Source organism: Wolbachia endosymbiont (group B) of Dolichovespula media (assembly GCF_947179505.1).
In the GTDB taxonomy this organism is placed as follows: Bacteria; Pseudomonadota; Alphaproteobacteria; order Rickettsiales; family Anaplasmataceae; genus Wolbachia.
The window spans coordinates 115,343-230,685 of sequence record NZ_CAMXBR010000003.1; the positions used below are offsets into that span (position 1 = coordinate 115,343).

Sequence of the window (115,343 nt, forward strand, 5' to 3'; positions counted from 1 at the left end):
TAGAAAAACTATCTTGTTGATAAAACTCAAACTAATTGATAAATTCTTAACACAATTATTCTCAAAACGAATGTTTTTATTAAAGCCTACAAATTTCACTTCTTTTACTAAAAAAGCTCTACCTTGGCTTGGGGTTATTTGTTTCGCATGTTTTTTAATTGGAATGTTCTTGGCATTATTCTTCTCCCCAGGAGATTATAAACAAGGAGAAATCGTACGAATTATGTATCTTCATGTGCCTTCTGCATGGCTTGCTCTTGGAATATACGGACTCATTGCATCACTCAGTTTCATTTCATTGGTGTGGAACAATAGCGTTGCTAGTGTTTTGGCACATGCTGCTGCTCCTGCAGGGACAGTCTTTTCGGCAATATGTTTAATCACAGGTAGCATCTGGGGAAAAGGAACATGGGGTACTTGGTGGGTATGGGATGCAAGGCTTACTTCAATGCTGATTTTGTTTTTTCTGTATGTTGGTTATCTTTCATTGTGGAGCGCTTTTGATAATCAAGCAAGAGCAGAGAAATCATCAGCAGTATTTGCCATTTTTAGTGCTATAAATATTCCCATAGTAAAATTTTCTGTGAATTTATGGTCTACTCTTCATCAGCCAGCAAGTATTTTTAGAAAAGGTGGAGTAGCAATAGAAGGTTCTTTACTGCTGCCACTCATTGCAATGTTTATATTTTGTGCAACATTCTTTTTAGTAGTGTGGATACTTAATGCCCTTCATTTAATTAATTTGCAGAAGATAAAGAGAGAAATCAGTATGCGATATTAGGTATGCAGTTCCAGAGTGTAATGTTGTGAACAGCGACAGAGATTAAAATGTAGAGCAATCATCCATTAGCAAGTTCCAGAACTAATTACGTACAAACCACACTTCAAGATTATAGTGATTAATCACATGAAAGTAGAAGAATCATGACTCTCTAAGGTGAACTGTATGCAAAATTAGCAAAGATACGTTAGAAATTGAAAGAAAATTTTTATTGATAGATATGCTATATTTATAATGCAAGTTATTAAATTTTTAATTACTTTAGCTTATAATAGCTCCTAAGTTACCATGAAGTTTCTTGAAATGTGGTTTCTTTTACTCACATTAAATTTGTAGTTTTTTTATTTTAATACAATTTCAATTTTGACTGTAGAGGAGGTGCCGATGTCAAAAAACACCTATAGTAACCAAATTAATAATAGTTATTTATATAACAACAAACTTTTTTATGGTGAAGAGGATATAGATGAGATCACTGAGGGTGAAACTACGACTGAGAAGGAATTTACAAATAGTTCCGTAGTAAAAGAGGATTTTGAACTAGTAGAAAAGAAGCTTACGAAATGTGAAGAGGAGGTTAAGCGAGCAAAAGCAGAGACTGAGTGGTATAAAAAAATAGCTGAAGAATGTAAAAAAGGAAGTGGTACGGGCGAACCTGTTAACGATGAAGGAGAAAATGAAAATGGAGAAATTACATCTCGAAAAGTAACCTCAGATTGTTCCAAGTATGAAAATTGTGGGCCGTATTCTCATTTTTATAAAGTTGATAATAAGATAGGTTGTCAAGGTTTTAGTGCATCTGATTTACTAAAGGAATTATATCCTGAGATGTACAGTAATCCTAAGATTGCAAAATATATAGAAGAGGGAGCAAATGGTAATTATGGTGCAGTAAATTTTAAATTTGCCTTTACAGAGGATCTTAATTCAATATCCTGGCTTGGTAATATAGAATGTGAAAAATGTGTGGATGATCAAATAGAGTTAGCGTGTCGAGAAGAAGAGATTAAGAGTTTCTGTTACCCGAACGTTTACCGTAGTAATCCAGAATTCAACAAGAGCTTTTTTTCTAGAGGATCATGCCCTAATCTCTTTAGAGAGTCCAGTGAAACAAGTGTTGTAAAAGCAAAACAAGTTGCACCATTGATACTTGTTAATACCTTAGGACAAATGGTAGATAAAGAGGGTAATAACACTAAAGTATACTATGATGCATTGAAGCGTTATCTAAATGATGATGGTAAAATCAAGGATTGTGGAGATAATCAAAAGTGTAAGGATTATATTCCAATTATGGAGAAAGTTGCATGGAATAGTGATAAGGAAGTACTATTAAAAACTGCTGTTAATAATACGCAAGAGGCAAATCCTTACTATTATGGAAATGAGGATAATTCTACTTCCGTTGAATTTGGTTCTATATAACGCTGAATTTGTCTAATTTTTTCTACACTAGACACAATTTAGTCGTATCTGAACAAATACATAATCTATATAAAGAGGACGTAGGTACCATCTGTCCTTTTAAGGCATTTATGTCAATGATATGCGTAATCCATGATTTTAAACATGATGACCCTCCTAAGTAATACAAAAAAACTCAGAAAAATGTATATAGCTATGATAGAAGTTATCTATACATAAGTACAATATACTTTAACTAGAGATTATAAATTAATGAAGTTGAAAAGTCTGCAGACGAAGATAGATTTCGAGCTCTAGAATATCTTCACTATCAAAATAACAAAGCTGTCAAAATTTGTCAAGTAATTTTTATCGCAACTGTACAAACATTGCACAGGACAAATTTAAAATGCTGTAAAATGGTGTCTGTTCAGACGCATGTGAAACCAGTGCTTCTTTTCATCCCACTTCCATGCGGCTAAACCCTTTTCATAATCTCCTATCTATCATTTCTTAAACCACTCCCCTGAACGGATACAATTAAATACATTTTTAACATTTTTATAGAAAACTATTAGTATAGATTTGTATGCTGCCCTCATGGCTATTTTAAAATGTTTAATACTCCTTTTCATTATTTCTTGTACACATCTACCTAATAAGCAACATTCTGTTAATATAGACAATTATAAGCACGATTATTCGTTGCAACAATATAATACTCCTTTGAAGAATAACGAACCAGCAATACCAGAAATGATACCTTTAACGGTAGAGTTTCCCGATCTTACAACCAGTAATCAGTTTCTTTCGATTAATGTTGATGAAAAAGTACCAGTAAAGGATTTACCGATTGAGATAGGAAAACTTTCTGACATTAACTTAGACATAGACCCCAAAATATCAGGTAATATTACTTTAAAACTAAAAGATAAGAACGTAAACGAAGTAATTCAGAATATAGCCAACAGCGCCAAATTGCGTTACTCAATGAATAATGGTGTAATTAGAATTGAACAAGATTTGCCATATGCACAAAATTATTACGTAGACTTCATCAATATTCAACACTCTGCGCAAAGGAGTTTTATCATTGGTAACAATATTACCGACAGTGATGGTGATAGAAACTATATGAAATCTCAATATAGTAGTGATTTATGGAATTCATTAGAAAAAGGCTTAAATGCAATAATGGATGTTAACGGAGTAGATGATGGTGAGTTTCTTTCATCCAACAGAGAAGCTGGTGTCATTATTCTAAATGCTAGAAAAGATATTCACAAAGCTGTTGAAGAATATATTAATAAAGTTAAGAAATTGGCGTCTTCTCAAGTAATGATCGAGGCCAAAATAGTTGAAGTTTTATTAGACGATAAATACCTTTCTGGTATCAACTTAAATGATTTGCATAATGAAACCAAATCTATAACAAATCAAGGTAACTCTATTATTGACCTAGCAATTAACTCTAGTGTTAGTGATTTAGGAGATTTAGTAAAAAATTTAGGCAAATTTGGCACTTCAACCGTAATTTCAAGCCCTAGAGTACATGCTATAAATAATCAGCAAGCAATGATTTCATTTACTAAAAACCATATCTATTTTACTTCCGATATACAGAAAAATACCAAAAATTCTAATCATGCATTAATTACCAAGATGAATAGCACTCCAATAGGTGTGGTGTTAATAATCCACCCAAGCATTAACATTGATACTAATGAAATATTCATGGATATACACCCAACCTTATCAAGAATTAACGATTACACTAAAGACCCAAATATAGAATATGTCGCACAACAGAATAAAATGAAGTTAAATAGTGACATTCCAATTATTGAAACCAGAGAAATGCACTCTACGTTAAAAATTAAGAGCGGCGAAGTTATGGTAATTGGTGGGCTTATAGAGCATAGAAAAGATAACCAAAACTTATTGCATCAAAAGTCAAAAAAACTGGCTAAGACAGTAGAAACCGTCATCTTCCTGAAAGCAACAATCGTACCAACACTTGGTTTATTAGATACAAAAGATAGGAATTTATATATATATTAAACGTATCCGTTCAGGCAATGGCATCAACTTAAGGAAAGATGTTGGGGTTGCTATTATGATAAGAAGAGAGTATCGGAATGATAATTAAGACAGCTTAATCATAAAGCTTTTGCAGTAAATTTAAGTTACTTTAGTCATTTATTAAAGTTTTTAAACAGGTCTTAGTTTACTTACTTTATTGTTTTCTTTATTATCAAATATTGCTTTAAATAATATGGAGGAGCACATTGTCAGCAATTGCCGTTATTGATTTTGGTTCACAGTTTACACAGCTTATTGCAAGACAAATCAGGGAAATGGGCGTTTACTGTGAAATATTTCCAAGCAATATCGATTTCAAAACAGTATCAAAATTCAATGGATTTATTTTTTCTGGAGGACCGCAATCTGTAAATGACAATTGCTCTGAAGTAAGTGAAGTAGCACATAAAATTATAAAACTTAACGAAACAATAAACACTCCTATACTTGGAATATGTTATGGACAGCAACTCATTTGTCATTATTTCGGGGCAAAGGTAAGAAAAGAATTCAATCAGGAATTTGGCAAAACTAAAATCAAGATACTAAAAGAATCCCCAATTATAAAGGATACTTGGGACGTTAATTCCGAAATCGATGTGCTAATGAACCATGCAGACAGTGTCGAAACTATACCGCAAGGATTTACTGCTATTGCCTCAGGTATAATAAATCAAACAATCGCAATAATTGCCAACGAACAGCGGAAGATTTACTGTACTCAGTTCCATCCTGAAGTTAAGCCTACGACAAATGGTAGTAAACTTCTCTCTAATTTCTTAGATATTGCAAATTGTGAGAGAGATTGGACAATGAAGTCATTCATTGAAAAACAGAAGGAAAAAATTCAAAACTTAGTAGGGGAGAAAAAAGTAATTGCTGCAGTAAGTGGGGGAGTTGATTCAAGTGTTGCAGCAGTTCTTACACACAAAGCTATAGGAAAACAATTAAACTGTATTTTTATCGATACTGGGTTATTGCGTAAGAGCCAGACCACTGCTATGTTAAAAGAAATTCCAATAAATTACGTTGATAAATCAAACTTGTTTTTAAGTAGGTTAAGGGGAATAACTGATCCGGAAGAAAAGCGAAAAATTATCGGCAATACTTTTATCGAAGTATTTGAAGAAGAGGCAAAAAAAATAGGTGATGTGGATTTTTTAATGCAAGGCACCATTTACTCTGATGTAGTTGAATCAGGGCACGCTTCAGGAAACACTAGTACAATTAAATCTCATCACAATGTTGGTGGGTTGCCAGAAAAAATGAATCTGAAACTAGTAGAACCTTTACGCTATCTCTTTAAAGATGAAGTAAGGCTGCTTGGCAAAGAAATTGGGCTTTCAGATGAGATAATATTGCAACATCCATTTCCTGGACCTGGACTTGCAGTGAGGATCATAGGTGAGGTTGATGAAGAAAAGGTACGAATATTGCAAGAAGTAGATGAAATATATATCAACACAATGAAAAATTATGATCTGTATGATAAAATATGGCAGGCTTTTGCTGTACTGTTACCAGTAAAAACTGTGGGAGTTATGGGAGATAATCGTACATACGGATATGTTTGCGCTTTAAGGGCTGTGACTTCATCTGATGGCATGACAGCTGATGCATTTCCATTTGAAAATAAAGATCAACATTCGTTAGTATTTTGGAGGTTTTTGCAAGACATCAGTAGTATAATTGTTAACAAAGTTTCTGGAGTAAATCGAGTTGTGTATGATTTAACTTCCAAGCCACCAGCAACTATTGAGTGGGAGTAGCAATAATTTCATTCCAGTTTCAGCTACTCGAATCACACCAAAGAGGCTGCTTGCATAGCTCAAATTTTAAGGAAAACTATTTAATGTCATTCCAGCGCGTGACGCTGGAATCCAGAAAAAAAGAATAATGGATCCCAGTGTCAGCTACTCGGATGACATCGAAATGTTCGTACAGATATTCGTCACACACCGGAATAAAAATTAGACTTTTGCTTTGTGCAAAATAATTTCAAGGCCGCATTTTCTTTATTTTGCTTATAGCTTCCACAAGCATTGCAAACATAAATGAAGAATACAAATATGCTTTTGGTAGCTCTATGTGAAGTCCTTCAAGTATTAAATATATACCGATGAGTAACATAAATAGAATGGCAATTACTTTTAAGCTTGGGCTGGATTTTATTAACTTAGCGGTATAACTTGATGAAAATAGCATTGCTAATATGGAAAATGTAAATGCTATAGCAATGATTATCATATTATGAGTTAATGCTATAGCAGTTAATATTGAATCAACAGAAAAAACTAAATCTATTAATATAATTTGTAGCACAACTAAAAAAAATTGTGATTTAACGTTTGCCTTTGTTTTGTTCTCCTTATGTACAAAAATTTCGCTCCATAACTCCATAGAACTTTTAACAATAAGAAATAACCCTCCTGCAATCATAAGCAAATCTTTTACTGAAATATCTAGTGATACAGAGTAAAATATAGGCTTTTCCATTGATAATATATGTGATATAAAAAATAATATTACAAAACGCATCAATAGCGCCAAGCCAAAACCTATCAGGCGGGCTCTTTCTCTCAGCAGATTTGGCACCTTATCTATTGCTAGAGAAATAAAGATTAAATTGTCTATACCAAGTATAGTTTCAAGTAGCGTAAGTATCAATAAAGTCCAAGCATCAGCTAGCATTTTCATTCCAAAGTCAGCCTTTGTACTTTACAATAGATGTGTAAAAATTAAGTAACTTCGACTAGGTAATTAAAAAATCAGCCTTACCCGGAAAAGGGGGAGAGAAAAAAGAGCATTTTTATAATAAAAGTACTTTTGTAAGAGAAATAATGAAATTAAAAATCTAACTCTCTTTACGAAAATTTTAAATAGATTGTAAAATAGTTGTACCATGAAAATATATGCCTTCTTTGTAGACTAAGATTTTTCTTTAAATTAAGATAGATACACGATAAAAGGAAATATGATAAAAGAGTCATTAGCAAAAACTGATATAGTAAAAGTTGAAGATAAGAAAGCACCAAAGGGCTTTTTTAAAATATTAGGTGAAGTAGCAGATGCTGTAAGGTCATGGGTTGGCAATATTAGCCCTGATTTAAGTAGTAGTCGCGATGTCGATAGTTTAGTCTTGAAGATGAACGAATGCTTAAACCCAAAGGGGGGTGAAGTCTCAGCACGTAAGAACACCGTATCTCTTGGTAATTTGTACTTGAGTTTATCAGAGGCAGGTCAAATAAAATTTTTACAAACCCTGGCAGAAAAGTTCAATCCGGATAAAACGAAAATAGATGAAGAAATAAAAGTATATAAGAAAAATCAAGATTCTGAGTCGAGCTATAAGTTTGAACAAGACTTAATAAAAGTCCTTGAATCACCACGCTCTAAAATATTGAAGCAGTTTATCTCCTTACCGGAGGGCCTTAAGTTTATTGTTGATATGCGTTCTGATGTACTCAAGCTGAAGAATCAATATAAAAGTCTAAGTCCACTAGAAAACGAATTAAAAAGTATACTTTGTACTTTGGTTGATGTTGATCTACTTGATCTTCATCAAATCACTTGGGATTCACCTGCATCATTGTTGGAAAAACTTATAAAATATGAAGCTGTACATAAAATTTCCTCTTGGGATGACTTAAAAAACAGACTAGATTCTGATCGTCTCTGTTTTGCTTTCTTTCATTACAAAATACCAAATGAACCTTTAATTTTTGTAGAGGTTGCACTGATGAATGAGATTGCAGATAGTATTCAACACGTTTTGGACGAGTCAGTTCCTTCAAGTGACCCAAGCAGTGCAAGTACTGCTATATTCTATTCAATATCAAACACTCAAACTGGTTTATCTGGAATTAGCCTCGGTAACTTTTTAATAAAGAGAGTCGTAGAAAAACTATCGCAAGAATTTAAAAGCGTAAAAGTGTATGCAACTCTTTCTCCAGTTCCTGGATTTACAAAATGGCTAAAAAATCAAGACGTAGCTTTATTAGGTAAGCTTAATATAAAACAATCAGGTACAGAAATTTTAGAAAGCATAAAAACTAACATTGAATGCGAAAAACAGTCCCTACTGAAACTTTGTGCACATTATTTGCTAAAGGTTAAAAGCAGTGGTGGGGGTGCTTATGATCCAGTAGCACACTTTCATTTAAGCAATGGTGCATCAATAAAACAAATCAACTGGATGGCTGATACTTCTGAAAAAGGCATTAGTCAGTCAGCCGGAATAATGGTGAATTATCTGTATGAGCTGCCTAAAATAGATAACAATCATGAGAATTATATGATTAATAAAGCGACTTCTCATTCAAAAAAAGTATCGTCTATGTTAAAAGAATAATAGGAAGTATGCAAGAATGTAGAAAGTTTTAACATTTCCTAATCTTTATGTATATAATATTGAATAGCTTTATGAGGTAAAATATATGAATAGTAAGATATTAAAAGCAATAAAACAAAAAATACAAGATAGAGTAGAGCGTAAGGAACTGCACAGTCTCTTTATAGATCCTGAAGAAATAAAGTCATTCAATGATTGTGTTAGTAGTATTAAATGTGATGGAATAAGCCTAGAGGAATCAAGTGAATTGGGAACAATTTACAAAGGGCTTGATTCAATGTTTTCTCACATCAGTGATGACTGGGATAAAAATAAGGGTAGCCTAAATAGTAAAAAAATTGATGTATATTATCAAAACTTAGAGTCTATCTTAAAGATAGTAAACATAATTAAAGGATTGAAGACAGGAGTGGGCCAAGAATCAGCGATCCCCAACATTGATGAATCTGTGTTAATTTGTGATATCGAATCACTTAAGAAAAAAATGGAAGAAGCGCTAGAAAAAACGCAACAACAACAAAGTGCAGCAAGGCAAAAAGAGTTAGAAGAGAAAGCTAAAGAGGAGTTTGGCAAGTACATAAAATAATGGCACCATTGATGCGGTGTCAATTGAAAAGCGTAAGGATCAAAATTCTCTTTATGCAACAATCAAGCTAAAAGACGACAATAAAAACACAGATATTAGGGTAAGCGAATTTTTAAATAGTGAATTTTGTAAAGAAAACAATATTGCCGGTTTTCTTCTTTCAAGTGGAGATCAAAAAGAACCTATCAGTGGCTACATACATGAGGGGGTTAGATACTATAATTTAGGTACTGCAGCTCAATATGGAATAAAGTTTAACTGGTATGTAGGTGAAAGGGAATGTAGCATCACATTAAGTGCTAGCGATGGCAGTATTAAAATAGTAAGTAATAAACCAGATGATAAAGATTTAGAAAAAAATAAAGATGTAAAAATTAAAGTTCCTGTCCTTGGTTACCTAAGCCTTGCTGATGCAGTAAAAACGTGTAGACAGCAAGAAGATCCAAGTAGCACAGTGAAGCAAGCATCAGCTAATGAGCATTGCCGGCCATTGGCAAGGACTTCAGCTTAATGTTTTTAGCAAAAAGAGATATAAATAATTGCTCTTGTAATACTTAAAATGTAAAATAGATCTACTTAAATAAGTAGATCTATGAACAATATAAGAAATTTTGCAATAATAGCACATATAGATCATGGGAAGTCAACTCTTGCTGATCGTTTGATAGAAGAATGTAACGGTCTTGAGACAAGGGAAATGACCAATCAGGTACTTGACTCAATGGATATAGAGCGTGAACGCGGAATCACAATCAAAGCACAAACGGTAAGACTCAATTACACTGCAAATAATGGTAATAAATATTGCCTCAACCTCATGGACACACCAGGTCATGTTGACTTTTCATATGAAGTCAGCCGAAGCTTAGCTGCATGTGAAGGCTCACTTTTGGTGGTGGACAGCAGCCAAGGAGTTGAAGCTCAGACTCTGGCAAATGTGTACAAGGCAATTGACAATAATCATGAGATAATAGTTGTGCTCAATAAAGTTGACCTTCCTGCTGCAGATCCAGAAAAGGTAAAGCTTCAGATTGAAGAAGTAATTGGTATTGATGCAAGTGAGTCAATTTTGATATCGGCAAAAACTGGTCTTGGGATAAAGGATGTACTTGAAGCTATAGTGACAAAACTTCCCGCTCCTCAAGGTGATACAAATGCTCCACTGCAAGCAATTTTAGTTGATAGTTGGTATGATCCTTACCTAGGAGTAGTAATTTTAGTGCGAGTTAAAAATGGAGTACTAAAAAAAGGCATGAGAATCGTTATGATGTCTAATAATGCTACATATCAGGTCGATAATATCGGTATTTTCACTCCTAAAAAAGTTATGACTGGTGAACTTTCAGCAGGTGAAGTTGGTTTTATAACTGCTTCAATGAAAGAAGTAGCAGACTGCAAAGTAGGAGACACTATTACTGAAGAGAAAAGGCCGTGCAGCAAGGCATTACCTGGCTTTAAAGAAGTACATCCTGTAGTATTTTGCAGTATTTTTCCCAATAACACAGATGATTTTAAATATTTAAGGGAAGCACTAGAAAAATTACATTTAAATGATGCTAGTTTTACATTTGATGCTGAAACGTCAAATGCCCTAGGTTATGGATTTCGTTGCGGTTTCTTAGGAATGCTACATCTTGAAGTCATTCAAGAAAGACTCGAAAGAGAATTTGATTTAGATCTAACAGCAACTGCACCGAGTGTTATATATAAAGTTGCAATACAAAATGGTAAAGTTTTAAATATCCATAACCCAAGCGATATGCCAGACCCTACAAAAATTGAAATAGTGGAAGAACCGTGGATCACTGCAACTATAATGGTACCTGATCAATATTTAGGAGAGATTCTATCTCTGTGTGAAGAGAGGAGAGGAGAACAGCAGGATTTATCTTATGTTGGTAATACGACAACAGCACTACTGAAGTATAAATTACCGCTGTCTGAGGTTGTTTTTGATTTTTACGATAGACTAAAATCAATTTCCAAGGGATATGCAAGTTTAGATTGGGAAATATCCGATTATCAGGAAAGTCAGATAGATAAATTAAGTTTTTTAGTTAATGGAGAACCTGTGGATGCGTTAGCCTGCATTGTTCATAAAAGCAGGGCAGAAAAAAGAGGCCGCGAAATATGTGCACGTTTGAAAGACTTGATACCACGCCAGCAATATAAAATCGCGATTCAAGCGGCAGTAGGCGGAAAAATTATTGCTAGAGAAACGATTAACCCGTATAGAAAAGATGTAACAGCCAAGCTCTATGGTGGAGACGTCACACGAAGGATGAAGCTGCTTGAAAAGCAGAAGAAAGGTAAGAAAAGATTGCATTCTGTGGGAAACATAAACATCCCACAAAATGCTTTTATTGAGGCTTTGAAAATAAATGATTAATATATATCCAAAAACATAAATTTAAAGAACTAAGTGATATTTTCTCAATAAATTTACTGACATTGATATAGGTAAATTTGAAATAGCTATGTGAATTTGTAAAACACTATACAAGATACCATACAACGAAATCATCCCAGTGTTAAACGCTGGGATGACAGAGAGCAGCTCAATTGCTCCACTCAATCAGTAAAAATCAGATATATGTAGACATTGGCTAAAACCATTCCAACAACATTTTAGTGAAACTTAACAAGCTTATCTATAGTTTTAGTGATGATTCTTGGAGTATTTGGAGAGACTTCTGAGCCCAGTCTATTTAACCGCTCTATAGCAAACCCGCTGTTCTCATTTATTATGAAATCACATAAAATATTTTCTATATCTTTAATAACACTTTCATGCTTTCTCAGAGGATGGTTATTCGGATATCTATGAATGGTTTTGATGCTAGAATACTCAACGAAAGCTTGATCTTTAAAAGCAAGTTGTCTCAATTTCTCTTTGAATTTTTCTTCTTCATCTCTTGCTAAAAGGCAAGACTTTATCAGTGATTTTATAATCGAGTTTATAGCCTGATGTATTTCAGAATGCACTATAACTTTGATGATATTTTCTTCCACTATGCAATCATAAGTGCTTTTTTCGCTCTTTAATGACTCTATAAGCATTTTGCTATTTTGCGAATTCAATTCCAGATTCTCTTCACTTATAGGAGTCATTATAAAGGTATTCTTATTTACCCTGATGTAAAATTGTGGCAACCCTTTAGAACAGGCAAATGCTACATCCTTAGACTCAAGTGCGTGATTGTATGAAGAAGAAAGGGTGCTTGCTATAACGCTACTTGGTACTTTCATTCCATGATTACTTAGGTGATTTAACACATTCTCAACATCATGATATGTAAAACCTGTATCTTTTATCAATTCAACAACTTCTATGCAATTGTGTTGTTTATACTCTATTGTCACTTCTTCTGTAAAAAGAGTTTTAGCTGCTATATGCTTATCAAGCACTGTGAAAATCTTGATGAAACTCTCTAAATCTTGTTTGTTAATTAATTCAATACTAATTAAGTTTTTGCTAACAATTATAATATTTTTTATCATTTTTTCCCACTAAAAAAACTCACTAGATGAATTGTATTTTTAATTCATTAAAAATTGTTTAAAGTGGGTATGCCAGCAACAGTAAGACAAAAAAATCACATAAAATCTTCATTATGTATTATATTACATCCCTCGTGTTCATCACTGCCGCTTGTGTAAGCTGTTGCATTAATGCTATCTTCATTGTTATTTAACATATTATCCAACTTTCCTTCTTTTTCAAGATCCATCAATTTGTCACATCCAGCAATATGATGTACATAATCACCATTTTCATCAGTAATAAAAATTTGTGGAACTGTCCTGACGTTATATTTTGATTTTATACCGTCAAACAAATCCGAGTTTCTAAGTACATCAATTTCTTCGTATTTCACACCTTTTTCATCCAATAACTCTTTTGCTTTCTTGCAGAATGGGCAGTACTTCTTCACATATATTACAACTTTTCCTTTAGTGTTTTTCATGATTTATCTCCATAGTTTATAAAATACAACTATTATATATAAAAAATATATATAAAATATCAAATTGTATGAAAATTATTTACAACTGTGAGCAAGGGATAAAAGATAATGTGGCACTAACTTTCGGAAATTTCGATGGCGTTCATTTAGGACATAAGTTTGCAATTTCCAATCTAAAGAAGGTAGCACAAGAAAGAGGATTACCCTCTGCAGTTTTAACTTTTGAGCCTCACCCATCAACTGTTTTATTTAGTAGGAACAATTTTAGGTTGATAGACCAAGAACAAAAAAAGGAACTAATCAGCAGCTATGGTATAGATTACTTGTATATTATTAATTTTAGTAGAGGTTTTTCTGAGGTTAGCTGCGATGACTTTATTGGTAAGATTTTGGTAAAGAAGTATGGTGCTAAACATATAACTGTTGGAGAAAGTTGTACTTTTGGTCACAAACGATTGGGTAACATATTAACTCTAGAAAAATATTCTCAGATGTATGAATATTCTTTAACTAAATTAGAGCCATTGATAATCGATAGAAAAATTTGCTCTTCTTCCTCAATCAGGGAGTGTTTACAAAAAGGCGAAATAGAAATTGCTAATAAATTACTTGGTAGGTCTTATCAAGTTTCTGGTATTGTAACAAAAGGTGCATGTAGAGGTAGAGAAATAGGGTTTCCAACCATAAACATTCCGATAGAAGATTACATGATAAAACCTAAGCTTGGTACATATTACGCCAAAGTTGCATTTTCTGAAAATAGTTCAAGTTGGCTATATGGAGTAGTCAACATTGGTATGAGACCTACATTTAAGGACTTAAAAAAACCTATAGTAGAAATGCATATATTTGACTTCAACGAAAATGTATACAATTTTAAGGTTGACATACAACTTTTAAAATTTATTAGGGCAGAAAAAAAATTCCATAGTATTAACGAGTTAACAAAACAGATAGATCGTGATATAATGAAGGCTTACCAGTTAAAGATAAATTTATGAAAAGGATATGTTTAGTTATTATATTGATTATAGCATCATTCGATCAAACAAGTAAATTGTATATAAACTCTTTGATTGATGAGGGGGAGTCAATCGAGATTACTAGTTTTATGAAATTAGTTGAAGTTTGGAATTCAGGAATTAGCTTTGGAATGTGTAGTACTCTGCCGCATGGCAGCTTCTTTTTTTCAGCATGTTCAATATTAATAATTGGTATACTTGCATACTTGATATATAAATCTAATGATAAGTCAATTTACCTTAGTTTTTCTCTGATGATTGGTGGAGCGATCGGAAATGTAATTGATAGAATCTATTGGGGAGCTGTATATGACTTCATATATTTTCATATCAATGATTGGTATTGGCCAGCCTTTAATTTAGCAGATCTATCTATAGTTTGTGGAATGTGTACATTGTTATATAAGTGGTATATATATGATAGGTCTATCTCTAAGCAAAATGAGGAATGAAATAATGCTTCGCAAATTCTTTAGTTTTTTTATACTATCTGTGTTTTTTTTCATTTGTCCGATTTCTTTGGAAGCTGAAATCATAAAGCATGCTAAGCTCAGTAACGGATTGGATGTTTATGTAGTACCTAATCACCGAATTCCAGCTGTTTTTCATGCAATAATATATAAAGTTGGGGGAATGGATGACCCAATTGGCAAAACAGGCTTGGCTCACTACTTTGAACACTTAATGTTTGAAACTACAGGAAAATTTAAAGACATAGAATCCACTTTGGGCAGCATTGGGGCCCAATTTAATGCTTTTACCACTAAAGAATACACCTGCTACTACGAATTAGTTCTCAAAAAAGATTTACCACTAGCAATGGAAATTGAAGCAGATAGAATGGGCAATTTTGATGTTACTCAAGACAAAATAGATAGAGAAAAAAATATCGTATTAGAAGAAAGAAAGATGAGATTTGATAATAATCCTGAAGCTTTACTATGGGAGGAAATGAACAGTGCATTTTATCGTAATGGCTATGGTAGGTCTGTTATTGGTTGGGAGAGCGATATTAAAACTTACAATCAAGATGACATAACAAGGTTTCATGATAACTATTATCATCCAGGTAATGCTATACTGCTCGTTGTTGGTGATGTAGAATTTGAAGAAGTAGCAGGATTAGCAAAGGAAAAATATGGTGCAATTAAAGCTGAGCCTTTAGTTAAGCATTATCCGAACCAAGATTCAATACATAATGCAGATATATCGGTAATTTTAGAAAGCACTGAAGTAAAAGAGCCAGTTTTATACTTTCGCTATAGTGTTCCTTTATTTGAGCAAATAAGTGAAACTTTTCCTGTTGATTTGGCAGTTGATGTTTTGGGGCATGGCAAGTCTAGTAAGCTATATAAAGATTTAGTTCTAGATAAGAATGTAGCAGTAGAAGTGTTTGCTTATTATAATAGCTTAGCTTTTAGTAATGGTTACATTGAGATTCGGGTAACTCCAAAAAGCGGGGTGAATTTGGATGCTGTTGCAAGAGAGTTAGAAAATTCTATTAATCACTTTACCTCTGAAGAAATAACAAGTGAAGAGTTGCAAAGCACAAAGTCTAAATACAAAGCAGCACAGTTTGATAATCTATCTGATTTAACTAGTGTAGCAATGTTTTATATACCACGTCTAGCACTAGGTATCCCACTTGATGAAATAGACATTTCACATAGCAAAATTAATGATGTCAATCTGAAAGATGTAAATCACAAAATTCGTACTATTTTTTCTACTAATAAATTAGTCGGCCGTTTGTTACCAAAAGGAGGTAATGATGATGAGAATAAGTAAGCTTGTATTTCTACTTTTTTTCTGTCTGGTCTTTAATTTGCAGGCGAGCAGCTACCTAAATATAGAGGAGGTTACTACTAATAAAGGGCTTAAGTTTTTGTTTATTGAAAACCGTGATCTACCAAAAGTTTCACTCAATATATCATTCAAAGATGCAGGTTACGTGTATGAAAGTGCAGAAAAGCAGGGGCTTGCTTGGTTTACTTCTCTTGTAATTCAAGAAGGAGCAGGAAAAAATGATGCCAAAGATTTTGTAAAAAAGCTTGAGGATAAAGGAATTAGTTTAAATTTTACTGCTGGTTTAGAAGCATTTAGGGTTTCATTAAACACTTTATCTGAGAATCTAGAGGATGCAATTTCACTACTAAGTGATGCTATAATGCGTCCTAAAGTTGATCCTGAAGGATTGAATAGAGTTTTTGAAAAAGCCAAAGTAAACTTTAATAATTTTGAAAAAGATCCTTATTTTATTGCTGCAAAAGAGTTGGATACGTTGTTGTTCAAAAAACATCCTTACTCAAGAGATCCATATGGAACTCTAGACACTATAATGAGCATTACTAGAGACGATGTTTTAACATACATAAAGCGTAGTTTTACTAAGGATAATATCGTTATTAGTATTGTTGGTTGTGCAACAAAAGAAGAAGTTAGTACGCTGCTCGATAAATATTTATCTAAGTTACCATCAAAAAGATCGAAAGTTAGGAAGGTATCTGTAAAAAATGAATTTGGGCCTGCAGAAAGTAAGAGCGTTTTTATGGATATACCACAGAGTGTAATACTTTTTGCTCAAAAAGGCATAGCATATGAAGACCCTAATTACTATAATGCTAGTGTTTTGATTAATGCGCTTGGTAGTATGAGTCTAAACTCAATACTGATGAAAGAGTTGAGACAAAATCTAGGTATTACTTATGGTGTTAGTGCACGTAATGTTCCTAATAAGCATGGAAATATTATATCTGGATTTATGAGTACTGATAGTTCCACTGCTAGCAAAGCTATATCAGCAGTAAAAGATACATTTAGCAGAATAAAAGAGGAAGGAATTGACGAACAATTATTCAAGGATGCAAAAACCAGTTTAGTAAATAACCTTATCTTCTCTTTTCTATCCAATAATGCGAATATAGCAACGTTACTGGATAGTATGCAGATAGATGATCGTGATATTAACCATATAAATAATTATGCAAATATCATTAATGATGTTCAATTGGAAAAAGTAAACAAGCTGGCAAGTTCTTTACTGAATCCTGAAAATTTATTTTTTGTTGAAGTTGGAAGAAACGCTCAAGGTCAATAGTTAATACCTTCTGCTATTGATCTTACTGCTTTTACATAACACTTATGCTCTTCAGCTAGAATGCGCTCTGAGAGACTGTGAACATCATCATTTGGTAACACTGGAACAGTAGCTTGAGCGATTATGGCTCCAGCATCAATTTCAGGAGTAACATAATGCACAGTACATCCTGTAATTTTTACACCCGCTTTCAGAGCTTGCTCCTGAGCATTTAGGCCCTTAAATGACGGAAGTAAAGAGGGATGAATATTTATAACTTTGTTATGCCATTTATTCAGGAAATTGGCCTTTATAATTCTCATAAACCCTGCAAGGCAAATTAAATCAACCTTATGTTGAACAAGTATTTCATGAATTTTATCAGTATCAAGTGGCTTATCTTCAACAACAAACGCTGAAACTCCTGCTTGCTTTGCTATTTTAAGGCCTCCAGCTTCACTATTATTTGTGATAACACACACAGTTTCAGCAGGGAAATTCTGATCTTGACATGCTTCTATTAAAGCCTGCATGTTTGATCCTCTACCTGAAATTAGTATTCCGAGTTTTATCTTTTTCATTTTAGTGCAGACGTAAGAATGGATATTAATAAAATAGCTCAAAAGGAAAGTTTATTTTAGAATAAATACTATTGTGTAGCAATATTTTACACTGCTGGATAATATGGAATTAAAGAAATCATTCAGTTTGAAGTAACTTTAACATTTAATTTTAGGAATATTATACAATTTATGGTAAATAAATGCATATTTTTATGGCTGCGTTATTATTTATTTAACAAAGTATTAGTATAATTTACTACACTGAATTAAATGGAGAAAATTCAATGAATAAATTACCAAGCAATGCAAAAACAAGCAAGTCTCAGGTTACTCAGTGGGAGGTAATAAAAAATTGTGAATATTCTGATAATTGTTTATCAAAAGTAGTAACTTTATACGTCATTAAAATGGCAGAATTATCAGATATTTATACGAGTAATGAACCTGAAATTAATACTATACTTACAAGAATAAGCATAACAAGTGAAAATGCATTTTTAAATAAGGTTGTTGATATTGAAATTATGGAGGGCATTTTTCCGTACAAATTCAACAGCAAGAAGAAAAATAACATATCAAGGCTAGAAGATTTGTACAATTATTTATGTTCTACTGTTATTGATAGCCTTCCAAAAGAAATGCTTGAGAGCTTAAGAAGAGAATACAGAGACGCTGTTAACTTATTTAAAGCAATTACTTAACTAGGTGTAGCATTTTTAAGACTTTACCTTCTATTTCAGAAATGCCACTTTCAAGATCTTTATCTATCAAACATATGGTAGATAAATATGTTTTCTGCTTCTTTTCAACATTGATAGTTAAAGTTCCAGGAGTAATCGTAACCGAGTTAGCAAATAATGCAATGGTCTTATCATTATGTCCTATGCATTCTCTTACAATAACAATTGGCTCAACTGTAGATTTGAATCGTAGCACCTTTTTTGTTACATAAATACTTGAAAAAATAATTTGGTAAATTAGCCAAGGTATATAACTTATAAGCTGATAAAGTGACAGCCTACCACTATCATTTAGAATTTGACTAAGGGCACTTTCAGCATCAATTAACCTTTTAAAGATAATCAATGTGAACACAGAAGAAAATACTCCACAGAGAATAAAAAAAGGCTCAAAATAACCAGACAATGTAATCCATAGAGAAGACAAAATCACAAATGATAGAGAAAAAAACTTAATATTTTGCCTGACTTTCATGATTTGGAGTATAACTTAAATGATTTTTTAGGAAAATAAAAAGTTCTTGATTTTTGTGTCAAAGAACATAATAACCAAGTTATTTTAATAAGTAGTGGAGATTATGACGCTTGATGATTTTCTAAAAATGCTTGAAGAAATAAATGATACTTCAGGTTTAAGCAAGAACAACATAGTTGAACGAATAAAAATAAAATTAGAAAGAATTGATTTACGGAGGTGGAAAGATAGTGGATTTAATATCAATCATATATTCACTACACATAGTGATCTAGATCCTGTAGAAACTACATTGTTGCATTTTGCTGCTAAGAGTGGCTATGAGAACATAGTAATAGCTCTAATTGAATATGGAGCATATGTTGATGCATGGGACAGCGATGGATGCACTCCTTTACATTTTGCTGCTGAATGGAACCACAAAGGCATATTAGATATTTTAATTGAAAGTGGAGCAAATGTTAATGCGTGGGACAATGATGTATGTACACCTTTACATCTTGCTACCGAAGGTGGGAATGAAAGTGTAGTAAGAGCTCTAATTGCATGTGGAGCAGATGTTAACGCGCAGAACAATGATGGACACACTCCTCTACATTTTGCTACTAAGAGTGGCTATGAGAACATAGTAATAGCTCTAATTGAACACGGAGCATATGTCGATGCGTGGGATAATTATAGAAGCACTCCCTTGCATTTTGCTGCTGAAAGTGATAATGAAAACATAGTAAGAACTCTGATTGAACATGGAGCATGTGTTAATGTGTGGGATAGTTGTGGACGCACTCCTTTGCATTTTGCTAGCGATCATGAAAGTATAAGAGATATTTTAATTGAAAGTGGGGCATATGTTAGTAAACAGAACAATAATAGATATGCTCCTTTACACTTTGCTATTGAATGGGGCTGCAAAGATGTGATAAGTTCTTTGTCAGGTAATGCTAGTCCTAGGGCTGAAATGGCAGTAGGAAGAGTGGAACAAATTACACTTGCAGGAAGATTGGAGCTTTTTTAACCAAACTTGCATTTACTGAGATAATTGTTTTGTTATGAATTAAACCAAAAGTTCTGTAATATATTGAAGCTTAAAGATATCTTTAGATATGGAAGTTATTGCAGAAAATAGAAAAGCAAGGTTTGAATACTTTATCTTAGAAGAATTTGAAGCAGGTATGATCCTCTTAAGTAGTGAAGTGAAATCACTAAGGGAAAGAAAAGCAAACATTTCTGATGCTTACGTTACTGAAAAAAAAGGTGAAATATGGCTAAACAATATGCATATCGCAGAGTATAAAGCTGCAAACCAAAAGAATCACAAGCCAAAAAGAGAACGAAAATTGCTTTTGCATAAAAAAGAGATAAATAAGCTAATTGGTCAAATTAAAACCTCTGGAATAACTGTTGTGCCACTTTCTATCTATTTTAATGATAAAGGGTTGGCAAAAACTAAAATTGCCATTGTGAAAGGAAAAAAACTCTATGATAAGAGAGCAACCATAAAGCAGAGAGAGTGGGAACGTGAGAAAAGTAGATTGTCTAAGAATAATTTGTAGTAAAATATGTCTTTAAGTCCAGTTATTTTTAGCATCGGTCCTGTTTCTATATATTGGTACTCTTTAGCATATGTTTTGGGTATAGTTTTTGCATATTGGTATTTACATAAGCTAGACAATCAAAAAATATTTACTAAGAATTTTTACGATTCGTTATTAACAGCCGTTATTATAGGCATTATCCTTGGAGGTAGGCTTGGGTACGTATTGATATATGATCCAGTTCTCTATATAAGCAATCCTATCGAAATACTAAAGACCTGGGAAGGAGGTATGTCATTTCATGGCGGTGCTATAGGAGTTTTGCTTGCAGTAATAATCTCCTGTAGAAGACATAACATTCCTATATTTTACACACTGGATCTAATTTCTTGTGGAGTTCCGATAGGTTTACTTCTAGGCCGCATAGGTAATTTTATAAATGGAGAGTTATTTGGCAGGGTTACAAATATGCCGTGGGGTATGGTATTTCCAGAAAATGGTGATAATTTATTGCGCCATCCAAGCCAACTTTATGAGGCATTTTTTGAAGGAGCGCTACTTTTTGTAGTTGCAAATTCACTGTTTTTCTTGACTAGAGTGAAACTGTATTACGGTGCAACAACTGGTATTGCAGTTATGTGGTATGGAATAGCACGTTTTGTGGTTGAATTTTTCCGCGAGCCAGACTATCAAATTGGCTATTTATGGTTCAATTTAACTATGGGACAATTTCTTTCTATACCTATGATTTTGCTGGGAATGCTTATATATTTAGGTGCGTTGAACTTAAGATTTAATACGAAATCTGTTCAATAGAGAAAAGGTGAGTTTAATCGAAAAATATAGTGGAAGTTTATTTATTCCATACTATGTACAATTATGTGAATTTTTTGTCTTGCAGAGAATAAATGTAAGACCAGCAAACCTTCGTTGTATAGCTATAAGAAAAACTTAGTAGCTACTGACCAAATTCATTACTAAGTAGATATTCATTTTCCACCAGAATATTCCTGATTGAGAAGCTACTTTATTAAAACATATTTTTAAATTTTTGCCAAAACCCTGGTTGATTATCATTAACCTTTGTGAAGGCTATGTTTAAACTGTATCTCGAATCATTTGGCATGTCATATCTAATATTCAGTATTGAAAATTTGTTTTTATTATGAACAGAAACATCGTCATATGATAACTTTGTCGTGTAGCACTTTATATGTTTTTGCTTATCATATACTATATCACCTGATTCCCCTTCTAGTTCTACAAATTTAGTTTTTTTCTGACATTCTTTTATTTTTATTAGATCCTCGTTTAGTGATATTGAAACCGGTAGTGTATTCCCAGCATACTCTTTAGCTAAAAGCTCACTTTGAGGATACATTTTTATTTCCTTTCCAAAATGTGAGTCTATAAAATTATTGCTCCAAAATTTGTCTCCAGAATGTACATATTCGTCAGTAGCATACGGTACACCACCATAATTGCATTGAACTTTGTAATCTCCAACACCATTATTTTGAAAAAAATCATGAATGGCAGCGTAACTATCAGCAGCATCATTTATGTAATCCATTACCTACCCCTTAAAACCTTTTAATTTATTATATCACAAGAAATTACATCTATCAATAAAAAGACTTTTTTTGATATCAAGTATCTAGGGAGCATATTGATAGGATTGTGACATTCGTATTTCCCAGTTCTTCACATACTGCTGGACTAATTCAGGATAATTTTCAATAATTAATAAATTTTCAGCGTTTCCCTTTTCAGCTGTCTTACTGAGGTTAAACGATCCTGTGATGACTTTTTGATTATCAACAATTATTACCTTATTATGAGCAATTTTTGGCTTATTATCGATCCAAATCGGTATTCCATTTGAAAACAATTCGCTTATGACACTATATTTTGAATGGAGTTGTGATTTATCTAAGACGACTTTAACATCAACACCACGCTCTTTGGCGTTAATCAAAGATTTTGCAACTGTTCCAAGAGTAAATGTATATTCTTGAACTAAGATAGATTCTTTAGATTGGTCTATCTCGCTGATTATCGGTACAGCACAGTCTTGTTCAGGTGAGAAGCAAACTGTTGCTTTTGGGCAAGGCGAGAATGTAGGACCCACATAGTAATACAGAGAAAAACATGCCGACAAAAATAAAAGATATAAAAGCCTCACAAACCACACCTAAATACACGGCGGTAGTCTACATCATAGTTTAATCATCTGTCAACCCATATTCCTTCCACTTCTCTGTAACTTTCTTTATTATTTCCTCGCTCATTTCAATTTTTCTTCCCCATTCTCGTTTGGTTTCAGGTGGAAGTTTGTTTGTTGCATCAAACCCTATTTTACCTCCGAGACCACTTTCAGGAGAAGCGAAGTCTAAATAATCAATTGGAGCATTCTCTATCATGATTGTATCACGTACAGGGTCCATTCTTGTTGAAACTGCCCACATTACTTCCTTCCAATCACGTATATTTATATCATAATCAACAACTATAATAAATTTCGTGTATAAGAACTGTTTGAGAAAAGATAGTGTGCCCATAACAATTCTTTTTGCATGCCCTGGATAAGCCTTTTTTATCGACACTACCGCTATTCTATATGAACAACCTTCTGGGGGCAGATAAAAATCTACTATTTCCGGAAACTGATTGATGAGAATCGGCACAAAGATTTCGTTGAGTGCTTCACCAAGAATTGATGGTTCATCAGGTGGTTTGCCAGTAAAAGTGCTGAGATAAATTGGATCTTTGCGCATTGTAATTGCAGTGATGTTAAACTCAGGAAACTGTTCAACAGCATTATAGTAACCGGTATGGTCTCCATATGGCCCTTCATCTTGGTAATTATCCAAACTTACATATCCTTCCAAAACAATTTCTGCATGAGCTGGAACCTGAAGAGGAATAGTTTTACAATTTACAAGCTCAAGTGTTTTTTTTCGCAGCAGCCCGGCAAATTGGTATTCTGATAAAGTCTCCGGCACCGGAGTTACCGCAGCAATAATCGTTGCAGGATCGCTACCAATCACAGCAGCCGCAGGAAACTTCATATTTTGTCCCCTCTCCTTCCACCGTTTATGGTGACCTGCACCACCACGATGTGCAAGCCAGCGCATGAGAGTCGTTTTTTTATTCACAACCTGCATACGATATATTCCAAGATTGAAATTATCTTGCTTGTCTGCTGTTGGTCCTTTTGTTACCACAAGTGGCCAAGTGATAAGCGGTGCAGGCTCGTTTGGCCAGCATGTCTGAATAGGTAGCAAACTAAGATCCACCTTATCCCCAGTTAGCACCACCTCTTGACATGGGGCTTTGCTCACAACTTTGCTCCGCATCGACAATACAACTTTTAGTAGAGGAAACATTTTCACAGCATCTTTGAAGGTTTTTGGCGGCTCAGGTGATCGCAAAAATGCTAGAAGTTTACCCAGATCCCTTAATTCATCAGAATTTATACCAAGTCCGAATGCAATTCTCTCAATAGTACCAAATAAATTCACTAAAACGGGAATTGAATTTTTGCCATTTTCTGTGACAACATTTTCAAAGATGATAGCTGGTCCCTTGTTTGACAAAACCCTACGATGAATTTCTGTCATTTCAAGAATAGTTGAAACTTCTTTTTTAATTCTAATTAGATCTTTTTTTTCTTCTAATGCTCTGATGAAGTCGCGTAAGTTATTGTACATATTTTAAAAATTTTAAGCCTTTTAAGAAGTGCTTTTCCCAGCACAACTCATTCACTTATTATTATAGAGGCTCTAGAAAAATTATTCTCCAATTCGCTTTTTAAGTTTTTATATTCAGCAGTCTTTAATTCTTCATTGGTAATAAAGCTTTTCTTTATGGTTATTAAATTGCTAAATTCGGTTCCATCATTTTTATATTTACAGAACCTATTTACATATAACCAAGGAGAATCTATTTCAAAATTCAAATTTTCACAGTTTTTAATTTTGATATCTTTTATTATCATATGGCTTTCCTTAGTTTTAGGAACACCAATAAAAAGGTCTGACACTTGGTCAGAAGCTGTATTGACAACATCATTAAGCCAATTATCTCCTAAATTCAAAGCCGGCCCTAGATTTGTCTTGAAAATCTTATTTTTTTGCTGGAACTCATATTTTATTGTAAGATCCTCTACATTACGCAAGGTAAGGTCAGGCAATTCTAAGAACTTCTTTTCTTCTTCATCAAGATATACTCCACTAATCATACGAAAAACAGAATCTCTTAATTGCTCATCTGAATAATATAATCCAACACCTGTTAAGCCTAAGGCTGCTTCCCCTTGCACGGTAAGCTGGCCATATTCATTTACAACGTTATCTTCTATAGTTAATTCACTATGGGATATCACTTTTGAATTTTCACCTTGTACAGCAGGAATTTTTATGTAACTAGCTTCCTCAGAATCCAGTACTAGAGCGTTCCTATCAGCAATGTCTGGAAAAATACCCTGCGCCATACTGATGGTATTAGTTGGATCAATCCAGTATATTTTTCCATCTTCATTCATTACTCTAAGCATCACATGATTAAAATTACCCATATTGGGTAACGCTTCAGGATTAGAAGTATTAGTAGTTCCTCTCATAACTAAAATAGGTTGAACTTTGTAACCAAGTTCTTGTAAAATAGCAGCCGTGCTAGCAGAAAAGTCTTTGCAATCCCCAATTTGAGAATCAGCAATTTTCTCTAAATCTCTCGGGAAATATTTTCCTGATACTGTACTCCAGTCTCCCATGTACTGAACTTTTTCATTCAATAAAGAAGTAACAGCATTGATCTTATCTTCATCAGTACTCTCACTGGTAGCAGATTCTGCTATAGCTTTAAAAGTTGCAGGAAGTGGCTGGTTAATGATGCTATGATATCCAGGGGCTAATTTTTTAGCCAAATCCTCCCATTTAGATAGGCTCGACAGTGATACCCAAGTGTTATGTTTAATATTCAATATTCCATTATGTGGTTCATTTATTGTGTTTTCATAAATTGCTTTCTTTAAGGTAATGTTTATATAATGTACACTATCCTTTTTTTCCTCAGCAATCTCTAATACTTTTCTTGGATCATTCACTTTAATCTCTAGAGGCAATTCAGAGTTGATTTTAGTATTTTCTGCTTGTAAATAATCTCCATAATAAGAGAAGCTCAAGCCATAAAAATTATCAACAGGAACCTTTTTGTTAACTTTTTTATATCTTAAATATACTTCTGTGCCAATTTCTATTTTGGGAAATGGTATGGTTACTTGCCTTAGCTGATCAAAGCCTTTGCCAGGACTAGCCAGTGGCTTATCCTCCATCATATCTTCAGTAACTATATATTCCTCTCCATTATAAGCTGCTTTAGCCTCTAAAACAGTAAAATCTGCACCATCATCATTGTAAACAAGACTGTATAGAGAGAATCTATCACGTCCAGATTCTTTGAGTATTTTTGCTTGAAGTTCTACTTCCGTTTCGTAGGTACCATCTCTATTAACATTAATGTTAACATTAGAAAACTTAACCTCAACAGAAGCATCTTCGTACTTGCTCCACCTTGCTTCAGCTATAGTAGACATGAAAAATACTAGTAATGCTAAGTTAAAGAGAGTTTTTAAAAATTTCATTATGTCCCTACACTTATTGAACCATTAAATCCATGCAATTTTGTTCACAGTGTAAACAGGAATAAACTCAGCAGATTGGGAAAGAAGCTTATTTTCTAGAATGGCTATTTCTTTCTCTCTACCAATTATTGGTTCCGTATAATTTACCGCCGTGTTTGTCATCATTATATGCGGCGGTTATAAAATAATCAACTTTTTTACCGCCGCGGTTACAATTGTTATACGCAGCGGTAAGGAATATCTAAAATCTCTTAAATGCTCAATTTTGCACATCGCCAAGTTTTCTACTGTGTAAAGTTTGCGCTTCTTAATGTAAATGTTTTAACATTGAACATTTTTTTACTATAATATGTCTTATTATTTCCCTTAGGTAAGTATATGTCTAAGATACCACTTTTATTGATTTTTATATTTGCAGTAGCAAGTTTACCAGTAATAAACAATTGGCTTTCACATCGCAGTCAAGTCTTAAACGATGATCATATAAGTGAGAGATTAGATGACTACATAAGTAAAAATTTTGATAAGATCATAAAAACTCTCCAGGAAGAGTCAGCTAAAAATAGTTATGCTAATGCAACCAAAAATAAAATTTCTCAGCATAAAAATGAAATATTCGACTCCACTTATCCTTACTCAGGAAATGAAAATAGCAATGTCATAGCTGTAGGTTTTTTTGACTATTCTTGTGGATATTGCAAAGCTATAAAGAACGATGTAAAACAATTGATCAATGATGGCAAAATTAAGTATATCTTTAGAGATGCTCCAATACTTGGTAACAATTCTTTAAAGGCAGCAAAAGGTGCTTTAGCAACTTATTTTATCGATAAAGAAAAGTACTTAGATTTTCACTATGCTGCACTAGATCACAGAGGAGAATTTTCAGATAAAACTATATTAGGTATAGTGAAAAATATAGGGGTTAACGAGAACGACTTTAATAATTCTATGAAAAATAATGCAGACAAAATTGAGCAAATGATAAACAACAGCAAACTTTTAGTAAGGAATTTAGGAGTAGGCGGTACACCTTTTTTGATAATTGGAGATAGTCTTTTTGTAGGAGCAACTGATTTAAATGTGCTACGCAAAAAAGTGGATGAGTTAAAAGATTAATAAATTCCCTGCTTGACAGCACAAGAGAGTTTAAGTATAGTTAAAATATACTAAGTAACAATATGTATATGCTACATATTAGTTCAAGAAGAATAGTTGATGTCTGCTTGCAACATAGCATGACCTTAAGTAATTAGCCTTCCTAGGCTGATTAATCTATTAAAATACAATCATTATTTTGGAGTTATAACATGAGAGATTCTAACTATGTAAGAGAGCCAATTGCTCTTTTTCAACAAATCAAAGAAAATAAAAAATCAAGTGATTTATTGCATAATCTAAAGAGCGCTCATCCTGAAAAGCTAAAAATAGGAGCTGCTATAAAGACAGGAGATTGCTTTTTTGACTCTGTGGCTCAAGGATTGAACTAGTTAAGACTCGGTCATCATTTTACCGCAAAATCATTAAGAAAAGATTGTGCAGATTATGCTAAGCAACATGGTGAACAAGATAGTTGGACCTATAAAGCAATAATAAAAGACGCTGCTATTGGTGACTACTTTGTTGCACTAGAAGGTCCGTATGGTCCTATACAAAACCCAAAAACTAAAATAAATATGATAGATGAAGAGAAGACTTTTCGTAAATACTTAAAAGACATTGAAAATACGGTTACAGAAACTGATTCTTCACCTATATGGGGTCATTCAAACATTGAAGGCAGAATGATATGCGACAAGTACAAAGTGGAGCTCCGTGTTTATTCAATAGAGGAAGATAGTCAAAAAATTACAGTAACTAAAATTACAGCACATGATGATGATCCAGAAGTTTTTATACAAGATATAAATCTCAATCAACTAGAGATAGATAGTAGCAAAAAAACTGTAGGAGTAGTGAATTACATGAGGCATTTTGTGCCACTCCTAAGTGAAATTTCTGAAGATATAACAGAAAGTCAACCAGTTTCTAATGAAGAAATCTTTGGTGAAGTGACAGAAGTTCCTGCTTCTGATCAATCAGAGCAAGAAGAACAATATAATATCAGAACTAGCAAAGCAGCAATTGCGCAAGATCATAAAGAACAAAAAACACAAAAAGAGAGAATTGATACCAGCGCTAGTGAGCCAATTCATACAGATACAGTAATTACTATTTCTCATCAACAAGGGCAAGAAACACAACAAGAGGCAATAGAAAAGAAATTAATCAATAGTTACAGAAGAGAAGCTATTTATAGCATAGCTGCTGTAATAACAGCTATAGCATTCACAGCATTTGCTACAGTTGCTATTTTTACCCAACCAATTCCTTTAGCATGTCTTGCTGGAGTTGCTTTAGCCATTGCATGTGTTTGTGTATATCAGTTAACGCAGAGTCATCAAGACATTAACGAACTGAAAGGTAAGGTAGGAGAAAACAACACCTTTACTTTTTTAGAAGAAACGGGATTTAAAATTTATAGCCTGATTGATAAAGCAGCTTCAAAAATTTAAGATCTTTCCTACTTCATCTATATCAACTCAATTTTATTTTTACAGGAGGGCATATGTCATTTACAGAAATTAGATTTCCAGAAAATATATCTTATGGTTCCACTGGAGGACCTGAATTTTCCACTGACGTTGTAACAACTCATAATGGTTGTGAGCAGCGCAATATTAATTGGTCTCGTGCACGTGCCAGGTATAACATAGCTTATGGAGTCAGGTCAAACGAGCAGCTAACAGAACTCATAACATTTTTTCAGGCACGAAAAGGTAAAGCAATAGGGTTTCGTTTTAAGGATTGGTCAGACTTTACAGTTATCAATCAAGAAATTGGCATAGGAGACGATAAAAAAACGATCTTTCAACTGATGAAAACTTACATAAGTGGAAAAGACAAGCATACACGAACTATTAAAAAGCCAGTGCATGATACAATAAAAATTTACCTAGATGGTGAAAAGACAGAAAAATATTCAGTGAATTATTCAACTGGAGAAATAGCATTTATGAAACCACCAGCAAAAGGCACAATAATCACCGCAAGCTTCGAATTTGATGTGCCAGTACGATTTGATACAGATTACCTAAACGCTTCTATTGATAACTATGGCAGCAATAGCTGGAACAATATTCCCTTGGTGGAAGTGAAATAAAGTTAAAGTATGCTCCATAAAAGTTAAGCGATACTGAGGCTCATATTTAAATGAGCCTTGCACATTTTAAAGTCTATCGCCCATTACAATGTTCCACACTCGAAATTTGAGGAAATTCTAATGTAGTGTTTTCTCTTTCTTGTAAAATAGAAAGTTTTAATAATTCTTTTAGAACTAACTTTACAAGTGTTGTACCATTTTCCTTAAAGAGGTAGTCCATCCTATTGGTTTTCTGTATGTGATTGACAAAATTTCTAGCTTCCTCATTAAAAGCCTCGATTGTGTTGATACAAGATAATACTAAATCCGAGCTACTTATTGCTAAAATTCCATTTACGAAAATATCTAATTTTGTTTTATCTTCAGCTAACCTATTTCTAATATCATCATTCTCAAACAAAATGTACTCTAGGTACGAAGCAGACTCAATAAGTATAAAGTCTTCTAAAGGTACTGATTCTAAACATTCGTTAACATCAGTAAGTATTCCAAACTCAGTAATACACCCTTCTTTTCTCACAACATAGCAATCGGGAAGATTACGATACATTGATAGCAAAGAAAAAAGACGTATTATACTTGTACCTCTATCTTTCATTTCCTCTAGAAGCTTTTTATCATTTATTAGTTTGTGCAAAATGTAATCTGTAGCAGAACCTGGTTTGCGAAAACGAAACATATTATTTTCTGCAAAAATAGCCTTAGCCAATTCGATAGACTTTTTATCCTCATCTATAAAAGCCTTCTCGCTTCTATTTAATTGTATGATTTCAGCCTTACTATTGCTGCGTAGCCTAGTTTGCCCTATTAACCTCTCAAATACTTCTGTATTCATATATATCTTAATATAGTTAATATTAATATTAACTATATTAAGAAAAATAAATGAAAATGTTAATAAATATTAAGCTTTTATTAAAAAAGTAAAGTCTTTTTATATTTGTATGAGTATACAAGCAGTTTGATTGTTGTGATATATTTTCTATCGCACCCGGCTGCAGTGCCAAATATTAAGAACAATGTTCGCTTGCTAGCTTTCGCTTCAATATCTGCAAGATTGTGCTAGATACCCTGCACAACTTGCTTCAAAATTTCTGCTTGTTGTTGAGCATGGACATTAGCATAACCGCATGCAGGAGATGCAGCAGCGGGTCTTGCAACACACTTAGGCCTTTTTGCTTGAGTGTCTAGATTAGATAGAACCTCTTCTATTAACGGATTAACAAAAAACCATCCTCCCATATTTTTTGGTTCCTCTTGACACCATATAATTTCAGCGTTCTTATATTTTTCGAGTTCATTGTTTAGTTTATCAGCCGGGAATGGATAAAATTGTTCTAAACGCACTACTGCTATATCGTTTATTTTTTGTGCTTCAAGCATTTCAATTATGTCGTAATAAACTTTACCACTACATATTACAACTTTACGTATTTTATCACTTGCAACTAAACCTGTTCTACACTCTCGAATTACCGTAAGAAATTTTCCTTCAAAGTCAGAAAGGTTAGAAACTGCGCTTTTATGACGCAATAGTGATTTAGGTGTAAACACCACTAAAGGCTTACGAAAATCTCGATTAATTTGTCGGCGTAAAACATGAAAATAATTCGCAGGAGTAGAGCAATTAACCACCTGCATATTATCCTCTGCACAGAGTTGCAAAAACCTCTCTATACGAGCAGAACTATGCTCAGGCCCCTGCCCTTCATAACCATGAGGCAAAAGTAAAACTAGACCACTTGATCGCAACCACTTTGTTTCTGCTGATGCAATAAACTGGTCGATCATGATTTGCGCACCATTTGCAAAATCACCAAATTGCCCTTCCCAGAGCACCAGTGAATATGGAGAGTCAAGGCTATATCCATATTCAAAACCCATCACAGCATACTCAGATAGTGCGCTATCTATAACTTCAAAGCGAGCTTGCTTCTCACTTATGTTGTTTAGTGGAATAAAATCTTCTTCCGTTACTTGATCAACAAGCCTTGAATGACGGTGCGAGAAGGTACCACGACCAGAATCTTGTCCTGACAAGCGCACTCCTATTTCTTCTTTAAGCAATGACGCAAATGCAAGACTTTCACCAGTGGCCCAGTCTATATTGCTACCGGAATTTATACTTTCTATTCTGCCATCAAGTATTTTCCTCACTTTATTATTGAGATTAAAACTACTTGGAATATTGCTATTTATATGTACACCTAATTTTTTTAGCTCATCTGGTGAAACACCAGATTCCGTATAATATTCACTCAAATCGTTCAACTTTGCTCTTCTCAATTTCGACCACACTCCATCAAACCAATCAGCTTTTTTTGGAGTGTAAGTCACTGACTCAGCAAGACTTTTATCCAACCTTACCCTAAATTCGCTGCGCAATTTACTTACTTCATCACTAATTAGGACTTTCTCTGCAGCCAGCTTCTCTTCGTAAATTGTTCCCGGAGTTTTATGCCTTGACATTGCTTTATACATAAGTGGCTGAGTAAAATTTGGTTCATCACCTTCATTATGGCCATATTTGCGGTAGCATATTATGTCAATCACCACATCCTTTTTAAATTTCTGCACATACTCCATTGCCAAACTCGCGGCAAAACTCACGGCTTCTGGATTATCTCCATTAACATGAAATATTGGAGCTTCTATTGATTTTGCTACATCAGTACAATAAAAAGAAGAGCGTGCACAACGAGGATTCGCAGTAAAACCAACTTGGTTATTGATGACAATATGCACGATACCACCAACTTTATAACCTTCAATGTTGCTCAAAGTCAGGGTTTCAGCAACCACTCCCTGCCCGATAAAAGCTGCATCACCATGAATTGATATTCCAAGCACAGATCTCGTATTTTGTTTTGCCCTTACTCTTCCAGCTAGAACCGGATTTACCGCCTCAAGGTGAGATGGGTTAGGACATAAACTTAAGTGTATTTTTTTACCACCAGCAAGTGCTCGATCAGAAGAGTAACCAAGGTGATATTTGACATCACCAGACACCTCAAGACCACTTGGATATGCAAGGTTGCCTTGAAATTCAGACAGCATTGCCGCATAATCTTTTCCCATCACTTTGGTTAGAACATTGAGCCGTCCTCGGTGGGCCATACCAAGAACTATTTCTTCAATACCAAAAGCTGCAGAATCACTAATAACTCTTTCAATTGCAACAATGGCTGACTCCCCACCTTCGATAGAAAAACGCTTATATCCAGGAAATTTCATATGGAGAAATTGCTCGAACATCTCAGATTCAATCAAGTGCCTTAGTATTTCTTTTTTATCCTGAGGGCTTAGCGTATAGACCTGATTTTCAATTTTCTCCTGCAGCCAAACTCTTTCCTCATAAGAGGAAATATGCATAAATTCAAAACCGATATTCTTGCAGTAAATATCTCTGTAGATTCTAGTGTCACTTGTAGGAGAAAGATTCAAGTATTTTTGATAATCTATTTCCTTATTTACATTCGGTGATAATGGATTTAAGTCTGCAAAAAAGTGACCATAAAATCTGAAAAAATTTGCTAAATCATCAGCATCTACCTTAGCTTCATTCTGTGCTCTGCAGGGTTCTGCTTTATTAACTTCTAAATTGCTCGAAAAAATTCTGTACCAATCTTCTCCAATTGATTTATCGCCTTGCAAGTAACGGCTATAAATTTCTTCCACAAATTCGACATTATCGCCATAAAAACAGGAGTTATTTTTAAAACTGGACATAATCACTACAAAAGTATCAAATACTTATGAGTATAACTTAAGTTTTTTAAAAAAGAACTCCTTTAGTTTCTAATTATTAAGTTATACAAACACTGTAATCCGGGTTTTCCAGAAAGGGTGTCATTCTAGACTGACATCTAATCTTTCCATAAATGCTGTATTTCAACATAAAACAACTATACTCATCAACTTGTGCCAAATCATAATTCCTAGGTTCCAGTGTTAGCTACTTGTTTTTTGGATTTCTATACTATTGCTGATTGAAGATTATTGAAATTTTTTTGCACATTAAGGAACGCAAGCGTTTATGAGTCAGAGGATAAGTCATATAACATTTACTCGATCTTAAGACTTTGAATTTATATTTAAGTAAACGATAAACAGTAATTGGTATGAGTGATCTATTTAAAAGTGACAGTTATGATAAAAATCTCAATTCTTTGATAAGAGTCATAAAGCTGAAGGATACAAAAAAAATTAATGAACAATATGATGAAACACTGAAAGATTTATCTCAAGCTCTGAAGAATTTTACAAACAACGCAAAAGATGTAGCCAAATTTGTTATATATAGCGACTTGAATAATTATGTAGAACCTTTGATCACAAAGCCACTCGGTTTTATTGGAACATTAAAAGGGATATTAGATAGAGTCTTGGGAAAAGATATTCCAACTAATGATAATGACATAAAAAATTTTGTTGGTGATGAATTATCAGGTTTCACTATAGAAAAAGCAGCCGAATACACAAATATTTTAAGTACAATTAATCTATTCAAGAAAGGACTTAAAGAAATTTTAGATTCGAAACAGAGTGGAAAAGGCAATAAAGAACATAAATCATACGAAGTAAGCACGGAAAATAAAACGACATCAAAGCAGAAGGAAGATACTCCTAAGCTGCAAGAAGGAAAACAGCCGGTAGGAAAATTAGTTATGAAGAGAATAAAACGGCCAACAACAGCACCTCCGCCACCTCCTACTGCCTCAAAAAAGGTACACTTTAAACCAGAAATAGAGAACGTATCTCCTGAAGATTCAGGCTATGAAAGTTCATTAAGTGAAGAGTCTGGACATGAGGAAATATCAAATTATCAAGAGAAAAGTAGTAAATCTTCAACAAAAGATTCGGAAGACTCAAAGTTAGCTAAAAAGGAGCCAACTCACAAAACGAAACCTAAGAAAAATGTAGGAACAAGAAGAGGATATAAAAAGAGACAGGCTCCAGAGCCACTAGCGCTAAACGCTACCAATCAAGAAATTAGGCAAGAAACTAAAGAAGATAAATCTGAAATACTGTCAAATCCTAAAAGGCTAGATATTGTTGATCAACAAGTGAGCACGAAACCAATAATAGTAGAAGTGACTTCGCAAAAATCAGCTGAAAGTAAACCAATCCTCAAAAAATCTGCTGATAAAGCAGCATCAGAAGTAAAAGCAGTTATTATAAAAGAAAAAGTAAATAGCAAGAAGGACGGTAGAGTAAAGTCAATAGTAGGAAAATTTGAGCAAAACCAAGTTGCTAAGAGCAAAGCCACCCCTGCAACACAAGCAGATATCGGTATGAAGAAAGATCCTGCACCATCGCAAAAAACTGCCTCCCAATCTCACTCATTTCCGGTAGGAAATAAAAGATCTAAAATGAACCCCATAACAGCAAAGTCCGATTCTAAACTTCCGGTTAGTAAAAAACCTCTTCTCACTCATGTTAGTGTAAAGAAAATAGCTGCACGATTTGAAAGCCATGGGAAGAAATAGTTGTAACCTATTGAACAAACCCTATAATATCCTTGATCTTTTTTATATTGTTATTTGCAATCTCTGCTGCTTTTTCTGTACCTTCTTTTAATATTTTATGTAAATGGAGCTGATCCTTCAAAAGACCGTTCAACTTCTCACGTATGGGTGATATAACACTGATGATTAAGCCAGCTAACTCTTTTTTAAAGTGTTTCATATCATGTTTATTCACTTCTTCACACACTTTTTCCACATTTAAATCACTAAGCACTGAATAAATGTTTACCAAATTGTTTACTTCTGGACGGCACTTTAAAGTAGCAAAATCAAAGCCTGGAATTGAATCTGTTTTTGCTTTTTCTATTTTCTTGACAATCAAGTCATTTGTATCGTCAAGGTTAATGCATGAGTATTCTGAAGAATCAGATTTGCTCATCTTGCTTGCTCCATCTCTTAAGCTCATTATCCTTGATGTACAATCCAAAGTTAAGATTTCAGGTATGATGAAATGACTACATTTATAATGATTGTTAAAAGCTGATGCAATATCACGTGCAAGTTCTAAATGCTGTTTTTGATCATCGCCAACAGGAACATATTTAGTTTGATACAGCAATATATCCGCAGCCATAAGTACTGGGTAGCTATATAACCCAAGAGAAGCTTTTTGTCTATCGCTTCCAGCCTTATCTTTAAATTGAGTCATACGATTAAGCCAACCAATTGGTGTATAGCACCCTAGCAGCCAGCCCAATTCTGCATGACCACTAACTGCGGATTGATTGAAAATAATCGACTTTTCCGGATCTATTCCACATGCAATATAAGTTGCTGCTGCTTTAAAAATATTATTTTTTAATTCATTTGCGGGAAGCTTATTTGCTGTGATTGCATGCAGATCAACAACACAAAAAAGAGATTTATATTTATCCTGCAACCCTATCCACTGCTTAATTGCACCAAGATAATTGCCCAAATGTAATACTCCACTTGGCTGAATACCTGAGAAGATAACTTCTTCCATACCTTGAGTGTTTTATTAGTTACTTTCGCAATCAGCAGATTTTTTAGAAAGAATAACCATTGCAGGACGAAGCAACCTATTTTTAATTGTATAACCAGTTTGTAGTACTTCTACAATAGTGCCAGGCTCTTTTTCATTATCTTCTCTTTCCACAACAGCTTGATGTAAATTGCTGTCAAAAGAGTTACCTATTGGATCTATTTCTTCTATTCCATGTTTTTTTAGATCACTCACAATCTTTTGGTGCGCCACTTTTATTCCTTCATGAATAGGATCATCATCTTTCAAGTTTTCCATTGCTTTTTTTAAATTGTCACAAGAGTCGATCATATCACGTGCAAATTTTGTGACTGCATAATCACTTGCATCGCTAATTTGCTTTTGCATTATACGTTTAACGTTTTCATTATCCGCAACAGCGCGACGTAAATGATCTTCAAGCTGAACTGCACGTTCTTTTAATATATTAAGCTCTTCACTTAAATCACCTGTTTGCTGATCTTCTTGATCATCCCCTTTTCGTTTACTGACCATATCTGCAAATTTCTTTTTTTTCTCTTTATTACTATCTGACATATCATTCACCCTTACAAACTTAATAAATATATAACAATCAATCTAAAAATATCAAGCGTTAGCTATCCTTGTCTTTCTATGCTTGCATTTAAAAAGTCAATCAAAGCAGTTTTATAAAGAGAATCAGAAAAAGTATCAATATTACTTTGCGCCATATTAATATAGTGTTTAGCTTCTTCTATAGAAACATGAATGGCATTATGATGATTAATATATTGTAATGCTTGGTCAAAATTGTGTCTAGCTGAAGAAAAAGATTTCTCCCAGAATTTTTGTTCTGATGGGCTGCCTTTTTCATATGCTATAATAGAAGGTAAAGTAACTTTACCTTCAAAGAAATCTTTTCCAAGTTGCTTTCCTAAAGTGCCTTGATTAGCAGTATAATCTAGCACGTCATCAATTATTTGGAATGCCATACCAAAATTAAACCCGAAATTCCTTAGCCTCTCTGTTTCGTCACTTGTGGCTCCAGATACTACTGATGCAGCCTCGCAGCATGCAGAAAATAAAGATGCTGTCTTTTCTCCAATGATATTAAAATAATTTTTCCTAATTGTGTTAGGGTCAAAACGCGTTGTCATCTGCTTTATCTCACCCTTGACAAGCAAATTAGATGCCTTAGATAAAATAGAGAGAACACTTAAATTCCCACATTCTATAAGCCATCTAAATGCTAAGGTCAATAATAGATCACCAACTAAAATGCTTGATTTATTTCCCCAAATTTTATTTGCTGTTGCAACTCCATGGCGTGCCTTACTTTCATCAAGCACATCATCATGAAGTAAAGTAGCGTTGTGTATAAATTCTACCGATGCAGCAATGTTGACCCTACTCTCTCCAGAGTAATTCAGCATTTTACACATAATAAAAATGAGCTTAGGCCTTATCTTTTTTCCTCCTGAATTAATAAGATGAGATGTAATATCGGTAGCAAGCTTAGTACCTTCATCATTGACATTTTTGAAGATAAAGTCATTCATAGCCAATAAATCAGAAGATAAAATATCATCTAATTTACTACTTTTTGTTAAATCAGTGTTTAGCATTTAAGAGGACTTATGCTTCTTGCCCTTGTACTTTCTCAACTTTTTTCTTTTCTATTTTTTTCGATTCTGTTTCTAAATCTACTATGCCTTTTTTAATGAACCACATTACCCTTTCAGTTGCTTGCGCTCCTACACTTAGCCAATGTTTTAATCTATCAGCTTTTACCACAACACGATTTTTATTGTCTTTTGGCAACATTGGATCATATTGTCCTATTCTCTCAATAAAGCGCCCATCTCTTGGTGCTCGTGAGTCGGCTACAACTATCCTATAAAAAGGACGTTTCTTTGCCCCAAACCTTGCTAACCTTATTTTAACTGCCATGTCAACCTTTATTCATATATTAATTACAATTTAAATACAATAAACAGCTCAAGTCAAACTAATTGTACCTCTTTTACCTAAAAATACAATATAGCCCCCTCCAATCACTCATAAAAGGAAGATAATAAACTTTTTTATATATCATCAATCATAGCATGATTAACTTCTACTCTATACTTTGATTTTAGATAGCTAATTAACTGTTCCTTTAGCGATATCATCACACGTTTTCCGGTGTCAAGCATGTTTAATTTACCATTTGATGAATGCATTTGTTTTAGAACGCCTATTATAATTTCATTATTGTATTGAATAGGATCTGTTACCGAATTAGTTGTTTTCATATTGAAAATCTCTTCTATGAAAGAAAAAGGGTAGTTTTGTTCATTGCGTTGTATTTGCTGGCCTTTAACCAATTTTATACCTTGCATTTCTTCCAAATCTGTCTTTTCTCTTAGTTGAACTGCTACTTCTTGTCCCATTTTAAACATTCTTTCTTTTATAAATTCACTACGCCAAAGCTTTATGGCTGATTCCCTACTTTCTTCAAAATTTTGTAATTTAGGAGGAACGATATCACTGATTTTTACACTAACAACAGTATCTCCAACACCCTTAAAATAATTCTTCTGATCTTTCTCGCGTGAAAAAATGAAAGAAATGAAATCACTGGAATTTCCTACTTCATTACCACTTTGGTCTTTTCCACTAGCATCTACTGGACCAATGGTTTGTATAGGTAAATTGTAATTATTGGAGATTTCTTCAATCGTTGCACCATTGTATATCTTATAATTCACTTGATTTATGAAATCATTGACTTTTTCAAAAGACTTTTGATTGGTTAAAACTGACCTTATGTCTTTTTTTAAATCAACCAAGTCTTCATCAGAGATTTGATGTATGCTTTCTACCTTTATTACGTGCCATCCAAAATTGCTTGTTAAAACTTCACTTACTTCACCTGTTTTGAGAGCAAATACCTTTTCTCTCATATTTTCAGGTAAGAAATCCTTAGTTATATTATTTACTCTGGTTTCATCGAGTTTCACTTTATTAAACTCTTCTATTATTTGTTCAAAGCTTGCTTTACTTTCTTCAAGTGCTCTTCTTGCTATTTCAGCTTTTTCTTTGGTAGGAAATATCACATTGAATATGTCTCTTTGATTTTTAAGTTCCTGATGTTCTATTATACTATCAACCTCTTCATCTGAAATTCTGATTTGATCTTCAAAATATTTTTGATCCAGAGAAATGTATTGCGCAGTTCGATACTCAGGGTAATAAAAATTGGACTTATTTCTTTCATACAAATCAAGTAAGGCTTGATCATCTGGTTCAGGAACGTCTGTAATTGCATCCTCAGTTATTTTAACAATATCAACTACTCTAGTTTGGTAGCGATTTTTGTATATCTGCTCATCAACACCCTCACCAAAAGTTACCGGATAATTATCTTTAAATAACGAAGTCATGAACATCATTGCAGGCAGGATTTTCTCTAGTTTTTCTATATATTCCTTTTCTGTTATATGCAGGCTATTTAGAGTTTGATGGAATTTATTATGGTCAAATTCTCCTTTATCGTCCTGAAAGTACTTGGTATTTTTTATATGGCTTTTGATAGATTCTTCTCCAACTTTTAATCCAAGTTCGCTAATTAGGTTAAACAATAGTTTTTGCTCTATAAGTGCGTTAAGTAAATCATATTTCAGCTTTTTTACTTGTTCTTTACTTACATCAGATCCAGAAATTTGCTTTTCATAATTTTGATATAGTAATTTATATTCATCTGATGTTATAACTTCCTTTCCTACTTTAGCTAATTCTTTCCTTTCATCATCATTTGATAAAAAATTGCCAATCCCCATAAAGATTAATAAGCAAACTAAAAGGAGAACGATTGCCTTGGTAAAAAAATTTCTAATACTCATTGTAAACTCAGTTAACTAACACTTAAATTTAGAATAGCAATAATTTAATCTTTGTAAATCTATTAACAAATTAGCTAATATATGTAATATTGTAGTGTATTAAATTGAATGGAAGCTTATATTAACCTAAGAGCCTGTAAGTGATCTCTGAATATGGTAAGATGAGGTATAGTTGACATGAGGTAAAGTATGAGGAATACATATCCAAGTGACATAAGTTGTGAAAAATTCGAAAAGATTAGACTAATTTTAGAAAGTGTGCGAAAGAAAACAAAGCCAAGAAGATTAGGTTTATATGAGTTATTTTGTGGTGTGCTTTATGTACTAAAAAGTGGCTGTCAATGGCGAATGCTTCCAAAAGAGTTTCCAAGATGGCGAAATTGTTACGATTACTTTAAGAAATGGAGTAAAAAAACGAATGAAGATAGAGAAAGTGTTCTAGAAATTGTCTTAAAAAAATTGGTTGGAGAGAACAGTGGTCGGAATACCAAAACAAGCTTCTGCATCATTGATGCCCAAAGTGTAAAAAATACCGATACTGCTGAAGAAAAAGGTTATGATGCTGGCAAGAAAATTTCAGTAATAAAGCGTCATATCGCAGTTGATACACAAGGTTTGACACACGCAATTCATATAACAACGGCAGAAATAACTGATCGTAGCAGTGCTTTGACAATGGTTAAAAATGCTAAAGAAAGTCTCTCTGAAGTTAAAAACATACTGGTTGATGCAGGCTACACTGGAGAAAATTTTGCAACACAGATAAAAGTAACTATTGGTGCAACTGTTGAGGTGAAGCGAATTACACACCTTTGCTGTATTGCCAAAAAGATGGGTTGTTGAGAGATCTTCTTTTGCCTGGTTGGAAAAATGTAGGCGACTTTGGAAAAATTGCGAGCGTAAACTTAATACTAGCCTACAAATTTGCTTTTACTTCTTTCCTCCTCAAAAGATTATGAACAGGTTCTTTGATGATAAAGGGTTTATTTCTAATAGTCTTTATGTTGATGTGACAATATTTGGTACTTTGTCATTGTTAGCACTGCTAGCTACTGAGATATTTAGTCCTACATTTTCAAAAGGTTGTGAAATATACACTGAAAAACACATGAAAGATTTACTTGAGGAAGATCCAAGAGATAGAGTACAAAAGGAAACTAATCTGTTAGGACGGTATGATCCACGAAGGCTATTAATGCCGATAATTATGCCTCTTGTTAGAAAGTGTTTTGCAGAAGTGGCAAGCGAATTTGCTGAAAGGAATTTTGATGAGGTAAAAACTGATATGTCTGATGTTAATACTGAAGGACTATCTAATCCTCAAGCAATTGAATTTGCACAGCAAACAGTATAGTATAAGCTTTTAGCTCTATGCATGGACTCAAAAAAAGTAGAATTAATATTTGAAAAATTTCAACAGTCAAATCCTGCGCCAAAAATAGAGCTAAATTATACCAATCATTTTACGTTATTAGTTGCAATAGTTCTGTCAGCGCGGACGACCGATATAAGTGTTAATAAAATTACAAAGGAGCTATTTAGTATCGCTGATACGCCAGAAAAAATGTTGAATCTTGGGCAAAGTGAGCTGAGAAAATGCATAAGCAGTATTGGTTTATATAATTCCAAAGCAAAAAATATAATCGGGCTCAGCAAAATATTGATTGAGAGGTACAATAGCAAAGTGCCTACTAATTTCGATGATTTGGTATCTTTACCAGGGGTTGGGAGAAAGAGCGCTAATGTGTTCTTAAATTCAGGGCTTGGTATTCCAACATTGGCAATTGATACTCATGTTTTTAGAGTAAGCAATAGAGTTGGGCTTGTGAAAGAAAAAGATATATTTAAAACAGAGCAATCTCTTTTGAATGTGGTTCCAAAAAAATACCTGCTTTATGCTCATCATTGGCTAGTTTTACACGGTAGATACATTTGCAAGGCACAAAAACCTTTGTGTGAAACATGCATAATTCATGATTTATGTGAGTTTGAATGCAAGAGGTATAAAGTCTAGCACAACACTTCGATATTTCTTACTTTTATTATCCAAGTAGCTGATCTCTATGATGGTGTCAACCGAGTAGCTGACACTGGGATAGCTTTGTTGCATCGCTTATCGGATAGTGGGTAAAGCATAAAAAATTCATGAAACTACCTCAAATTTAGCCATGCCAATATCAGTAAATTTATTGAGTAAGTAACATTTTATTAGCAACTCTTTTTCTCGATTTACTTCAGATCTATTTCTAAAACTAAACCCAAATATTTGCTTTAATCTTGAAAAAAATCCTTCAATATATGACCTTTTTCCATAAACCGCTTCCTCCTTCCACTCTTTCACACCGTCTTTACCACATAATCTAATGGCAACATTCCTTTCAGCCATATAATCCAATTTTGTATGCTCCGCTGCACGATTTTTCGGTAAAATTTTTGTCTTTATATCATATTTTTTGCACAATTTATAAAGCTTGATAGGCTCTGTCTGCATATAATGCTTTTATAGCATGCTGAAAGCTGAGCAAGTCACAAGCACTATAATGGTCGGAGTAGGCACCATTGCTATATTGTGCAGCTATAGCTTTTTTACTATTTATACTCAATATTACGTGTAGCTTTCTTACCTGTTTATAACTGCGATACTTCGCTATTTTCCTTACTGTGACCAGGGGTATTATCTGATACTTGTACTGTCTATGGCAATTTCAATATCTTCCATATTGTTTTTATCAACTCTGCAATCATTGATCTTAATATTGAAACCTTCTTGAAGCCTGCGAATAGCTAATGACTGCTAACTACTTGCTGCAAATATCCTTTTATAAACCCTACCGTTTGTCTTAAGCCAATTCTAAAGAGACTAGCGACATATGCACTAAAATCACAACTTTATTACTATAAATATAATTTCCACCTCGCATTTTGGGGCTATTTTCGTACCAACTTTCTATTGCCTCATTAATAAAATGAAAAATATTTCCTCTTTCTTGTAGAAATCTGTTATATCCATGGCAGTTACTGACCTTCATTTTAGTTGGCATATTTTTCTTTCGTAGGTTAAATGCCTGTTTTATAGTGAATTTCGTCAGTAACTTCCAGTTCTTTTTATCTGAGCTATGCAACAAAGCCCACTGGAATCCAGTCTTTCTTACCAACAAAAACTTAGAATAACTTTTGTTCTTAAAAAATTTCTAGATTCCAGACTCATGTTTCAATGTTAAACAAGGTACAATAGAATTGAGTAGGGTAATTTCTAGGGAATTATTATATTCTAGAAAAAGTAAAATATCATCCAGATAGACTAATATACAAGGTAAGCTGAATGTCTATAAGGAAAAACAGCAAGGCATTTTAGGATTTGCTATAATCGCATCAGGAGCTCAAGAGTACAGCTTACAATTACAGATAGGTATAGTTGAGTTTAAAGTAACTACATCAATTTACTACAATTTTCAAACCTATAAGCTGCTATGCAACAAAGCCCTGTGTGGGTATAATTTTGACAGGATACAAAGCTTAATGGAGAAAGTTACGAACATCAGTGAAAAACATGGCAATTTTATTCTCATTTGCAGCTGCTATCACGTCTTGATCTTTCAATGAGCCACCTGGCTGAATTATAGCTGTAATTCCATGCTTTGCACTCTCTACTATACTATCTGGAAATGGAAAAAATGCATCTGAAGCAAGCGCTGCGCCTTTACATTTTTCACCTGCTTTTTTTACTGCAATATTCACACTATCTATTCTGCTTGTTTGTCCTGCACCGATGCCAATAGCACAACCGTCTTTTGCTATCACTATTGCATTGGATTTTACATGTTTACATATTTTCCAAGCAAAAATAAGATCTTCCTTCTCTTTTTTTGTTGTAGTGCATTCTGTCACTCGGTTTATTTCTTCTACTTTTACTGTATGGTTATTATTTTCTTGCACTAAGAACCCGCCAACAACATTTTTGATTTGATATTTTGCATTTTGCTGAAGAGATTGATGAATAATCACTCTTAAATTTTTCTTTTTTTGTAAAATTTTTAGTGCCTCATTGTTTACCGATGGTGCTATCACCACTTCCAAAAATATCTCGTTTAATTTCTCTGCTAGCTTTAAATCTATCTCCCGATTGAAAGCAACTATTCCACCAAAACTGCTTATTTCATCACATGATAGAGCTTTTTCATATGCTTTTAAAGCACTATCACTAACAGCAGCGCCACATGGATTATTGTGCTTTATTATCACTGCTGCAGGTTCTTGAAACTCAGAAATTATGTTAAGTGAAGACTCTATGTCGACTATATTATTATAGCTCAACTCTTTTCCATGTATTTTCTCCAGTGGATACTTGCTAAATTGATTGCTATAAAATGCAGCTTTTTGATGAGGATTTTCACCATACCTGAGTCCTTGTGCTTTACATCCATATAAAGTAAAAAACTCTGGTAACTCATTGCTTTTACCCTGTGATAAAAACCAATTGTAAATATTAGAATCATACTGTGCAGTCAGAGCAAATGCTTTAGTTGCTAGATGTTTTCTATATTCTAATGTTGTCTGATTGTTATTTTTGATCATCTCAGCTTTCAGTGTTTCGTAATCTTGAATGCTAGAAATCACTGAAGTGAAATGAAAGTTTTTTGCTGTAGCTCTAATTAATGCTACTCCACCTATATCTATTTGTTCTATGATTTGCTTCTCACTTGAGTTGCTATTAACCGTTTTCCAAAATGGATATAAGTTAGTTATAAGCAGATCTATCGGCTTAATTTCTAGATTCTGCATTTCCTTTTCGTGCCTTTTTCGATCACAGAGTATTCCTCCATGAATTTTAGGATGTAAAGTTTTCACTCTGCCATCTAGTATTTCTGGAAATTGTGTGTAATCTGAAACTTCTTGCGTTTTTATTCCCGCATCTGATAGCACTTTATAAGTATTCCCTGTTGAGAGAATTTCTATTTGTTGCTGCATCAAAAACGATGCAAGTTCAATTATATTTGTCTTATCGTATACTGATATTAAAGCTCTTTTAATTTTCATATGGAAGGTTTCTTAAGATTATATCTAAGAAAAGAAAATTTGTCTATATATAGCTACTACGTCATACCGCCACGTTATCCACAACTGTACGAACATTGTGATACAAGAGACCAAAAAAGATGTCATCCCAGTGCCCAGACACTGGGATCCAGAAAACTTCACTTTAAATGAACGCACCAGGTGGCTGTACAATAGAAACTGGATTCCATTGTCAAGCACTGGAATGACACCATCTACTACTCAAATTACCTGCAAATTGCAATGTTCGTACACCAAAACGCGGTATCTTGTTGTAGATTCCGCTAACAAGCAGCGGAATACCAAATTGTAGAAGTTGCTTTAGCTCTTCTCACCCTCCCTTCAAAGTAGTCTATTCTATAAATTTTTTTGTTAAACTTGATTTTAAGCCACGAACAAAATCTTTAATATCGCAAGGATTTCTTCCTTCCATTTGTACAACTTTAGGAATTAAAGTACCACCTTTTAAACTTATATGCATATTATCATTAATGATCTCACCTTGTCCTGAAGTGAAGGCTTCAAATTCAGCATCAAGTATCTTGATACGTTTATTCTCTACCTTAATGAATGCTTTTGGATAAAATGCTTTAACCTTTCTATAAGCAATTTCACAGGCGTCACTTGCGTAAATTTTATAGTCTTTTACTTTGTCAGCATAGCACGCATCGTTATCGCTCTGTTTTAAGGGAACTTGCTTTTCAATTTCGTTTAGTACTTTCAGCAGTAAATCACTACCTAATTCAGACAATTTATCATACAACGTCTTATAATTATCGCTTTTTTCAATAAGAAATTTTTTCTGTTTTAAAATAGGGCCAGAATCTAATCCTTCATCTAGCTGCATAATGCTAACTCCGGTTTCTTGATCTCCGGCTAAAATTGTGTGCTGTATCGGAGCTGCACCGCGCCACCTAGGCAGCAATGATGGATGAATATTAATACAACCATATTTGGGAATATTTAAAATTTCTTTTGGAAGTATCAATCCATACGCAGCAACAACTGCAACGTCTGGCTTAAAATTTCCAAACTTTTCTTGCTCTATCGAAGATTTTAAAGAGGTAGGAGTACATACCTCTATGTCACTTTTTTCAGCAACGATGTGTACTGGCGATTTTGTTAACCTCTGCCCACGTCCAGAAGGCTTTGGAGCTTTAGTATATACTGCTACTATTTCACTCTGTAATTTCAATAGTAAGTTTAACGCACCAACAGCAAACCCCGGTGACCCCATGAAAATAATTCTCATGTTTTCAGGTGTGTTTGCTTTAGGAATTTTCTGCTAACTTAATATTTACAGTTTCTATTAATTTAGCAAAATCATCCTTATGATTAACAGCCATCTCAGCAAGAATTTTTCTATTCAAATCAACTCCAACAAGTTTAAGACCATACATAAACCTACCATAAGTAAGTCCATGTTCTCTTGCCGCTGCATTAATACGTATTATCCACAAACCACGAAAATCACGCTTGCGATTTCTTCTGTCTCTATAAGCATACTGTAGTGCTTTTTCAACCCTTTGTAATGCAATTCTATAACAATTCTTTGCCCGTCCTCTATAACCCTTTGCTAATTTTAATACCTTTTTATGACGAGCATGAGTAGCGACTCCACGCTTTATCCGAGCCATTTTTATCTTACCTCCATTTTATTAAATACCATAAGGCATATAAAGTTTAACTATACGCGAGTCAGATTTATTGAGAATCGTTGTACCGCGTTGATTACGAATATTAGATTTACTTCTCTTTACCATGCCATGTCTCTTACCTGACTGAGTAGAGATGACTTTACCCTTAGCTGTAAGGTGAAAGCGCTTTTTGACAGAAGATTTGGTTTTTAATTTTATTTTCGTCATATTCTAAACAAATTTACAAACACCACTATTTAGTTCTTTATTAGTAATTAAGTATGAGTATAGATAATTTTATTAAAGAATCAAATTAAAATTGTATTTTAAAGCAGCTTGAATGTAATCACACCCAGTATATGTGTTATACCTTCTTCATTCCCAATTGGTAGCAATACTTGCCTTATTTTAACACTTTCACTTTCTTCCTCTTCGTTAATTGAGCATTTACTCTCTATTACAGTCTCAAGTTTATCAATAACTGCATCTATTTTATATAACCGCAAAAATGGTGCATCAATTGCATACTTATCATCGATGTACATCTTTTTTTCAAAACCATAGAATTCAATAGCTTTTTCTCCTGCATTTTCACAAATATAACCTCGATCTTTAACTTCAATGATAAAACAATGCTGCCATGACTCCATGATTTCTGCAGTGTCTATTTCATGTCTTTCTGGCCATTCTCTATCTGATCCTTTTATATCACTCCAATGTTGAGTAACTATATTCACTATTCTTCTTTCTTTGCCTGCATAATTTTCCATTCGAAATTCCACATATAAAACACAGATATGAGGTAAATTTATCGTGAATGTATTGATTTTTTCTTACTAAAGGATGTAGATTATTGAAAATTCTCATCCTGTTTACACAACAGGTAATGATAAATTAAGTATAATAATTAGAGCATAAAAATTATTAAATGAGGAAACTGTAAAAAAATAATAAAAAAATTCTATTTTTGCAATATTGTGACTAAATAATACTATTACCTCTACTTTCTAAGGTTATTGCACTTAATAAATTACTAGATGAAGTTTCTTCCTTAGAACTACTATGGCTTTTATTTTTTCTATTATAAAACCAACATTTAAATGGTACAGCTGCTGCGATAGCTGCTAACAAGACTACTTCCATTGCTAACATATCTACTGTTAACACTCCCATATTTTCCTTATTTGATCGAGATGTTTCCAATAATTTAAATCTTCTCAAGTTCCTATCATGAATCATAGGATTACCCAAAATATTTGTCGTATTTTTAACATTTCCTATATTTTGAATTGTAATTCCATTACTAGCGTTTGATTTTTTCATTTCTTCCATTACTTGTTTTAAGTTTGGTAGTTCTGTTGTTGTACTTTCAATATCAACAGCTTCCAGCTTTTGCAAATTCTCATTACTCAAAAACTCTTTGAGATACTTTTCATAAAACTCTTTGGCATTATATCTTTTATAACTTCGTATTTTTCCACTCTTGAGATCAGAAACAATATCATCAATCATCACTTTTGGATTTTCTGCATGCACTATTTCTCCTTCAGCAACAAGAATACGATAAGATGTATCGTCAAGCATACATACATACTTAAGTTTTAAATCACCTCCTCCCAATAGAAAATATATTGTTCTGTTTTGTTCTACATCTCGCAATTCTGATTCAATACTAATCCATCTATTTCTTTTTTCCTTATTGATTGATCTTTTTTTTCCTACAGTATTTTTAAATCTTCTTGACATATATGACCCCCAAGCTGACCAATATTTCCTTATGTATAAAAGATAAATTATTTAAGTCCACATCTTTTCACTAAGATTTTTATATTTTTATTATACTAAATAATACATATATTAATATCTGAATTTCTCATTGCAATTTATTATACCTTAGTAAAAATGATATAAAATTAGAGAAAGAATTATAAATTTTGTGTAAGACAGGAAAATTTCTTCTCCTTTGGTTCCAGAGCATATAAGTGCTGTAAGCGCTAAGTTGATGGCACTGTTGTGCCATCAAACTCTGGAATTTTACTCAACACTAATCTGAGAAGATAGATGTGCTACCGATGTAGCATTGCTGAGCAAAGATTCTATTTCTGATGTAGATCCGGAATGCTCAAGTTGAGTTTGTTCAGGAAGGTTTTTCATAGCTTTTTCAACATCGTAGCTACCTTCCCTATTTTTTCTATGCCATACAAAGTATCCTAATCCTGCAAAAGCTACTGCTAGCACTCCACCCAATATACCACCAGCAATCCCTGCTATTCCTATATACTGTCCTCCATTTATTTCGGGTAATTTAGGCCCTTCCACATCTGTGCTATTAAATATAGAATGATCTAATACTTCTTGTGAATTACTATCAAAACGGGAAACACTACTTATACCTTCAGGTGTCATTCCATAACTAGCGTTTGATTCTTCTATTTCATTTATTACGTCATTAATCTCTTTAGTAGTTACTTTGCTTGATGCAAAATCGAATTCTTGTTTTGTTAAAGAAGCTGATTCGATAGTTACACCTTCCTTCATCTGATAATCAATTTCTTCAGTAGTAGATCCTCTCAATTGGCTATTTTCATCAGTTCTTTCTTTTAGCTTTTTTGAACTATCCTTACCCAATTCATCTACAAGGTTTTGTAGATATATTTTCTTAAATTCTCTATAATTATATTCTTTACCTTTTTCTATTTCTCCACTCTTAAGACCTAAAATAATTCTATCTATTGTCGATTCACGAATTGCTTGAGGAATGTCTATTGAATTTACTATTCCTGTAACCAAGCCTATCTCAGCTGCTCTAGAAGATATAGAGAGGTCTTTTACTGTTAAATTCTCTCCTTTAATTAAAAATTCTACCCTTCTGTTTTGTTTTATACTTTCCAAGTCAGATACAATTCTAATTGTTGGACCATCCATCTCCTGCTTATTTTTTGTTTCTCTCTTTCGCATGCTATTCTTAGTGTTTTGGAATTTTTTTGGCATTTCACACTCCTTAAATTAATTAATAAAAGTATTATTTGAATTAATAAATACTTCTCTATGTTAGTGGATAAAATATTTAAACCTATATCTTTTTATTAAAATTTTTATGTAAAAGTTACTTTTATTATACTAAGTAATGTATATATTAATATTTAGATTGATAAATTGATTTTACTTCTGTTACAACTTATTATGCATAGATAACCTCAGTAAAAACGATGAAGCTAAACGAAATTAGAGAAAGATTTATAAAATTTTTTGTAAATAATAATCATGAGCAAGTTCCTTCTTCTCCTTTGATTCCAGAGAACGATCCAACACTCATGTTTACAAATGCTGGTATGGTACAGTTCAAAAACATCTTTACCGGCACGCAAAAAACTGAAATGAAACGTGCCGTCTCAAGTCAAAAGTGTCTCAGAGCAGGTGGTAAACACAATGATCTTGAAAATGTTGGCTATACATCTCGGCATCACACATTTTTTGAAATGCTCGGAAATTTTAGCTTTGGTGATTACTTTAAAGAAACTGCGATAGAATTTGCGTGGAAATTTATTACTGAAGAATTGTCTCTTGATAAAAACAGACTATCCATAACTGTTTACCACACTGATGATGAAGCATATGAAATTTGGCGTAAGATAAGTGGCTTTTCAGATGATAAAATCATAAGAATTACAACAGATGATAACTTTTGGAGCATGGGCAATACTGGTCCATGTGGCCCATGTTCTGAAATCTTTTACGATCATGCAAATCAGGATTTGCATGAAGACGACAGAATTGTTGAAATTTGGAACCTGGTGTTCATGGAATTTAATAAAGATGAAGAAGGTAATTTACAAAAATTACCAAAAAAATGCATCGATACCGGAATGGGCCTTGAAAGAATAGCAGCTGTTATGCAGAACGTTCATGATAACTATGATATTGACTTATTTTCTGCTCTGGTAAGTAAATCGCAAGAGTACTGTGGAAATACGGAAAATAAAGTAGCTCATAAGATTATCGCAGATCACCTTCGTGCAGCTGCATTTCTCATCGCAGAAGGAGTGCTTCCTGGAAATGAAGGAAGAAATTATGTACTACGCAGATTGATCAGGAGAGCAGTACGTTATATCCACCTACTTGGATATAATGATTCTCTATTGAACCTTGTTTTTCCTGCACTCATAGATGGCACAAGTTTGGCTTATATGGGAGATGCTTATCCAGAGCTAATCAGAGCTAAAAGCTTAATAGAAACAACGTTAAAATCAGAGGAAGAAAACTTTAAAGACACTTTAATGAAAGGCATTAATCTCTTGGACAAATTCACTGCAGATTTAAAATCAGGTGACACTCTATCTGGAGAATCAGCATTCAAACTATATGACACTTATGGATTTCCTTTGGATATCACACTTGATATTTTGAAAGAAAGAAAAATAAATTTTGACCAAAAAGGTTTTGATAATGCAATGAAAGAGCAAAAAGAAAGAGCACGTGCTAATTGGACTGGATCTGGTGAAAAGTCTGTTGAACAAGTATGGTTTAATTTAATCGATCAGTTTGGCAAAACGGAATTTGTTGGTTATGAACGTGATGAAGTAAAAGATGCAACAGTACTCGCAATAATTTCCTCTAAAAATGAAGTAATTGATTCTGCAAAAAAAGGAGAAAAGATAACTATTATACTTGATAAAACACCTTTTTATGGAGAGTCAGGTGGACAAGTGGGAGATATTGGAAATCTTATACAGTCTGATGGAAGTATGGTAACAGTCGAAAATACCAACAAGATTAATGACTTGTATTTGCACAGGTGCGTCGGCTCAATTTGTAAAGGTAACACAGTTACAGCTAGTATTAACAAAAAAAGAAGACAAGACTTAAGAAGAAATCATTCAGCTACACATCTTCTACACTTTGCACTCAGAAAAATCTTAGGTGATCACGTTACTCAAAAAGGTTCTCTAGTCGCACCAAATAGACTAAGATTTGACTTTAGTCACAATAAGCCAGTCACTCAGGATCAGCTGTCTTCAGTAGAAGATATAGTAAACTCTCTAATCAGAGAAAATCTTTCTACGTCCACAAAAGTTCAAGGTATGGATGAGGCAATAGACGAAGGAGCGATGGCCTTATTTGGTGAAAAATATGGTGATAATGTTAGGGTTGTAAAAATTGGAGATTCAAAAGAATTATGTGGTGGTACACACGTGGAGCGTACCGGAGAAATTGGTTTGTTTAAGATAGCAGCAGAATGTTCCGTTGCATCTCGAGTAAGAAGAATTGAAGCTTTAACCGGTCAAGAAGCAATTAATTATGTACGCAATAACGAAATTAGCTTAAAAAAAGTTGCAGAATGCGTAAAAGCACCAGTAAATGAAATAATAAGTCGACTCAGTATTTTAAGCCAGGAGCGCAAAGAATTTGAAGTCAAAATAAAAAATCTTTATAAAAAGCTTATCAGTGTAGAAACTGTAAAAAGTACCGAAATAAATGGAATAAATTTCGTAAGCCACACTTTCAATAACGTTCCAGGAAGTATAATAAGGGAATTTGCTCTACAGCAACAAAAACCGAAAACTGTAATAGCTTTCATGGTAACAGAAAAAGATAAAACAGTTTTGATTGTCAAAGTAAGTAAAGATTTAACTAATAAGATCAATGCAAAAGAGCTAGTATCTACTGTAACCAGAAGGGATTGCGGTGGAAATGCCGAACTTGCCCAAACAGGCTGTGATAACAATAAAATAGATGATGCCATTACAGCAATCCATAGCAAAATAACAGCTTGCAAAAACTAATACACCCTACTACCTCGGTATCTTTTAACCGTGAACGGAATCGTCAAGGTATTATGCAAATAAGGGTAGAGAAGACTTAACTGTCAAATGAGCATATCAGGTAATAAGAACTGGATTACAGCTCCATGCTCTGGAATGATATCTAGGTTTAAAGTCTACATAAAAATCATTTACAATCTACGTTCAATATGATAAATTAAAAACAGTTTATTCCTCGGTAGCTCAGTGGTAGAGCAGTTGGCTGTTAACCAATTGGTCGCTGGTTCGAATCCGGCCCGGGGAGCATTGTTTTATACAATCTGTACATTTCATTTTTAGCCCAGAATTCACTAACTTTTCTCTGTCTCTTAAACAGACAAAACTGTGGAGTTATATAGCTTTAAAACCTTTACTTTCAAAATGCAAAGATGCCTGTACCTCACTTAGCTTACTACCTGATTCTTCCCCTATTTTTCTTCTATTACACCTACTTTGCAGTGAAGGCAGGACATTTTTAGGGAACGTGCTATCAATATAACAATAATTAAAAATAATTGAAGTAAGATGCACCAAATTTCCACTCGCCAAAGTCTGTGAACCTCTGTAATTAATGCTGTTATCATATACTTTAAGTGTAATAAGATTTATAAGATTCCCACTCGCTAAAGCCTCTGCACCTTTTTCACTGATTTCATTCCATCCTAAACTAAGCAACGTAAGATTTGTAAGATTTCCACTCGCTAAAGCTTTTGCCCCCCTATCGCCAATTTTATTATCATATAATTTAAGCTCAGTAAGACTTGTAAGATTTCCACTTGCTAAAGCCTCTACACCTTCATCACCAATTTCGTTTCCTCCTAAATCAAGCGAAGTAAGATTTATAAGATTCCCGCTTGCTAAAATCTTTGCACCTTCTGTACCAACATAACTGCAACTTAGATCAAGTGAAGTAAGATGAGAAAGCTGAGCTAATTCTTTTATAACCTCATAATTAATTTTTGAACATCGTAAAATAAGTCTTGTAATCTTTGTATTGCTTTTTAAAAAGTTTACTAATCTATCAACATTAATTATAGCGCCTGATGTTGCTAAAGTATTATCCTTTATATATTGGCTATAACTCATTTGACCTCACTATTAAAGCTATGCAAGTGTTTTAGTAAACACTTCAGCAACTGTCAATCACTTTAATAAAATATTTTATGAAAAACTTCATATACCATTGCCTCCAAGCAGCTTTTTATATCTCTTATTTTAACACAAAAGTTGTGAGAAGAGTTTGTTTTTGGTATCATCGGAGGTTCTCGATGATAACTTTTATATGAACTTTAAATCAGTCGTTTTATGTATATTAGATGGCTGGGGTAATGGAATAGAAAATAGTAAATACAACGCTATTAGCAATGCAAATCTCCCTTGCTGGCAATATATTAGCTCTAATTATCCAAAATGCAGTCTATCTGCCTGTGGCACTGATGTTGGATTACCAGATGGTCAAATAGGCAATTCAGAAGTTGGCCATATGAATATTGGCAGTGGTAGAGTGGTAATGCAAAGCCTTCAGCGTATTAATCAAGAAATCGAAACGATAGAAAATAATGCAAATCTACAGAATTTTATTAATGATCTAAAAAGTAAGAATGGCATATGCCATATAATGGGATTGATATCAGATGGCGGTGTTCATTCGCATCAAAAGCACATTTCATCTTTAGCAAACAAAATATCACAGCGCGGAATTAAAGTTGTAATACACGCATTTTTAGATGGCAGAGACACATTTCCAAATTCAGGGAAAAGATGCATTCAAGAATTTACAGAGAGTATAAAAGACAATGATATAAAAATTGCCACTGTCTCTGGACGTTATTATGCTATGGACCGTGATAGTAGGTGGGAAAGAACAATTGAAGCTTATGAAGCCATCGCATTTGCAAAGGCGCCTCGTTATGATGATGCAGTATCGCTTATTGATGAAAATTATCAAAATAATATAACCGATGAATTTATCAGGCCCGCAGTAATAGGCGATTATCAAGGTATAAAACCAGAAGATGGATTGCTATTGGCTAACTTTCGTGCTGATCGAATGATACAATTGGCAAGTATTTGTCTTGGTAAAGCAGGCTATACTGAAGTGGCAAAATTCTCTTCAATTTTAAGTATGATGCAATATAAAGCGGACTTAAAAATCCCTTATCTCTTTCCTCCTGAATCTTTTGCCAACACTTTGGGACAGATAATAGAAGACAATAAATTACGGCAACTGCGCATTGCAGAAACTGAGAAATATGCTCATGTGACTTTCTTTTTTAATTGTGGAAGAGAAGAACCTTTTTCTGGTGAAGAAAGAATACTAATTCCTTCACCAAAAGTTAAAACTTATGATTTGCAGCCTAAAATGTCAGCCTTTGAGCTCACAGAAGAACTTGTAAAAAAAATTCATTCTCAAGAATTTGCGCTGATAGTTGCAAACTATGCTAATCCTGATATGGTGGGACACACAGGTAATATAAAAACAGCTGAGAAAGCAGTACTCGCTGTAGACGATTGCCTTGCAAAAGTGCTAAGTGCTGCTGAAGAAGTTGGTAACACCGCACTCATTATTACAGCAGACCATGGCAATGTAGAATGTATGTTCGATGAAGAAAATAACACACCTCATACAGCACACACTCTAAACAAAGTTCCATTCATTATATCTTGTAACAATCTAAAACTAAGAGATGGAAAATTATCTGATATTGCCCCCACTATTTTACAGCTACTTGGGCTCAAAAAGCCAAATGAAATGACAGGTAGTTCGTTGATTGTATAATTTTTCGCATTACTCTCTATGCACAGCTGTTGTAGTTTGAAACATCGTAAGGGTGTCACTCAAAGTAGTACCGGTGTTATTTCAGTAGCCCCTTCAGTGTCATCCCAGTGCTGGGATCCCATTCTTCTTGACTCCTGGATTCCAGAGTCACGCGCTGACCATCTTTGTTCATCTAAAAAGTAGCAACTTTATGATGGCAGTGCCCAGAGGTGTCATTCAGTAGCACCTTGTCGTTCCAGTAGCTCTTTCGGTATTATTCAAGTAGTCTATTCGGTGTCATCCCAGTGCTTGACACTGGCATCCAGTCCTTTTATACAAAAAACGTTGTAAAGTGTTTACCAACTTAATGCCCAATCTGGATCCCAGTGTCAAGCACTGGGATGACACCATCATAAAGGAACTAGTGTTAGCTACTTGAATGATATTAAATAGATATGCTTTAACTTAACCCAACTTTTAAATTTTTCGCTGTTAGTACTAATGATTCATCAAAGAAGCTATTAATATCACCAATACTATCTATATTTTTCACACTGATAGATTGGTCAATTCTTTTAACTAGATTAGATAAAACTTTGTTAGGGCCAACTTCAACAAACTTATTAGTGCCATGGCTTGTCATATATAAAACCATCTCTCTCCATCTTACTCTACTTACAACTTGCTTAGCGAGCAAAGCTCTTATGATCTCTGGATCACTTTCTTCCTTAACTGTAACGTTTGATACAAAAGGAATCGAAGGGCGAGTTATGTTGATGCTTTTTAAAAATTCCAGAAGTTTTTCATCAGCAGGTTTCATAAAAGATGAGTGAAAAGGCCCACTAACTTGTAATTTTATCATTTTCTTGACACTTGAGTTTTTGAATAAATCAGGTAAGACCTCAAGAGCCTCTGCAGTACCACTCACCACTACCTGCCCACCACCATTATCGTTTGCAATTTCACAATCAATTTGAGCTGATTTTAATATACCTTCTACTTCACTTATTTCTGCTCCAAGTAGAGCAAACATTCCACCTTTGCATTTTAGTGAAGCTTCATGCATTGCTTCGCTACGAACTTTTAGCAATTTGACTGCAGACTCAAGCGTCAATGCCCCTGCAGCACACAGCGCTGTAAACTCGCCAACTGAATGCCCACAAACATACTGAACGCTGTAAAGAGATTCACCAAATACGTGCTTCATAACACGTAGCGTTGCAATTGACACTGCCATTATAGCTGGCTGAGCGTTTTCCGTGATGGTTAATTTCTCAATAGGGCCATTGAAAATCAAATGAGACAGCTTTCTACCCAATCTGTCATCTACTTCATCAAATACGTTCCTTGCAACTGAAAATTCATCATATAAGCTCTTTCCCATTCCTACAAATTGGGAGCCCTGACCAGGAAAAGCAAAAATCATAAAAAATTTTTCATTCTTCATTGAGAATACTACTTTATTTATTTTTTGTCAATATTTCACAATAATGATTGACCAAATGAACCAGATTCACTAAAATCTTAGCTGGTAAGAAATTTGTAAGAACAATGGCAGAAATCGATTATCACAAAGTTACTATAGTTATGACAGATGGTCAAGAGTTTGAAACTTATTCCACTTATGGAAAAGAAGGTCAAAAAATAAAGCTTGATAGAGATCCTCTTACTCATCCTGCATGGACTGGAAGTTTGACAAGCGGTTCAGGGGAGAAGGATAGTAAAATAGCTAAGTTTAATGATAAATACGGGAGTCTTTTTTAGTTCCTCCCCTCTTTATTTACATGTATAAATATAAAAATGTAGGCTATATTGCTTCTTCGCTACCCAAGTCTCAGGAAGTATCTAAACTACTACAGAAACTCAATTTTATCAATATAGCAGAAGCAGGTAAGCATGAAGTTGATCTGCTGATAGTTGTTGGTGGCGATGGTTTTATGCTACGCACCCTACACAACCACGTCATAGGAAATAAAGATATACATGTGTATGGAATAAATACCGGTAATGTCGGGTTTTTAATGAATAAATGTTTTAAAGATCTAATTGATCATATAGAACATGCAGTTCCTACTCAGCTAACTTTACTAAAAATGGAAGCCACAGACATAAGTGGCAAAAAACACCATTACATCGCAGTAAATGAAGTGTATGTCTTTAGAAATGCAAATCAAATAGTGGAGATGAATATTACCATTAATGATAAGCTAAAAGTAGAAAAATTCAGAGGAGATGGAATTATATTGTCTACCCCAACAGGTAGCACTGCATATAACTTCTCTGCCGGTGGGCCAATCTTACCACTTAATTCAAATTTACTTGCACTGACTTCCATTAATAGCTACTACCCAAGGCGTTGGAATGGAGCGCTAATCTCAAATGATACAATAGTGCAAATTGATATCAATGATGTGAAAAATCGTCCAGCACTTGTAGTATCAGATTACAAGGAATTTCACGACATATCGCAGGTAAAAATACAGAAAGATCACGAAAATACAGTCACTCTACTTTTTGACAAAGATTGCCCTTTGAATGAAAGGATCTTTGATCAGCAGTTCTTATACTAATATTTATTCTTAAATTAGTATTCACTATATCTTAATAACTATAGCGTAATCAACATAACATTGTAATTAATTTTGGAGCGAATATGCCTGGATCAGGAAATAAAGATAACGTCACACTGGTTTCTCATACAACGGTGAGTGAAAATAGTGCAGCAACTTCACCAACACCAGCACCTAGAAACACAGCGTTACAAACAAGTTCGGCTAGCGAATCAAGTTCTTATGAAGAAAGGCAAGAAGAATCGAATGGTGCAAATATAGAACCTATTTATGCATCCATAGATCCAAATACAAAATCTCCAAAAAAGAGTCGTGATAATCAAATAGATAGTCAACATCCAACTCTAAGCAGATCACCTTCTCAAAAAACAGTATATAGCGAACCTTGGAATAGTCAAAAAACATCAGAAACTTTAGAAAAATTAATGAAGGCACATACAACTCCTCCACCATCATATAAAACAGATGACTCTGAAAACTCCTTGCTTGAAGATAATAAAAAGACAAACAGATTTTTACAGAAAGTAAAGTATACGATGCAAAAGAAGAAAGTTACAATGCCTTTCGTAGGTCTTGTTACGGCATGTTGTATTACGTCAATCGTTTTAGCTGTGAAGCAAAGAGAATTCATTGGATTCATCGGCAGCATAAATCCTGTAACTATATTTGGCGGAGTATTAGCGTCTTGTTTAGCCTTGGGAATTATGTGGGAACTTATGCAAGCAGTCCGTACTAAGGAGCACAAGATCACAAAAAGAGATACTCAAGAAGTTTTAGATGAGATATCAAATACACTTTCAAAAGACAAGAAATGCATCAAGTCTTTGGTATTAAAATATAGCAACGGTTCTCTAATTGCATACAAGTCAATAATAATTTTTTTTGTATCATGAAAAATATTTTCTGATGTAAAATTCAGCTCTAATACAACCTTTTATTTACTATCATGTTGTTTTGTTCAATCAAAGAGTGCCTTATCGGCAACTAAAAACTAGTACTAAATTTCTAATTAACCCCTTTTAAATTAGTGTAGCCAATGAATATGTGGATAAATACGCCTACACACATTTAAAGTATTTATCCACATATTCATTAAGCTTATAAAAACTAAGGTATCATTTTTTCCCCCATAGCCTTAATGATTTTATATAAGTTAAAATAGCACGCTTCCATGGTTCTCTCCGCGGTCTGATATGGCTAGTTTATATTTTAGCCAAGCCGCACTATACTTGTTAGGCGGAAGTGGACGGCAACATGTAAACTACGAAGTCTATGCTTCAACCGGAGCTCTTGCTTATCCCTTCCATCGGCATTGCTATCTTTACTTTACATAAAATTATCTACTTTTTTGCATTTATTAGTAACAAAATTCTGTTTTGTTAACCAACATTTTATGCATGATTACAGACAACTTACGTGCTACAGCAACAATTGCTTTTTTCATACCCTTCTTTTTTGCAATCCTTAATCCCCAACTCCTCAATTTAAATGTCCTTTTACATTTTACTAGTAAGACTTGTGCAGCTTCGTACAGCATATTCCTACATTCTACTGGTCCCATTTTTGATATACTTCCATGCCTATCAATCTCTCCAGAAGCGTATTGTCTTGGGCTCAACCCCATATAGGCTCCAACTGTATAAGATGTTTCAAACCTATACGGATCATCTATTGCAGCTTTATATGTCATTGCTACTATAATACCAACTCCTGGTACAGTAGTTAATAATTTACAATCCTCGTCTTTTTTGCCTTGCTCTGAAAGTATTTTATCAAGCTTTCCTATTGATTCTTCTATTGTTTCTAAGCTATGTACTAATGCTTCAATTGAATTCTTGCTAATTTCATCTAGCTCATTAATTATTTCCTGCACTTTTAAAGCGAAACTTGCAGATCTGGAACGCTGATCAACTTTTATCCCGTGTATTTTCAATAACCCTCTTATTGTTCCCTCAATTTTCTTTCTGCTACATATTAATTGTCTTCTGCTCCCAAGCACCACTTTAATCTGGCAAGCTTCGTCTGATTTTACTAATACCTCTTTAAATAGCCCAGCTCTCATCATCTGTGCTATACCTCTTGCATCATTTTTATCATTCTTATTGATTCTTGCAGATAATGCTGCTGCCATATGCCTTGCATCCACACAAGTTACTGGTAATCCAAAATTTCTCAGCTCTTTGCACATTGATATTGATAGTTGTCCACTTTCTATTCCTATGGATTCGTATCCTTTGCTTTGGTCAAGCAGGTACTTAGCTATTGCGTCACTTTTGCTTGCAACAACTTCTTCTTTAACAATTTTTCCTTTCTCATCAACGATACTAATAAAAGTTTCTTTGAGTGAGACATCTAATCCGCTATAATACTTCATGAGACTGCTCCTACTGTAAAAGTTTAAATTATCTTTGAAGAACCAATTCATTGAATTTGTTACTTCGTGCTAAAATAATGGAGTATGTCTCTCCACCATTCAATAGCAATTACAGTATGTAATCGCGTTTACTTTACATTTCATTCTCTTCCAGAAGAAGCAAAAAGTGATCCGAAGATCGTAGAACTTACAGGCCAGCCAATCTATTACAAGAGTAAAGTAAATTCATTAATCAATGATAGAATATGGCTTCCTATCTTAGGAACAGTTCTTATTACTGGAAACATAACCTTCCCTTTAGCACTTTATTCAACAGGTGGTTTGAGCAACATAGTAAGTTCATACACAAATCCTACTATTTACTGGCCAATCGTTGCAATTTCAGGCACTCTACTGCTTTTCACTTTAGCTTGCACAATTCATCATTGGAGCAAAACTGATTTTAAAGATTACTTGTTATTAGATACAAAAGATGCTAATAGTGAAAATCCTAATGAAACAGCTATTAAAACTGTAAAAAGCAGTCAAGAAAAGATTAGTTCAAAATTGTTACAAGTAGTTGCTGAACGATGTGGCCATCCAGATATTACTTATATTATTAATTAAATCTGGCTCGTACTTCTTTTTATCGCTATTCCAGTACTGTAACTGCAACGTTTTGAAGATTTACACTTGCTAAGACCTTGCTATTTTGATAGCTTGAGATGATGACAAGGAAGGGTTTTGTTTATGAAAAAAGGTTTAATATTTATATCTTTAGTAGCGGCTTTATTGATAGTCGTTAATTTTTTATATAAAAATAGCGGAATTGATGATTCACAAGTAGTAAACGTTTATTCATCTCGTAAAGAAGAATTAGTACATAGTTTGTTTGATGATTTTACAAAAACCACTGGCATCAAGGTACGTTATATCATTGACGATTATTCCCAATTGCTTTCACGTATGGAAAATGGTGGTGAAGCTGATTTGTTTTTAACTGCAGATGCAGTGAATTTGATTTTAGCCAAAAAAAGAGGGCTCTTATCTCAAGTGGATTCAGAGACTCTAAAAAATGCCATACCTGCAAAATTTAGAGATAATGAAGATTATTGGTTTGGTCTCACAAAAAGAGCTAGAATATTGGTTTACAATAAAGAATCAGTAGATCCTAAGGAATTAAGTACCTATGAAGATTTAGCGAATGAAAAATGGAAAGGGAAAATATTAGTACGCTCTTCCACAAGTCCATATAACCGATCATTGATCGCTTTTATGATTGCAAAAAATGGTTTTGAAAAAACAAAAGAATGGGTGAGTGGAATTGTAAGCAACATGGCAAGAAAACCAAGCGGTGGTGACACAGATCAAATTTATGCTGTAGCCGCTGGTGAAGGAGATATTGCAATAGTAAATAGCTACTACTTTGCAAGAATCCTTTCATCAGAAAATAAAAAGAATACCACAGAAAAGTTAGGAGCTTTCTTTCCTAATGATGGTGTAATGGTGAATCTTAGTGGTGCAGCAGTAACAAAAAACGCAAAACACAGAGAAAATGCCATAGCTTTATTGGAGTTTTTTGTAAGCAAACAGGCTCAAGAGCTATATGCTAAAAAAAATCAAGAATATCCTATTGTTGAAGGTATTGAAACTTCTGATGTGTTAAAATCTTGGAGAAATTACCTACAAAGTACTCTGCCTATAAGTGAGCTTGAGAAGCATCTCTTTGAGGCTGTTATGATAGCAGATGAATGTAAGTGGAAATAAAATTTTATAGCTTCCTTCTACTTTACTTTACAGTTGTGTAATTGAAATTAAGAAAGTAGAATAAGCTCAAAAAAGGAGCTATGGACAAGAGAAGGAATTTATTAAATATCTCAGACCTCACAATCGGTGATGTAGAAAATATAACTAAATTAGCCAACCAATACCTTGAAGAAAAAGTTGAAAATAGTCATGTTCTGAAAAATAAAATAGTCATAAACCTATTCTTTGAAGATTCAACACGTACGCTCGCATCTTTTGAAATAGCAGCAAAAAGCCTTGGAGCAAATGTTATAACTTTACCAATAAAATCTTCTTCTATTAACAAAGGGGAAGATCTAAAAGATATGATAAAAACACTAAATGCAATGAATCCTGACTATATGATAATCAGGCATAAAAGTAGTGGTATTATTAATACATTGGCAAAGCATGTCAACTGCTCGCTAATCAACGCAGGCGATGGAAGCAGTGAACACCCAACTCAAGCTCTTGCAGATTATCTCGTAATTATCAGTCATAAAAAGCAAATAAAAAACCTCAAAATTGTGATATGTGGAGATATTTTGCACGGTAGAGTTGCAAGATCAAATATAAGATTGCTAAAAATGTTTGGAGCAAAAATAAGCTTAGTTGCACCACCAGCTTTGATTTGTAAGCATTTTTCTGAAGTAGATTCACTTCACTATTCATTAACTGAAGGTATAAAGGATGCTGATGTAATTATGCTCTTGAGGTTGCAGAAAGAGCGCATGAATAATAATTCTTCAGAAAAAGAATATTTTCATTTGTATGGACTTGATGAACAAAAACTATCGCATGCAAAACCCGATGCAATTGTTATGCACCCAGGACCAATAAACAGAGGTATTGAGATTAGCAATGATGTAGCAGATTGTGTTATTTTACAGCAAGTAAAGTTTGGATTAGCAACTCGTAAGGCAGTACTGCACTATTTAATTAATGTTTAACTTTAATTAATTTTAAGGAATTTTAGACATAATGATCCTCCTATAAAAAACGATTTAGAAAAATATAACACACCTCATGACAGAAATTAAGTATGTACTGAAGTAGACTGTGCTATATTTTTTTATTGAGAGATTAGTTGAAAAGTCTGCAGACTTGAATAAGGTGAATTTCGAGCTCTAAAATACCCTCATTTTCACTAATAATAATCAAACTACCAAATGTGTCAAGTAATTTATATCCGTTCAGGAGAGTGATAGAATCAGGTAGACGAGAAAAGAAAACTATAGGGTCAATGCGTGACACTAAAGTCCAGAAAATTTAATTTCAAACCAGCACTTCCTCCTTTATCATTCCAGCGCGTGACCAGTTCTTATTATCTGGTCAGTCCTCTGGATCCCAGTATCAAGTACTGGGATGACAAGAGAAATGGAATAACATTATGAAGGTAGTCATTCCAGCGCGTGACGCTGGAATCGAGAAAAAAACAGTGTCAGCTACTCCAATGACAATTTAAGGTAAAATCTAAATAAATGGGAAAAACTTTGATATTCAGTCTTTGCAAAATTCTACTCGTATAGAAAAGGTAATACAAATGTTTTTTATAAATAAAACCTTAAGGCATTTTTTACTGTAGATTAATCATTTGATTATAGTATCATTCTAATTAAGCTTATGACTGCAATATCTATGAAGAACACTTTATATTTGATACTATTAGTTGCTATATTTTTATCATCCAACTTGTTTGCTGTAGAGCAGTCTGAAGAAAATATAAATCAAGAAGACGTATCGAAAAGCAATACTGATGCTGAAAAAACTTCTCCGCTTCTGAGCGAACTAAAAGAAAGCACAGACTCAACAAATGTAGTCGAAATACCTTCCAGCGAGCCAAAAGAAAGCACAACCCAAAATGTAATCAATGAAGAAGTACCTTCAAGTAATGAAAATATACAAACAAACCTACAGCCTGAAGAGGGGAATAATATAAAAGATACCAAAGCTCTAACAAGTCCTTTATCAGAAGAAAAAAAAGAAGAACCTGAAGAGAAGAAAATCAGTCACAATAATCAAACAAACCTACAGCCTGAAGAGGAGATTAGCAAAAAAGACACCGAACTTTCAACAAGCCAATTAACAGAGAAAAAGAAAGAAGAACAGCCTGACAATATAACACCTGTGAACAAAGAAAATGAAGAAAGCGAAAAATGGACAAAGCTAAACAAAGAAATAAAAAAAGAATGGAACCATAAAAGCAAGTCTATATATAAAAGACAATATGATAGCCTAAATGAGCACCTTCCTAAAACTATATTTACTGATGATTACAGTAAGCAATTTTTTTACTGCATAAAGAAGGGCAACTTAATTTGTCTAAGAGGAGTAATAAATAAGCTAGAAAAAATTGGATTAACAATTCAAGAAATACTAAGATTTAGAAATAAATTGGGTGATACTCCTCTAATTTATGCAGTGAAACAAGGTGAAATAGACACAGTTCGCTTTCTCTTATTACAAGGTGCTGATCCTAGAGTAGTTGATAATAATTTTAAGTCCCCTATTGAAATAGCAATCGAAAGGAAGCAGATCAACATAATAAACGCAATTGCCGAAATGATGCCATACCTTTTAGAGGATAAAGAAATAAACAATGAAGAAGACTCAGAGATGTATAACTTTGCTATAAAAACAAAAGAAAGTACCTGCGATGCAAAAGATAATTAGACTTTTGATATTAACTTTTCTAGTTGGTCATTTATGCTATGGAAATGAAATAGATGATGAAAAAAATCCAATCAATGATTTTTTAAGCGCTCTGCACGATGTAAAATACGTATCTTACAATAAAAAAGATTTCGCTAAATTTTTAGTACATTGTAATAAAGCAGGAATACCACAAGATTTTAAGAAAGGTTTTGGCTCTAATTTGAATGGGGCTAATTTTAGTCAATTATATTTAAATAAATCTATTTTTGAGGGAGTAAGTTTAATTGGTGCTGATTTTTCTAACACCGATTTATCAGATGTGTCTTTTATCGATGTTGATTTACGTGGTGCTAATTTTTCCAATGCTAATTTACATGGTGTTAAAATACAAGGCACAAATTTAAGTTTTTCAAAATTTGCTTCTACAAATCTAACAGATATCATATTTGATCAATCTAATATCAGTTATGCTGATTTTGTCAATTCTAATCTCAACAAAGTAAGTATGCGTAATATAATTGGTTTGCATACCAAATTTTTGAATGTAAAAATGAATTTATCCGATTTATCAAACTCAAATGCTAGCTACATAAATTTTAGTGATAGTGAAATAAACGACACTGTTATGCAGAAGAATAATTTCGACAATGCAAGTTTCTTTGGAGTGGATGCACACAAGCTCAAGATACAATTCTCTTCACTAAAAAACGCTAATATATACGGTGCTAAAATAAAAAAATTGGATTTTACAGGTAGCAATCTTTCGAACGCCTATTTTAATGCTTCTATTATAGTTGATAGTAACTTTGAAAAAGCCAATTTAAGCAATTCACAAATTTCCTATGTGAAAGGGGATAATTCAAACTTCATTAAATCTATACTAAATGGTTCCAAGATAAAACATGCATATGTTTTTGAATCAGACCTTCAGGATGCTGACTTATCTAATATTGATTTTAGTTTTAGTGAATTGTATAAAGTTAACGCCTATGATGCTAACATTTGTCACGGAAAGTTTCATAATACTAAAGTTGTGAATTCTGACATGAATGGTTCGTTCTTTGACCATTCATTGTTTACCTCTGCAAAAATAGAAGATTCAGATCTTTGCACAACTTCAATGTATAAGACAAAAATTCAAGACTCTCAAATTTATAATAGTACTCTTTCCCACCATAGTATTGACTTCAGTGAGATAAAAAATTCAATATTCTTCAAATTATTAGCTGATAATTCGAGCTGGTCTAACTTAAAAGTCACTAATTCAAATTTTATTGAAAGTGATTTCAAATCCTCCGTGTTTTATGATAATACCTTTAGAAAGACTAGTTTTTTTCTTAGCAATTTGAGTGATTCGACAATAAGTGATATGTCTTTTCTCTCTTCAAGCATATATAAAAGTTCAATTGCTGATATTCATTTAACAGATTGCAAATTTGATAATTCAATTTTGATTGACAATCAGGGACAGAGCAAAATTACAGGTCTAGAGAGTGCTATAACTTCAATTAAAGATCTGCAAGAGAAAATATCGCAGGGTGAAAAATTTGATGTAAATTATTCTTACTTTGAGTTTAAAGACATGAATTTAGAAAATGCTAATTTTTCTAATTCAATATTAAGTAGAGCAAAGTTTGTAAACGTTAATTTGAATAAGGCAAATCTTGAAAAAGCCGATTTACGTTATACTGTCTTTGATAATTCCTCTCTTATTGATACCAATTTATCAAATTCTAATTTAGAGGGCTCTAGTCTTTTAAACTTTGATTCAAAAAATACAAAGTCTTAAAAAAGCTCTATAATGTACTTGTTAAATAAAGAAAAATGACCGTAAAAAATAAGGGCATACTACTGATTCTATCCTCTCCTTCTGGAGCTGGAAAAACTACTATATCAGAAAAATTACTTGAGCAATCAACCGATTTAGTTATGTCTGTTTCTATGACTACACGCAAACCTCGTCCCGGTGAAGTAAATGGAAAAGACTATTTTTTCGTTACTGAAGAAAAGTTTCATGAACTATGTAAGGCTGGTCAAATGCTTGAATATGCTAAAGTTTTTGAAAATTTTTACGGTATACCAAAAGATTTTATAGAACAAAACCTGAGTAGTGGCATAAGTGTTTTACTGAATATAGATTGGCAAGGAGCATTTCATTTATTTGAAATCTTAAGAGAAAAAGTTGTAAGTGTTTTTATACTACCTCCCTCAATGGAAGAGCTTAGACTGCGTCTACAAAGGCGTAATAGTGATGATGAAATTGAAATAGAGCGGAGATTAGCCGAAGCGCAAAAAGAGATAAGTAAAAGTAATAAATATGATTACGTAATAATTAATGATGATCTTGATAAAAGCGTAGAAGAGATAAAATCAATACTAAGTAAAGGAATGCTTAAAAAATTAGAAGAAAAACCAAGTTTGAAAGATCTATAAAAACATTGGTTTACCTCTTTCAGTAGCACTCATGCTTCACAGTTTAGCCACATTTATTATTTTTTAAGATAAAATAGTTAAAATAGTAGACAAGTGCTAAAGTGGGGATTTGAATATGACAATAGATTTTCTAACAGAAACTAGTTTTCTGCCTTTTCACCTATATTTCGATAACATCTAGCTCAATTTAAAAGTTTAATCCAATTCGTTAACGCCAAATAGCTTTTAATATTGAGGTTTTAATATGAGTATAGATCTAAGTGTATTAGTTACTAATGCAAACAAACTAGATAAATATATAAACAAAAATGAAAAACAAGAGCAAGATAAAAAAGACAAGCAATTGTATAATATTATAGAGAGAAAGGTAAAAAAAGAAAAACATAAGCATGAAAAACCAAGAAGTCGAGATGGAACACTCAAGGAATGTAAAAGGTTATTTAAGGAAGGCGCTAGTCCTGAAGTATTAACTAAATTAGAAGAATCTCTTAGAGAACAGGGAAAATATCACAGATATTATGTCCAATGTTTCCTTCCAGTGCTAGGTGAAGTAATCGAACAATTAAAAAAAATATCAGATGAAACAAAAAACCAAGTAAGGCAAGCAATTTCTGAAGTCACTAAAAGTCACTCTAATAAAAATCGCAAGGACAATGAGTCAGAAAGTGGTTACTGTAGCAATTTTGAAAATGAAGTAAACGGAATATCAGATTCTGATAATGATGTTCAATTACTAAAAGCAATCAAAAATGGAAATAGCAGGAAATTTAGAAAATATCTAAAAGATTGCACAAATGTTAACAGCATAAAAGATGAAAAAGGAAATAATATTTTACATCTTATTGCATCGCTCGAAAAGGAACAGAAATGCAAGTTTCTAGGTACCCTAATAAAAACGGTCACCAAGGAAGATCTAGCACAACTTGTTGATAGTGAAAATCAAGAAGGAAAGACTCCTTTTCAGGTAGCACTAATTAACAAGATAATAAAAGGGAAACATGATTCTCACACAATCCAAGATAACGATAAAACACTTAAGTTTCTTACAAAATTGCTAGAGTATGGAGCCAGCTCTGACAATTTAGGATTATCTACAAAAGAATTACAATACTTAAAAGAAGAGCAAAAGACATACTATTGTGATTTCTTAGAAAAATTAGCAAAGTCAGTAAAGAAACCTGAGTTAAAATCAGAAATAAGAACAAAAATTAAAGAAATTATACCACATACCATAAATACTCCAGATAGTAATGATAATTATCAACTACATTTAGCAATTAAAGATAAAGATAAAAAATCTTTTAAGGAATTATTGAAAAAAGGAGCAGATATTAACCTTAAAGATGCAAATGGCAATAATGCTTTACACCATATTGCCTTGCTGACAGGGAAGCAAAAAGTTACATGCTTGAAATTAATATCAGCCTTAGTAAAAGAAAGAAAAATATCTGAAGATAAATTAGATGAAGCTATAAAAGCAACTAACAGGCAAGGCAATACACCTCTAGAATTAGCACTAAAGAAAAAAGCAGAAAAAAAAAGTATCGAATACCTATTGCAAGAAACAATTTTTGATTTAGCCACTAATTATGATAATACAACAAAGTTTTGTGCAGCATTATTACAAAACGGTGCTAACCCTGATTCTTTATGGTTAGAAGATCCAGAACTCCATACTAAAAAGTACTATTTAACTTTACGAGATCTAAAAGATTGTTCAAGTACTCCACAGAAAGCACAGGAGAAAGCTAAAGAACTAAAAGAGAAGCTTGAGGAAAAATACCACTGTGGAACTGCTTCGAAAAAATGTCAATCAGGCATTAAAAAGCTAGGTTCTGGTGTAAAAAAAGGAGCATCTGCTGTATGGAAATGCATTGATCCGGGTAGGAGAGCTAGTGTATTGTTAGCAATCACAGTAGCAACTACTATTATTACAATGGTAACACTTTCTTGCTTTCAAGGACAAATTGCAATTGGAGCAGCGTTACCCATCATAGCTATAACAGGAGTGGTCTGTCTGATATTCACTTTGGGACTTAGCGGCATTAGGAAACATGTTAAAGAATTAACCAATGATCAGCAAACCAGTAAAGATAATCTCCAAACTGCAACACAACCTGAAAATGTTACTGAACAACAAAATTTAGCTAACAACTCAGCAGCACAAGAGCAGTCAGAACATACAGAGAGCCCAGCTACTAAAATGAGCGATATATCAATACTACGATTTATAAATAAACTAGATGAATTGACTAATAAATTCTCTTTTCCGGGGCGATGAAATCAATCTCATCGCTCAAAGTTTTTTCAGCAACTTTTTTATAGTCAATCTCTACACTGACTTGGTTTTTCTTTTCTTTAAGCCATGCTATAGTATGCTTCATCCAGTTTTTATCATCACGTTCAGGGAAATCTTCACGAGCATGAGCACCCCTGCTTTCCTCGCGATTAGCTGCGCATTCCATGGTAATAACTGCTTGTGGAATCATATTGGCAAGCTCCAGCGCTTCAACCAAATCACTATTCCATATCATACTGCGATCTTCAACTGCAATGTTAGGCATCATTTTTGCTACTTCTTTTATAGCTTTTTTACCTTCCTCTAAAACTTCAGCAACACGGAATACCGATGCATATTTCTGCATAGTGTGCTGCATTTCACTTCGTATTTTTGCTACTTTGAACTCTCCAGAAGCAAATCGCATTTTATTAAATCTATCTACTATCAAGTCTGTGCAGTCTGAATGCAATTTTTTATGTGGTGTATCAGGTTTCAATTTTTCTTTTGCCCTAAGCGCGGCAGCTCTACCAAAAACCACAAGATCAAGAAGCGAGTTGGAACCTAGTCGATTTGCACCATGTACAGAAACACATGCTGCTTCTCCTATTGCAAATAATCCTTCTACCACTTCTTCTTTACCTTTTTGCAACGTGATCACTTCCCCATGATAGTTGGTTGGAATACCTCCCATGTTATAGTGAACAGTTGGAATAACAGGTATCGGATCTTTAGTAACATCAACTCCTGCAAAGGTCTTTGCTGTTTCACTAATACCTGGCAATCTGAGCTTTATTACTTCCGGATCAAGATGAGCTATATTCAAGTACATGTGATCTTTCTTTGGCCCAACTCCCCTTCCCTCTCTAATTTCAATTGTCATTGCTCGACTTACTACATCACGAGAAGCCAAATCTTTTGCCTTTGGCGCATAACGTTCCATAAACTTCTCACCCTGAGAATTAACGAGGTACCCACCTTCACCGCGGCATCCTTCCGTCATCAAGCACCCTGAGCCATATATTCCTGTTGGATGAAATTGCACAAACTCCATATCTTCAAGTGGCAACCCAGCTCTTACCACCATGCCATTACCATCACCTGTGCAGGTGTGTGCACTTGTTGCAGAAAAATAAACACGTCCATAACCACCTGTTGCTATTACCACAGAATGTGCATGAAATCTATGCAACGTACCATCACACAGCGACCAAGCTATCACCCCACAGCATGTACCTTTGTCCATAATCAAATCGATTACAAAATATTCGACAAAAAATTCAGCGTTAAATTTAAGACATTGCTGATATAGAGTATGAAGAATTGCATGCCCAGTTTTATCTGCTGCTGCACAAGTACGCTGAGCCGATTTTCCTTTACCAAAGTGAGTTGTCATTCCACCAAAGGCACGCTGATATATTTTTCCATCTTCCGTACGAGAAAAGGGTACACCAAAATTTTCAAGTTCAATCACAGCTTTGGCAGCATTTTTACACATATACTCTATTGCATCTTGATCGCCAAGCCAGTCTGAACCTTTTATTGTATCATATGCATGCCAGCGCCAGTCATCTTCAGCAATATTACTCAAAGCTGCACTAATTCCTCCTTGCGCTGCAACTGTATGACTTCGTGTAGGGAAAATTTTAGAAATGCAGGCAACTGAAAAATTAGTTGCAGCCATTCCAAGTGTTGCTCTAAGCCCTGCTCCACCTGCACCTACTATCACCACATCATACTCATGCTCTATGATTTCATACGCTGACTTATACATATCCACTTATTTTATCATCACAGGCTTATAATATCACAGAAGTAGAAAAAATCTATACAAGTTTTCTGGATGTAAGCTTCTGAAACAAATCTATAGTAAACGATGTAATAACAATCATAGGGCGTCATGAAAGTAGCTGAAATTGGAATGACACTATCATAAAGGAATAAGTGTAGTTATTTGCATAACATTGATGACTTATGCCTATTTAATTAGATCTAAAATTAGATAGAAAAAGGTAATCTTGATAAAACTCATTTACAACAAGTTCTCTCGCACTTGAATTTTCCGTTTGCACTTTTTTGTATCCTAATTTATGGCTTATTGAATCTTTACATGCACTAACTGCTTTATATATCTTACTTACCTCTCCTGGAAAGATACCACCAACAATTATAACGCATAACCCTGCAACTGTTGCAAAAGCTAGAGTTAAACTTTGCCTCCAGTTAGCTTTTTTTTCTTGTATACCAGCAGGGCACAATTCACTTGACATTTCTTTTAGATACTCATGCCACATGTGATTGCAGTTTGTACATTTCACTTTTCTTCCAGATTCACCTATTTGCCCACGAGATACTAAGTAAGTTTTAGTACAATTATGACATTGTATTTTCATAGTGCTTACGTATAAAATAATATAAATTTGATATCAATATGTATATAATAAATGAAAAATTTGCAACTAAAAAATTACAAGATGAGATAGAAAATATTTGGAAAGATAAAGAAAAACTTAACGACTATAATCTAAAACACGAAGCAAGATTAATAATCAAAGAGGTAATTGAGTTACTTGACAGTGGTAAAATTAGAGTAGCAGAAAAGCTATCAAGTGGAGAATGGATAGTACATAAGTGGATAAAGCAGTCAATATTATTACATTTCCTCACTGAGGAAAGCAAAATAATAGACAACACCAATTGCTGGTTTGACAAAATCGGTAGTAAGTTTAGTGAATGGAATGAAGAAAAATTTTACCATTCAAAAATTAGAGCAGTTCCTGGGTGTTTTGTCCGCCAATCTGCTTACATAGGTAAAAATGTTGTTCTAATGCCAAGCTTTATCAACGTTGGTGCATACATTGATTCTGGCACAATGATAGACACTTGGTCAACAGTTGGTAGTTGTGCACAAATAGGGAAAAATTGCCATATTTCCGGTGGAGTGGGAATAGGCGGAGTTCTTGAGCCCATTCAAGCTTCTCCAGTCATTATAGAAGATAATTGCTTCATTGGAGCGCGTAGTGAGGTAGCCGAAGGTGTTATAATAAGAGAAGGATCAGTCCTTGGCATGGGTGTGTTTATTGGAGCATCAACAAAAATTATTGACAGAGAAACAAGCAAGGTATTTTATGGTGAAGTACCACCTTACTCTGTAGTTGTACCAGGATCTACTCCACCTAAAAATAACATTTCAACCTATTGTGCAGTTATAGTAAAAAAAGTGGACGAGAAGACGAGATCAAAAACTTTTATAAATGAAATATTGAGAACCTAACTACTTGCAGTCATTTTTTTTATCATTATTACTAACTACAGTAATAGCATATGCACATAATTCTGAGAAAGAGATTCCATTTTCTTTAGATAACTTATATAATTTTTGCAGACTTTCTTTGACTCTATTAGGTATGTTTCCTCCACGCTCCTTTGCAAGCCAGGAATCTTGATAGTGAATTGGATGAGTATCACTCTTTGGATCTCCTATGTATATTGCAAAAGGTGAACTTTGCCCTTTGAAATCACACTGTACAGTAAATTTTTTTATAGACTCAACCATTTAAAGACCTCTGCTTTTCTTTTTAACCGATTTTATAGAAGGTACAAGAGGTGGTTTTTTGATAAAATCTTGCCTATTGAAAACACTTTCTTCCCCTTCTAAAGCTCTGCGAATATCAGCTCTGCTCAATTGTGACTCTTTTGCTAACCTCATTCCATACTTTACCATAATATTAGCATATGCTAACACTTTTTTTACTAACTCTAGGTCACCATTCAGCATTTTAACTAATGCTTGAAATACCTCCGCTAAAGTTAATCCATCAGCACCTACAACCTTATTTTCTACAAAATTGACAATTTCTTCAAATTTATATTCAACACCATCATCTTGAGGTATAAGGGTAACATAATCCGTATCTTGACTATTCATAACCAAAGCACTATCGCCTTTAAACTTATATTATATATATAAATACTCCACTATTTTATAGTATGGCACGCTATAGTTAAACATTTATTAATAATATGCTTACTTATATACACGAATTAATTGATAAAAGCCAAGGATCAATATCCATCAGTAATTTTATGAATGCTGCTCTATATCATAAAGAGTACGGCTATTACATGAATAAATTACCACTTGGCAAAGATGGTGATTTCATTACTGCACCTGAAATTAGTCAGCTGTTTGGTGAAACAACTGCAGTTTGGATAATGGATACATGGGAAAAATTAGGAAAGCCATCAAAATTTTCTCTAGCTGAACTTGGGCCAGGTAAAGGAACACTCATTCATGATGTAATAAGAGTCACCAAAAAATATAGCTGTTTTTTTAGCTCAATGGACATTCATCTAGTTGAGATAAGCCCTATTTTACAGAAAATACAAAAGGAAAAATTAAAGGGATTAGATATTAATTGGCACACAGATGTCGACAACTTACCAAATCAGCCAACTATTTTTTTTTCAAATGAGTTCTTTGATGCTCTTCCAATTGATCAGTTTGTTTATCGTGATGGGCAGTGGTATGAAAATAGAGTAATAAAACAAGATGATGGCAGTCTTTCATTGTCACTCCAGTGCTTAACCAGACCAAAAACTGGACTCCAGACTGGAATGACAGGGGGTTTCAATGGTGCAGTAGTGGAAGTATGCCTAGCCGGAATCGAAATATTAAAGAAACTTGAGAATAAGATAGTCAATAACGGAGGAGCTGCCCTGATTATAGATTATGGTTATTTATATCCTTCATACAAGAGCACTTTGCAATCGATAAGGCAGCATCAGTATGCTAATTTTCTTGAAAATATTGGTAACAGTGATATTACTGCACTTGTAAACTTTCAAGCGTTAAAAGATTCATTAAAATACTTAAATTGTGAGATTTTAACTCAAAGAGAATTTTTATATTTGTTTGGTATAAAGGAAAGAGCGCAAGCTTTAATGAAAAATGCAAGTAATGAACAGAAGAATAAGATCTTCAGTGAATTTTTAAGGTTAACTGAAAATATGGGTACTCTCTTTAAGGTAATGCTGATTCACCATTTGTAGTCTTGTGTAGTTCTTATGTTAAACATACAAATACTAAAAAATTTACAGAATAAAAAAGGTAAAAGAAACGTATCTGTTCAGCAGAGTAGCAAAATAAGATAGACAGATAAGACTATCATAGGAACAAATAGGTGTCATGCAAGTAGCTGACACTGGCATGACAACAAAAAAGTTACTCAAATGACACCCTTTTGATGCACAATTTTTGGTGCATCACGTACTGATTTTCATCCAAGACGATGTCATGCAAGTAGCTGACACTGGCATCCAGCCTTTTCGCGCAAAAAACGTTGTAAAGTGTTTACCAACTTAGCTGGATCCCAGCTGGAATAACACTTGGTTATGCAAGAAATCTATTGTCAAAAAAATTACTTCCGCATATTTTGAATCTGATTATAATGACAATTAGAGATATTTTAAGAGCTCAAAATCTATCTTTGTCTGCAGACTTTCAGTTAACTTTTCAATAAAAAACGTAGCGTATCTTTTTCAGCGTATACACACGTCTGTCATATGTGCGCTGCATTTTTTTCTAATCTTTTTATACAGGAGGATTTTATGTCCAGAATTCCAGATACTTGACCTTTACTTTAGCTAATAACAGGCGCCTGTGATTTTTATAAAGAAAGTCTAGGAAATAACTAAAAACTGTTTCCAGGCATAAATTTGCCATGTATACCTAAAAAGTAATTATATTAGCATAATATTCATACTTATATGCCAATATTAATATTCTTTGAATGGAATACGAAATTAATGTTGAAAAAATATGTACCAAAAAATTTATGTGGGATCTATGCCGAAGCTCAAATTGCATGACACCATTTATTTTTATGGTTTTGTCTATTTTATTTTGCCACTCTGCTAAACGGATACATTTAATTCCATTTTTATCGAGCAGATAATTGTCATATATTAGCTTAGTTCTCCTGTTATACTTAAATATAAATCAGCATAGCCCTAATTTTTTTATATATTTTACTTCTTTCTCTATATTTAATAATAGGCTTGAAAATAAATGGTAAACCTATAATTGTTAAGCTTAGAGCTAGGATTGAAAGTACACAAAAGGCTTTGTGTTTACTATGTAGCTCTTTCAAGTAAAGCATCAAAAACCTACAAAATTTTTTGTAATTTTCTTCAATATTTTTTTTGCTATGAGCCTTGTCAATAAACATATCTATTGCAGTATAATCATTACTACAATTAATTGCCCCTTTTTCTATTAATAGCTGAGCTATATCAAAATAATCCTTTTGAATAGTAAGATGCAGAGGTGTAAAACCTTGTTGATCACAAATATTCATATTGGCTTTTACTGCTAACAACATTCTTACAATTTCTACATGGCCTTTTTTAGCTGCAAGTAGCAGAGGAGTTCTGTTGCATCTAGTGACGGCATTAACGTTTACCTTAAGCTCCAATAAGAACTTAACTGCTTTAGTATCACCATTATAGCTAGCTTTATGTAACCTGGTGTTACCGCTACAATCTTGGTCATCTGCTTCTATTCCCTTTGAAACAAGAAATGTTACCATTTGCCTATTATTATTCTTAATAGCGCAATCCAGTGCATCAAAACCATGTTTATTTTTTGTGCAAATAAACTCTTTTAACTTAGCTTTTGCTTGCTTTACAATAAGCTTTACCAGTTGCATTTTGTTGTTATATGCTGCTAGAAAAAGCGTAGTATTATTTTCTGCATCTTTTGCTTCTATGTTTGCACCTTTCTTTATCAGATATTCTATAATCTCTGCTCTACTTTCATAATGTGTAGTACATTGATAAATGGTCAAAAATAAAGGAGTACGAAAGTTGTTATCTTCACATTCAAGATTTGCTCCGCTATCAATTAAAATCTGGACGCTCTTTTTAGAACCGTATAATGAAGCTATGTGAAGAGGAGTATAGCCTTTCTCAGCATCTTTTTCATTAATTTTTGCGCCTTTTGTTATTAAAAAATCCATTAATTCTGTGTCATCTTGTAGTGTAGCAAGGTGAAGTGGAGTAAATCCATTTTTATCTCTAGAATTAATTGTCAGTTGATTAACAAGAAGTTTAGCAATTTTTTTGTGTCCATGCATAATAGCATAATGCAGTGGATTTCTATTTTCGTTGTCCACAACATTAAAGTCAGCTTCGTGCTCTAATAATGATTTTACTCCAACTAAATCGCCTTCTTTTGTAAACTTATGCAAGAGAGTGACTCCGCTTACATCTTTTGAGTTAATATCAAATCCACTTTCTACCAATTGATGTATGTCTTCCTCACACGCCATACCATTTTAATTAAACCCTTTTCGCATTAACAATACTCCCACTTAATTAAGTTTGAATGAATCTGTAAAAGATATATCACAATTTATTGAAGTTACTAAATTCCGATATATTAAAGTCCACAATTTCCTGAATATAGAAATATTTATTTTTATACATTTGCCCTATTTCTTGTCATCCCAGTACATTCTTTTTTGTCATCCCCAAGTAGCCCCATTTCACACTACTTTCATCCCAGTGCCCAGACACCAGCCTTTCTTACCAACAAAAACTTAGCATAACTTTTGTTCTCAAAAAATTTCTGGATTCCAGTGTCAAGCACTGATCTTCAATCTCCGTACATCTCTGCGTCACGCACTGAAATGACACCCTGAAGCTTTAGCTATAAATATTAAGCAAGCAAAAAAAGGCAAAAGAAGCCTCATGGAGATAGTTGCTCCACTCTTTTTACTTGATGCTGCTCAAGCAGGTCACTTGGATGTAGTAAAATACTTAGTAGAAATAGCAAACGCAGGTGTTAATTATGTAGTTAGTACTCTTAGTCTACCTCATTTTGACTATGAAAAAACTGCTCTTGGAAAAACTGCTCTAATGTTTGCTGCTAAAAGTAGTCATTTTGTATAGTTTTATCCAACTCAGACGTAGTTTAACCCTAGATTAACTAATTTATCCTTTGCAATTGTAATAAGGTCTATAAACTACTGCAAATCCAAATTTCTATTTGATCTTACATTCTTATTGTAATAACCTCTATGGATCACACAGCATTAGTCGTGTATCTGAACAGATACTTTTGTACATGAATCAGCTTTATGTGTATCAACTCTGTCTACTTCAAGTTTCCAGCAAAACTACTTTCTAATGTATTGCTTTCAATCAAGTTCTTTGTTAAGCTCACTGTTAGTGGATGTTCAATTATCTTAACATAAAAATCAAGGCAGCTTTAGGTATAAATACGAGTAACTCGTATAAATAAAGAGGCTATAAGAAGTTTCTTACCATTCTATTCAAACGGGTTTTAAACTTTTGAAATGTCATGACATTGTTGATACGTTTGTCAAGAAACGACAGGGTATCTGCAAAATCTTCTGAATAATCATTGATAAAAAAAAGTATCGTACTTAAGTACACTCCAGCTAATATTGCTCTTTTTGTATAGTAGTTAAAATCTGTTGATTGATCATGAATGCCATACCAAATCGCGCTAACAGTTCTGTACAAGAGTTTACTAGAAAAATATGTATTTTGGGGTAATATAGAGAATGATAAAACATTTTTTAAAAACTCTCTGTAATTTTGTAACTTAGCATAGTTTGAAAGGCGTATTTGGACAGCTAACTTTATCCGCTCTCTTACCTTCATATCTTCTAAATTGGAATTCCAAAGTTCAGTTTCTATTGAGCTATTTAAGTCCTCTGCTATGTACTCCAAAGCACTATATATTCCATTTTGAAATTTACAAAAACTATTGGCTAGGTTAAGGTTCGTGCACACTTTCAATAAGGTTGCATCACTTATTCCTTCAAATGGAATAACCTTAATCAGCTCATCTACTATTAACTTTTGTTCCATACAATACTATACTAAACATCACATATAATTGTACCTGAGATTTTCAAACATTCTGCAAAATGCTTCACCGCGCTCTTCAAAATTTTTCCACTGATCAAAAGAAGAACATGCAGGAGAAAGTAATATCGCTACTTCTTCTTTGCTATTTATGGCCTCTTCAAAAGCCAGTTTAAATGCGTTTTCTAGATTATAGCACTTCATATAATCTATTTTGTTCTCCATAATGTTTGCAAAAACTTCAGTTGATTCTCCAATAAGAAAAGCTTTTCTAATCTTGGTGAAATGCTTGCTTAATGATTCTATTCCGCCTTTTTTGCTTTTTCCGCCAACAATCCAATATATGTTTTTATAAGATAAAATTGCCTTTTCGGTCGATTCTGCATTGGTTGCTTTGCTATCGTTGATAAAAAGTACATTATGTATTTTGCCAAGAAATTCATTTCTGTGTCTTAGCCCTGGAAAGGATTTGATTTCATTGACAATAGTGCTGCTATCTACTCCAAGTAACTTGCACACAGCGTGTGCAGCTACTATATTTTCTACATTGGATACTAGGTTTACTTTCATATCACTCATTGATAAGTTGTGATTCTCTAATTTTATCGAGATCTCCTGAATCTCAGCACTCCTTTTGTCATCCAAGTAGCTGACACTGGGATCCAGATAATTTCGATCTATACCAGTAATCTGTTCACTATAATCAAGCAAATTGTTATCTGCCAATGATATTAGATCTCTTGCACTACCCTCTATCATCTGAGTAGTTGGCAATGGTTTTTCTTTTCTGGTCATGCGCTGGAATGACACCAGGGAATATGTTACTGAAATTGGAATTTTGTTCCCAGTGAATTTATTGAATACATCAGCGGTAATTTTGTTATCACATCCTATCACGGCAATCTTGCTACTGTTTATCAGTTTTAATTTAGTTGCTATGTAGTTATTCATACTTCCATGTCTATCTATGTGGTCTGGTGTGATGTTGAGCAATACAGAAATGTCTACATTAATTTTATTTATTAGCTCCAATTGAAAAGAGGAGAATTCAATTACATAAATTTCTGCATCTCTTTCTAAATCCAAAATAGGCACACCTAAATTCCCGCCAATAGCTACTTTTTTCCCTGTGGATTTTAATATGTGCCCTATTAGTGACGTGGTGGTTGATTTGCCATTTGTTCCGGTGATGCCTACAACCTTCTGGCTTGTAGTTTTAGTTTCGAGAAATAGCTCAATGTCTGATTTTATTTTGCAGTCAAAGCTTCTTGCAAGTTTTACTACCCAATGCGTTGGTATTGGCACTCCAGGGCTCAAAATTAGTGTGCTTATCTCATGCCAATTATACTCATTGGGATGAGTATAGTTACACTCTTTATATATCTTTTTTGCATTTGCTATTTGCTCTTTATTATCATCCCATGCATATATTTTTGCACTGCTTTTTGTTAGAGCATTAATAACGGACAAACCAGTTTTACCAAGGCCGAAAACCGCAACACTTTGATTTTTGTATTTGTTTAGTTGCACTTCTAGATAACTTATGCGAACCATTTTATAAAGATATAATACAAATTATAATGACTTCTTCCATAGTTTTTGGCAGTGCTTAACTTTATTGTCACAACCTTAGCCAATAGAAAACTCCTTGACACATTTTGCCAACTCCCTTACCATGACAATAAGAGTATTTATCCTTTAGAATTAATTAAGAGAAAGTTTTTTCTCGACTTGTTGTATAATTTGATAAAAGTGATCAAAATCTAAGCTTGCACTACCAATTAAAACTCCTAATAGATTTGGAATACTGAGCAAGTTTCCTATATTTTCTGAGCTGACTGAGCCACCATATATAATGTGTTTTTTACCAGTACACAATTTTATTATCTCTATCACCTCAGCAATTGCGTCATTATTTGGCACATTTCCTGTTCCTATTGCCCATATCGGTTCGTATGCTATGGTATATTCACCTTGTGTTGGCAAACGGTTTTTGCATTGATATTCTATTACTTCTTTTGTTTTTTTATTTTTATAATCTTCTGAGTTTTCACCTACACAGATGATTGGGTGTAATCCTGATTCTATTGCTGTTTTCGATTTAAGTTTTATTTCACTATCTTTTTCATGAGCCCTTTCAGAATGTCCAAGTATTACGTAACTACATCCTAGTTCCTTCAACATTCCTGCACTAATTTCACCTGTGTAAGAACCGAACTCTTTATGATGACAATTCTGTCCTCCTATTTTAATATTATTGTTCAACTCTATACTGCTTGGAAATGATGTAAAAGGAGGGCAAATTACTAATTTAGAGGTAATTTCGTTGCTCTTGTTGTTAAGTTTGCCTATAAAGTTAACAAATGAAGAACGTGTTCCATTCATTTTCCAATTTGCTACTATTAAAAAGGACATCAACTTTACTTGTATGGATAAGAGTGCCGGCTGTCGGACTTGAACTGACAACCTACTGATTACAAGTCAGTTGCTCTACCAATTGAGCTAAGCCGGCATTAAATACACTGACAATATACAATTATTGATGAATTTTCGTCAACTAATTTTTAAAATACTGCATACTAAGATCATATGAAAAAATTTTCACTGAAGCCAAAAAAGAGTCTAGGACAAAATTTTATTTTATCGAATGAGATAACAAAAAGAATAGTTGCTTTAGCTGGTAGCCTGAAAGATTTTAATGTTATTGAAATTGGTCCTGGGTATGGTGCGTTAACAAGAGAAATATTGGCGTATAATCCAAAGTTTCTACTTTCTATAGAAAAAGATAGTAGTTTAGTGAAACATCACGAACAATTGCTAAATGAGCATCAGGGAAAATATAGAATTATAGAAGCAGATGCACTTAATGTTGTAGAAAAAGAGCTGGTAGAATGTCCAGTCAAAGTCATTACTAACTTGCCTTACAATATCTCAGTAGCGTTATTTTTAAAGTGGTTAAATAATATAAAATTTTTTACGAATTTGACGTTAATGTTCCAAAAGGAGGTAGCAGAGCGTATTACAGCAGAACCTAATTCTAAAGATTATGGTTCCCTATCAGTGCTAAGCCAGTTACTATGCGACATAAAAAAGGAATTTGATATTGAACCTAAGGAATTTTTTCCAAGACCAAAAGTATATTCTTCAGTAATTACAGTAAAACCTTTACCCACTCCAAGATTTGCAGTAAATTTAGAAACCTTAACAAAGCTAACACGTGCTGTGTTCGCTCAAAGAAGAAAGATGCTGAGAAATAGCTTGCAAAGTATAACTAGTGATGTCTCAACTACTCTTGAGAATGCTAAACTGAGTGGAGACGAACGTCCAGAAAGCTTAACTATTGAGCAGTTCTGTTTGCTAGCAAATAATGTAATTTTGCGATAAATATATTAGGAGCTACATACCTCTTCTATCCTATTTTGATCTAAAAATAGCTGGATCCAGGCTAATTTTGCAAAAGCTCTATTGCAATTTCATTAATTGGCGTATAAGCTTTAAATAAAGCATATGAAAAAAATGGAAGCTTGTTATTCGTTTGACGATGTACTTCTCTTACCGGCCTATTCTGATGTATTGCCTCGTGATGCAGACACAAGAACTTATCTAACAAATAATATAGAACTAAATATCCCTCTCATATCCTCTGCAATGGACACTGTCACTGAATCAGGCTTTGCAATAGCTATTGCCCAACATGGTGGAATAGGTTGCATACATAAGAATTTATCAATAGATGAACAAGTGTTAGAAGTAAGAAGGGTGAAAAAATATGAAAGCTGGATCGTGTATAACCCAATTACAATTTCCCCAGATAAAACAGTTGCAGAAGCAGTTTCATTAATGAGAGAGTATAATTATTCCGGCATTCCTGTAGTTGATCAACGCAAGTTAGTGGGAATTTTAACTAATCGAGATGTGAGGTTTATTGAAGACCAGAACATGAATATAAAAGTTTCCGAGGTAATGACAAAAGATAAGTTAGTAACAGTTCGAGAGCAGGCAGTAAACAGCGCCTCAGCAATGAAATTGTTGCATGCAAATAGAATAGAGAAGCTTTTGGTTGTTGATGAAAATTCTTGTTGCATAGGTCTAATCACAGTTAAAGACATCGAAAAATACAATAGATATCCAAATTCATGTAAAGACAGTAAAGGTCGACTCAGAGTTGCCGCTGCAATTGGTACTGGTAAAAAAGACGGTATAGAAAGATGTGAAGCTTTGATCGAAGAAGAAGTTGATGTGGTTATTGTAGATACCGCTCACGGTCATTCCCAGAACGTTATCAGTACTATTAAGGAAATAAAAAAGATGTATCCGAATACTCAATTAATCGGCGGAAATATCACAACAACAGAGGCTGCTGAAGCGTTGATTGATGCTGGTGTTGATACAGTGAAAGTTGGAATAGGGCCAGGATCAATTTGTACTACCAGAATAGTTACAGGCGTTGGTATGCCACAATTCTCTGCGATCAAGAATATTGCAGAGGTTTGTAAAACAAAAAACGTCAGACTAATTGCTGATGGTGGAATAAAATATTCGGGAGATGTTGCAAAAGCTATTGCAGCTGGTGCTGATACTGTGATGATAGGTTCAATCTTTGCTGGTACTGAGGAAAGCCCAGGTGAGATTATCATGTATAAGGGTAGAGCATATAAGGAATATCGAGGAATGGGATCTATTAGTGCAATGAAACGAGGGTCAGCTAGCCGTTATTTTCAAGATTCAAAACTCGATTTAGTCCCACAAGGAGTAGAAGCAAGAGTTCCTTTTAAAGGTCCAGCTTCAGGAGTGATCTGTCAGTTAATTGGTGGGTTGCAAGCTGCAATGGGTTACACTGGCAACCGTAATATAGAAGAGATGAAAAAAAACTGCAAATTTGTCACTATTACTTCATCAGGGTTAAGAGAAAGTCATGCTCATGATATAATCATTACACAGGAAGCTCCAAATTACGCTTACCAAGCATCTAATTTATCATCTGATTCAGAGTAAATACAATCCCCTTTTGAGTGTGTCATTTCAACACTGGTACACAATTGTATAAACATATTAATATTAAGAGTCAAAAAGATGTCATCTAAGTGGCTGACACTGGAAAATCGATTGTAAATAAACTGACTACATAAAATTTTTGATCAAAATCAGTGCTATAAGTTGGAATAGCAACTTAAGGCAGATTGCCAGCTTAATATATTTTGATGAATCCAAATTATTTTAGCTATAAGAGAGCTTTGCTTTTTTGCTCTATTAGAATTGGCTTACTTTTAGTGATTCATGGAGTTAAAAAAGTCAGCATTGCTCTTTGTTAAAAGTAATTTGTCACGTAAAAACTCCATTGCTTCAACAGATCCCATAGGGTTAAGTATCCTACGCAATACCCATATTTTATTTAGTATGGCCTTATCAACTAATAGCTCTTCCTTCCTTGTTCCGGATTTGGTAATATCAATAGCAGGGAATATACGTTTATCAGCAAGTTTTCTATCTAGTATAATTTCAGCATTACCTGTGCCTTTAAACTCTTCAAAAATAACATCATCCATTTTTGAACCAGTTTCTATAAGGGCTGTAGCGATGATTGTCAAAGAACCACCATTTTCAATATTACGAGCTGCTCCAAAAAAGCGTTTTGGTCTTTGCAGCGCATTTGAATCTACACCACCGGTTAGAACCTTTCCAGACGAAGGAATAACTGCATTATAAGCACGTGCAAGGCGAGTTATAGAATCAAGCAAAATCACTACATCTTTTTTGTGTTCAACCATTCTTTTAGCTTTTTCTATTACTATTTCAGCAAGTTGGACATGACGGTAGGCAGGCTCATCAAATGTAGAGCTTACCACTTCACCCTTTACAGAGCGTATCATATCTGTCACCTCTTCGGGTCTTTCATCTATAAGTAATACTATTAGTTCTATTTCAGGATGATTTGTAGCTATAGAGTGAGCCATTTGCTGAAGCAATATCGTTTTTCCTGTACGAGGTGGAGCAACTATCAATGCTCTTTGTCCTTTTCCAAGAGGTGTAACTATATCTACAGCACGCATGTTTATATCTTTTTTATTATCTCCGCTACTGTTGTTTTCAAGGATGAGGCTTTTTTCAGGATAAAGTGGAAGCAAATTATCAAAATGTACGTACTTTCTTAATTCACTGATTTCAGTAGAGTTTATACTGTGAACCTTAGTTAAAGTAAAATATCTTTCCTTATCACCAGGTGGCCTTATTTCTCCACATGCCATATCTCCTGTACGTAAATTAAACTTCTTTATTTGGCCATTGGAAATATAAACATCATCGGTACTTGGAGCATAATTTGCACTTGATGAACGTAAGAAACCAAAACCATCAGGCAATATTTCCACTACTCCACTTCCTGTGGTTATGCCTCCTTCTTCACTCATTTTCTTCATTAAACTGAATATCATTTCCTGTTTTAGCATCCTGCCATTGCCTTTACCACTAGTTGAAATTTTTCTTTCTTCAGCTAGCTCTAACAATTCTTCTGCTGTTTTCTCTTTCAATTCGCTCAGGTCCAACGTTTTCTTGTTTTTTTCAGCACCTTCACTGGTAATTTGTTTTACTGCGTCAGCATTATGAATTTGTTCGCTTTTTTCAGGTTGACCTACAACCTCTCCTTTTGCTAAGACATCTTCATTGATTGTTGTCATAATCCTCCAAAAATTTTAATTGATGCTTACTAACCTAAAATGTGAGTATAAAACAATAAATTAGGCTGAGCTAGTTTTTAGTGCGTATTTAGACTTAATTATTATTAAACTAGATACTTTACTCATATTATACTGATAAAAACTAACAAGTCAAGTCAATTTAATATTAACAAAGTACAAGAATTTGAGAATCATCAATAGCTATTATTTATATTTTTTAATCTTTGTTTCTTCTCTTCTTCTACTTTCGCTTTTTCTACTTCCGCTTCTAAATTTTCCTGGCTACATAAACCAAGTAGTACAGGATCTTGAGGTTTGATATTGAGTATGTTATGATGAGATCTATTTCTTACCTGCTCAACTGTGTAATTTGTTGTACCAACTAGCTTAGCTATCACATTATTGTTCAAGATAGGAAATTTTTTTACCAAATAATAAATCGCATTAGGTTTATCTCTACGCCTTGCTGTGGAAGCAAAGGCAAGAAAGCTAATCGTCTTTGCACTTTTTTTCATATTTTTTATAATCAAATTTGGTACACGATTTGGATTTTTTTTGCAATTATCGATTTCTTTTTCAGTAATTATTTCAGAAATAATAGGGTCATACTTTTCAACTTCTATTTCCTCATCAGCTATGTCTTGTACTTTTTCAAGGGATAACTTGCAACATTGTGCTATTTGATCAAAAGTTAAGCTAGTGTTATCAACCAACCAAGCGGCTACTTGCATGAGAAATTGTTCATTTCTATCTTTATTGTCTTTAGAAGATTCCATTGACATCGAAAAAACATCTCCCATTTTAATATTCCTTTACTGTTATAGAAATAAAATATAAACCATTAAAACTAAAAAAGCATTAACTTTGTCATCCAATGGCTTTTTGGTTTATATTTCTTATCTCTTAGAACCTGTTCATAATCTTTTGAGGAGGAAAGAAGTAAAAGCAAATTTGTAGGCTAGTATTAAGTTTACGCTCGCAATTTTTCCAAAGTCGCCTACATTTTTCCAACCAGGCAAAAGATCTCTCACGTTAGCTAGTTGTTACTCTCTAATCCTGAAAATTGGCGTTCTATACTGTCTTAAACGTTTTATAAGCTCGTTTCAGCTTATGTTAGGTAAAAACCTAGAAATATTGTGAAGACATAAGGTGCACGTAGTGCAAAAAATTAAAAATAAGACGCCAACTGTATAATACTTTTGTCGTTTAATCTGCACAGATTGAAGATAATAAAATACCTTCAGTCTTATGATAAGGAAAATGGAAAAATGTGTAAAGTAATCTTTTTCACCTCTGTGAGCTACTTGAATTAAAAAAGAAGAGATACTAACCTCTTGCATTCAAACTCACATAAATCATGAATTATGCATGTTTCACACAAAGGTTTTTGTGCCTTGCAAATGTATCTACCGTGTAAAACTAGCCAATGATGAGCATAAAGCAGGTATTTTTTTGGAACCACATTCAAAAGAGATTGCTCTGTTTTAAATATATCTTTTTCTTTCACAAGCCCAACTCTATTGCTTACTCTAAAAACATGAGTATCAATTGCCAATGTTGGAATACCAAGCCCTGAATTTAAGAACACATTAGCGCTCTTTCTCCCAACCCCTGGTAAAGATACCAAATCATCGAAATTAGTAGGCACTTTGCTATTGTACCTCTCAATCAATATTTTGCTGAGCCCGATTATATTTTTTGCTTTGGAATTATATAAACCAATTGTAAGTTAAAAACATGATATAAATGAAGTAAGAGGGAAGATAACTCTACTCACTATAGGAATAGAGTTATCACGGGCGTGTGCGACCGAAAACCAATTGGTATTACAACCGTTTGTATCAAGGTACACTAGCCCTATCTCTCGATACGTTTGAATAGTTGTTTGGGAAATATATATACGCCCGTTTACAATCTTAAATTAACTAAAACTATCGAGATTTATTATGGTTACATCTTATCAAAATTTTATTGGCATTGACATCGGAAAATTTAAAAATGTTGCTGCAGTTTACAACCAAAATAACATTATCAAGTTCGACAATAATGCTGATGGTTGGCAACTGTTGTTTAAAAAGTTTTCAGATATTCTACCTAATTCTTTGGTAACTTTAGAAAATACAGGCAAATATGAGCTTGGTTTATCACATTTTCTTGTTGGCAAGAATATTGCAGTACATCAAGCAAATACTCGAAAAGTAAAAAGTTTTATCTTGTCTCACGAAACTTTAGCAAAGTCTGATAAATCAGATGCGATGGCTCTTGCTCAATACGGATGTGAACGCCATAAAACTCTCTCTCTATTTGTACCTACTTCAAAAGAACAATCAACTCTAGCTGCACTGTGTCAACGTCGTGATGACATTACGCAAATGAGAACTCAGGAAAAGTGTAGACTGGAAGCTCCTGAAAATGACCATATAAAGGAAAGTTGCCAGAAGACCATTGAATTTTTCAATAATCAAATAAACGAACTCAATGACACTATACAAAAAATTATTGATGAAAGCCATGAGCTACAACAACGTCAAAAAATCCTTAAAACAGTTCCTGGAATAGGCAAAAAGTTATCACAAGATTTTTTGTGTTTAATGCCAGAGCTTGGCTACTTAAGTAGAAAAGAAGTAGCAAGTCTTGCCGGAGTAGCACCTCATCCTAAGGAAAGTGGTAAAGCTGTTGGTTACCGAAGGATTATGGGCGGTAGAAGTAATGTTCGTTCAAAGCTCTTCATATCAGCCATAGCTGTTACAAAGTCAAAATCTGTACTTGGTGCCTTTTATTCTAAGCTTGTTGAAAGTGGTAAGAAGAAGATGGTGGCTATAACAGCTCTTATGCGTAAAATTATAGTAATTGCTAATGCAAGACTTAAAGCAGCAATTGCTTCACACAGTAGCAACTGACAATGAATATTGTGAATAAGTACGTCCACACAAACTTAAAGTACTTATTCACATATTCATTGGCTTAAGCAGGCAATAGCTGTTTGACATAAAATTCTATTCCTATGACGAATGGATTTTTATTACCTACATGATTGGATCAAGTTGCAAAATTACACAATAAAAAATTTTTTAAAAAACATAGTTGATACTGCTTATGTATTTTCTCAGCTCACTTTGCCCAAGATTCAACATTTTTTCTGGCGTATCAGCGATACTAAATAGCTCCTTTGTAATTTTATTAACACTTATATCGGTCGTCCGCGCTGACAGAACTATTGCAACTAATAACGTAAAATGATTGGTATAATTTAGCTCTATTTTTGGCGCAGGATTTGACTGTTGAAATTTTTCAAATATTAATTCTACTTTTTTTGAGTCCATGCATAGAGCTAAAAGCTTATACTATACTGTTTGCTGTGCAAATTCAATTGCTTGAGGATTAGATAGTCCTTCAGTATTAACATCAGACATATCAGTTTTTACCTCATCAAAATTCCTTTCAGCAAATTCGCTTGCCACTTCTGCAAAACACTTTCTAACAAGAGGCATAATTATCGGCATTAATAGCCTTCGTGGATCATACCGTCCTAACAGATTAGTTTCCTTTTGTACTCTATCTCTTGGATCTTCCTCTAATAAATCTTTTGCGTGCTTTTCAGCATATATTTCACAGCCTTTTGAGAAAACAGGAGCTAACATTTCAATTAATACTGCCAATAACAATAGTGAACCAAGTACAGCTCCACCAACAGTTAATCCATTAGCAATGAAATTTATTGTAACTAAATAAACAGAAAAAGCAGCTAAAGGATAGTTGATAAGAAATTTACTGCTTAGCTCGATATAGCTCATCTTACTTATGAATTCATCAATAGAAATTTCTGAATTGGCATACTTTTTCATATAATGACCTACTAATAAACGAGAGGCGTTATTAATAATGATATTAAGTGCTATGATCCACCATGAAAAATAGCAACCTATAGTAATTGTAGTTAATATAGCTAAAGGCAGAAAACTTATTTTTGGTACTAACATTAGAGCATTTTTGCGCTCTATAAATTTCAATGCTAATGTCTTTTTATCTTCTTCAATTAGGCTTCTCTTTTCTTTTAGAGGAGTAATATAATTGAATAATTGTATGCTTGGCTTTGCTATATATTGATATAACTCTTGCATTAACTTTGCACTTTGTACACTCTTCTGAGAATTATCTAAATTTGGATTTAGCAAAATCCTCTCTATTTGAGCTTGAAGTTCATTATAGCTTTTTAGGTCTTCTCCAAACGAACAATCATTTCTTTTTAGTATAGCAATCAACCCATCAAAATCTTTACCTACAGCTTCTTCCTCACTGATTTTTAGCTCGTTAAACAACTTTCTCCTATAGTGAAACTCTCTTGCCGTTAAACGTCCATTACTTTCAGCAACAACACTGACTTTAACACAAGGATTTCCTGACTCCAAAGGTTCAATGTACTTTTTTAGATCTTGATAAGCTTTATAAATCTGATCAAATCTATTTTTGTCTCCACCTTTGTCAGGATGGTTTACAAGTATCAATTTATTATATTGTTTTTCCAGAAACTTGCTAAGAGCTTGATAATCCTTACCTACAATTTGTTCAGCTTTTATCTCTAGTACGTTAAACAGATCATTATTATCATAAAACTCCTGACCAGTTAACTTAAAATGTTGACTCATTACTACACCTCACATAAATACACGATACTATTAGTATAATATATTTAATGTTTCACAAAAGCATAAAAATATCAAGCAACCACTAAGAGAAGAAACCCCCTTTCCCATCATACAAATACAACTTATCCATTCTCACCACATCAAAATTATGTTCCTCAAATTTGACTAGCAAGTTATTCACATCACTATTTGTAATTTCATTATTTGCAATGAACCTGCAGGTTATTTGGTCACTTGAAGACTTTGATCCTCCTGGCCAAATTGCAAGTCCTTTTGAGTATATTGCTATCATTTTCAGATTACTCGATTCAAATAACCTAACTATTTGATCAAAATTGTTGGATTTATCCCAGGCAAGCGTTATATCACTACCCACTAGCTTTTTAACTTTGTAATCTTGTTCGTAATTGTCTTGTACTTTATTTATTTTACTATCCGAATCACTGCTAATTATAAGCTCAGATAACGTTGTGGGTTTTTTCCCTAGATTATCTATAACAGCTTTTGCAAATTCTTTGGTACCAACTTTCTGCTTACTCCTTTTCTTCTTATATAAATCGGCAGTGTGTATTCCATCCTCCAAAGTCTTCAGCCATGCATCATAGATTAGTTTTGCAGTACTCACTTGACCAATATAGACCAACACATGTACTGCGGCATTTAAAAGACCAGAAGGATTAGCCATGTTTTTTCCTGCAATATCAGGAGCAGAACCGTGCACTGCTTCAAACATTGCATATTCATTACCTATATTGCTACTTCCTGCAAGCCCTACAGAACCTGAGGTTTGTGCCACTATGTCTGATAATATGTCGCCATATAGATTTTCAGTTACTATAACATCGAAATTCTCGGGCTCTGTAGCAACTTTTGCCATTCCAATATCAACTATATAATGTTCTATCTTTATATTTGGGTATTCTTTTGCAATACGATCAAACGCTGCATGAAAAGCGCCGTCAGTCATTTTCATTATGTTGTCTTTAGTCAGGCAAGTTACTTTTTTTCTGTTATGTTTTTTCGCATATTCAAAAGCGTACCTGCATATTTTTTCTGAACCAGATCTAGTAATAATTTTAGTGCATTGGTACGAGTCACCAGTGAGCCTATGCTCTATTCCCGTATAAACGTCCTCTTCATTTTCACGTATTACAACAACATCAAATTTATCGAATTTATTTTCTATAACAGGGTGATACGAAATGCATGGTCTAATGTTTGCATACAGCCCTAAGTTCTTTCTGAGTGCAACGTTTAAGCTTTTGTGCCCTTTACCTTGAGGGGTTGTTGTTGGAGATTTGAGTAATATCTTTGTCCTTTCGATAGATTCCCAACCACTCGGAGAAATTCCATGAGACCATTCCTTACTATAAACACGCTCCCCTATTTCAATAATATCTATTGAGATCTTTGCTTTCGCTTCACGCAATATCGACAGCACCGCTTCCATAATTTCTGGTCCGATACCATCACCATACGCAACTGTGACTGATGTTGACATAACTTCCTTAACTGTAAATGATTTAATGTTAATTCAAATAATAAAGTGGGTCAATGTTGCTAAAATAGCATATTTACGGTTATTTAATAATGAACTTTTATACTGGTTATAGCATTGCAAAATATGGAAAGTGTATGGATACTAAAATAAGTTATGCAGGGATGTTTAGGCGAGACTTCGCATCTGTAATTGATTGTGTTTTATGGGTAATAATAGCCTTTATTATATTATTTTTTCTATATTCTCTACATCATTCATCTACATCATACAACGATGCAGACAATACTTACAAGATAGTTATCCGCATGACAGTTTTTATGGTGATACTACCAATATATATAATTTTTAATATGCTAATGACAATAAGATTTGATGGCACTCCAGGGAAATTACTGTGCGGAATATATATAAAAGATTCAAACACATTTAAAAATGTTACTCTAAAACAAGCAATAAGAAGATATTTTTTTAAGGACGGCATGTGGACTATTTGTAATTTGCTATCTTATCCTCTGCCTGATTATGTTTCTGGATGTTTTTTTATTGTACTAACCTCAGTTTTAATGTTTACAATATTCGACCAGCACAAACAAACATTTTATGACAAAATTGCAAAAACAGTAGTGGTATACTATAAACCTAGTTGATATTTTTCTTTAGTTGTTACCACCAAGGGTGTTATTCTAGCGCGTGACCCACATCTGTACGAACATTGCAATTAGCAGGTAATTTGCATAATAGAGGGTGTCATTCCAGTGCTTGACACTGGAATCCAGTTTTCCATATAATCTCATCGAAAACGTTGTAACCACTTTCTATGCTAGTGTGCTTTCATCAACCTGGATCCCAGTGTCAGCTACTTTCATGACAAGAAAAGAAGCACTGGTTTCACATGAATCTGAACAGATATCATGTTTTTCTTTAGTTTACTGCTTACAAAGTGACTTTTTTTGTTTCTGCATGAGCTAAATTAACTACCAATATCATACCTGAAGAACCCATCTGACCATTCTAGAAAATTTAACGCTGAGTACACTTTACTTTTAGCTTCTTCCACAGTGTTTCCTTCTCCTACTATATTTAGCACTCTTCCGCCATCGGAAATCCAATTACCACTTTCATCCAACTTAGTACCAGCATGAAAAACTAGCACACCAGGAATGTTTTCAATTTTATCCAATCCTTTAATTACCTCTCCTTTTTGATAATCACCAGGATAGCCTTTACTTGCAACAACTACACAAACTGTAGTTTTGTGATTAAACTCCACCATTTTTGTATTTAACTTGCCTTCTGCAACTGACAACATCAACTTTAACAAATCACAATTTGGATCAAGTCTAGGTAAAATAGATTGTATTTCCGGATCCCCAAACCTAACATTATACTCAAGAAGCTTTGGACTATCTTTGCAAATCATTAAACCAGCAAAGAGTACGCCTTTATAGGATGTTCCCATGTTAGTCAGTGCTTGAATTGTAGGATATATTATTTTTTGAACAATTTTTTGCTCCATCTCCTTACTTATAATCGAAGGTGATGAGTATGACCCCATGCCTCCAGTATTTTGTCCCTCGTTATTTTCACCAACTCTCTTGTAATCTTTTGCACACCCAAGGGTTACTACCTTCAACCCATCAATAAGAGCAAAAAAACTTACTTCCTCTCCAATTAAAAACTCTTCTATGATTATTTCTTCACCTGACTCACCAAGATTTTTCTCCACTAGCATTGAATCTATTGCTGAAAAAGCTTCATTTTCTGTGTGGCATATTATGACGCCTTTCCCTGCTGCAATTCCATTTGCTTTAATTACAAGCGGAAATTTTATTTTATTACTACGGACAAAATTTTTAGCTAACCTTTCATCAATAAAACGTTCATACTTGGCGGTCGGTATACCATATTGTTTACATAGTTCCTTCGTAAAAGACTTTGATGCCTCAAGTTTTGCAGCTGCTTGACTTGGAGCAAAAACGTTTATCCCCTCCGCAGTTAAATCATCAGCAAGGCCATTAATTATCGGCTGCTCTGGACCAATAATCACTAGCTCTATATTTTTTTTCTTGCAAAATTGTGTAACATCCACTGAATCTTGAATATCTATATTCACAAGAACTCCAAAATTCTCCATGGCCGGGCGACCAGGAGTAACATATAACTTAGTCAAGGTAGGAGACTTCTTTAAAGCCCAAAGTAAAGCATGCTCACGCCCACCAGAACCTATAACCAAAACCTTCATCTTTATTTCCTCGCTTTTCTATATGTCAAAATTATTGTTTGCTTATAACAGTATCATTACTCATGTATCTTTGCAACACGTTTGGTATTGTAACTGACCCATCGGAATTTTGATAGTTCTCCATTATGGCAACAATTGTTCTTCCTATGGCTAAAGCTGAGCCGTTTAAAGTGTGAACGTATTTTTTTGTTTTTCTGTCAGTTTCTAAGAAGTATTTAGTGTTCATTCTTCTTGCCTGGAACGTACCGCAATTTGAGCAGCTTGATATTTCTCTGTACTTATTTTGCTCAGGTAACCATACCTCTATATCATAAGTCTTTTGTGCAGCAAAGCCCATATCACCACTACAAAGCAGCATTATTCTATACGGTAGTTCTAATTTTTTTAATATTTCCTCAGCAGCATTTGTCATGCGTTCAAGCTCATCATTTGACTGGTCTTCAGTTGTGATGCTTACTAATTCCACTTTACCAAATTGGTGTTGCCTTATCATACCTCTTGTATCTCGTCCTGCACTGCCAGCTTCTTTACGAAAACATTCTGAATATGCAGTAAAACGAATAGGCAGTTCTTTTTCTTCTATTATTTTGTCAGCAACTAAATTTGTTAAAACTACTTCACTTGTGGGAATTAATCTTAATTTATCGGTAGTTAAATATGAGTCATCAGAAAATTTTGGTAGCTGACCAACGTTATACATCGCCTCGTTTTTCACCAAGGCTGGGTGATAAACCTCAGTATAGGCAAATTCATTAACATGTGTTTCCAGCATAAAATTTATTAATGCTCGTCCAAGCTTAGCTAACTGTCCTTTTAATATTGTAAACCTTGATCCAGAAATTTTTGCTGCTTGCTCAAAATCCATCAAGCCTAACCTTTCTCCGAGTTCATAATGAAATTTTGGCATAAAACTAAATTGCCTTTTTTCTCCATATTTTCTGATTTCTACGTTGGAGCTCTCATCTTCACCTATTGGTACATTTTGTGCAGAAATATTTGGTAAGTTAGATAAAATATCCACTAACTTATTTTTTTCTGTTTGCTCCTTGAGGCTGATTGTCTCTATCTCACTTGTGATGCTTTTTGATAACTTTACTTGTTCTTCACATGGGCTTTTGTTCATTTTAAGCCTCTTTATTTCTTCCGTGACCTCGTTTCGTTGCTTATTTAAAGCTTGCAATTTAGTAGTCAGTAATCTTTTTTTATGGTCTATCTCTAATATTTCTTCTGTAGTAAATTCTTTCACCCCTCTGCTTTTTATTGCTTTTTCAAATCCTTTAGGGTTTTTGCGTATATGTTCTATATCATGCATATGTTGTGCTATTACTAACATCATTACTCTACTTCAAAAGCTTTGAATGCTCAATATTTTTACATATAAATGCTAATATTGATTTTACCTTCATAATTTGCTAGAATTGATAAACTTGAAATATAATATGTTAGCCATCATAGAAAGATACAATAAATCTAAAGAGAGTACTCACTTCACTAAACTTAAGGCTAGTGGAAGATTTGCTGTCTACGCTTTTTGTATATATTTGGCGACTACATTTACCATTGGCTGTTTGGGATTGATAATGGGATCTTTCCTCTTAACCTTACCACTTGCTATGCTCATCTCCAACCCTATAGCTTGGATCTTAATGGGAATAGTGCTTGCAGCGACATACAAGATGGTTATTGAACCTTTATTTTACTTGGTAAAAGGTTATGTTGATGAAAAAGGAACTGTAAAGGAAGAAAAGAGTCCAAAAGAGCAAAAATTCACAAGAAGTAAATCACTGGATAGTAGACTAGATACTATATCAAGACAAACAAATGATTCGGATAAGAGGGTACGTAGAAATTCCTATTCTCCATCTACAGATAGTGGTATTGCACCAGGAAGTGAACCTGCCTCAAGTAACAATAATCGTAGAAATTCTAATGCTTCAGGAGATAGTGGTTTGGGTGGCAAAGAGTTTCATGGAGATTTACAAACTCTTATGCATCAGACAAATCTCAAAAAATATGATTACTTGTTGCGGCAGCATGATATTGCGCATATTGCAAGAGTGAAATATGGATATTCAGAATCCTCCACGAATAATGTATTTTTCTCTATTCCTGGAGATGTAAACTCATTAAATGAAAGGTTAAAAGAGTACAAAAATGAAGTAAAGCGGGAAAACTCAAAAAAAACATTTACTGCAGTTGTTAATATAGGAAATTATCATTGGGTAACATTAGTCGGTACATATGAATCAACAAATAAACAATTTAGAGCTTACTATTGTGACTCATTTGGCACTCAATTACCAAATAAGATTGATGGAACAATAAAAGATAATATAAGTCTTGCTAATGAGATTACTGCGGAATGTGTGGAGCCTTTAGACAATGAAATCGGAGATTTGATAAGGGAAAAAGAAAATAATCCAGACAATGTCATCCTTAAGGAAAAAAAAGATGATGTTCAAGAAACATTAAATTGCGCAAGAAAACACAAAAACAAATTAGTTAGTAAGCAAATTGATGGCAATTATATAGTGAGTATATTGCAGGAAACGTTGGAGATAGGAAATGATGACAACATAAGAAGCTCACCAACTAAGCAGCAAAAAGATGGCTGTAATTGTGGAGTGTTTGCTTTAGAAAATGCTCATAGGATTACGCAAATGTTCAACGAGGATAAATCATTTGATGAAATTGACAGAGAGTTATCAAAATACAAACCTAGTTCAGAACAATTGCAAAAGAAAAGAAGAGAGTTTACAAAAGCACTTATGGAGGACGAAGAGTGGAAAGAAGCTATTGCTGAAGGTGGAATTTTACATGATGCTCTACAGCAGCTTAGTCTTGAAGATAGTAAGAAAGAGGAAACACAACCTGCCACAAGTTCATTTGTGCAAGATGTTATAATAACAGCTTATAACAGTGTCAAAAATGCATTTTTTAGCAACTAGAAAGCCTGTGTCTCTCCAAGTAGGAAATCTAACTATTGATTCTCCAGTTATTTTAGCGCCAATGTCTAGAGTGACTGACTATCCATTTAGGAGTATTGTAAAGAAACTTGGTGCAAGTTTGCTAGTCTCAGAAATGATTGCAAGCAGAGCTATGATCATGCAAACTCGCCAGAGCATGCAAAAAGCAAAAGTCGATGAACTAACCGCTGTACAACTTGCTGGTTGTGAGCCTGATGTTATGGCGGAAGCTGCAAAGTTAAATGAGGGCATGGGTGCAAAAATCATAGATATAAATTTTGGTTGTCCAGTTAAAAAAGTTGTAAACGGTTACGCAGGGTCAGCACTTATGCGTGATGAAAAAAAGGCTGCTGAGATAATAGAAGCTGTAGTCAAGGCAGTGAGTGTGCCAGTTACAGTAAAAATGCGTACTGGATGGAATGACGAAAATCGTAATGCTCCGCGCTTGGCAAAAATTGCAGAAGATTTGGGAGCAAAGATGATTACTGTACATGGAAGGACAAGGGCACAGCTTTATAATGGTCAAGCAGATTGGAAATTCGTTAGAAATGTTAAAGAGCAGGTAAAAATTCCAGTTATAGTAAATGGAGATATTAAGAGTTTGAATGATGTTCAAAGTGCACTTAAAGAATCTGGAGCAGATGGAGTAATGATAGGTCGTGGTGCTTACGGCAAACCTTGGCTGATTAATCAAGCAATAAACTTTTTGAGTGGAAATAAAGTTTCTGAGCCAACAGCCTCAGAGAGATTAAGCATAATACTCAAGCATTATGACAGTATTCTTGAGTACTATGGAAGCGATACAGGAATAAAGATGGCCCGCAAACATATAGGATGGTACAGTAGCGGGCTTCAAAACTCATCTGAATTTCGTGTAAGAGTAAATAACATAATAGACAGCACAGAGGTGAAAGAAAATATAATTGATTTTTTTAGTTAAAAACAGATTAAACATACTACCTCATTAGCTATATTCAACTTGACTGATCATAGTGCGATACCACCACACTCTCTTCTTCATCAGAATGTAATTGATAACTATTATCACTCAGCAATTTTTCGTCATAAGTCTCAATATCAAAATATTTTTCATATTTATCTATATTTTCACAAAGCGAAAGTGCTTTCACCTTATTCATAACCAAACCCGTACCAGCAGGAATTAATCTTCCTACTATAACATTTTCTTTTAACCCACTCAAAGGATCACTCTTTCCACAAAATGCTGCTTCCGTAAGTACTTTTGTTGTTTCTTGGAAAGAGGCAGCAGAAATAAAGGAATTAGTTTCAAGGCTTGCTCTAGTAATTCCCTGCAGAATAGGAAGATAATGAGCAGGTCGTTTTCCAGAGTTATTCATAGCATCATTTTCTCTATCAATTTCCAGCCTGTCGATATTTTCTCCAATTAAGTACATAGTATCACCAGGATCGGTAATTTCTACTTTTTGTAGCATTTGCTTTAAGATCACTTCTAAATGCTTGTTATCTATGCGCACACCTTGCAATCTATAAACTTGCTGTATTTCAGAAATCATATAGTGTGCTAACGCTTCTAACCCAAGCACACGTAGAATATCATGAAGATCAGGATCGCCATCCATCAATAAATCACCTTTACGCACAAAATCACCTTCATTGACTATTACATGCTTACTTCTTGATACTAAATACTCAACTGGAGAAGCTTGCTCATCTAAAGGTTTAATTACTATACTGCGTTTTCCTCTACGGTCTTTTTCAGAGAACGTTACATAGCCATCTATTTCACTAACGATAGCATGCTCTTTAGGACGACGTGCTTCAAATAATTCTATAACCTTAGGCAAGCCACCAGTAATATCACGAGTTCTAACTGACTCTCTCGGCGTTCTTGTGATAACATCACCTGCATGAACCTTTTGGCCATCCTGTACATTAAGCACTGCACCAACTGGTATAAAGTAACATGCTTCCACACCACTTGAAAGTGTTATTACTTTTTCATTATCATCAAGCAGTGCAATACGAGGACGTAAATTAGCTACACCAGAGTGCAATTTCCAATCTTTTACTACTCTATTTGATATTCCTGTAGATTCATCCATCACTTCAGTGATTGAAATTCCATCTTTTAAATCCTGGTAAGATATTGTACCACTCTTTTCCGTAATAATAGGTAGTGTATACGGATCCCATTCCGCAACTTTATCACCAATTTTTACTAACTCACCCTCATTTACATAAAGTTTAGCACCATAAGGCACACTGTGCTTCAATTTTTCACTACCAAGGCTATCAATTAAAACGACTTCACAGGAACGGCTTATCACAATTTTATTTCCGTTTTTATCTATAATTATATTACTATTGTTTAGTTTTATTCTAGCATTAATAGAAGATATAATATTTGAGGATTCAACACCTCTAGTCATTACCCCACCTATATGGAAAGTACGCATCGTTAACTGAGTACCTGGCTCTCCAACAGATTGAGCAGCGATAACACCAACTGCTTCACCTATTGAAACAATTTTACCAGTTGCAAGGTCTCTTCCATAACACAAAGAACACACACCAGGACTTATTTCACAAGTTAAAGGCGATCTAATTTTTATAGCATCAAGACCTGCAATGTTGATTTGCTTTACTTTATCTTCATCAATTAGTTCTCCTGCTTTTAATAATAACTCTTTGGTTACTGGGTTATATATATCATTTGCAGCTGTCCTACCCAGTACAACACTCTCTAGAGATGCAACTATAGTACTACCTTCAACTATAGCTCTTACAATAAGGCCATTTTTCGTTTTACAGTCATGTTTTGTAACTATGCAATTTTGAGATACATCAACCAAGCGACGAGTTAAGTATCCAGAGTTTGCAGTTTTAAGTGCAGTATCAGCTAAACCTTTACGCGCACCGTGAGTAGAATTAAAGTATTCAAATACATTTAATCCTTCGCGAAAATTAGAAATTATAGGTGTTTCTATAATTTCACCAGAAGGTTTGGTCATTAACCCTCGCATTCCTGCTAACTGCTTCATCTGGGAAGTAGAACCTCTTGCACCGGAGCTAACCATCATATATATTGAATTGTACTTACTATTTTCATCATACAGAGATATCGCTTTTAACATATCATTCGCTATTATATCTGTGCACTTAGACCACTCATCTATAACTTTATTATACCTCTCACTTTTAGTGATTAGTCCGTCTTGATACTGTGCAGAAAATTTCTTAATTTCACCCCTTGTATAATCAACGTGTGTAGCTTTAGTTTCAGGTATGACCATATCGCAACGACTAAAAGAAGTACCGGAAAATGTAGCATACTCAAAGCCAAGTGTCATCAATTTATCAGAAAATACCACTGTAGCACTTTGACCGCAGCTACGATATACTAAATCAACAATGCTAGTTATTTCCTTAACTGTTAATACCTGATTTATTAAATCGAAGCTTAGATTCTTATGTTTAGGAAAAATCTGCCATAATATTAAACGTCCAGGAGTTGTAAAAATAGTTTTATACTGAATGTTTCCATCGCTATTGATGTATTCCATTTTGTACTTTATATGAGAATGAATATGTAGAGTACCGTTGTTTAAGGAATGCTCAACTTCACAAAAGGCACAGAAAAGTGGTAAATCATCCTCCTTAAGTTGCTGTAAAGTTAGGTAGTATATACCAAGCACTATATCTTTACTAGGAACTATAATCGGTCTTCCATTAGAAGGACTTAAAACGTTATTAATTGACATCATCAACACTCTAGCTTCAAGTTGAGCTTCCAATGAAATTGGCACATGTACCGCCATTTGATCACCATCAAAGTCAGCGTTAAATGCTGTACAAACAAGTGGATGAAGCTGTATTGCTTTACCTTCAATAAGGACTGGCTCAAAAGCCTGAATACCAAGCCTATGTAGCGTAGGCGCTCTATTTAGCAAAACAGGATGCTCTTTTATTACTTCTTCAAGCATATCCCAGACTTCTGGCTTTTCTGCTCTTATTAACTTACTAGCAAATTTAATAGTTGGAGCCATTCCATATATTTTAAGCCTTGAGTAAACAAAAGGTTTGAATAACTCAAGAGCCATTCTTTTCGGTAATCCACACTGATTTAGTTTCAAAGTTGGACCAACAACTATTACAGAACGTCCAGAGTAATCTACCCTTTTTCCTAAAAGATTCTGACGGAAACGACCTTGCTTTCCTTTCAGCATATCGCTAATAGACTTTTTATATCCAGTAGCGCCAGCTTTATTTACCAGAGCATTACGACGACTATTATCAAAAAGAGAATCAACTGCCTCTTGTAACATTCTTTTCTCATTACGAATCATAATCTCAGGAGGATTTAAACTTAACAATTTTCTCAATCTATTATTTCTATTAATAATAGTTCTATAATGATGATTTAAATCAGAAACTGCAGGTCGACCACTTTCAAGGGATACCAAGGGACGCAAGTCAGGTGGTAAAATAGGTATAGCTGTAAGTATCATCCACTCAGGTCTGTTTCCAGACTTGATAAAATTTTCAACAATACGTAATCTCTTTATAATTTTCTTTCTTCTCATTTCAGAAGCAACAGACTCTAACTCCTGTCTTAAATTCTTCCTAATTTCATGTAAATCAAGGCGTATTAGCAATTCTCTTATAGCTTCAACACCTTGCATAGCTATAAAGCTATCGACCCCATAGCTATCTTTAGCTTCATTATAAGCTTTCTCACTAATAATTTCACCTTTTTCAAAAGAGGAAACAAGAGGATCTATTACAACATAATTATCACTATACAAAATACTTTCGATATCTCTAAGAGACATATCTAATAATGCTCCAATTCTTGAAGGAAGTGACTTCAAAAACCATATATGAGCAACAGGAGATGCAAGCTCTATATGACCCATTCTTTCTCTTCTTACTTTAGAAGATGTAACTTCTACTCCACATTTTTCGCATATACGGCCCCTATGTCTTCTTTTTTTGTACTTTCCACATAAACATTCATCATCATTGACAGGACCAAAAATTTTAGGACAAAATAATCCACCTTTCTCAACTTTGAATGTACGGTAGTTTGCAGTTGAAACATCTGTTATCTCTCCATAAGACATACGTTTAATACTTTCAGGGCTAGCAATGGAAATGCTAACCTCATTAAAAGATTGTGCGATATTAGTGTGAGATATATCTTCAATTACTATGTCATTTTGCTTCAAATCCACATTAAAACACAAGGAACGCAACTCTTTTATCATGACATTAAAGGATTCAGGAATTCCACATTCAAAGTTACTGTCACCTTTTATTACCGATTCATAAATCTTAACCCTGCCATTAATATCATCAGACTTCACAGTTAACATTTCCTGCAAAGTGTAAGCAGCACCATAGGCTTGCAATGCCCAACATTCCATTTCACCAAAACGCTGACCACCAAAATGAGACTTTCCTCCAAGAGGTTGTTGAGTAACCAAACTATAAGGTCCTACTGAACGCGCATGAATTTTACCATCTACTAAGTGATGCAACTTAAGCATGTACATGTAACCAACTGTAACTTTGCGATCAAACTTCTCACCCGAGCAACCATCATATAATACAACTTGCCCAGAGTTATCCAATCCAGCAAGTTCAAATAGCTTTACTATTTGTTCATCTTTTGGACCTTCAAATACAGGTGCAGTAACAGGAATGCCATCACGCAACTTATACGCAAATTCAATGAGGTGATTATCATTAATATCGCGAATGTTATTACAAATAGATAAATTACTGCCACAACTATAAACCTCAATCAGGAAGTGACGTAAACTACTGTGTGCATCTTTACAAGAGTTGAAATAATTCTCTACTAATGTAGTCAATTCATTATTTAATTCATCCTTATTAGGCGTATCTAAAATAGAAGCCGTTATTTCATCATCATTAATATCCTCAAATTTTTTATTATCAAGATATAATGCTGCAAATTTTTCAAAATCATCATCACTGAGAGATCTAATTGCCTCACAAAAAGCACGTTTGATTTTATTGATCTCATCAAGAATATTGCCTACTTTTTCTCCTAATTTTTTACAAGCCCAACCTACATGCGTTTCCAATATTTGACCTACATTCATTCGCGAAGGAACGCCAAGAGGGTTAAGAATAATATCAATAGGAGTACCATCTTCTAAATAAGGCATATCTTCTACTGGAACAACTCGAGAAATCACACCTTTATTTCCATGTCTACCAGCCATTTTATCCCCTGGCTGCAAACTATGTTTTACAGCAATAAAAACTTTTACTGACATCGACACACCTTGAGGCAGATCATAGCCTTCATGCAATTTTTCTACTTTTCGCTTAAAGTTTGCTATCGCATGTGATACTTTTTCATCAAAATCTTTTTTTAAGCTCTCAACTTGCTTAGAAATAGATTGGTTTTTCAATCCTATATCCCACCATCCCTCACGTTCAATAAAATTAATACTTTCTCGATCTTGAGAGCCAGAATTAATAAGAATTTTTCTTAATTCATCATAGAAATATTGATTAATAACATTGATTATATGGTCTCGTTCTTTCTCAAAGTCGTTTGCCTCTTTTTGTTTAATAAGAAATGCCCTTTCGTTTTCTTCTTCCCCTCTGCGTGTAAAGACCTGCACATCAATTACTATCCCTTCAATATCTGGAGATGTATATAAAGAGGAATCCACACAATCAAATGACTTTTCACCAAAAATTGTCATTAACAATTTTGTCTCAGGAGGCAATGAAAGAGAATGCTTAGGTGTAACTTTCCCCACCAAAATATAACCTGGACCAACTCTTGTACCAACCTTTACTATACCACTATCATCCAAGTGATAAAGATTTTCTTCATTAACACCGGGTATGGCACGAGTTATTTTTTCCGACCCTAAAGGAGTGTCATGTACAACACATTCAAATTCTTCTATATGAATAGAAGTAAATAGATCTTTTTTAACAACTTCACTAGAAATAATGATTGAGTCTTCAAAATTATAACCTTGCCAAGACATAAAAGCGACTAGCAAGTTTTGGCCAAGTGCCAATTCACCGTTATTAATAGCAGGACCATCAGCTATCACATCACCTTCCTTAACACAATCACCTACATGCACCAGTGGTTTCTGGTTAATACAAGTATTATGGTTAGAACGCTGAAATTTTCTTAGATGATAAATATCTACATCCAAGTAGTTAATTCCTCCTTTGTCAAAAGCACGTATAACTATAGAGTTACTATCTGAGCTGTCAACTATGCCACCACGTTTTGCTAAAACTACAGCACCAGAGCCAGAAGCTACGAAAGATTCCATGCCAGTAGCAACCAAAGGAGCAGTAGGCTTCAATAAAGGTACAGCTTGACGCTGCATATTTGAACCCATTAACGCTCTATTAGCATCATCATTTTCTAAAAATGGAATTAAAGAAGCAGCAACCGATATTACCTGCTTAGGAGATAAATCAATGTAACTTACTTGACTACTATTTACCATTACAAAGGTACCAGCATACCTACAGTATAACATATCATCAACAAAGCAGTTGTTCTCATCAAGCTTTGCGCTGGTATCGGCTATATAATATAAACCTTCATCTATAGCAGACAGATACTCAATTTGATCAGTAACAACCTTATTAACTACTTTCCTATAAGGACTTTCAATGAACCCATATTTATTAATACGAGCGTATATAGCTAAGCTGTTAATTAAGCCTATATTCTGCCCCTCAGGAGTTTCAATAGGGCAAATTCTTCCGTAATGAGTTGGATGAACATCACGCACTTCAAATCCCGCCCTCTCTCTTGTTAAACCACCAGGACCTAACGCTGACAACCTTCTTTTATGTGTTATTTCAGATAATGGATTAGTCTGATCCATAAATTGAGATAATTGGGAAGAGTTGAAAAAATCTCTTAAGACATTGGTTAACACTTTTGGATTTATAAAATCAGATGGAGAGACTTTATCTAAACTAGAAGTAGACATAGAATCAACTACTGCCCGTCCCAATTTTAATAATCCAGTTCTAAATTGATTTTCTATAAACTCTCCAACTGAACGGACTCTTCTATTTGCTAAATGATCAATATCATCTACAGATCCTTGACCATCACGTAACAATACTATTTTTCTTATAATTTCAATAATGTCTTCATGTGTTAAAGTAGTTAAATTTTCCTCATAATTTAACCCAAGGCAAGAGTTAAGTTTTAATCTACCAATGTTAGACAAATCATAATATTCCGAACTGAAGAAAAGATTACGAAAAAACTCCTCTACTATCTTTAAAACAGGAACTTCACCAGGACGCAAAACCTTATATATTTCATATAGAGCGTTCTCATAAGACATGTTTTCATCTAAGAAAAGTGTGTTTAATATGTAAGGTCCAACAGAAACATTATCTATGTTCAACACTGATATTTTATCTATAGATAATAATTCAAGCTTTTTTATATCCTCTAATTTTATAGATTCACCAGCAGATAAGACTTTTGTAGAACTAGCACTATCTATTAAATCTTCTGCAAGAAATAAACCACATATAGAATCATAAGGAATTAGATACTCTTTCAATCCGTTATCATATAGATTTTTAGCTAATTTTGAAGTAATACGAACATTAGCTTTAAGTAACACATTGCCTTCAACATTCTTTAAATCAAAAGGAAGCCTCACTCCCTTGAATTTATCAGGGGAAAAAGGTACTCTCCAGCCACTTTTATGTTTTATATACTCTATTTTTTCATAAAATTTATTAAGTATGTCATTGTTTGATAAGCCCAAAGCCTTTAATAAAACTGATATTGGCAACTTTCTCTTTCTATCAATACGAAAATACAAATGATCTTTAACATCAAACTCAATATCAAGCCAAGAACCTCTATAAGGAATAACTCTAGCAGAATAGATTAATTTGCCAGAATTGTAAGTTTTTCCCTTATCACTATCAAAAAACACTCCAGGAGATCTATGCATTTGTGAAACGATAACTTTCTCTACGCCATTGATGATGAAAGTACCTTTATCAGTCATCATAGGCAGTTCACAAAAGCGAACCTCCTGCTCTTCAGCAGATTTTATAACAGTTGCAAGCTTAGAATGATCATCATCTTCTTTAATCTCTTGATATTTTTCAAGAGAAACACCATCCTGCATAATAACAAGACGTATAGAAGCAATAACCTGAGCAGAAAAAGTTATACCACGTTTTATACATTCAGATTCACTATACTTAAGATCATCTACCCTACAATTCAAAAATTCGATAGTAGCCCTATGCAAAGGATCAGATATTGGAAAAATTGTATGAAAGATAGCTTCAAGTCTTTCATTACTCTCATCATTAGGAGTAAAGGAATTATATGACCCCTTTTGGACTTTAACCAAATCCAACAAAGAATCTTTTAAATCAATCGACCTGGAATAAGAAACTCTAGGAACAAAAGCACTAGAAGCACACATATAAGAAGAATCAACCATTAAAATACCTTCACTAATTAAAAGAGCTATATCAACATAAAATTAATATACTAACATTTTATTCAAGCTCAACTTTAGTTGCTCCTGCTTCAATAAGTTTTTGCTTTATTTTTTCTGCTTCGTCTTTAGAAACATTAGCAGTCAAATCTTTGGGTAAAGACTCAACTAATTCTTTCGCTTCTTTTAAATTCAATGTAGAATTAACTTCTCTAATAGCTTTAATCACTCCTATTTTTTTGCTTGCATCAATCTCTTTGATTACAACTTTATATTCAGCTTTTTCTTGAGCAACAGGAGCATTAGCATTATCACTAATAGGCACCCCAGCACCAACAGCTCCACCAAGAAAAGAACCACTAGGCAACCCTATTTTTTCTTCTAGAACTTTTACAAGTTCAGAAGCTTCTAATAGATTTAAAGATAATATTTTATCAACCAAATCACTTGTTACATTATTCATACTGACCACCTTATTTAACAACAAATTTATTTTTTAGAACTATAGTAATCCAAAACTCTCATAAGCCTCATAGAAGATGAATTAATAGACAATGCTAACCGAGCAGGAATATCATAAGATATTAAACGCATAATTTTAACACGTAATTCATCCAGAGAGGGAAGCTTAGCCAATTTATTAACATCTTCCACTGTTAATAATTCATTTATATGAGCCGCACAAATCACAGACATTTTTTCTTTGTTAGCATTAATAAAATCAACTATTAACTTTGCAGCTTCTACTATAGCGCTAGAGTATATAATAGCAACAGAACCAGAAAATTTACCTGATAAATAAGAAAATTTACCAGTCCTTTCCAAAGCCAAGCAAGCTAGAGTATTTTTAACTACTAACATCCCACCCATTACAGATTTTAGACTATTCCTAAGAATTAATGAATTGCTAACATTCATAGACTTGAAATTTACCAATATTAAGAAATCATTATTTACAAACACATTCATTATGTTTTGTATAAACTCATCCTTATCTTTACGCTTCACAATTTCGCTCCCTTAAATTATATCTTCTACTTTGTTTATTTTATGAGCTTTACCCATAGTTGAATTTAAAAAAACGCTTTTAAAGTAAACTCCTTTCACAGAAGCAGGTTTATTGTCTCTAATTACTTTAAGAAAGGCTTTTAAATTTTCCAGCAAATCATCAATATCAAATTTAATACTTCCTAATTTACCATGAATAACACCATTTTTATCCGTCCTGAATTTTATTTGACCAGACTTAATGGTTTTAGTAGCTTCCGCAATGTTAGAAGTCACAGTACCAAATTTAGGGTTAGGCATCAGCCCTTTAGCACCCAATATTTTTGCAATAGAAGTGATTTTTGCCATGAAATCAGGAGTAGTGATGCACCAATCAACATTCAACTTTCTACCTTTTTTTATCTCTTCAACCAAATCTTCTCCTCCTGTAATATCAGCACCAGCTTTTTCAGCTTCTAATAAATGTTTATCTTGAGCAAAAACAGCTACTTTAATATTCTTCCCGATACCTTTAGGCAAAACTACTGTACCACGCACCTGCTCTTCAGATTTACGTGAATCTACACCTAAATTGACTGCGATATCAACTGATTCATTAAATTTTGCTGAAGCAGACTCAACAATCTTCTCCAAACACTGCTTAGAATTATCATTATATGTACTCATTTACCTAACCTTCCACAACTTCTATACCCATAGATTTTGCAGTGCCTATAACCATCTTCACTGCTGAATCTTCATTATCCACTTTCATATCAACCATCTTACACTTTGCCACTTTAATGATAGCAGACATAGATAATTTAGCCACTAATTCTTTACCAGAATTACCAGAACCTTTACTTAATTTAGCTTCCTGCTTAAGCAAATAAGCCACAGGTGGACCGCTGACAGTAAAATCATGAGAGCGATCATCCTTTATGGAAATTCTCACTGTTACTAAATCACCTACTTTATGACTAGCGTTAGCAGCGCTAGTAGCTTTATTAAAAGCTTCACAAAATTTAGGAACAGGTATACCACGCGGGCCAAGTACTGAAGCAATTTTCGGTCCTGGAACTGCTTTCCCAGCTTCCATAAGTAAGTTAATCTTAGCAACTATATTACTCATAATTAATCCTCTATTTTCTCTACTTGAGCCAAATCAAGCTCTATTATTGTTGGCTTACCTAAGATTGATACTTCAACATTAATAATTTTTTTCTCGTCATTTACCATATCTACCTTACCAGTAAAATTTTGAAAAAGACCATCATTAATTTTTACTTTTTCACCTTTCTCATAACCATAACTCAACTTTTTCGTTTCTTGAGCATTGTAAAGCGCACTACACATTGAGCGAATCTCATTATCCTCAATCACCTTTGGAACATTACCATTTTTCAAAAATCCATAAACCTTAAGAGATTTTGGTATATTATTAATAAAATTTAATACCTCATCGCATAAATTCATGTATAAAAAGACATAACCAGGAAAGGACTTCCTTCGTTTAGCATTTTTTTTAGATTTTAAATCCATCTCACTTAATTCTTCACAAGGAATAAAAACCCTATTAAAATAATTATTAATATTCAATCTCATAGAATTTTCTAATATATATTGGCGCACTTTCTCTTCATAATTAGAGGCAACTCTTAAAATGTACCACTTATACCTATTAAATTCCTTACGTTTTAAAATTACTTCATCATCTGAAATCATCTCAAAATGACCAGACTCATCACCACAAAACCCAGTCATTTGATTCAAAATATTTTTGCTTTCATCACACAGATGCATACATATATATACTTCACATAACTCTTTTATATCAGATTTTACATCACATACTGTCTGATAAGGAATAAACACCTCCTTAAAGTAAACAGTATTGATTGCCAACTCGCATATATCCTTCTCATACCCGTAATCGACTTTAATGATATACCATTTATACTTATATTCCATAAATAATTCCAAATAAAGTCTTAATTATGTAAAGAGACATAAAATCTACGAAGTAAAAGAAAATCGAAAAGCATAATATAACAATTATTACAATAAACAAAGATGACAATACTTGCTGTTTTTTTATCCAAGCAATTCTCCTTATTTCTTGCTTCATATCGCAAAAAAAAACATACAGGTTTTTTAACATTTCTACCATAATATTAATGCAGGAGCGATAGGAATTGAACCTACAACCTCTGGTTTTGGAGACCAGCGCTCTACCAATTGAGCTACACTCCTATAATTCAAAGTTTACTCTAAAATTTCCGAAACAACCCCAGAACCAACAGTTCTACCACCTTCTCTTATCGCAAAACGCAATCCTTTATCCATTGCTATTGGTACTTGCAACTCCACTTCTATACTTACATTGTCCCCTGGCATTACCATCTCCTTTCCATCTAGCAATTTTATGCTCCCAGTTACATCCGTTGTCCTTAAATAAAACTGTGGCTGATAATTTCCAAAAAATGGTGTATGCCTTCCTCCTTCTTCTTTCTTCAATATATACACCTCCGCATTAAATTTCTTATGCGGGGTTATTGTCCCTGGTTTTGCCAATACTTGCCCTCTCTCCACTTCTTCTCTCTTTGTTCCTCTTAGTAGTATTCCTACATTGAGTCCTGCACTTCCCTTATCTAGCAACTTCTTAAACATCTCAACACCAGTACATATCGTCTTTTGCGTCCCTTTGAGACCTATTATCTCTATCTCGTCCCCTGTCTTTATCTCCCCCTTCTCTATTCTTCCTGTTACTACCGTCCCTCGGCCCGATATTGAAAATACATCTTCTATTGGCAACAAAAACGGCAAATCTATAGGCCTTGGAGGTACTGCCACATACTCATCTAACTTCTCCATCAATTTATCTATTGATTTCTTTCCATACTCACTACTATCATCCTCTAATGCTTTTAACGCAGACCCAACTATCATAGGCACTTCATCACCTGGAAATCCATACTTACTCAGCAACTCTCTCACTTCCATTTCTACCAAATCTATCATATCAGCATCAGCAACATCAGCTTTATTTATATATACCACGATATATCCAACACCCACCTGTTTTGCCAGCAATATATGCTCTCTCGTTTGTGGCATCGGCCCATCAACCCCTGACACTACCAATATCGCTGCATCCATCTGTGCTGCACCTACTATCATATTCTTTACATAATCAGCATGTCCAGGGCAATCAACGTGTGCATAGTGTCTCTTTTCTGTTTGATATTCAACATGCGCTGTTGCTATTGTTATACCTCTCTTTCTCTCTTCTGGCGCTTTATCTATTTGATCATATGCTACAAAATTACCATAATGCTTTGTTATCGCCGCTGTTAACGTTGTCTTCCCATGATCCACATGTCCTATCGTTCCCACGTTTACATGCGGCTTTCCAAATGCTTCTACTATCGCTGTCATAATTACTAACCTTTAATTATACTTTAACTTTAACTCATCAACCACATATTGTGGCACTTGTTCATAACAAGAAAAATGCATACTATACTGAGCTCTTCCCTGAGATATAGAACGCAAAACATTTATATAACCAAACATATTGGCAAGAGGAACCGAAGCAGTAATTATTTTGCTATTATTACCTAAATCCAGCATATCAACAACACTGCCTCTTCTACTATTTATATCACCCATAACATCACCCATATATTCTTCAGGAGTAATGATTTCCACTTTCATTATAGGTTCTAGCATTTTTGGACCAGCTTTATTTGCCATTTCCTTAAAAGCACCTTTAGCAGCAAGTTCAAAAGCCAAAGGACTAGAATCAACATCATGAAAAGCACCATCAAGAAGAGTAGCCTTAAAATCAATCAATGGAAAGCCAGAAATTATACCACCTTCTTTTATCAACTCTAAGCCATTTTGCACTCCAGGTATATACTCTTTTGGAATAGCACCGCCTACAATTTTACTTTCAAACTGAAAGCCAAAACCAGGCTCAAGAGGTTCGAATTTTATTTTAACTTTAGCAAACTGACCAGCACCACCTGATTGTTTTTTATGAGTATAATCAATTTCAACAGATTTAGTGATAGTTTCACGATATGCAACTTGAGGCGCACCAACGTTAGCTTCAACATTAAACTCGCGCTTCATTCTATCAATAATAATCTCAAGATGCAGCTCACCCATACCTTTCAATATAGTCTGCCCACTCTCCGCATTTACTGACATCCTTAAAGAAGGATCTTCTGCAACCAATCTATTCAAAGCAACACCTAATTTTTCCTGATCTGAGGTAGTTTTCGGTTCTATAGCAGTTTCAATAACAGGATCAGGAAATTCCATACGCTCTAATAGTATAGGAAAATCAGATGAACATAAAGTATCACCAGTAATTGTTTTCTTTAATCCAACTAAGGCAACTATATCGCCAACTTTAGCTTCGTTTATATCTTCTCTGTTATTTGCATGCATAAGCAACATTCTACCAATTCCTTCAGTCTCATTCTTTCCAGCATTTAACACAGCAGATTTAGATTTTAACTTACCAGAATAAATACGAATAAACGTCAAGCTACCTACAAATTTATCCGTCATCACTTTAAACGCAAGAGCAACGAATTTCTCTTTTTCTGAAGGTTTGATCTCAATTTTCTTTTCTGAATCTTTAGGATCAGTTCCAATAATTACATCAATATCAATAGGAGAGGGTAAAAAATCAACCACACCATCTAAAAGTGATTGCACGCCTTTGTTTTTAAAAGCTGACCCACATAATACAGGGACAAATTTTCTTTTAATGGTCCCATTTCTCACACACTTTTTCAATAAATCAATTGGCAGATCGTTAGATTCAAAGTAAGTATTTATCGCCTCATCATCCATTTCAGCTGCAGCATCTAATAAAAGATTTCGATACTCTTGAGCCTTATCAAGCAAATCGGAAGGAATATCTTCATAAGAAAATTTAGCGCCTAATGTTTCTTCTTGCCATATAATAGCTTTCATAGAAATAAGATCGATTATGCCTTTAAAATCTTTCTCACTTCCTATTGGCAACTGAATAACTAAAGGTGATGCGCCAAGCTTTGTTTTTATCATATCGACACATCGATAAAAATTTGCCCCGATTCTATCCATTTTATTAACAAAGCAGATACGAGGAACGGTATATTTATCAGCTTGACGCCAAACTGTCTCAGACTGAGGCTCAACTCCAGCAACTCCATCAAATACAGCAACTGCACCATCCAAAACCCTCAAAGATCTCTCAACCTCAATAGTGAAATCAACATGACCAGGAGTATCTATTATATTAATCCTATGATCATTCCAAAAACATGTTGTTGCAGCAGAGGTAATTGTAATGCCACGCTCCTTCTCTTGCTCCATCCAATCCATAGAAGCCGCACCATCGTGCACTTCACCAATCCTATTTTGTTTACCAGTATAAAATAAAATACGCTCTGTTGTGGTGGTCTTGCCAGCATCTATATGAGCCATTATTCCTATATTTCTATACCTAGATATTAAAACTTCCATACCACAATCAATCAGCTAATATTAAAAACGAAGATGAGAAAATGCCTTATTAGCTTCAGCCATTTTATACTTTTCTTCACACATCTTAAATGCACCACCACATTTATTATAAGCATCTAATATTTCAGACTGCAAACAATAAATAGTAGTTCTACCGCTCTTTTTTCGAGCAGCAGAAGTTGCTCTAGCAATCCACCTTAATGCCAAAGAAATTGCTCTATCTTGACGAATTTCAACAGGGACTTGATAAGTTGCACCACCAATACGCCGAGAGCGTACTTCTATAGAAGGGGTAACATTTTCTACTGCTGTTTCAAAAATTGATAAGGCATCTTTGCCTATTTTCTTTTCAGCTAAGGACAAAGCACTATAAGCAATCTTTTCTGCAATAGATTTTTTACCACATTTCATAATTATATTAATAAAACGCATAAGCAAGACACTACCATAACGAGAGTCAGGGCTTGTTCTTTTTTTTGCTTTATTACGACGTGCCATAAATTTTAACCAGATTTCTTTACACCATATTTTGAACGAGCTTTCTTTCGATTTTGCACACCACGCAGATCAAGAGCACCTCTTATTATGTGATAACGTACACCCGGCAAATCCTTAACTCGCCCACCACGTATTAAAACAACGGAATGCTCTTGTAAATTATGACCTTCGCCAGGTATATAAGCCGTCACTTCACCGTATCCACTAATCTTTACTCTAGCTACCTTACGTAGTGCTGAATTAGGCTTTCTAGGAGTTGTAGTATATACCTTAGTGCAAACACCCCTTCTTTGAGGATTGCATTTTCCCAAAGCTGGCACCTTCTTCTTGCGAGTTAACCCTGATCTACCTTTACATATTAATTGATTTATCGTAGGCATATACTGTAAATTTAAAACTCTGAAAATAACTAAGTCTTAGTTATAAAATAATAAACCTCAATAGTCAATATAAAAATAAACATTACTACTCTAATAATCTCAGCCTAATTGCTTTGAAAGCTACCGATAATTATATGCTAAAGCGCATATTGGTTTTAATATTAAGAAATTATCACTTGCTGTGGTCGAATTAATATAGATATGGAACAAGTAATATACTGTGATAGCTATCAAAGAATATGCAGAAAATAATCCTTATAATAGAGCCAAGAGCTTCTAACATTAATGCAAAAATACTAACCGAATTACCAGTAAAGCCAGATGATTTTTACAATCCTACTCTTGACACTTAGATTTAATGCAGCTACCCTAAGTTCAAAATTCTATACTCAATTTTGCTGTTCTTGTATACAAGGAACACGTTTTTAGAATAATGAAAACAATCAGCGCTTTAATTAAAGAAGGGTCAAAGCTACTATCATCACATAGAATTGAATCACCACATTTGGATTGTGAAATCATCATGCAGTACGTACTTGGAGTAGAAAGATCATTCACAATCATGAATCACACCAATCAGGTACCAAGAAACAAAGAACTTCTATTCTGGAAATTAACAAAAAAAAGAGCAGAAAGATATCCAATATCGCAAATAATAGGTAATCGTGAATTCTGGAGTAAAAATTTTATAGTTAACCAACATGTTCTAGATCCAAGACCAGATAGTGAAACAGTAATTTCAACAGTGTTAAAATATTACCAAAATAAGAAGCAAAAAATAAAAATTGCAGATTTTGGCACAGGCACAGGCTGTTTGTTGATCTCCATACTTAGTGAGTATGAATATGCTATTGGAGTTGGTTTTGAAAAAAGCCTGGAAGCATACAAAATTACCTGCCAGAACACAAAGAAACATAATCTTCTCAACAGAGCTAAAATATTTCCAAATTCGTGGACAGAATGTAGAGATTTATTTGATCTCATAATAAGCAATCCTCCATATATCAAAAGAAGTAAGTTAAAAGATCTGCAAGCTGAAGTACAAAAAGAGCCAAGAATTGCTCTTGATGGTGGTATCGATGGATTGAGCTGTTACCTGAGTATTTTTCCAATATTGAAAAAGTGCCTTAAAAAAGATGGGTTTGCGATACTGGAAATAGGCGAAGATCAAAGCAATATTGACAAAATAATACCCTTATATGGACTGGCTTTTCAGGAATACGTATACGACTTGGCTGGAATGAAAAGATGCATTGTTGTAAAGCAAGATAAAGAACATGACTAGTAGAACGCTAGCTTTCTAAGAACCTGTTCATAATCTCAAGAAAGGCATAAAGTAAGAAATAGAGTGTATAAATTAGGATATATGAGGAGTGTATACCCAAGTGACATAAGTCGAGAGAAGTTTGAGATTATTTCACCAGATCTGGAGTCTTGTGGAAAAAACAAAACCAAGAAAACTTGATTTGTATGATATATTTTGCGGAGTATTGTACACCCTAAAAAGTGGTTATCAATGGAGGATGCTACCAAAAGAGTTTCCAAGACGGCGCAATTGTTATGATTATTTCAAAAATGGAGTGAAAAAGTAAAAGGAAAGAAAAAACCAGCTTTTGCATAATTGACGCTCAGAGTGTAAAGAACGCAGACACTGATGAAGAAAAAGGCTATGACTCTGGTAAAAAAATCTCAGGAATAAAACGCCATATCGCACAAGATATAGATGTTTGCTATTTATTCTTAAGCTTATTTAAATAGCATTTTACTTTTTTTAGTATGTAGAGATTTTCTAGGAATTATTCTATTGAATTCTATGATATTATTTTTTGTAACATTGTTATACATACCATAAGAGTGAACTGACGAAATTTCTAAAGGAGTTTTATGGCTTAGCTACATGATACTGACACTCAAGTAAATTTTCATCAATGACGCAATTTGCTATGTCTATATCTCACATAGCTTACAACTTGCTTTACTCCTTTTACTTTTCTTGCAATTGCTATTACAGCTTTTAATTCCGCCTTATTTTGAGCTATACCCATCAAATAAACGACTCTATCAACTGTATTAACGCTATAATTAATTGATTTAATATTTCTTTTTCCCAGAAGCCTCGTGCTTATCTCTGCTGTTATCATACCATCCACAGTAACATCTAGCATAGAAGACATTTTAATTGGTGTAACTCTTATTTCATTTATCACTTCTTTAATCTCTTTTTGCTGCCAAGCTATTTTCTCTGCCGTGAGTTGCTTTTCATGATTATCAACATTTCCAATGAGTAATACTCTTCCTTCACTCACTTTAACTTTTATAGATGAGAATAGTCCGTGTTTTAAGAGTCCCTTATTGATTCTTATTACTATAGTTGTATCATCAATAATGTTTCCCAAGGATT

At 33.9% G+C, this 115,343-nt stretch carries 97 protein-coding genes, 3 tRNA genes and 9 pseudogenes (1 of these 109 cut by a window edge); 49 read left to right on the forward strand and 60 right to left on the reverse strand.

The window, feature by feature from the left end:
* The first annotated feature begins 70 nt into the window (after positions 1-70).
* The 4 genes from ccmC to guaA all read left to right on the forward strand — a co-directional run bounded on the left by ccmC (position 71) and on the right by guaA (position 6,036).
* Entirely contained in the window at positions 71-781 is a 711-nt protein-coding gene (gene ccmC, locus OM967_RS03125) for a heme ABC transporter permease CcmC (RefSeq protein ID WP_211908410.1), read from the forward strand.
* Positions 782-1,165: 384 nt separating this feature from the next.
* Positions 1,166-2,206 (forward strand): hypothetical protein, encoded by a 1,041-nt coding sequence (locus OM967_RS03130; RefSeq protein WP_211908412.1) that lies wholly within the window; start codon positions 1,166-1,168, stop codon positions 2,204-2,206.
* A gap of 579 nt (positions 2,207-2,785) precedes the next feature.
* On the forward strand, positions 2,786-4,246 hold the full coding sequence (locus tag OM967_RS03135) for a type II secretion system protein GspD (protein ID WP_264337611.1): 1,461 nt from the start codon (positions 2,786-2,788) through the stop codon (positions 4,244-4,246).
* Between the two features lie 227 nt (positions 4,247-4,473).
* Complete coding sequence (guaA, locus tag OM967_RS03140) at positions 4,474-6,036, forward strand: glutamine-hydrolyzing GMP synthase (protein ID WP_211908416.1); 1,563 nt, start codon at positions 4,474-4,476, stop codon at positions 6,034-6,036.
* 229 nt (positions 6,037-6,265) lie between these two features.
* On the opposite strand, the gene OM967_RS03145 is transcribed toward guaA, so the two are convergent.
* Positions 6,266-6,958 carry a TerC family protein gene (locus OM967_RS03145; protein ID WP_211908418.1) on the reverse strand — a complete coding sequence of 231 codons (693 nt, stop codon included), beginning with the start codon at positions 6,956-6,958 and terminating at the stop codon, positions 6,266-6,268.
* Positions 6,959-7,241: 283 nt separating this feature from the next.
* Between OM967_RS03145 and OM967_RS03150 the strand changes: the two genes are divergently transcribed.
* The 4 genes from OM967_RS03150 to lepA all read left to right on the forward strand — a co-directional run bounded on the left by OM967_RS03150 (position 7,242) and on the right by lepA (position 11,593).
* Positions 7,242-8,618 carry a malonyl-CoA decarboxylase gene (locus tag OM967_RS03150; RefSeq protein ID WP_250119982.1) on the forward strand — a complete coding sequence of 459 codons (1,377 nt, stop codon included), beginning with the start codon at positions 7,242-7,244 and terminating at the stop codon, positions 8,616-8,618.
* An 85-nt stretch (positions 8,619-8,703) separates the two neighbouring features.
* The gene (locus OM967_RS03155) at positions 8,704-9,204 is read left to right on the forward strand and encodes a hypothetical protein (protein WP_264337612.1); all 501 of its coding nucleotides are present in this window, start codon (positions 8,704-8,706) and stop codon (positions 9,202-9,204) included.
* Between the two features lie 16 nt (positions 9,205-9,220).
* A complete protein-coding gene (locus OM967_RS03160; protein ID WP_264337613.1) occupies positions 9,221-9,715 on the forward strand; it encodes a hypothetical protein in 495 nt (164 codons plus the stop codon).
* Positions 9,716-9,796: 81 nt separating this feature from the next.
* Positions 9,797-11,593 (forward strand): translation elongation factor 4, encoded by a 1,797-nt coding sequence (gene lepA / locus OM967_RS03165; RefSeq protein ID WP_211908422.1) that lies wholly within the window; start codon positions 9,797-9,799, stop codon positions 11,591-11,593.
* Between the two features lie 239 nt (positions 11,594-11,832).
* Here lepA and OM967_RS03170 read toward each other — a convergent pair whose 3' ends face one another.
* Positions 11,833-12,705: a hypothetical protein gene (locus OM967_RS03170; RefSeq protein WP_007301937.1), complete on the reverse strand. Its 873-nt coding sequence runs from the start codon at positions 12,703-12,705 to the stop codon at positions 11,833-11,835.
* A gap of 95 nt (positions 12,706-12,800) precedes the next feature.
* Entirely contained in the window at positions 12,801-13,172 is a 372-nt protein-coding gene (locus OM967_RS03175; RefSeq protein WP_006015443.1) for a glutaredoxin, read from the reverse strand.
* A 68-nt stretch (positions 13,173-13,240) separates the two neighbouring features.
* Between OM967_RS03175 and ribF the strand changes: the two genes are divergently transcribed.
* The 4 genes from ribF to OM967_RS03195 are packed head-to-tail and all read left to right on the forward strand — an operon-like array spanning position 13,241 to position 17,291.
* Complete coding sequence (ribF, locus tag OM967_RS03180) at positions 13,241-14,173, forward strand: riboflavin biosynthesis protein RibF (RefSeq protein WP_063630547.1); 933 nt, start codon at positions 13,241-13,243, stop codon at positions 14,171-14,173.
* Positions 14,170-14,646: a signal peptidase II gene (gene lspA, locus OM967_RS03185; RefSeq protein ID WP_264337614.1), complete on the forward strand. Its 477-nt coding sequence runs from the start codon at positions 14,170-14,172 to the stop codon at positions 14,644-14,646. Before ribF ends, lspA begins: the two co-directional genes overlap by 4 nt.
* Before the next feature lie 4 nt (positions 14,647-14,650).
* Positions 14,651-15,982: a M16 family metallopeptidase gene (locus OM967_RS03190; RefSeq protein ID WP_264337881.1), complete on the forward strand. Its 1,332-nt coding sequence runs from the start codon at positions 14,651-14,653 to the stop codon at positions 15,980-15,982.
* Positions 15,969-17,291: a M16 family metallopeptidase gene (locus OM967_RS03195; RefSeq protein ID WP_250120438.1), complete on the forward strand. Its 1,323-nt coding sequence runs from the start codon at positions 15,969-15,971 to the stop codon at positions 17,289-17,291. Before OM967_RS03190 ends, OM967_RS03195 begins: the two co-directional genes overlap by 14 nt.
* Here OM967_RS03195 and purN read toward each other — a convergent pair.
* Positions 17,285-17,851 carry a phosphoribosylglycinamide formyltransferase gene (purN, locus tag OM967_RS03200; RefSeq protein WP_010402201.1) on the reverse strand — a complete coding sequence of 189 codons (567 nt, stop codon included), beginning with the start codon at positions 17,849-17,851 and terminating at the stop codon, positions 17,285-17,287. The genes OM967_RS03195 and purN overlap by 7 nt on opposite strands.
* A gap of 266 nt (positions 17,852-18,117) precedes the next feature.
* On the opposite strand from purN, the gene OM967_RS03205 reads away from it, so the two are divergent.
* On the forward strand, positions 18,118-18,534 hold the full coding sequence (locus tag OM967_RS03205; RefSeq protein ID WP_007301944.1) for a hypothetical protein: 417 nt from the start codon (positions 18,118-18,120) through the stop codon (positions 18,532-18,534).
* On the opposite strand, the gene OM967_RS03210 is transcribed toward OM967_RS03205, so the two are convergent.
* Positions 18,527-19,048: a Na+/H+ antiporter subunit E gene (locus OM967_RS03210; RefSeq protein ID WP_006015458.1), complete on the reverse strand. Its 522-nt coding sequence runs from the start codon at positions 19,046-19,048 to the stop codon at positions 18,527-18,529. The two genes, OM967_RS03205 and OM967_RS03210, sit on opposite strands and share 8 nt — an antisense overlap.
* A gap of 103 nt (positions 19,049-19,151) precedes the next feature.
* On the opposite strand from OM967_RS03210, the gene OM967_RS03215 reads away from it, so the two are divergent.
* The 3 genes from OM967_RS03215 (at position 19,152) to lgt (ending at position 21,399) form a co-directional block, all read left to right on the forward strand.
* Positions 19,152-20,063, forward strand: a complete 912-nt coding sequence (locus OM967_RS03215; RefSeq protein WP_211908425.1) for an ankyrin repeat domain-containing protein — start codon at positions 19,152-19,154, stop codon at positions 20,061-20,063.
* A gap of 88 nt (positions 20,064-20,151) precedes the next feature.
* Positions 20,152-20,601 carry an SsrA-binding protein SmpB gene (gene smpB / locus OM967_RS03220; RefSeq protein WP_007301946.1) on the forward strand — a complete coding sequence of 150 codons (450 nt, stop codon included), beginning with the start codon at positions 20,152-20,154 and terminating at the stop codon, positions 20,599-20,601.
* 6 nt (positions 20,602-20,607) lie between these two features.
* On the forward strand, positions 20,608-21,399 hold the full coding sequence (lgt, locus tag OM967_RS03225; protein ID WP_114517403.1) for a prolipoprotein diacylglyceryl transferase: 792 nt from the start codon (positions 20,608-20,610) through the stop codon (positions 21,397-21,399).
* Positions 21,400-21,613: 214 nt separating this feature from the next.
* On the opposite strand, the gene OM967_RS03230 is transcribed toward lgt, so the two are convergent.
* The 5 genes from OM967_RS03230 to OM967_RS03250 all read right to left on the reverse strand — a co-directional run bounded on the left by OM967_RS03230 (position 21,614) and on the right by OM967_RS03250 (position 26,392).
* The gene (locus tag OM967_RS03230) at positions 21,614-22,156 is read right to left on the reverse strand and encodes a hypothetical protein (protein ID WP_211908426.1); all 543 of its coding nucleotides are present in this window, start codon (positions 22,154-22,156) and stop codon (positions 21,614-21,616) included.
* 84 nt (positions 22,157-22,240) lie between these two features.
* Positions 22,241-22,768 carry a phospholipase D family nuclease gene (locus OM967_RS03235; protein ID WP_211908428.1) on the reverse strand — a complete coding sequence of 176 codons (528 nt, stop codon included), beginning with the start codon at positions 22,766-22,768 and terminating at the stop codon, positions 22,241-22,243.
* Between the two features lie 40 nt (positions 22,769-22,808).
* Complete coding sequence (locus OM967_RS03240; protein ID WP_211908430.1) at positions 22,809-24,296, reverse strand: UbiD family decarboxylase; 1,488 nt, start codon at positions 24,294-24,296, stop codon at positions 22,809-22,811.
* Positions 24,297-24,343: 47 nt separating this feature from the next.
* Positions 24,344-26,227 (reverse strand): DUF3857 domain-containing protein, encoded by a 1,884-nt coding sequence (locus tag OM967_RS03245; RefSeq protein WP_250120092.1) that lies wholly within the window; start codon positions 26,225-26,227, stop codon positions 24,344-24,346.
* A 24-nt stretch (positions 26,228-26,251) separates the two neighbouring features.
* Entirely contained in the window at positions 26,252-26,392 is a 141-nt protein-coding gene (locus OM967_RS03250) for a hypothetical protein (protein WP_211908434.1), read from the reverse strand.
* A gap of 213 nt (positions 26,393-26,605) precedes the next feature.
* Here OM967_RS03250 and OM967_RS03255 point away from each other — a divergent pair, with 213 nt between their 5' ends.
* The 4 genes from OM967_RS03255 (at position 26,606) to OM967_RS03270 (ending at position 29,429) form a co-directional block, all read left to right on the forward strand.
* The gene (locus OM967_RS03255; RefSeq protein ID WP_250120091.1) at positions 26,606-27,346 is read left to right on the forward strand and encodes a DsbA family protein; all 741 of its coding nucleotides are present in this window, start codon (positions 26,606-26,608) and stop codon (positions 27,344-27,346) included.
* Positions 27,347-27,537: 191 nt separating this feature from the next.
* On the forward strand, positions 27,538-27,717 hold the full coding sequence (locus OM967_RS03260) for a hypothetical protein (RefSeq protein ID WP_246433234.1): 180 nt from the start codon (positions 27,538-27,540) through the stop codon (positions 27,715-27,717).
* A gap of 186 nt (positions 27,718-27,903) precedes the next feature.
* Positions 27,904-28,782, forward strand: coding sequence for an OTU domain-containing protein (locus tag OM967_RS03265; protein WP_264337615.1), 879 nt, complete (start codon positions 27,904-27,906; stop codon positions 28,780-28,782).
* A gap of 53 nt (positions 28,783-28,835) precedes the next feature.
* Entirely contained in the window at positions 28,836-29,429 is a 594-nt protein-coding gene (locus OM967_RS03270; protein ID WP_010405410.1) for a TIGR02217 family protein, read from the forward strand.
* A 73-nt stretch (positions 29,430-29,502) separates the two neighbouring features.
* Here OM967_RS03270 and OM967_RS03275 read toward each other — a convergent pair whose 3' ends face one another.
* Entirely contained in the window at positions 29,503-30,264 is a 762-nt protein-coding gene (locus tag OM967_RS03275) for a hypothetical protein (RefSeq protein ID WP_250120094.1), read from the reverse strand.
* 227 nt (positions 30,265-30,491) lie between these two features.
* Positions 30,492-33,158, reverse strand: a complete 2,667-nt coding sequence (locus OM967_RS03280; protein WP_264337616.1) for a 2-oxoglutarate dehydrogenase E1 component — start codon at positions 33,156-33,158, stop codon at positions 30,492-30,494.
* A gap of 392 nt (positions 33,159-33,550) precedes the next feature.
* Between OM967_RS03280 and OM967_RS03285 the strand changes: the two genes are divergently transcribed.
* The gene (locus tag OM967_RS03285) at positions 33,551-34,918 is read left to right on the forward strand and encodes a hypothetical protein (protein ID WP_264337617.1); all 1,368 of its coding nucleotides are present in this window, start codon (positions 33,551-33,553) and stop codon (positions 34,916-34,918) included.
* A 7-nt stretch (positions 34,919-34,925) separates the two neighbouring features.
* Here OM967_RS03285 and trpS read toward each other — a convergent pair whose 3' ends face one another.
* The 5 genes from trpS to OM967_RS03310 form a co-directional block, all read right to left on the reverse strand.
* Entirely contained in the window at positions 34,926-35,924 is a 999-nt protein-coding gene (gene trpS, locus OM967_RS03290; protein ID WP_211908439.1) for a tryptophan--tRNA ligase, read from the reverse strand.
* Between the two features lie 15 nt (positions 35,925-35,939).
* Entirely contained in the window at positions 35,940-36,500 is a 561-nt protein-coding gene (locus tag OM967_RS03295) for a nucleotide exchange factor GrpE (protein WP_010402249.1), read from the reverse strand.
* A 62-nt stretch (positions 36,501-36,562) separates the two neighbouring features.
* The gene (locus OM967_RS03300; protein ID WP_211908440.1) at positions 36,563-37,549 is read right to left on the reverse strand and encodes a polyprenyl synthetase family protein; all 987 of its coding nucleotides are present in this window, start codon (positions 37,547-37,549) and stop codon (positions 36,563-36,565) included.
* A gap of 10 nt (positions 37,550-37,559) precedes the next feature.
* Positions 37,560-37,874, reverse strand: a complete 315-nt coding sequence (gene rpsP, locus OM967_RS03305; protein ID WP_006015540.1) for a 30S ribosomal protein S16 — start codon at positions 37,872-37,874, stop codon at positions 37,560-37,562.
* A gap of 134 nt (positions 37,875-38,008) precedes the next feature.
* Positions 38,009-39,808 (reverse strand): peptidylprolyl isomerase, encoded by a 1,800-nt coding sequence (locus OM967_RS03310; RefSeq protein WP_250120095.1) that lies wholly within the window; start codon positions 39,806-39,808, stop codon positions 38,009-38,011.
* A 189-nt stretch (positions 39,809-39,997) separates the two neighbouring features.
* Here OM967_RS03310 and OM967_RS03315 point away from each other — a divergent pair.
* The 3 genes and pseudogenes from OM967_RS03315 to nth all read left to right on the forward strand — a co-directional run bounded on the left by OM967_RS03315 (position 39,998) and on the right by nth (position 41,822).
* A pseudogene (locus tag OM967_RS03315) lies at positions 39,998-40,767 on the forward strand (IS5 family transposase).
* A 23-nt stretch (positions 40,768-40,790) separates the two neighbouring features.
* Positions 40,791-41,162, forward strand: a pseudogene (locus OM967_RS03320) (molecular chaperone DnaJ); the annotation flags it as partial.
* Positions 41,163-41,183: 21 nt separating this feature from the next.
* Complete coding sequence (nth, locus tag OM967_RS03325) at positions 41,184-41,822, forward strand: endonuclease III (RefSeq protein ID WP_211908444.1); 639 nt, start codon at positions 41,184-41,186, stop codon at positions 41,820-41,822.
* A gap of 129 nt (positions 41,823-41,951) precedes the next feature.
* Here the strand turns inward: nth and OM967_RS08230 are convergent.
* Positions 41,952-42,849, reverse strand: a pseudogene (locus tag OM967_RS08230) (IS5 family transposase).
* Between the two features lie 475 nt (positions 42,850-43,324).
* Positions 43,325-44,845, reverse strand: coding sequence for a bifunctional phosphoribosylaminoimidazolecarboxamide formyltransferase/IMP cyclohydrolase (purH, locus tag OM967_RS03340; protein WP_211908446.1), 1,521 nt, complete (start codon positions 44,843-44,845; stop codon positions 43,325-43,327).
* 127 nt (positions 44,846-44,972) lie between these two features.
* On the opposite strand from purH, the pseudogene OM967_RS08065 reads away from it, so the two are divergent.
* Positions 44,973-45,128, forward strand: a pseudogene (locus OM967_RS08065) (WPE palindromic element domain-containing protein); the annotation flags it as partial.
* Positions 45,129-45,215: 87 nt separating this feature from the next.
* Here the strand turns inward: OM967_RS08065 and fmt are convergent.
* The 6 genes from fmt to OM967_RS03375 all read right to left on the reverse strand — a co-directional run bounded on the left by fmt (position 45,216) and on the right by OM967_RS03375 (position 49,491).
* The gene (gene fmt, locus OM967_RS03350) at positions 45,216-46,115 is read right to left on the reverse strand and encodes a methionyl-tRNA formyltransferase (RefSeq protein WP_211908448.1); all 900 of its coding nucleotides are present in this window, start codon (positions 46,113-46,115) and stop codon (positions 45,216-45,218) included.
* A 19-nt stretch (positions 46,116-46,134) separates the two neighbouring features.
* Entirely contained in the window at positions 46,135-46,500 is a 366-nt protein-coding gene (gene rplT, locus OM967_RS03355) for a 50S ribosomal protein L20 (RefSeq protein WP_211908450.1), read from the reverse strand.
* Positions 46,501-46,521: 21 nt separating this feature from the next.
* Complete coding sequence (gene rpmI / locus OM967_RS03360; protein ID WP_006013548.1) at positions 46,522-46,728, reverse strand: 50S ribosomal protein L35; 207 nt, start codon at positions 46,726-46,728, stop codon at positions 46,522-46,524.
* 98 nt (positions 46,729-46,826) lie between these two features.
* Positions 46,827-47,270, reverse strand: coding sequence for a PAS domain-containing protein (locus OM967_RS03365; RefSeq protein WP_019236701.1), 444 nt, complete (start codon positions 47,268-47,270; stop codon positions 46,827-46,829).
* A 211-nt stretch (positions 47,271-47,481) separates the two neighbouring features.
* Positions 47,482-48,246 carry a hypothetical protein gene (locus tag OM967_RS03370; protein WP_264337620.1) on the reverse strand — a complete coding sequence of 255 codons (765 nt, stop codon included), beginning with the start codon at positions 48,244-48,246 and terminating at the stop codon, positions 47,482-47,484.
* A gap of 288 nt (positions 48,247-48,534) precedes the next feature.
* Complete coding sequence (locus OM967_RS03375) at positions 48,535-49,491, reverse strand: hypothetical protein (protein WP_211908452.1); 957 nt, start codon at positions 49,489-49,491, stop codon at positions 48,535-48,537.
* A gap of 218 nt (positions 49,492-49,709) precedes the next feature.
* Between OM967_RS03375 and alaS the strand changes: the two genes are divergently transcribed.
* Together alaS and OM967_RS03385 are read left to right on the forward strand one after the other, a co-directional pair.
* The gene (gene alaS / locus OM967_RS03380; protein WP_264337621.1) at positions 49,710-52,283 is read left to right on the forward strand and encodes an alanine--tRNA ligase; all 2,574 of its coding nucleotides are present in this window, start codon (positions 49,710-49,712) and stop codon (positions 52,281-52,283) included.
* A gap of 211 nt (positions 52,284-52,494) precedes the next feature.
* A tRNA-Asn gene (locus tag OM967_RS03385) sits at positions 52,495-52,566 on the forward strand.
* A gap of 86 nt (positions 52,567-52,652) precedes the next feature.
* Here OM967_RS03385 and OM967_RS03390 read toward each other — a convergent pair.
* Positions 52,653-53,387, reverse strand: coding sequence for a leucine-rich repeat domain-containing protein (locus OM967_RS03390; RefSeq protein WP_211908456.1), 735 nt, complete (start codon positions 53,385-53,387; stop codon positions 52,653-52,655).
* Positions 53,388-53,583: 196 nt separating this feature from the next.
* Between OM967_RS03390 and gpmI the strand changes: the two genes are divergently transcribed.
* Positions 53,584-55,080 (forward strand): 2,3-bisphosphoglycerate-independent phosphoglycerate mutase, encoded by a 1,497-nt coding sequence (gene gpmI, locus OM967_RS03395; RefSeq protein WP_211908457.1) that lies wholly within the window; start codon positions 53,584-53,586, stop codon positions 55,078-55,080.
* Positions 55,081-55,519: 439 nt separating this feature from the next.
* Here the strand turns inward: gpmI and fabD are convergent, their stop codons facing one another.
* Positions 55,520-56,485 (reverse strand): ACP S-malonyltransferase, encoded by a 966-nt coding sequence (gene fabD / locus OM967_RS03400; protein WP_264337883.1) that lies wholly within the window; start codon positions 56,483-56,485, stop codon positions 55,520-55,522.
* A gap of 125 nt (positions 56,486-56,610) precedes the next feature.
* On the opposite strand from fabD, the gene rpmE reads away from it, so the two are divergent.
* The 3 genes from rpmE (at position 56,611) to OM967_RS03415 (ending at position 58,522) form a co-directional block, all read left to right on the forward strand.
* Complete coding sequence (gene rpmE / locus OM967_RS03405) at positions 56,611-56,823, forward strand: 50S ribosomal protein L31 (protein WP_068651074.1); 213 nt, start codon at positions 56,611-56,613, stop codon at positions 56,821-56,823.
* A gap of 20 nt (positions 56,824-56,843) precedes the next feature.
* Positions 56,844-57,629: an NAD kinase gene (locus OM967_RS03410; RefSeq protein ID WP_211908458.1), complete on the forward strand. Its 786-nt coding sequence runs from the start codon at positions 56,844-56,846 to the stop codon at positions 57,627-57,629.
* Between the two features lie 83 nt (positions 57,630-57,712).
* Positions 57,713-58,522, forward strand: coding sequence for a hypothetical protein (locus OM967_RS03415; RefSeq protein ID WP_264337622.1), 810 nt, complete (start codon positions 57,713-57,715; stop codon positions 58,520-58,522).
* 464 nt (positions 58,523-58,986) lie between these two features.
* On the opposite strand, the gene OM967_RS03420 is transcribed toward OM967_RS03415, so the two are convergent.
* On the reverse strand, positions 58,987-60,054 hold the full coding sequence (locus OM967_RS03420) for an IS110 family RNA-guided transposase (RefSeq protein WP_264337368.1): 1,068 nt from the start codon (positions 60,052-60,054) through the stop codon (positions 58,987-58,989).
* A gap of 33 nt (positions 60,055-60,087) precedes the next feature.
* Here OM967_RS03420 and OM967_RS03425 point away from each other — a divergent pair, with 33 nt between their 5' ends.
* The 7 genes from OM967_RS03425 (at position 60,088) to OM967_RS03455 (ending at position 69,136) form a co-directional block, all read left to right on the forward strand.
* Positions 60,088-60,609: a hypothetical protein gene (locus OM967_RS03425; RefSeq protein ID WP_264337623.1), complete on the forward strand. Its 522-nt coding sequence runs from the start codon at positions 60,088-60,090 to the stop codon at positions 60,607-60,609.
* A gap of 123 nt (positions 60,610-60,732) precedes the next feature.
* Entirely contained in the window at positions 60,733-61,749 is a 1,017-nt protein-coding gene (locus OM967_RS03430) for an extracellular solute-binding protein (RefSeq protein ID WP_264337624.1), read from the forward strand.
* Positions 61,750-61,829: 80 nt separating this feature from the next.
* The gene (locus OM967_RS03435) at positions 61,830-62,717 is read left to right on the forward strand and encodes an aspartate carbamoyltransferase catalytic subunit (protein ID WP_264337625.1); all 888 of its coding nucleotides are present in this window, start codon (positions 61,830-61,832) and stop codon (positions 62,715-62,717) included.
* Between the two features lie 688 nt (positions 62,718-63,405).
* Positions 63,406-64,440: an ankyrin repeat domain-containing protein gene (locus tag OM967_RS03440; RefSeq protein ID WP_211908462.1), complete on the forward strand. Its 1,035-nt coding sequence runs from the start codon at positions 63,406-63,408 to the stop codon at positions 64,438-64,440.
* Entirely contained in the window at positions 64,424-66,211 is a 1,788-nt protein-coding gene (locus tag OM967_RS03445; protein WP_211908463.1) for a pentapeptide repeat-containing protein, read from the forward strand. The genes OM967_RS03440 and OM967_RS03445 overlap by 17 nt, the downstream gene beginning before the upstream one ends.
* Before the next feature lie 35 nt (positions 66,212-66,246).
* Positions 66,247-66,855 (forward strand): guanylate kinase, encoded by a 609-nt coding sequence (gene gmk / locus OM967_RS03450; protein ID WP_264337626.1) that lies wholly within the window; start codon positions 66,247-66,249, stop codon positions 66,853-66,855.
* A gap of 244 nt (positions 66,856-67,099) precedes the next feature.
* On the forward strand, positions 67,100-69,136 hold the full coding sequence (locus OM967_RS03455; RefSeq protein WP_250120068.1) for an ankyrin repeat domain-containing protein: 2,037 nt from the start codon (positions 67,100-67,102) through the stop codon (positions 69,134-69,136).
* Here the strand turns inward: OM967_RS03455 and sdhA are convergent.
* Positions 69,108-70,907, reverse strand: coding sequence for a succinate dehydrogenase flavoprotein subunit (gene sdhA, locus OM967_RS03460; protein WP_264337627.1), 1,800 nt, complete (start codon positions 70,905-70,907; stop codon positions 69,108-69,110). The genes OM967_RS03455 and sdhA overlap by 29 nt on opposite strands.
* Positions 70,908-71,115: 208 nt before the next feature.
* Positions 71,116-71,526: a zinc-ribbon domain-containing protein gene (locus OM967_RS03465; protein WP_264337628.1), complete on the reverse strand. Its 411-nt coding sequence runs from the start codon at positions 71,524-71,526 to the stop codon at positions 71,116-71,118.
* 38 nt (positions 71,527-71,564) lie between these two features.
* On the opposite strand from OM967_RS03465, the gene dapD reads away from it, so the two are divergent.
* Positions 71,565-72,407: a 2,3,4,5-tetrahydropyridine-2,6-dicarboxylate N-succinyltransferase gene (gene dapD, locus OM967_RS03470; RefSeq protein WP_264337629.1), complete on the forward strand. Its 843-nt coding sequence runs from the start codon at positions 71,565-71,567 to the stop codon at positions 72,405-72,407.
* Here dapD and OM967_RS03475 read toward each other — a convergent pair whose 3' ends face one another.
* Together OM967_RS03475 and OM967_RS03480 are read right to left on the reverse strand one after the other, a co-directional pair.
* Entirely contained in the window at positions 72,408-72,689 is a 282-nt protein-coding gene (locus tag OM967_RS03475) for a DUF2610 domain-containing protein (RefSeq protein ID WP_010406917.1), read from the reverse strand.
* On the reverse strand, positions 72,690-73,061 hold the full coding sequence (locus tag OM967_RS03480; protein ID WP_211908472.1) for a hypothetical protein: 372 nt from the start codon (positions 73,059-73,061) through the stop codon (positions 72,690-72,692). It lies immediately after the preceding gene.
* Positions 73,062-73,156: 95 nt separating this feature from the next.
* Here OM967_RS03480 and OM967_RS03485 point away from each other — a divergent pair, with 95 nt between their 5' ends.
* A complete protein-coding gene (locus OM967_RS03485) occupies positions 73,157-74,185 on the forward strand; it encodes a class I SAM-dependent methyltransferase (protein ID WP_211908473.1) in 1,029 nt (342 codons plus the stop codon).
* A gap of 938 nt (positions 74,186-75,123) precedes the next feature.
* Here the strand turns inward: OM967_RS03485 and OM967_RS03490 are convergent.
* Positions 75,124-76,464 carry an ankyrin repeat domain-containing protein gene (locus tag OM967_RS03490; protein ID WP_264337630.1) on the reverse strand — a complete coding sequence of 447 codons (1,341 nt, stop codon included), beginning with the start codon at positions 76,462-76,464 and terminating at the stop codon, positions 75,124-75,126.
* A gap of 421 nt (positions 76,465-76,885) precedes the next feature.
* Between OM967_RS03490 and OM967_RS03495 the strand changes: the two genes are divergently transcribed.
* A complete protein-coding gene (locus OM967_RS03495; protein ID WP_010405605.1) occupies positions 76,886-77,086 on the forward strand; it encodes an ankyrin repeat domain-containing protein in 201 nt (66 codons plus the stop codon).
* Between the two features lie 357 nt (positions 77,087-77,443).
* On the opposite strand, the gene OM967_RS03500 is transcribed toward OM967_RS03495, so the two are convergent.
* From OM967_RS03500 to OM967_RS03515, 4 genes are all read right to left on the reverse strand, one after another.
* Entirely contained in the window at positions 77,444-78,034 is a 591-nt protein-coding gene (locus tag OM967_RS03500) for a COQ9 family protein (protein ID WP_250120073.1), read from the reverse strand.
* An 18-nt stretch (positions 78,035-78,052) separates the two neighbouring features.
* On the reverse strand, positions 78,053-79,585 hold the full coding sequence (gene murD / locus OM967_RS03505; RefSeq protein ID WP_211908476.1) for a UDP-N-acetylmuramoyl-L-alanine--D-glutamate ligase: 1,533 nt from the start codon (positions 79,583-79,585) through the stop codon (positions 78,053-78,055).
* A 150-nt stretch (positions 79,586-79,735) separates the two neighbouring features.
* Complete coding sequence (locus tag OM967_RS03510; RefSeq protein ID WP_264337631.1) at positions 79,736-80,446, reverse strand: triosephosphate isomerase; 711 nt, start codon at positions 80,444-80,446, stop codon at positions 79,736-79,738.
* A 24-nt stretch (positions 80,447-80,470) separates the two neighbouring features.
* Positions 80,471-80,543, reverse strand: a tRNA-Thr gene (locus OM967_RS03515).
* A gap of 77 nt (positions 80,544-80,620) precedes the next feature.
* Between OM967_RS03515 and rsmA the strand changes: the two genes are divergently transcribed.
* Both rsmA and guaB read left to right on the forward strand, forming a co-directional pair.
* Complete coding sequence (gene rsmA, locus OM967_RS03520) at positions 80,621-81,415, forward strand: 16S rRNA (adenine(1518)-N(6)/adenine(1519)-N(6))-dimethyltransferase RsmA (protein WP_264337632.1); 795 nt, start codon at positions 80,621-80,623, stop codon at positions 81,413-81,415.
* A 123-nt stretch (positions 81,416-81,538) separates the two neighbouring features.
* Positions 81,539-83,026, forward strand: a complete 1,488-nt coding sequence (guaB, locus tag OM967_RS03525; RefSeq protein WP_211908481.1) for an IMP dehydrogenase — start codon at positions 81,539-81,541, stop codon at positions 83,024-83,026.
* Positions 83,027-83,298: 272 nt separating this feature from the next.
* Here the strand turns inward: guaB and rho are convergent, their stop codons facing one another.
* From rho to OM967_RS03545, 4 genes and pseudogenes are all read right to left on the reverse strand, one after another.
* Entirely contained in the window at positions 83,299-84,705 is a 1,407-nt protein-coding gene (gene rho, locus OM967_RS03530; RefSeq protein WP_250120075.1) for a transcription termination factor Rho, read from the reverse strand.
* 194 nt (positions 84,706-84,899) lie between these two features.
* Positions 84,900-85,505: a cell cycle transcriptional regulator TrcR gene (locus OM967_RS03535; RefSeq protein ID WP_264337633.1), complete on the reverse strand. Its 606-nt coding sequence runs from the start codon at positions 85,503-85,505 to the stop codon at positions 84,900-84,902.
* Positions 85,506-85,619: 114 nt separating this feature from the next.
* Positions 85,620-85,734 (reverse strand): annotated as a pseudogene (locus OM967_RS03540) (IS5/IS1182 family transposase); the annotation flags it as partial.
* A gap of 280 nt (positions 85,735-86,014) precedes the next feature.
* A pseudogene (locus tag OM967_RS03545) lies at positions 86,015-86,431 on the reverse strand (endonuclease III domain-containing protein); the annotation flags it as partial.
* A 220-nt stretch (positions 86,432-86,651) separates the two neighbouring features.
* Between OM967_RS03545 and OM967_RS03550 the strand changes: the two are divergent.
* Complete coding sequence (locus tag OM967_RS03550) at positions 86,652-87,605, forward strand: IS110 family RNA-guided transposase (protein WP_264337634.1); 954 nt, start codon at positions 86,652-86,654, stop codon at positions 87,603-87,605.
* Between the two features lie 186 nt (positions 87,606-87,791).
* Here OM967_RS03550 and OM967_RS03555 read toward each other — a convergent pair.
* The 3 genes and pseudogenes from OM967_RS03555 to icd form a co-directional block, all read right to left on the reverse strand.
* Positions 87,792-88,028, reverse strand: a pseudogene (locus tag OM967_RS03555) (endonuclease III domain-containing protein); the annotation flags it as partial.
* A gap of 21 nt (positions 88,029-88,049) precedes the next feature.
* The gene (locus tag OM967_RS03560; protein WP_211908487.1) at positions 88,050-89,351 is read right to left on the reverse strand and encodes a molecular chaperone DnaJ; all 1,302 of its coding nucleotides are present in this window, start codon (positions 89,349-89,351) and stop codon (positions 88,050-88,052) included.
* A gap of 82 nt (positions 89,352-89,433) precedes the next feature.
* Entirely contained in the window at positions 89,434-90,852 is a 1,419-nt protein-coding gene (gene icd / locus OM967_RS03565; RefSeq protein ID WP_264337635.1) for an isocitrate dehydrogenase, read from the reverse strand.
* Between the two features lie 89 nt (positions 90,853-90,941).
* On the opposite strand from icd, the gene OM967_RS03570 reads away from it, so the two are divergent.
* Positions 90,942-91,499, forward strand: a complete 558-nt coding sequence (locus tag OM967_RS03570; RefSeq protein ID WP_264337636.1) for an RDD family protein — start codon at positions 90,942-90,944, stop codon at positions 91,497-91,499.
* 74 nt (positions 91,500-91,573) lie between these two features.
* On the opposite strand, the pseudogene OM967_RS08235 reads toward OM967_RS03570, so the two are convergent.
* The 3 genes and pseudogenes from OM967_RS08235 to serS all read right to left on the reverse strand — a co-directional run.
* A pseudogene (locus OM967_RS08235) lies at positions 91,574-91,639 on the reverse strand (WPE palindromic element domain-containing protein); the annotation flags it as partial.
* Positions 91,640-91,822: 183 nt separating this feature from the next.
* The gene (gene purD, locus OM967_RS03575) at positions 91,823-93,094 is read right to left on the reverse strand and encodes a phosphoribosylamine--glycine ligase (RefSeq protein WP_264337637.1); all 1,272 of its coding nucleotides are present in this window, start codon (positions 93,092-93,094) and stop codon (positions 91,823-91,825) included.
* 31 nt (positions 93,095-93,125) lie between these two features.
* A complete protein-coding gene (gene serS, locus OM967_RS03580; protein ID WP_264337884.1) occupies positions 93,126-94,406 on the reverse strand; it encodes a serine--tRNA ligase in 1,281 nt (426 codons plus the stop codon).
* 229 nt (positions 94,407-94,635) lie between these two features.
* Between serS and OM967_RS03585 the strand changes: the two genes are divergently transcribed.
* The gene (locus OM967_RS03585) at positions 94,636-96,042 is read left to right on the forward strand and encodes a hypothetical protein (RefSeq protein ID WP_264337638.1); all 1,407 of its coding nucleotides are present in this window, start codon (positions 94,636-94,638) and stop codon (positions 96,040-96,042) included.
* Complete coding sequence (gene dusB, locus OM967_RS03590) at positions 96,023-97,000, forward strand: tRNA dihydrouridine synthase DusB (protein ID WP_405197054.1); 978 nt, start codon at positions 96,023-96,025, stop codon at positions 96,998-97,000. Before OM967_RS03585 ends, dusB begins: the two co-directional genes overlap by 20 nt.
* A gap of 34 nt (positions 97,001-97,034) precedes the next feature.
* Here the strand turns inward: dusB and OM967_RS03595 are convergent, their stop codons facing one another.
* From OM967_RS03595 to rpsL, 12 genes are all read right to left on the reverse strand, one after another.
* Positions 97,035-105,554 (reverse strand): DNA-directed RNA polymerase subunit beta/beta', encoded by an 8,520-nt coding sequence (locus OM967_RS03595; protein ID WP_264337639.1) that lies wholly within the window; start codon positions 105,552-105,554, stop codon positions 97,035-97,037.
* 58 nt (positions 105,555-105,612) lie between these two features.
* The gene (gene rplL, locus OM967_RS03600; protein WP_007301986.1) at positions 105,613-106,014 is read right to left on the reverse strand and encodes a 50S ribosomal protein L7/L12; all 402 of its coding nucleotides are present in this window, start codon (positions 106,012-106,014) and stop codon (positions 105,613-105,615) included.
* Positions 106,015-106,040: 26 nt separating this feature from the next.
* A complete protein-coding gene (gene rplJ / locus OM967_RS03605) occupies positions 106,041-106,559 on the reverse strand; it encodes a 50S ribosomal protein L10 (protein ID WP_007301987.1) in 519 nt (172 codons plus the stop codon).
* Between the two features lie 12 nt (positions 106,560-106,571).
* On the reverse strand, positions 106,572-107,225 hold the full coding sequence (gene rplA, locus OM967_RS03610) for a 50S ribosomal protein L1 (RefSeq protein WP_250120082.1): 654 nt from the start codon (positions 107,223-107,225) through the stop codon (positions 106,572-106,574).
* A 4-nt stretch (positions 107,226-107,229) separates the two neighbouring features.
* Positions 107,230-107,670 (reverse strand): 50S ribosomal protein L11, encoded by a 441-nt coding sequence (locus OM967_RS03615; protein ID WP_250120083.1) that lies wholly within the window; start codon positions 107,668-107,670, stop codon positions 107,230-107,232.
* Between the two features lie 2 nt (positions 107,671-107,672).
* Positions 107,673-108,509, reverse strand: coding sequence for a transcription termination/antitermination protein NusG (gene nusG, locus OM967_RS03620; RefSeq protein ID WP_250120084.1), 837 nt, complete (start codon positions 108,507-108,509; stop codon positions 107,673-107,675).
* Positions 108,499-108,708 carry a preprotein translocase subunit SecE gene (gene secE, locus OM967_RS03625; RefSeq protein ID WP_319606905.1) on the reverse strand — a complete coding sequence of 70 codons (210 nt, stop codon included), beginning with the start codon at positions 108,706-108,708 and terminating at the stop codon, positions 108,499-108,501. Before secE ends, nusG begins: the two co-directional genes overlap by 11 nt.
* Positions 108,709-108,718: 10 nt before the next feature.
* Positions 108,719-108,791 (reverse strand) — tRNA-Trp (locus OM967_RS03630).
* 12 nt (positions 108,792-108,803) lie between these two features.
* Positions 108,804-109,976: an elongation factor Tu gene (tuf, locus tag OM967_RS03635; protein ID WP_211907845.1), complete on the reverse strand. Its 1,173-nt coding sequence runs from the start codon at positions 109,974-109,976 to the stop codon at positions 108,804-108,806.
* 12 nt (positions 109,977-109,988) lie between these two features.
* Complete coding sequence (fusA, locus tag OM967_RS03640; protein WP_211908501.1) at positions 109,989-112,064, reverse strand: elongation factor G; 2,076 nt, start codon at positions 112,062-112,064, stop codon at positions 109,989-109,991.
* A gap of 21 nt (positions 112,065-112,085) precedes the next feature.
* Positions 112,086-112,562 (reverse strand): 30S ribosomal protein S7, encoded by a 477-nt coding sequence (gene rpsG, locus OM967_RS03645; protein ID WP_211908503.1) that lies wholly within the window; start codon positions 112,560-112,562, stop codon positions 112,086-112,088.
* Positions 112,563-112,567: 5 nt separating this feature from the next.
* On the reverse strand, positions 112,568-112,942 hold the full coding sequence (rpsL, locus tag OM967_RS03650) for a 30S ribosomal protein S12 (RefSeq protein WP_010406837.1): 375 nt from the start codon (positions 112,940-112,942) through the stop codon (positions 112,568-112,570).
* Positions 112,943-113,375: 433 nt separating this feature from the next.
* Here rpsL and prmC point away from each other — a divergent pair, with 433 nt between their 5' ends.
* The gene (gene prmC, locus OM967_RS03655) at positions 113,376-114,227 is read left to right on the forward strand and encodes a peptide chain release factor N(5)-glutamine methyltransferase (RefSeq protein ID WP_211908505.1); all 852 of its coding nucleotides are present in this window, start codon (positions 113,376-113,378) and stop codon (positions 114,225-114,227) included.
* A gap of 81 nt (positions 114,228-114,308) precedes the next feature.
* A pseudogene (locus tag OM967_RS03660) lies at positions 114,309-114,661 on the forward strand (transposase); the annotation flags it as partial.
* A gap of 206 nt (positions 114,662-114,867) precedes the next feature.
* Here OM967_RS03660 and OM967_RS03665 read toward each other — a convergent pair.
* Positions 114,868-115,343, reverse strand: the 3' portion of a protein-coding gene (locus tag OM967_RS03665; RefSeq protein WP_211908509.1) for a BON domain-containing protein. Its footprint extends 124 nt past the window's final position; 476 of the gene's 600 nt are visible here — the last part of the coding sequence; its start codon lies off the right edge, out of view — the gene reads right to left on this strand; it ends in the stop codon at positions 114,868-114,870.

Excerpts from the sequence above, each read along its gene's own strand:
- OM967_RS03480 (WP_211908472.1), bottom strand. The coding sequence starts at position 73,061 with ATGAATAGTCAAGATACGGATTATGTTACCCTTATACCTCAAGATGAT.
- OM967_RS03445 (WP_211908463.1), top strand. The coding sequence starts at position 64,424 with ATGCAAAAGATAATTAGACTTTTGATATTAACTTTTCTAGTTGGTCAT.
- OM967_RS03285 (WP_264337617.1), top strand. The coding sequence starts at position 33,551 with ATGAGTGATCTATTTAAAAGTGACAGTTATGATAAAAATCTCAATTCT.
- OM967_RS03425 (WP_264337623.1), top strand. The coding sequence starts at position 60,088 with ATGTCTCTCCACCATTCAATAGCAATTACAGTATGTAATCGCGTTTAC.
- ccmC (WP_211908410.1), top strand. The coding sequence starts at position 71 with ATGTTTTTATTAAAGCCTACAAATTTCACTTCTTTTACTAAAAAAGCT.
- OM967_RS03190 (WP_264337881.1), top strand. The coding sequence starts at position 14,651 with ATGCTTCGCAAATTCTTTAGTTTTTTTATACTATCTGTGTTTTTTTTC.
- OM967_RS03270 (WP_010405410.1), top strand. The coding sequence starts at position 28,836 with ATGTCATTTACAGAAATTAGATTTCCAGAAAATATATCTTATGGTTCC.
- OM967_RS03210 (WP_006015458.1), bottom strand. The coding sequence starts at position 19,048 with ATGAAAGTCAGGCAAAATATTAAGTTTTTTTCTCTATCATTTGTGATT.
- rplA (WP_250120082.1), bottom strand. The coding sequence starts at position 107,225 with ATGAGTACATATAATGATAATTCTAAGCAGTGTTTGGAGAAGATTGTT.
- lspA (WP_264337614.1), top strand. The coding sequence starts at position 14,170 with ATGAAAAGGATATGTTTAGTTATTATATTGATTATAGCATCATTCGAT.
- OM967_RS03465 (WP_264337628.1), bottom strand. The coding sequence starts at position 71,526 with ATGAAAATACAATGTCATAATTGTACTAAAACTTACTTAGTATCTCGT.
- lepA (WP_211908422.1), top strand. The coding sequence starts at position 9,797 with ATGAACAATATAAGAAATTTTGCAATAATAGCACATATAGATCATGGG.
- purH (WP_211908446.1), bottom strand. The coding sequence starts at position 44,845 with ATGAAAATTAAAAGAGCTTTAATATCAGTATACGATAAGACAAATATA.
- OM967_RS03250 (WP_211908434.1), bottom strand. The coding sequence starts at position 26,392 with ATGATGACAAACACGGCGGTAAATTATACGGAACCAATAATTGGTAGA.
- prmC (WP_211908505.1), top strand. The coding sequence starts at position 113,376 with ATGAAAACAATCAGCGCTTTAATTAAAGAAGGGTCAAAGCTACTATCA.
- OM967_RS03415 (WP_264337622.1), top strand. The coding sequence starts at position 57,713 with ATGCCTGGATCAGGAAATAAAGATAACGTCACACTGGTTTCTCATACA.
- OM967_RS03430 (WP_264337624.1), top strand. The coding sequence starts at position 60,733 with ATGAAAAAAGGTTTAATATTTATATCTTTAGTAGCGGCTTTATTGATA.
- rplT (WP_211908450.1), bottom strand. The coding sequence starts at position 46,500 with ATGGCTCGGATAAAGCGTGGAGTCGCTACTCATGCTCGTCATAAAAAG.
- rplL (WP_007301986.1), bottom strand. The coding sequence starts at position 106,014 with ATGAATAATGTAACAAGTGATTTGGTTGATAAAATATTATCTTTAAAT.
- OM967_RS03570 (WP_264337636.1), top strand. The coding sequence starts at position 90,942 with ATGAACTTTTATACTGGTTATAGCATTGCAAAATATGGAAAGTGTATG.
- OM967_RS03130 (WP_211908412.1), top strand. The coding sequence starts at position 1,166 with ATGTCAAAAAACACCTATAGTAACCAAATTAATAATAGTTATTTATAT.
- rpsG (WP_211908503.1), bottom strand. The coding sequence starts at position 112,562 with ATGGCACGTCGTAATAAAGCAAAAAAAAGAACAAGCCCTGACTCTCGT.
- OM967_RS03440 (WP_211908462.1), top strand. The coding sequence starts at position 63,406 with ATGAAGAACACTTTATATTTGATACTATTAGTTGCTATATTTTTATCA.
- OM967_RS03260 (WP_246433234.1), top strand. The coding sequence starts at position 27,538 with ATGAGAGATTCTAACTATGTAAGAGAGCCAATTGCTCTTTTTCAACAA.
- OM967_RS03365 (WP_019236701.1), bottom strand. The coding sequence starts at position 47,270 with ATGGAAAATTATGCAGGCAAAGAAAGAAGAATAGTGAATATAGTTACT.
- OM967_RS03170 (WP_007301937.1), bottom strand. The coding sequence starts at position 12,705 with ATGATAAAAAATATTATAATTGTTAGCAAAAACTTAATTAGTATTGAA.
- OM967_RS03390 (WP_211908456.1), bottom strand. The coding sequence starts at position 53,387 with ATGAGTTATAGCCAATATATAAAGGATAATACTTTAGCAACATCAGGC.
- OM967_RS03155 (WP_264337612.1), top strand. The coding sequence starts at position 8,704 with ATGAATAGTAAGATATTAAAAGCAATAAAACAAAAAATACAAGATAGA.
- OM967_RS03435 (WP_264337625.1), top strand. The coding sequence starts at position 61,830 with ATGGACAAGAGAAGGAATTTATTAAATATCTCAGACCTCACAATCGGT.
- OM967_RS03295 (WP_010402249.1), bottom strand. The coding sequence starts at position 36,500 with ATGTCAGATAGTAATAAAGAGAAAAAAAAGAAATTTGCAGATATGGTC.
- OM967_RS03135 (WP_264337611.1), top strand. The coding sequence starts at position 2,786 with ATGGCTATTTTAAAATGTTTAATACTCCTTTTCATTATTTCTTGTACA.
- OM967_RS03205 (WP_007301944.1), top strand. The coding sequence starts at position 18,118 with ATGAATAAATTACCAAGCAATGCAAAAACAAGCAAGTCTCAGGTTACT.
- OM967_RS03490 (WP_264337630.1), bottom strand. The coding sequence starts at position 76,464 with ATGGCGTGTGAGGAAGACATACATCAATTGGTAGAAAGTGGATTTGAT.
- OM967_RS03375 (WP_211908452.1), bottom strand. The coding sequence starts at position 49,491 with ATGCCAAAAAAATTCCAAAACACTAAGAATAGCATGCGAAAGAGAGAA.
- dapD (WP_264337629.1), top strand. The coding sequence starts at position 71,565 with ATGTATATAATAAATGAAAAATTTGCAACTAAAAAATTACAAGATGAG.
- guaB (WP_211908481.1), top strand. The coding sequence starts at position 81,539 with ATGAAAAAAATGGAAGCTTGTTATTCGTTTGACGATGTACTTCTCTTA.
- rpsP (WP_006015540.1), bottom strand. The coding sequence starts at position 37,874 with ATGGCAGTTAAAATAAGGTTAGCAAGGTTTGGGGCAAAGAAACGTCCT.
- OM967_RS03455 (WP_250120068.1), top strand. The coding sequence starts at position 67,100 with ATGAGTATAGATCTAAGTGTATTAGTTACTAATGCAAACAAACTAGAT.
- OM967_RS03370 (WP_264337620.1), bottom strand. The coding sequence starts at position 48,246 with ATGTCAAGAAGATTTAAAAATACTGTAGGAAAAAAAAGATCAATCAAT.
- serS (WP_264337884.1), bottom strand. The coding sequence starts at position 94,406 with ATGCATGATATAGAACATATACGCAAAAACCCTAAAGGATTTGAAAAA.
- OM967_RS03560 (WP_211908487.1), bottom strand. The coding sequence starts at position 89,351 with ATGAGTCAACATTTTAAGTTAACTGGTCAGGAGTTTTATGATAATAAT.
- OM967_RS03245 (WP_250120092.1), bottom strand. The coding sequence starts at position 26,227 with ATGAAATTTTTAAAAACTCTCTTTAACTTAGCATTACTAGTATTTTTC.
- OM967_RS03420 (WP_264337368.1), bottom strand. The coding sequence starts at position 60,054 with ATGAATTGGTTCTTCAAAGATAATTTAAACTTTTACAGTAGGAGCAGT.
- icd (WP_264337635.1), bottom strand. The coding sequence starts at position 90,852 with ATGTCAACATCAGTCACAGTTGCGTATGGTGATGGTATCGGACCAGAA.
- OM967_RS03175 (WP_006015443.1), bottom strand. The coding sequence starts at position 13,172 with ATGAAAAACACTAAAGGAAAAGTTGTAATATATGTGAAGAAGTACTGC.
- OM967_RS03535 (WP_264337633.1), bottom strand. The coding sequence starts at position 85,505 with ATGGGAGATGTTTTTTCGATGTCAATGGAATCTTCTAAAGACAATAAA.
- OM967_RS03615 (WP_250120083.1), bottom strand. The coding sequence starts at position 107,670 with ATGAGTAATATAGTTGCTAAGATTAACTTACTTATGGAAGCTGGGAAA.
- OM967_RS03310 (WP_250120095.1), bottom strand. The coding sequence starts at position 39,808 with ATGAGTATTAGAAATTTTTTTACCAAGGCAATCGTTCTCCTTTTAGTT.
- alaS (WP_264337621.1), top strand. The coding sequence starts at position 49,710 with ATGAAGCTAAACGAAATTAGAGAAAGATTTATAAAATTTTTTGTAAAT.
- OM967_RS03550 (WP_264337634.1), top strand. The coding sequence starts at position 86,652 with ATGGTTACATCTTATCAAAATTTTATTGGCATTGACATCGGAAAATTT.
- ribF (WP_063630547.1), top strand. The coding sequence starts at position 13,241 with ATGAAAATTATTTACAACTGTGAGCAAGGGATAAAAGATAATGTGGCA.
- OM967_RS03230 (WP_211908426.1), bottom strand. The coding sequence starts at position 22,156 with ATGGATTACATAAATGATGCTGCTGATAGTTACGCTGCCATTCATGAT.
- murD (WP_211908476.1), bottom strand. The coding sequence starts at position 79,585 with ATGGTTCGCATAAGTTATCTAGAAGTGCAACTAAACAAATACAAAAAT.
- sdhA (WP_264337627.1), bottom strand. The coding sequence starts at position 70,907 with ATGTATAAGTCAGCGTATGAAATCATAGAGCATGAGTATGATGTGGTG.
- smpB (WP_007301946.1), top strand. The coding sequence starts at position 20,152 with ATGGAAGTTATTGCAGAAAATAGAAAAGCAAGGTTTGAATACTTTATC.
- OM967_RS03410 (WP_211908458.1), top strand. The coding sequence starts at position 56,844 with ATGTATAAATATAAAAATGTAGGCTATATTGCTTCTTCGCTACCCAAG.
- OM967_RS03510 (WP_264337631.1), bottom strand. The coding sequence starts at position 80,446 with ATGTCCTTTTTAATAGTAGCAAATTGGAAAATGAATGGAACACGTTCT.
- OM967_RS03280 (WP_264337616.1), bottom strand. The coding sequence starts at position 33,158 with ATGTCCAGTTTTAAAAATAACTCCTGTTTTTATGGCGATAATGTCGAA.
- fabD (WP_264337883.1), bottom strand. The coding sequence starts at position 56,485 with ATGATTTTTGCTTTTCCTGGTCAGGGCTCCCAATTTGTAGGAATGGGA.
- gpmI (WP_211908457.1), top strand. The coding sequence starts at position 53,584 with ATGAACTTTAAATCAGTCGTTTTATGTATATTAGATGGCTGGGGTAAT.
- fusA (WP_211908501.1), bottom strand. The coding sequence starts at position 112,064 with ATGGAAGTTTTAATATCTAGGTATAGAAATATAGGAATAATGGCTCAT.
- OM967_RS03150 (WP_250119982.1), top strand. The coding sequence starts at position 7,242 with ATGATAAAAGAGTCATTAGCAAAAACTGATATAGTAAAAGTTGAAGAT.
- rsmA (WP_264337632.1), top strand. The coding sequence starts at position 80,621 with ATGAAAAAATTTTCACTGAAGCCAAAAAAGAGTCTAGGACAAAATTTT.
- OM967_RS03145 (WP_211908418.1), bottom strand. The coding sequence starts at position 6,958 with ATGCTAGCTGATGCTTGGACTTTATTGATACTTACGCTACTTGAAACT.
- fmt (WP_211908448.1), bottom strand. The coding sequence starts at position 46,115 with ATGAGAATTATTTTCATGGGGTCACCGGGGTTTGCTGTTGGTGCGTTA.
- OM967_RS03255 (WP_250120091.1), top strand. The coding sequence starts at position 26,606 with ATGTCTAAGATACCACTTTTATTGATTTTTATATTTGCAGTAGCAAGT.
- purD (WP_264337637.1), bottom strand. The coding sequence starts at position 93,094 with ATGAAGGTTTTGGTTATAGGTTCTGGTGGGCGTGAGCATGCTTTACTT.
- OM967_RS03265 (WP_264337615.1), top strand. The coding sequence starts at position 27,904 with ATGATAGATGAAGAGAAGACTTTTCGTAAATACTTAAAAGACATTGAA.
- nusG (WP_250120084.1), bottom strand. The coding sequence starts at position 108,509 with ATGGAATATAAGTATAAATGGTATATCATTAAAGTCGATTACGGGTAT.
- dusB (WP_405197054.1), top strand. The coding sequence starts at position 96,023 with ATGCATTTTTTAGCAACTAGAAAGCCTGTGTCTCTCCAAGTAGGAAAT.
- trpS (WP_211908439.1), bottom strand. The coding sequence starts at position 35,924 with ATGGAAGAAGTTATCTTCTCAGGTATTCAGCCAAGTGGAGTATTACAT.
- OM967_RS03595 (WP_264337639.1), bottom strand. The coding sequence starts at position 105,554 with ATGGTTGATTCTTCTTATATGTGTGCTTCTAGTGCTTTTGTTCCTAGA.
- rpmI (WP_006013548.1), bottom strand. The coding sequence starts at position 46,728 with ATGACGAAAATAAAATTAAAAACCAAATCTTCTGTCAAAAAGCGCTTT.
- OM967_RS03485 (WP_211908473.1), top strand. The coding sequence starts at position 73,157 with ATGCTTACTTATATACACGAATTAATTGATAAAAGCCAAGGATCAATA.
- OM967_RS03275 (WP_250120094.1), bottom strand. The coding sequence starts at position 30,264 with ATGAATACAGAAGTATTTGAGAGGTTAATAGGGCAAACTAGGCTACGC.
- OM967_RS03240 (WP_211908430.1), bottom strand. The coding sequence starts at position 24,296 with ATGTACAATAACTTACGCGACTTCATCAGAGCATTAGAAGAAAAAAAA.
- gmk (WP_264337626.1), top strand. The coding sequence starts at position 66,247 with ATGACCGTAAAAAATAAGGGCATACTACTGATTCTATCCTCTCCTTCT.
- OM967_RS03195 (WP_250120438.1), top strand. The coding sequence starts at position 15,969 with ATGAGAATAAGTAAGCTTGTATTTCTACTTTTTTTCTGTCTGGTCTTT.
- secE (WP_319606905.1), bottom strand. The coding sequence starts at position 108,708 with ATGGTAGAAATGTTAAAAAACCTGTATGTTTTTTTTTGCGATATGAAG.
- lgt (WP_114517403.1), top strand. The coding sequence starts at position 20,608 with ATGTCTTTAAGTCCAGTTATTTTTAGCATCGGTCCTGTTTCTATATAT.
- OM967_RS03300 (WP_211908440.1), bottom strand. The coding sequence starts at position 37,549 with ATGCTAAACACTGATTTAACAAAAAGTAGTAAATTAGATGATATTTTA.
- rho (WP_250120075.1), bottom strand. The coding sequence starts at position 84,705 with ATGACAACAATCAATGAAGATGTCTTAGCAAAAGGAGAGGTTGTAGGT.
- tuf (WP_211907845.1), bottom strand. The coding sequence starts at position 109,976 with ATGACAGCGATAGTAGAAGCATTTGGAAAGCCGCATGTAAACGTGGGA.
- OM967_RS03500 (WP_250120073.1), bottom strand. The coding sequence starts at position 78,034 with ATGGAACAAAAGTTAATAGTAGATGAGCTGATTAAGGTTATTCCATTT.
- rpsL (WP_010406837.1), bottom strand. The coding sequence starts at position 112,942 with ATGCCTACGATAAATCAATTAATATGTAAAGGTAGATCAGGGTTAACT.
- OM967_RS03495 (WP_010405605.1), top strand. The coding sequence starts at position 76,886 with ATGGAGATAGTTGCTCCACTCTTTTTACTTGATGCTGCTCAAGCAGGT.
- OM967_RS03215 (WP_211908425.1), top strand. The coding sequence starts at position 19,152 with ATGACGCTTGATGATTTTCTAAAAATGCTTGAAGAAATAAATGATACT.
- nth (WP_211908444.1), top strand. The coding sequence starts at position 41,184 with ATGGACTCAAAAAAAGTAGAATTAATATTTGAAAAATTTCAACAGTCA.
- purN (WP_010402201.1), bottom strand. The coding sequence starts at position 17,851 with ATGAAAAAGATAAAACTCGGAATACTAATTTCAGGTAGAGGATCAAAC.
- rpmE (WP_068651074.1), top strand. The coding sequence starts at position 56,611 with ATGGCAGAAATCGATTATCACAAAGTTACTATAGTTATGACAGATGGT.
- OM967_RS03475 (WP_010406917.1), bottom strand. The coding sequence starts at position 72,689 with ATGGTTGAGTCTATAAAAAAATTTACTGTACAGTGTGATTTCAAAGGG.